Source organism: Micromonospora sp. WMMA1363, from assembly GCF_030345795.1.
Lineage (GTDB): Bacteria > Actinomycetota > Actinomycetes > Mycobacteriales > Micromonosporaceae > Micromonospora.
Map to the genome: position 1 here is coordinate 901832 of NZ_JAUALB010000001.1, position 113034 is coordinate 1014865.

Here is a 113034-nt window from a genome sequence, read left to right on the forward strand (position 1 = left end):
CCGGGCGGTGGGGAGTTCCGATGAAGATCGGTATCCTGTCGTACCACTTCCCGCCGGAACCGGCCTTCATCCCCGGCAGCCTCGCCGAGGAGCTGGCCCGCCGCGGCCACGAGGTGCGGGTGCTGACCGGCTTCCCGGACTACCCGGGCGGGCACGTCTACCCCGGCTGGCGCCAACGCTGGCACCACGAGACCCGCAGCGAGCGGCTGACCGTGCGCCGGGTGCCACGCTATTCCCGCGTGGACGGGTCGGTCCGCGGCCGGATGGCCGGGTACCTTTCGTTCGCCGGCAGCGCGTCCGTGGTCGGCCGGCGCTTCTTCGGCGGTGTCGACGCGCTCTACGTCCACCAGCCGCCGGCGACCGCCTTTGCCGCCGCCGCGCTGCTGCGGCTGCTCGCCCGGGTCCCGACGGTCCTGCACGTGCAGGACGTCTGGGCCGAGGAGGAGCCCCCGGCCGCCGGTGAGCCCGGCCGATGGGCGGCCCGGATCGCCGGTGCGATGGCGCGGTGCTATCGGGCGGCCGACCGGGTCGCGGTCGCCGCGCCGTCGTTGCGCAAGCTCGTGGTGGCGGCCGGGGCCGATCCGGCCCGGGTCGAGGTGGTCCTGAACTGGACCGACGAACGGATCTTCCACCCGGCCCGGCCGAGCGTCGCGGCGCAGCGGCTGGTCCGCCGGGACGACCGCTGCGTGGTCATGCACGCCGGAACCATCGGTGCGCGACAGGGCCTGGAGACCGCGGTCCGGGCGGCGGCGACGCTCGACGGCACGATCGACCTGGTGCTGCTCGGCTCGGGCGAGCAGGAGCGGCGGGTGCGGCGGCTCGCCGGTGAGCTGCGAGCGGACAACGTGCGCTTCGTCGAGCGGCGTTCCCCGCTGGACATGCCCGAGCTGTATGCCGCCGCCGACTACCAGTTGGTCATGCTTCGGGACCTTCCCGAGTTGCGCAGCACCCTGCCCGGCAAGCTCCAGGCGGCGCTGTCCTGTGCGGCGCCGGTCGTCGCCTCGGCCGGGGGTGACACGGCGGAGCTGGTCGAGCGGACCCGTGCCGGGCTGTCCTGCCCGCCGGAGGACTGGACGGCGCTGGCCGACCGGTTCTGGCTGGCCGCCACCATCCCGCCCCCTGCCCGGGCCGACATGGGCCGCCGCGGCCGGGAGGCGTACCTGGGGCAGATGTCCCTGCCGGCGGGCGTGGACCGGATCGAGCAGCTGTTGGGCGACGCGACCGCCGGACGCTGAGCCCACTCGGACAACCGTCGTATGACATGGATTAGCCACATCTGTGATGATTAAAGGGAAATATTCCTATATGCCCTAGTTCGGGGGAATGGGGTGGGGTGTGGGGGAGAGCGTGGTGCCGCGGCGAGGGCACTGTCGACCCCGACGGCGTCGCCGCGCCGGCCCGCGCCGCGCCGTGCTCGCCGCCCTGGTGGCCGGCTCGGTACTGCTGGTCTCGGCTGGCTGGGTCGGTCTCCGCGGTTGGCAGGCGCGCGCCCACCTGGTCAACGCCGCCGGGCTGGCCCGGGACCTGAATGCCCAGCTGGTCGCCGGGGACGCCGGCCGGGCCCAGCGGACTCTCGCCGCGCTTCAGGAGCAGTCCGGTGCCGCCCGCCGCGCCACTGGCGGCCCCGGCTGGTGGCTCGGCGGGCGGACCCCGTATGCCGGGGACGACCTCGTGGCCGTACGACGGATCGCCGTGGCCCTGGACGACCTTGCCCGGGAGGCGTTCCCACCGCTGCTCCGCGCGGACCTGTCGACCATGCTGCCGCGCGAGGGGCGGCTGGATGTCCAGCGGCTGCGGGTCCTCTCCACCGATCTCGAGGCGATCGACGCCGCCGTCCAGCGGGCCCGGTCGGACCTCGCCGACGTGCCCGCCGGTGACCTGGTCGCACCGGTCCGGCAGGCCCTCGCCGACCTGCGGGGGGAGATCGACCGGCTGGCCGGGCTGACCGCGGCGGCCGACCAGGCCGCCCGACTGCTGCCGTCGCTGCTCGGCGTCGACGGGCCGCGACGCTACCTTGTGGTCTCCCAGAATCCCGCCGAACTGCGGGCCACCGGCGGTCTCATCGGCGCGTACGCCCTGCTCGAGGCCGACGATGGGCGGGTCCGGCTCGGCAGCCAGGGCACCAGTGCCGATTTCGGGCAGTTCTCCCCACCGCTGAAGGTTCCGACGGAGGTTCGTGCCCTCTGGGGAGACCTGCCCGGGACCTTCCCCGCCGACGTCAACCTCAGCCCGCACTTCCCGACCGCCGCCGCCCTCTACCGAGAGATGTTCCGTCGTCGGACCGGGACGGTGGTGGACGGGGTGCTCGCCGTGGATCCGGTCGTGCTGTCGCACCTGCTGCGGGTCACCGGCCCGGTCCCGGTCCCGGGTGGCGCGCCGCTGGCTGGCGGCACCGTGGTGCGGACCCTGCTCAGCGACACGTACCACCGGATGGACGTTCGTGAGCAGGACCGGTACTTCGCCGCCGTGGCCGCCGCGGTGTTCGACGCGATGGTCACCAGGGATGTGAACCCGAGAGGCTTATTGTCCGCATTCGGGCATTCCATCACTGAACGCCGGATATTGTTCTGGAGTGCCCACCCGGAGGAGCAACGGACGCTCGGCGACAGCCGGATGGCCGGGGTACTTCCGGAGAAGGACACCGTGCCGACGGTCGGCGTGTTCCTCAACGACGGCAGCGGCGCGAAGCTCGGCTACTACCTCCGGCCCGAGGCGACCCTGACGGTCGGCGGCTGCCAGGACGACGGAACAAGGGAACTACGGTTGCGCGTCACCCTGCACTCGACGGCGCCGAGGGCGGGACTCAGCGAGTCCGTGCTCGGCCTCGGCCTGGCGGGCGACCCGTACACCGTCCGGACGCTGGTGTCGATATACAGCCCGGCCGGCGGCGGTGTGCTGGGCGCCCGACTCGACGGCGCCGACCTCCCGGTCGGAACCGGTGCCGAGCGGAAACGGCAGGTAGCGACGGCCACTGTGGAAGTCGGACCTGGTGCATCCCGCACCGTCGAGGTGAGCGTGCACACCGCGAAGACCGGCAGCGGGTCGGCCGCACTGTGGCTGACGCCGACCGTCACTCCATGGACCACCCAGGTAGTTACCGCACCAAGCTGTGATCAGTAGGAGGGAACCAATCATGCGGCTATCCCGCATCATCGTGGCGCTCACGGTCGGTTTGGCCGTGGCAGCCGTGCCGACCGCGGCGGGGGCTGCGCAGCAGCAGCCCGTCTATCCGCCGGGTGGAGTCGCGCTCTCCGTGGCCGACCCCCAGATCGTTCTCGGCAAGACCGTGACCCTGTTCGGACGAGGTTGGAACGGCGGGGAACGCATCCACGTCGGAGTGTCGTCGAGCCCGCTGGCCACCGCCATGTCCGCCATGCGCGGCAGCACCGGCGACCGGGTCGCGATGACGCCGGTCGCCTACCAGCGAACCCGCGACGAGCCGGACATCGGGGCGTTCGCCGCCCGCGCCGACGGCACGTTCGAGGTGACCTACACGCCGGCCCGCACCGGCACCTTCACCTTCGAGGCTTTCGGCGACCCGGGGCGGACAGCCACCGCCCAGGTGACCGTCCTGGCCGAGAGTCGCAGCGAGCTGCCGGTGACGGGCGCCAGCACCAGCATGCCGATGAAGGTCGGCGGTGGCCTGGTCGGCGTCGGTGCCGTCCTGCTACTCACGACCTTCGCGTGGCGCCAGCGGCACCGGATCAACCCGCGGAGCACGCGCTGACGTGACCGAGCGTCGGGCAGCGCCCGGACGACAGCCTCCCGGCGGGTGCTCCCTCGGGATCCCTCCCGAGGGGGCACCGTGCCCCCTCGGGAGCGGCGACGCGCCGCGTGCACCGGCACGGGTTTCCGCTGGTGGTGCACGCGGCGCCCACCACCAGCGGCTCGAGCGGCGGATTGGTCGACCGGGTAGCTGGGCGGCGGCTGACCGACCGGCCCGTCAGACCACCCCGTGCGCCACCATCGCCTCCGCCACCCGGCGGAACCCGTTGATGTTCGCCCCGGCCACATAGTCGCCGGGCAGTCCGTACTCCCCGGCCGTCGCCCAGCAGCGGGCATGGATGTCCCGCATGGTCTCCCGCAACCGCTGCTCCGACTGGTCGAAGGTCCACGAGTCGCGGCTGGCGTTCTGCTGCATCTCCAGCGCGCTCACCGCCACGCCACCCGCGTTGGCCGCCTTACCGGGTGCGAACCGGACGCCGGCGCGTCCGAGGATCCGCACCGCCTCGGGCGTGGTCGGCATGTTCGCTCCCTCGACCACCGCGACGCAACCACCGGCGACGAGTGCCGCGGCCTCCGCGCCGCCGATCTCGTTCTGCGTCGCGCACGGCAGGGCCACGTCGCAGGGCACCTCCCACACCGAACGACCGGCGACCGTGACCGCGTGCGGCACGTGTTGTACGTAGTCGTCCAGGCGGGTGCGGCGCTCCTCCTTCAGCTCCCGCAACAGCTCCAGATCGATGCCCTTCTCGTCGAGTAGGTAGCCGGTCGAGTCGGAGCAGGCGACCACCGTCCCCCCGAGCTGGTGCACCTTCTCGATCGCGTAGATCGCCACGTTCCCGGAGCCGGAGACCACCACCCGCTTGCCCGCCATGCTGTCCCCGGTCTGGCGCAGCATCTCCTCGGCGAAGAAGACCGCCCCGTAGCCGGTCGCCTCGCGGCGCACCTGCGCGCCCCCGTACGCCAGGCCCTTGCCGGTGAGCACCCCCGACTCGTACCGGTTGGTGATCCGCTTGTACTGCCCGAACAGGTAGCCGATCTCCCGACCACCCACCCCGACGTCCCCGGCCGGCACGTCGGTCTGCTCGCCGATGTGCCGGTACAGCTCGGTCATGAAGCTCTGGCAGAAGCGCATCACCTCCCGGTCGGTGCGGCCCTTCGGGTCGAAATCCGCCCCGCCCTTGCCGCCGCCGATGGGCAGCCCGGTCAGCGCGTTCTTGAAAATCTGCTCGAAGCCCAGGAACTTGACGATGCCCAGGTACACCGACGGGTGGAAGCGCAGCCCGCCCTTGAACGGACCGAGCGCGCTGTTGAACTCCACCCGGAAGCCCCGGTTGACCCGTACCCGGCCGCGGTCGTCCTCCCACGGCACTCGGAAAATCACCTGCCGCTCCGGCTCGCAGATGCGCTCGACGATCCGCGCCTCGACGTACTCCGGGTGCCGTGCCAGCGCCGGCCCGATGCTCTCCAACACCTCCCGAACGGCCTGATGGAACTCCGGTTCACCCGGGTTCCGGGTGACCACCCGGGCGAACACCGCCTCCACGGTCTCCGGCATCCCGACACGTCCCTTCGCTCGCTCTCGGCGGCCTCGTCGCCGCCCGCGTTGGCGTCCTCCGCCGAACCGTCCCCGGATACGGACCGTCCACCCCGTCCGGTTCACCCACCGCGCGTTCAGGGCGCTCGCACGAGGAGGTCGCCGCCGCCCGGGAGGACTGGATGGCCGGCCGGCGGTTCGGCCGGGTCGCCGACGACCCGACGCCGCCGCTGCCCGCGCCAGCGCTGCCCACTACCCGGCTGAAGGCCCGCGACCGCAGCGGCAACGTGCTCGGCTGACTTGACCGGCCACCACCCGGCTGAAGGCCCGCGACCGCAGCGGCAACGTGCTCGGCTGACTTGACCGGCCACTACCCGGCCGAACGTCCGCGACCGCAGCGGTAACGTGCTCGCTGACCGACCGGTTTCGGTCGGGTAGGCGTGGCGCCGGCCGGGACGGGTAGACGCCGCGCATGCCGACCATTGCCACCATCGAGGACAAGAAGCGTTTGGTCCGCCGGCTCGCCGGTGGCGGGCGTGGCTTCGCCGAGCAGTACGGCTTCCGGGTCACCAACAACCCGTCGAACCTGTTCCAGCTCCTCTGCCTCGCCGTGCTGCTGGCCCGAAGAGGTGACTTCCGGCGGGCGGTGGAAAGCGCCCATGCCCTACCCGCGAACGGATGGGACAGCGCGGCGCGGCTGGCCCGTTCGCTGCACACCGACCGGGTCCGGGTGCTCCGGGACAGCGGCCAGCGCGGGGACGTGGACGCGCTCGCCAGCACCCTCGGCGACCTGGCCCAGGCCGTCGTCGATCGGTATCGGGGCGACCTGCGCCGGTTGCGCGCCGCCACCGGGCACGATCCCGCCCGGGAGCGGGCGTTGCTCACCGAACTGCCCGGAGTGGACGCCGCAGTGGCGGACCTCTTCCTGCGGGAGGCGCAGGCGTTGTGGCAGGAGGTGGCGCCGGTGGCGGACCGCCGGGCACTGGCCGCGGCGCGCCGGCTGGGGCTCGGGCGCTCCGCCGACGATCTGGCCGGGTTGGCCGGTAGCGGCGAGTCCGAGCGGCTGGCCTGGCTGGTGGGCGCCCTGGCGCGGGTGGATCTGGAACGGCGGTACACCGAGGTGACCCGCTGATCGGACGTGCGTTAGGCCATAGTTGTTCGAAATCCCTGCCCGTTCGGGGGATGGGGTGCCTATGATGCTCGCGGCAGATGTGCCCGCCCGGTTCGGGCGTAGGTGACTGTCCGGTGGTGCGGCCCGGTTCGGACGCGCGACCTGGGACAGGCCGGTGCGTGGCGCCCCTTGTTCGCGGTTCGTGGCCCGGGGCGCCCGCCCGTCTGCCCGACGGCCCGGCCCGGCGTCGGAGGTTCCACGCCGGGGCCGCGTCAGGGGTTGCGCAGGTGCTGCGACACCCGCTGGTGCCGCTTGTCCCTCGCCTGCATCGAGCGCTGGGTCGCGTCGACCTCCGGGGCGGCCTCGATACCCGCCGAGCGGGCCACCTCGTTGCCGTTGGCGTAGTCGACCGGCGGCAGGGCGCGCAGCACGTCCGGCGGGGCCCCCTCCCGCTCGGCCTCGCGTACGACGTCGTCCTTCTCGGCCGGGTAGTCCAGGCTCGACAGGTACTGCAGTACGTCGGCGTACGTCGCCATGATGGTGAGCTCCTCGGGCATCGATCCGGTCACGACCGGCGGCGGTTACCCGCCCGGGTCGGCCTCACGCCCCTGACCGGCCGGTAACCGGCCCGGTTTCCCCGCCCCGCGCCGGGGGTAGACCCTGGGCCCCGAGTCGAGGAGCACACATGAACTACGACACCTTCGTCGACCAGGTCGCGCAGCGCACCCACACGCCCGCCGAGCAGGCCGTGGAGCTGACCCGGGCGACGTTGGAGACGCTCGCGGAGCGGCTGACCGGCGGGGAGGTGCTGGACCTGGCCGTGCAACTGCCCCGTCCCCTGCAACTGGTGCTGAAGCCGGGCCCGGACAACGAGTCGGCGCAGCGGCTCGGGGCGGCGGAGTTCGTCACCCGGGTGGCCGCGCGGGCGCAGGTGGACGAGCCGACGGCGCGGGACGCCGTCCGGGCGGTGTTCACCACGCTGCGGGAGGCGATCACCGGCGGTGAGTTCGACGATGTGGTGGTGCAGTTGCCCCGCGACTACCGGGACATCGTGGAACCGGCGATGGCGCCGGGCGCGACGTTGCGCCGGTCCTGACCGGACGGATCCGAGACCGGCACGGTCGCCGGGTTCAGGCGACGGCGCCCGCCGCCCGCAGGGCGGCGATCCGCTCGGCGTCGACGCCCGCCTCGGCGAGCACCTCGTCGGTGTGCTCGCCGGGCTGCGGCGGTGGGCGGCGCAGCGCCGTCGGGGTGCCGGAGAAGCGCGGTGCGGGGGCCGGCTGGGTCACCCCGTCGCGCGCGACGAACGTGCCCCGGGCCGCGAGGTGCGGGTGCTCCGGCGCCTCGGTCCAGTCGAGCACCGGGGCGACGCAGGCGTCCGAGTCGGCGAGCAGCGCCGCCCACTCGTCCCGGCCGCGGGTGCGGAACAACCGTGCCCACGCCTCCCGCAACGCCGGCCAGTTCGCCGGGTCGGCACGGTCGAGCGCCTCGTCGCCGGGCAGTGGGAAGCCGGTCCGCCGGACCAGTTCGGCGTAGAAGCGCGGCTCCAGGGCGCCCACCGCCAGGTGTTTCCCGTCGGCGCACTCGTACGTGTCGTAGAACGGGGCACCGCCGTCGAGCAGGTTGACCCCGCGTGGCTCCTGCCACCTGCCGAGCCGGCGCAGCGCGTGGATCTGTGTGCTCAGCACGGAGACGCCGTCCACGATGGCGGCGTCCACCACCTGCCCGGGCGCTCCGCCGCGCACCGCGTACAGGGCGCTGACGAGACCGAGAGCGAGCATCATCCCGCCACCGCCGAAGTCGCCGAGCAGGTTCATCGGCGGTACCGGACGCTCGCCGGCCCGCCCGATTCCGTGCAGCGCCCCGGTCAGCGCGAGGTAGTCGATGTCGTGCCCCGCGTACGGGGCGGCCGGGCCGTCCTGCCCCCAGCCGGTCATCCGTCCGTACACCAGGCGTGGATTGACCGCGTGGCAGTCCACCGGGCCGAGACCCAGCCGCTCGGTCACACCCGGCCGGAAGCCCTCGATCAGCGCGTCCGCCCCGGCGACCAGGGCGAGCATCGCCGCGCGGCCACCCGCCGACTTGAGGTCCACCCCGATCGAGCGGCGACCCCGGTTGAGCAGGTCCGGGTGCGGGCTGCCGAACGCCGCCGGGTCGACGTCAGCCGCCCGGTCCACCCGGACCACGTCCGCGCCCAGGTCCGCCAGCATCATCGCGGTGAACGGCCCCGGCCCGATACCGGCCAGCTCGATCACCCGTACACCGGCGAGGGGGCCGGCCGGGACGTTGTCGGTCACCGGGCCACGATAGGCGCTCGCGGGTTCGCCCCGTAAGGGGAGGAACGGTGGCGACGGAGACCGGAAGATGGTGTCGGTCGACTACGGGGTCGGGAAGTCCGATCGACTGGACTGCGACGTTTTCCCTGCACTCGCATTCCGGGATCGCTCCCACCGTGGTTTCGGCGCGCTCGACTGGCGGGCGTGGTTGACCTGACCTAACCTTGTCCCGACGAGGGGAGTACTTCCCCGAACCATTCCGGTCAGTACGGCGGGCCCGGAGCGCGCCTCGGGTGGTTGCCCGCAAAACGTGGGTGAAGGAGACCTCGAGCATGACACCGTGTTCGAGGAGGCTCCATGACCGAGTTGTACCTTGCCGCCGAGCTGCGGTCGGTAGGCACCCCGACGTTGTGGATCGCCACCATCGGCGGTGTGATCCTGCTGCTGGTGCTCGACTTCCTGGTCACCCGACGCCCGCACGAGGTGTCGATCCGGGAGGCGCTGGGCTGGTCCGCCTTCTATGTCGCGCTACCGTTGGCCTTCGGTGCCTTTGTCTGGTCCCGGTTCGGCTCGTCGCAGGGCATCGACTACCTCACCGGCTACCTGGTGGAGAAGTCGCTGTCGGTCGACAACCTGTTCGTCTTCATGCTGCTGCTGTCCGCGTTCGCGGTGCCGTCCGTGCTCGCCCAGCGGGTCCTGCTCTTCGGTATCGCCGGCGCGCTGGCCCTGCGGGCGGTCTTCATCGCCCTCGGCGCCGCCGCCCTTCAGACGCTCGACTTCGCCTTTCTGCTCTTCGCCGTCATCCTCCTGGTCACCGCGGCAAAGCTGCTGCGTGACGCGGTCTCCGGTCATCAGCCGGAGGTCGACATCAACAAGATGCGGTCGGTGCGCCTGCTGCGGAGGTTCATGCCGGTCACCAACGACTACCACGGCACGCGGATGACCGTACGACTCGACGGGCGGCGGACGCTGACCCCGTTCGCTCTCGTGGTGGTCGCGGTGCTCGCCACCGACGTGGTCTTCGCGGTCGACTCGGTGCCTGCCGTGTACGGCATCACCGAGGACCCCTACCTGGTCTTCGCCACCAACGCCTTCGCCCTGCTCGGCCTGCGGGCGCTCTACTTCGTCCTGCACGCCGCGCTGAGCCGGCTGATCCACCTCAGCTACGGCCTGTCGATCATCCTCGGCTTCATCGGCGTCAAGCTCGCCCTGCACTGGGCGCACGGCATCTGGGACAACGTCCCGGAGATCCCGACGCCGATCTCGCTGGTGGTGATCGTTGCGGTGCTCGCGGTGGTCACCGTCACGAGCCTGCGCGCGACCCGTGCCGGCCAGCCCGGCGAAAGGAAGATCGTCACCGAACGTCACTGACGGTCACCCGGCACGGTCGGCCTCCGGCCGACCGTGCGTGTCCGCCCCGCCCGGGTGGTAGGACTGACGGGTGGGAATCGTGTCACCGGGTTTCCAGGGGCGGCCCCGCTCGGCGGAGCCGGCCCTACCGCCGGGCCAGTACCTGACCGAGGACTTCCCCGTGCTGTCGGCCGGCCCGACTCCGCGGGTGCCGCTGGACACCTGGGAGTTCGTCATCACCACGGAGACCGGCGTCGAGTACCGGTGGACGTGGGACGAGATGACGGCCCTGCCGCAGGAGGCGCCCACGGTGGACATCCACTGCGTCACCCGCTGGTCGAAGCGCGACACCAGGTGGCAGGGCGTCTCCCTGGACACGTTCCTCGACGGCGTCGACACCGGTGCCCACTACGCGCTGGCCCACTCGTACGGCGGGTACACCACCAACCTGCCGCTGGCGGACCTGCGCGGCGGGCGCGCCTGGGTGGCGTACGGGTACGACGGGAAACCGTTGCCCGCCGAACACGGCGGACCGGCCCGGCTGCTGGTGCCACACCTGTACCTCTGGAAGTCCGCGAAGTGGGTGCGCGGCATCCGGTTGGGCACCGCCGACCAGCCTGGATTCTGGGAGACCGCCGGCTACCACGACTACGGCGACCCGTGGCGTGAGCAGCGGTACCAGGGCGACTGATGGCAGCCCCGACGGCTGGTGCGCGGGGCGCCCCGCTGACCTGGCGGGTGGCCCGGTTGACGGAGCGGCGGGTGGAGACACCCAGCGCCCAAACCCTGGTCCTGGCGGTTCCGGGCTGGCCCGGGCACCTCGCCGGGCAGCACGTTGACGTGCGGCTCACCGCCGAGGACGGCTACCAGGCCGTCCGGTCGTACTCGCTGGCGGCCCCCGCCGTCGACGCGCGGATCGAGCTGACCGTGCAGCGGGTGCCCGACGGCGAGGTGTCGCCCTACCTGATCGACACGTACGCCGAGGGCGACCCGGTGGAGGTGCGCGGTCCGATTGGCGGGTGGTTCGTGTGGCGGCCGGAGAAGACCGCGCCGGTGCTGCTGGTGGGTGGTGGTTCCGGAGTGGTTCCGCTGATGGCGATGGTGCGGGCCCGGCGCGCCGCCGGCAGTCGTGCGCCGTTCCGGCTGGTCTACTCGGTCCGGACGCCGGCTGACGTCCTCTACGCCGAGGAGCTACGGCGCCGGGCCCGCGACGACCTCGGCCTCGACGTGGCGTACCTGTACACGCGGGAGGCGCCCGAGGGCTGGCGGGGGGAGCCGCACCGGATCGGGCTCGCCGACGTGAACACCCACGGCTGGCCGCCGGCCCTGGAACCGATCTGCTATGTCTGCGGCCCGACCGGCTTCGTCGAGACCGCCGCCGACCTGCTGGTCGGTCTGGGGCACCAGACCCGCCGGGTGCGGACCGAACGCTTCGGCCCGACCGGCTGACGCGCCGAGGAGGAAACATGACCGAGATGTCCTATCTGGACGGCAACATGTTGGACGGCCCGCTGCGGGAACTGTTCGCCGTCGACCTCAGTGCCGCCGCCGGTCGGTGTGACCACTGCGGCGCGCTCGGCCCGATGGCCGCGCTCCAGGTCTGGTCGCAGGCCCCCGGCCTGGTAGGGCGCTGTCCGACCTGCCACGAGGTGATGCTGCGCCTGGTGCGGGCGCCGGACCGGGCGTGGCTGGACCTGCGGGGCGCTACCTTCCTCCGGGTGCCGATGCCCCCCGACCGGCCGATCCCACGCCCACTCTGAGCCGTCCTGCCGGGCGGGGCAACCCGCCGGGAGCGATGGTCGCTATCGTTGCCCCGCTACGGGCGAAAGGCAGGGACGGCGATGGCGGGTCTGGAACGACGGACGGTGCTGACGGCACTGGCGGGGGCGGCGATCGGCGGGGTGGCCGTCGGCACGGTGGCGCCGCGCGCCGGGCACGCAGCAAGCGACGACGGCTACCGCTCGAACACCGAACTGTACGCGGACCCCGCGCTGGCCGAGGGCACCGACTGGGCCCGCCGATACCGGCGGCACGGCACGCTCGACGACGAGCTGGGCCCCGGCGTCCCGCTGGTGGTGCTACCCGCGGTCGCCGCGATCGCCCGCACGGCGGCGGCATCGAGGTTGGCACCTCGGAACTCTGCCTCGCGGTGGCCGGCTACCACCCGGCCACGTCGACCCCGATCGAAACCACTGCCCCGTTGTACGACTACTGGCTGTTCGAGGGCCTGCGGTCGAGCGGCAACGGGGAGCTGCACGTCACCTCCACCAGCTGCGACGACCCGGTGGCCGAGTCGCTGGGCGGCGGCGCCCGGCACGCGGTCTCCCTGCACGGATGCACCGCCGGCCAGGTCGGGCTCCCCGACACCGGCCAGGCGGTCGTTGTCGGTGGCCTGGATGCCACGCTGAAGGCGTATCTGCGACAGGAGTTCGCGGCCGCGGGCATCACCGCACTGGACGCCGCTGCTTTTCCCGCCCTGGCCGGAGTCAACCCGCAGAACATCGTCAACCGGACGCTGACCGGGTCGGGCGCCCAGCTTGAACTGACCACGCCCTTGCGTAACGCCATGTTCGGCACTAACACCCGGGCCCAGCGCAAGAACACCACGCTGCCGCTGTTCTGGACGTTCGTGGCCGCGACCCGGGCCGCTGTGGCCCGCCGCGTCGCCGTCTGAGGGGCACGCCGGGGCTTACCCGGGTCGGCCACCGAGGGTCGATATCGGGCGTCGGTCAGATCCGGGAGGTGAAGGCGGTAAGGAAGTGGTGGCGTGATCATTCCGGCGTTGTCGAAGCACGTCCACCTCGGCGTCGAACGCGTACGACCACGGCCGGGTGAGGTGGCAGTAGTGCGGGCCGAAGCCCTGCGCCACCACCTGCGCGTGCGTCTCCTTGACGCCGAGCTGCGGGAAGGTCACCAGGTAACGCCCGGCGGGAGCGAGCGCGCCGACGGTGTTGGCGCCGACGCCGAGCACCGAGTTGTCGTTCGTCGCGCGATCTGTGGGAAGCGGACCAGGAACCGGCCGGGTGCGAGCTTGGCGCCCTGCGCCCACGCGGCCGGGAACGCCGTCTTCCAACTGCCCCACTGGCGGCTGGTGTCCCGTCGCGTCAGCACACGCGGAATCACCCGGAGCGGGTGAAGCCCGACCGACCGCGAGCGGCGCTCGCACGGGGCAGCGGCCTGGTTCGACCCAGCCCGGCTGGCCGCCGGTCGGTTGGGTGACCGGCCGGCCGGGCCTCGACCGTTGCCGTCCAGGCGACGGCGAGCCGAGCTGCCGACCACGTTTGCCCCGCCGGCTGTGGGGAACCGGCCCGGAATGACGAAGCCTCGTGTGGTGATCGTGGGGGCCGGGTTCGCCGGTTACCACGCGGCGAAGACGCTCAGCCGGCTGGCGAGGGACCGGGCCGAGATCGTCCTGCTGAACGCGACCGACTACTTCCTCTACCTACCCCTGCTGCCCGAGGTGGCCGCCGGGGTGGTGGAACCGACCCGGATCACGGTGCCGCTGGCCGGCACGCTGGACGGCGTCCGCATCGTGATCGGTGAAGCTGACCACGTCGATCTGCAGAACCGCTGGGTGGGTTTCACCCAGCCGGAGGGGGAGCGTAACCGGATCGCGTACGACCGGCTCGTCCTCGCCGTCGGCAGCGTCAACAAGCTGCTGCCCATCCCCGGGGTGACCGAGTACGCCCACGGTTTCCGCAGCCTGCCCGAGGCGCTCTACCTGCACGACCACGTGGTCCGGCAGATCGAGCTGGCCGAGCAGGCCGCCGATCCGGCCGAGCAGCGGGCCCGGTGCACGTTCGTGGTGGTGGGCGCCGGCTACACCGGCACCGAGGTGGCTGCCCACGGGCAGCTCTTCACCGATCGGCTGGTCGCGCAGCGACCCCGGCTGAAGATCCGACCGCGATGGATGCTGCTCGATGTGGCGCCGCGGGCGCTGCCAGAGCTGGACCGGCGGATGTCGGACACCGCCCACCGGGTCCTCGACCGGCGTGGTGTCGACGTGCGGATGGGTACCTCGGTGGGAATGGCCACCGCCGACGGGGTGAAACTCACCGACGGCGAGTTCGTGCCGACCTGCTCGCTCGTCTGGTGTGTGGGCGTCCGACCGGACCCGTTCGTTGCCCAGCTCGGGCTTCGGACCGAGAAGGGCCGGTTGGTGACCGACGAGTACCTGAACGTTCCAGGCTTCCCCGAGGTGTACGCGTGCGGGGACGCCGCGGCGGTGCCTGACGTGATCCGCCCCGGGGAGGTCTGCACGATGACCGCCCAGCACGCGCAGCGGCAGGGCAAGCTGGTCGCCCACAACATCGCCGCCTCGTACGGGCAGGGCGGTCGCCGGCCGTACAAGCACCACGACCTGGGCTGGGTGGTCGACCTGGGCGGCAGGGACGCGGCGGCCAACCCGTTGAGAGTCTCCCTGTCCGGGCTGCCGGCCAAGGCGGTCACCCGCGGCTACCACCTGCTCGCGATGCCCGGCAACCGGGCCCGCGTGGGGGCCGACTGGCTGCTCGACGCCACCCTGCCCCGCCCGGCGGTGCAGCTCGGCCTGGTCCCCGCCAACGCCGTCCCCCTGGAGAGCAGTTCCCCGGAGGTGCCGGCCCGGGCGTAGGGCGGTGATTCCGGTCAACGCCGGAGCGCGGGCCGGTGGCGCCCCGCCGGCCCGCGGGCTCCGGGTCAGCCGCTCGCCATCCCGGCGCCCACCTCGTCGATCGCGTCGTCGACGGCGTCCGCCAGGTCGATGTCCTGTGCGGTCACCGCGCGGGCCTGCCGGGACCAGACGGTCAGCACCGCGGTGGTGGCGTCCGGCCGGCCGATCTTTGGCCGGCGCCCTGTCTCCTCCCGGAGCCGGTCGAGGCGGTCCAGCACACGGTCGAGGTTGTCCGCCGGCAGCTCGATGGTTCGCGACAGCCTGTTCCCGTCGCCGGACCAGTACGGACGGTCGGCAAGCGCCGCGCGCAGCTCTGCCGCGCCGAGTGGTGGGGTCGCGCCCACCACTGTGCCCCCGGGGCGGGCGGGGAGAGCAGGTCCCGCAACCCGTCCGGGACGTGCAGCGACTCGACCAGGTCACCGTCCCGGTCGGTCAGCGCGGCGAGGGTCGCCTGGACCTGGTAGCGGGCCTGCTCCGGGTCTCGGGCGCTGAGCCGACCCACCTCGTCGAGGAAGCCGGGCAGGTCGGCGTGGTTTCCGACGCCGTCCACCGGCGTGACGTCGTGCAGCTTGGTCGGCACCGCCCGCAGCAGCCGTAGGCGTTCGGCCTCGCCGAGGGCGGACGCCAGTACCAGCACGGTCGCCTCCACCCCCACCTTGGCGGTGGAAAAGTCGACGCCGGCACGGCGTCCCACGTCGTGCACCAGGTCCTGATACCCCATCGTGGCCACGCCCGCGTGCCCGGCATCCGGTATCGGCCGCGGATTGCCCGGGACGCCGGCCGGTGGCGGTGCGGGCCCGCCGCGAGTGGTGCCCGGCTTGTGGCGGCCTGCCGGCGGCGGGCCGTGCCGTTGGCCATGGTCGAGGTGGGTCGGTTGCTTCGTGGCGCTCAGGCTGGCGCCGGTCTCGCTGGCCCGCATGCCGCGTTCCCGGGCCTGGCGGGCCAGCGCACGGCGACGTTGGTTGTCGCCCTCCATCTGCTTGCGCATGGTGACACCTCGCTTCCGCTGGTGTTTCCTGGCTTCCAGCCGGTCGATTTCCCACCGTCACCGGCCGTGAAACGGACGTTGCCGGCCGCGATACGGACGTTGCCGGCCACGAACCGGACTGCGGTTCCCGGGCGGACCCGGCGGCGAGCTTCATCCGGCCGAGGTGAGGGTCCTTCACCCGGCGTGGCCGGACGATCGCAGTGGACCGGATCCTCCGAGGCACCCGGAAGGGAAGGTCGTGATGAAGCGAATCGTCGAGATCGTCCCCGCCCGACCCGGCTGGTACGCACGCTGGCGTCTCGCTCCCGGCGACACCCGCTGCTATCCGGTCAGCCTGTGGGCGTTGCTGGAGGAGGTCGACGGCACCGGCCGCGAGGTGATCGGAGTGGACTGCGTCGGGCAGTGGCCTGGGGCAGACGACAACGAGGCGGGTGGGGAGTTCGTCCGCTACCTCTTTCAGACTCCCGACTCGGGCGTCCCCGAGGACGCCGAGCCGCCGCCGGCCGTACCCGAGCGCGCGACCGGCCCCCGTCGGCAGGCGGTTCCCGCCCCCTGAACAGCACTCCGGCCCCCGGCCCCCGGCCCCCGGCCCCTGGTCCCAGGGCCGGGGGCCACCCCCCGGGGGCGCCAGGGATGCTGTCCGCCACACGGGCCGGGCCCGCTGTCCGAGCCCCCGGTCGATGCTCCCGGTGGTGGTCCCGCCCAGCGGGCCGGACTGCCCGGGTGGCCCCGTCGCCTTGGCCGTGTCGGGCCACGCGGTGACGCTTCCGCGTCGCGCCGACCGGCTCGCCGCTCGCATGCCGAATATTTTTCTCGAACCCCTTCGGCGGTCGCTCGGAGCGCCGAGGATTCGAAGGTGGGGAAAGAGGTACCAGCTTCCTGGGGGGCGACAGTATGAGGTTCTCCGTCGTTGCGACCGGCTACGATCGCCGACAGGTGGATTCCTGCCTCGACGAGCTCGGCATCCGGTTGACCCGGCTCGCGGCGCGGGCCGAGGGCGCCGCCGGTGCCGGACGGGAGTGGGACGAGGTCCGCGAGGAGGCCGCGGGCCTGTGCGGGCTGTTCCAGCGGCTCGACGTCGGCGACGGTGGCGACGGCGCGGTGACCCGGTGGTACGCCGGCCCGGTCGAACGAGAGGCCGCCGAACTGCTCGCCCGGGCGCGCCTGGAGCTGGACGCGGCGCGCGAGGAGGCCCGGCAGGTGCGCGAGCAGGCGTACGCGGAGGCGGTGCAGGCGCGTCGCGAATTCGAGGAGGCGCTGCACGCTCGCCGCCGACGCGAGGCCAGGGTGGACGAGATCCTCGGCGGCAGGCCCGTGGAACCGGTGCCGGCGGACACTCCGACTGCCGCTGCCGCGGCGCCGGTTCGCGACCGCGCCGTAGGCCGGACCGTCGGGTGAGGTGCCTGGCCGGCCGGGCGGTTCCGGTCTCTGCTGTCCCCTTCACCGAACTGCCGCTTCGCCTTCCGGTTGCCGACCCCATCTGCCGGTCGCCGAGGCGACGACCCGTCTCGGTCAGCGCGGTTGACCTCCGGCCGTCGGACGAATCGGGATGTCAGGTGGCGAGTGCGGCGACCACGGTGGCCGCCAGTACCTCGTGCTGGGCGTACGCGTCGGGGAAGGCTGAGACCTGCACGGCCTGGGCCGCCCCGGCGACGCTCATCGCCTGCCATCCGGGGATCTCCCGCAGCGCGTCGTAGAAGGCCTGTGCGGCGTACGACGGGCGCATCAGCTGTGCGACCGTGCCCCAACCGCTGCTCGGTCGCTGTTGGAACAGCCCGACCGAGTCGTGGTCCCAGCCGACGGCCTCGTGCGGGTAGTTCTGCGACTCGGGCACGACACCGTTGGCGTAGTTGAGCAGGGTGCTCTCCTGCATGGCGGTGGCGACGGCGACGACGAGGGCACGGCGGGGCATCTCCAGGCCCTGACCGACACCCACGATGACCTTGGCGTTGTCCATCTGGGCCTGGCTCAGGCCGGCGACCGGGCGTGGCCGGGCTGGCTTGGTGGGCTTCGGCTTCTCCGACGCCTTCGCACTGGCCGACGGGGACGGCTGCACGGTCGGGCTCGGGCTGGCCGGTGTGGGGGAGGCGGCCCGGTCCAGTGACCGCGAGGCGCGGTCGTCGCTGGCGGCGCGCTCGGCCACCGCCTCCGCGACCGGGGTCCGGTCGGTGTCGGCGGTGTCGCGCGTGCTGGTGAACACCGCCACACCGAGGAGGCAGGTCACGCCGGTTGCGAGCGCGATCCGCACCGGGGCCGACGCGAGCATCGCGCGGCCGCGGTGGGGCGCCACAGCGGAGCGATGTCGGCCGGCCGTCCGTTCGGATGAGGTGGTCTCAGCGGAACGGGTAGCTGGTCGCGTCTCTGTCGTCGTCTGGTCGAAGGTGTCGTCGGGGTGCACCCGCCGAGGCTAGAAAGAGGAGCGCGGGTTGCCATCAGCCGATTTGGTGGCATGCACCACAATTCGTGGCGGTGGCCGGGGTGAAGTGTCCGATGATGCCAGTAAAGCCGCTTCTGGAGCCTATCCGTCATGCCGGAATTGCCGGGTGGGAAGGGTGACGGGGGTACAAGTGGCCGATCTTGGTGTGTCCTGGACCGGATGCTGGTGTTCATCCCCTGAACGGCCGAGTGGCCTTCGGATGTATGGATGGGTTGCCGCTGTTCGGAGGTGCCGTGCGGGTGATCGGTGCCGGGTGAGGTGAGTCAGTGCCGTCCGTTCTCCGCCGGCGTCACCGTCAGCCGGTGCCGGCTCGCGTCCCCGCTGGAGAACGGCCAGAGCCGGTCGGCGTACTCGACCAGCACGTCCAGCTGCTGGCGGGTGAGGCCGACGGACGAGATGGAGGCATGCACGTCGGCCAGGTACCGGCCCTCGTCGTCGCGACCGAGCTTCGCCTCTGCCCGCACCTGCACGGTGTGCGCCTCGTCGGTGATCTCCCCGGCCGCCTCCACCGCCGCGTGGTGCAGGCAGGACGCGAAAGCGGCCGCGAGCAGCTGCGACGGGCTCAGTCCCGTGCAGTGCTGGGCCAGCGGGGACGCCAGGGCGGTGGAGAGGCCGCCGTCGTCGGTGCGGACGTGGCCGCCCTCCGCCGTCGCGGTGGCCGTCTCGTCCAGCCAGGAACTGTGGTGCGGCATCGCGGTCCTCCCGTCACTCCCGGCACGGCTACCCGGCGCCCGGCCGGTGAAACCGCTCCCCGATGCGGTGGCGTGCCGGCCAGGCCGGGTGTCACTTCCGGAACGGGCGCGACGCGCGCCGCCTCGTCCGTCGCGGGTCGGCACACGGCGACACCGTCGCCGCCGGCTGCCGGTCAGGGAAAACCATCGCGGAACGGTCGGCGGGTTCGCCGGGTGCGGTAGCTTCCGAGTCGGGGAGACACGCGTGCGTCGAGGCGTACCGGGAGCGGAGGCGCGATGAGCCAGGTGACCGTACGCTTCGTCGGCGGACCGGCCCACGACCTGGTCCGCCCGCTGCCGGCCGACGCCGACGGAACCCCACCGACCCGCTGGGTGCTGCGCCACCCCGACGGCCGGGGCCCCGCCGTCGGCGGACCGGACCACCTCTACGAACGCGACCGGCCGGACGGTGCCGGAACCTGGACGATGCGGTTCGTTCACAGCTACCCGGTCGGCATGTCGGAGTAGCGTGCACAGCGGGCGCACAGCAACCGCACAAGCGGAGCACAGCGGACGCGCCCACGATGGGGGCCATGGTGACCAACGAACAGGCCGGTCCGGCCCGGCTGGAGCTGCGCCGCCCCGATGGCCAGCCCGTTCGCGTCCTGGTGGTCGACGACGAACCCACCCTGACCGATTTGCTGTCGATGGCTTTGCGCTACGAGGGCTGGCAGGTGCGGACCGCGGGCAACGGGATGACCGCGGTCGGCACGGCACGCCAGTTCCGGCCGGACGCGGTGATCCTCGACGTGATGCTGCCCGACCTGGACGGCTTCGCGGTGCTGCGTCGGTTGCGTGAGGTGTCCCCGACCGTGCCGGTGCTCTTCCTCACCGCCCGGGACGCCGTCGAGGAGCGGGTCGCCGGGCTGACCGTCGGCGGTGACGACTACGTGACCAAGCCGTTCAGCCTGGAGGAGGTGATCGCCCGGCTGCGGGCGCTGCTGCGCCGCTCCGGTTTCGCGGTCGCCGCCCGCGAGGAGGCGATGCTCGCCGTGGGTGACCTCACTCTCGACGAGGACAGCCACGAGGTCCGTCGGGACGGCCAGCTGATCACGCTGACCGCCACCGAGTTCGAGCTGCTGCGCTACCTGATGCGCAACCCGCGCCGGGTGCTGAGCAAGGCGCAGATCCTGGACCGGGTCTGGAACTACGACTTCGGCGGCCAGGCGAACGTGGTCGAGCTGTACATCTCGTACCTGCGGAAGAAGATCGACGCCGGTCGCCAGCCGATGATCCATACCCTGCGCGGCGCAGGCTATGTCCTCAAGCCCGCAGACTGACCGACCGGGTCGGCTGCGGCGGTGGCTGGCCGGTTGGTCACTGCGGGCCCGCCTGGTGGTGATCCTGGTCGCGCTGCTCGCCGTGGTCAGCGTCGCCATCGGCGGCATCACCACGGTGGCGCTGCGGCATTTCCTGATCGATCGGGTGGACGCGCAGCTCATCCCGCCTCCCGGGCCACGTGATCCGCGACCCTTTCCCCGGGTGAACTACCCGAAAGAGACGCTGGAGATTCCGCCTGGCCTGCCCGTGGGCTCGGTGCAGGCCATCCTGGCCGACGGCCGGGTCGTCAAGGCGAAGATCCAGACCGGCGGTCAGCAGGGCGGGGAGACAGTCCCGCCCGACGAGGTGACGGCGCTGGGCCGACTGGTGCCCGGCGAACCGCCGCGCACCGTGGACCTGGGCGACCGCGGCGAGTACCGGGCGATCAGCCGGCAATGGCCGAACGGCATGGTCACCGCATTCGCCCTGCCGCTGTCCAGCGTGGCGGAGACCGTGCCGTGGATGGTCTCCCGCACGGCCGGCGTCACCGGTGCCGGGCTCATCGTCGCTGGCGCCGCCGGCGCGCTGATCGTCCGCCGCACCCTGCGCCCGTTGCGGCGGGTCGCCGCCACCGCCGGCCGGGTCAGCGAGCTGCCGCTGGACCGGGGCGAGGTGGCGCTGTCGATCCGGGTGCCGGAGGTCGACACCGACCCGCGCACCGAGGTCGGCCAGGTCGGCGCCGCGCTCAACCGGATGCTCGGGCACGTCGCCGCCGCACTCACCGCGCGGCAGGCCAGCGAGACCCGGGTGCGCCAGTTCGTCGCCGACGCGAGCCACGAGCTGCGCACCCCCCTGGCGGCAATCCGGGGGTACGCCGAGGTGGCCCGGCGGGGCCGGGACCGAATGCCGCCGGACGTGGCGCACGCGTTGCGCCGGGTCGAGTCGGAGAGCATCCGGATGACCAGCCTCGTCGACGACCTGCTGCTGCTGGCCCGGCTCGACTCCGGCCGCCCCCTCGCGACGGAGCCGGTGGACCTCACCGCGCTCGTGGTGGACACGGTCAGCGACGCGCACGTCGCCGGGCCGGAGCACCGCTGGCAGCTCGACCTTCCGGAGCGGGTGGTCCAGGTGCCCGGTGATCAGGCCCGGCTGCACCAGGTGCTGGCCAACCTGCTGGCCAACGCCCGGGTGCACACACCGCCCGGCACCACGGTCACCACCGGTCTCACCGTCGCGCCGGACGCCGCGGTGCTCCGCGTCGCCGACGACGGCCCCGGCATTCCCGCGGACCTGCGACCGGAGGTCTTCGAGCGGTTCGCCCGCGGGGACAGTTCCCGGTCCCGGGCGCACGGGAGCACCGGACTCGGCCTGGCCATCGTCGCCTCCGTGGTGGAGGCCCACCACGGCGCGGTGTGGGTGGAGAGCCGACCCGGCCGCACCGTGTTCACCGTGCGGCTGCCCAATCCCACAGCCGATACATAGCCGGCGCACGGGCGTCGGCCAGCCTCGCCCCGAACGCTTGCCGGCATGGACAGAACAGACCCGTTGTCGACCCCGGCCGTCGACGTCGCGCCTCAGCCGGCGGTGTCCGGTGCGTCCGACGTGGACACCGGTCCACCCGACGGTCGGTCGCCCCGGTGGAGTCGCCTGGCGGTGGCCCTGCTGCTCCTCGCCACCGCCGTGCTGTACGGGTGGGGGCTCGGCGCCTCGGGCTGGGCCAACGCCTACTACGCGGCGGCCGCGCAGGCCGGCTCGGAGAGCTGGACGGCCTTCTTCTACGGCTCCTCGGACGCCGCGAACTCGATCACGGTCGACAAGACGCCGGCCTCGCTGTGGCTGATGGCCCTGTCGGTGCGCCTCTTCGGACTGAACAGTTGGGCGTTGCTGGTGCCGCAGGCGCTCTGTGGGGTCGCCGCCGTCGGGTTGCTGTACGCGGCGGTGCGCCGCTGGCACGGTCCGGCCGCCGGCCTGATCGCCGGCGCGGTTCTCGCGGTCAGCCCGGTCGCCACGCTGATGTTCCGGTTCAACAACCCGGACGCGCTGCTGGTGCTGCTCCTGGTCGCCGCCGCGTACGCCACCGTGCGGGCCGTCGAGGCTGCGTCGACCCGGTGGCTGGTGCTCGCCGGCGTGCTGGTCGGGTTCGGCTTCCTCACCAAGATGCTCCAGGCGTTCCTGGTGGTGCCGGTGTTCGCCGGCGTCTACGTGCTGGCCGCGCCGGCCGGGCTCGGGCGGCGGATCGGCCAGACGCTACTGGCCGGTCTGGCGATGATCGGCGCGGCCGGTTGGTGGGTGGCGATCGTCGAGCTGGTTCCGGCCGGCGCCCGCCCGTACATCGGTGGCTCGCAGACCAACAGCGTCCTGGAGCTGACTCTGGGCTACAACGGCCTGGGGCGGATCACCGGCGAGGAGGTGGGCAGCGTCGGCCGTGGCGGGGGTGGACGGTTCAACGACGGTGCGGATCTGCTGCGGATGTTCGACGGCCGGGTCGGCGGTCAGATCTCCTGGCTGCTGCCGGCCGCGCTGATCCTGCTGGTGGCCGGCCTGCTGCTGGCCGGGCGGGCGCCCCGCACCGACCGCACGCGTGCCAGCCTGCTGCTGTGGGGCGGCTGGCTGCTGGTCACCGGCGGGATCTTCAGCTTCATGTCCGGGATCTTCCACGAGTACTACACGGTGGCGCTGGCCCCGGCGGTCGGCGCGCTGGTGGGCACCGGCGGCACGCTGCTGTGGCGGGCTCGCGCCGCCCGGGTGGCGGTGCCCCGGTGGCGGCCTTTCGCGGCCACCCTGGCCCTGGCCGGGGTGCTCGCCGTCACCGCCTGGTGGTCGTGGACGCTGCTGGGGCGCAGCCCCGACTGGCACCCCTGGCTGCGGAGCGCGGTGCTGGTGGCCGGTCTCGCGGCCGCGGTGCTGGTGGTGCTGGTCGACCGGATGCCGAAATGGACGACGCCGGCGGTCCTCGCGTTGGGCGCGCTGGCCGCGCTGGCCGGACCGGTCGCGTACTCGTTGCAGACCGCCGCCACCCACCGCGCACGCCGGCAGCCTCCCGACGGCCGGCCCGGCGGTGCAGGCCGGGTCCGGGCCGGGCCCGCGTGGCCGCGTGGCCGACGGCCTCGCCGGGGCCGGCCGCTCGCCGGACGCCGGCCAGAACGGACGCCCGCCCGGTTCGGTGCGCAACGGCGGTCCCGGGCAGGCACCGAACGGCGGTCCCGGGCAGGCACCGAACGGCGGTCCCGGGCAGGTGCCCACGGGGCCTGGTGGGGGTCGACTGCCGACCCGGCCCGACGGTGGCCAGCCGACCGGGCAACTCCCGGGCGCGCCGGGCGGTGGTCGTGGTGACGGCGGCGCCGGCGGGCTACTCAACGCCCGCGAGCCCAGCGCTCAACTGCGTGAGCTGCTGGAGCGGGACAGCGGCACCTACACGTGGATCGCCGCCGCGGTCGGCTCGAACAACGCCTCCGGCTACCAGCTCGCCACCGGCGGGCCGGTGATGGCGGTCGGCGGATTCAACGGCAGCGACCCGTCCCCGACGCTCGCGCAGTTCCAGCAACATGTCGCCGACGGGCGGATCCACTGGTTCCTCGGCGGCGGTGGCTTCCGCGGAACCAACGGCGGCAGCTCCGCGTCGTCGGAGATCGCCGCCTGGGTGGCGGAGACGTTCGAGGCGCAGACCGTCGACGGGGTCACCGTCTACGACCTGAGCGGTGGGAGGGAGCAGACATGACCGGCACCACCGCGGCCCGGGCCGCCGCCCCGGCCCGGCCGCCCGCCACCGCCGCCGTCCTGGACGTGGTGATCCCGGTCTACAACGAGGAGAACGACCTCGGGCCGTGCGTCCGGCGGTTGCACGCGCACCTGCGCGAGCACTTCCCCTATCCGTTCCGGATCACCATCGCCGACAACGCCAGCGTCGACGGCACGCTCGACGTGGCGCGGGCGCTCGCCGCCGAACTGGCCGACGTCGGGGTGCTGCACCTGGATGCCAAGGGGCGCGGCCGGGCTCTGCGGGCGGCCTGGTCCGCCTCGCCCGCGCCGGTGCTCGCGTACATGGACGTGGACCTCTCCACCGACCTGGCCGCGCTGCTGCCGCTGGTCGCGCCGCTTATCTCCGGACACTCCGACCTGGCCGTCGGCACCCGGCTCGCCCGCACGTCGCGGGTGGTGCGGGGCGCGAAACGGGAGGTGATCTCGCGGGCCTACAACCTGCTGCTGCGCGGCACCCTCGCCGCCCGGTTCTCCGACGCGCAGTGCGGGTTCAAGGCGATTCGGGCCGACGTGGCCGGGCGGCTGCTGCCGCTGGTCCAGGACACCGGCTGGTTCTTCGACACCGAGCTGCTGGTGCTCGCTCAGCGGGCCGGGCTGCGGATCCACGAGGTGCCGGTGGACTGGGTGGATGATCCGGACAGCCGGGTCGACGTCGTCGCCACCGTCCTGGCCGACCTGCGTGGCATCGGCCGGCTCGGGCGGGCTCTGCTCACCGGTGCGTTGCCCCTGCCGCAGCTGCGCGAGCAACTGGGGCGCGCACCGTTGCAGGCCCCGCCGACACCGGTGCCGGCGGGGCTGCCCCGGCAGTTGGTCCGCTTCGCCGGGGTCGGCGTGGCCAGCACACTGGCCTACCTGCTGCTGTACGTTGTGGGGCGCGGCGCGCTCGGCGCGCAGCCGGCGAACCTGGTCGCGCTGCTGGTCACCGCGGTGGCCAACACCGCGGCGAACCGGCGGCTGACCTTCGGTGTCACCGGCCGTCGGCACGCTGGCCGTCACCACCTTCAGGGCCTGCTGGCGTTCGGCCTCGGCCTGGCGCTGACCAGCGGTTCGCTCGCGGTGCTGCACGCGGTCGCCGCCGGGCCGGCACGGCCGGTGGAGCTGGCGGTACTGGTCGCCGCGAACCTGGCCGCCACCGTGCTGCGCTTCGTGCTGCTCCGCTACGCGATGCACCACCGCCGGGCGGCACCGGCACCCCCCGACCGGCGGTAGCAGTCGAGGGTGCGGGCCAATCCGGCGGCGACCGGGCCGGTCGGGTGGACCTGAGGCGCCACGGCGGCCACGGCTGGGCGTGCGGGAGTGCCTGGTCTGGACCGGATCGGCCCCGGGTGCGCTGTCTCGCCCTCGCCCGGGCGACTTTCGGCGTACTGTGACCGGAAAGTCCGGCTCAACCGGGCAAATCCCCCAGACGGGTGGTCCGTACGCCGGGGGTCGAGACGGGAAGGAGTGGTCGGTGAACCATCTGGCCTACCTGGATGCGGGTTCCGGCAGCCTCATCGTGCAGGCGGTGGTCGGCGGGGTGGCCGGCGTCGCGGTGGCGGCCAAGCTCTACTGGCGGCGCCTGGTGGGCCGGTTCCGCAAGCAGCCGACCGACCAGCACTGACCGGCATGGCGCAACCCGACACCGACCTGCGGGCCGAACCGGCGTCGTTCCGGGACCCGGCGAACCGGGTCTACCACCGCGGCGACGAGGTGCTGCGGGGGCTGAACGAGCGGGCCGCCGCCGAATGGCGGGCGCTCGCCGGCAGCGACTTCTTCACCACCCTGCTGACCGAGGGCAAGGTCTGCGGCACGGTCGAGGCCGCGCCGGTGCCGCATGGCTGGGCGGCGCTGCTGCGCCACGAGCGCATCCCGTTCGTCTCCCACCCGTACGAGTGGTCCCACACGATGCTGCGGGACGCGGCCCTGCTGCACCTGGAGATCCTGCGGGTGGCCCTGCCGGCCGGCTTCACCACCAAGGACGGCTCGGCCTACAACCTGCAGTGGCGCGGCGCCCAGCCGGTCTTCATCGACGTCGGCTCGCTCACGCCGGTCCGCTACGGCGAACCGTGGGCCGGGTACCGCCAGTTCTGCCAGACGCTGCTCTACCCACTGCTGCTCGGCGCCCACCTCGGGCTGGACGTCCAACCCTGGCTACGGGCCAGGGTCGACGGCATCGAGCCGGACCAGATGCGCCGTCTCTTCGCCGGTGGACGCCGGCTGCTGCCGGGCGTGTTCACCCATGTCCACCTGCACGGGGCGATGCAACGCGGCAACGCGCGGGCCAGCACGGCCGACGTCCGCGCCCAGTTGCGCGCCGCCGGCTACTCGTGCGAGCTCGCCCTGGCGACCGTACGCGGGCTGGAGCGGCTGGTGCGTCGGCTGGACCGGCGGCCGACGGTCAGCCACTGGATCGACTACCAGCGCACCTGCGGGTACAGCGCCGACGACCGGGCGACCAAGGAGCGTTTCGTCAGCGCGTCGCTGGCTGCCGGACCCCGCGCTCGCCTCGCGCTCGACCTCGGTGCCAACGACGGCCGGTACGCACGCGTCGCCGCTGCGCACGCCGACTACGTCGTCGCCGTCGAGCAGGACCCGGCGGTGGTCGACGGGCTGTACCGGGCGCTGCGGGCCGAGGGCGAACGGCGGATCCTGCCGCTGGTGATGGACCTGGCCGACCCGTCCCCCGGTGGGGGCTGGCGGGGCGTCGAGCGGGCCGCCTTCGTCGACCGGGCGCGGGCCGACGCCGTGCTCGCCCTGGCGGTGGTCCACCACCTGGCGATCGGGCGCAACGTGCCGCTGCCCGAGGTGGTCGACTGGCTGTGCGGTTTCGGCGCACCCGGCGCCACGCTGGTGCTGGAGTTCGTGCACCCCGAGGACCCGATGGTCGGCCGGCTGCTGGCCAACAAGCCGGACGGCTTGTTCCCCGACTATCGGCGGGCGGAGTTCGAACGGCTGCTGGCCGCCCGCTGCCGTGTCGCGGAGCGCCTCGACCTGCCAACGGGCACCCGGACGCTCTACCGGGCGGTCGTGGGTGGCTGACCCCGCAGCCCCGTCCGCACCCCCTGCCGCACGTGGCGCGGGTACCGGGCCAGGCCGGCCGCGGCGTCGCTGGCTCGCGGGTGTCCGGGTCGGGCGCGGCTGGCGGGCGGAGGGCGCCCGACTGCTGGAGATTGCCGCCCTGGTCGGGCTGGTGGTCACCCAGCCGCTGTTGGACGTCCTGGGTCGCAGCCCGGACTTCTTCCTGTTCCACCGCGCCGGCCGGGGCGAGATCCTGCTGCTGGTCGCGCTGGTCGCGCTCGTACCCACCCTCGCGGTGGGGTTGCTCGGCGCGGTCTCCCTCCTCGCCGGCAGCCGAGTCCGGGCGGTGACGCACACGTTGCTGGTCGGTCTCCTGCTTGCCGCCCTCGCTGTGCAGGTCGGCCGACACGCCACGTGGCTGCGGGGAGTACCGCTGCTGCTGGTGGCGCTCGTGGCCGGGGTTGCCGGCGCGGCGGCCCACCGGCGCTGGCCCGCGCCGGGGCGGGTGCTGCGGGTGGCCGCGGTCGGGCCGCCGGTCTTCGTCGGGCTGTTCCTGTTCGCCTCGCCCACCTCGGTGGTGGTCCTGCCGCGCGGGGCCGGCGGCGCCGCCGGGGCGGCCGGTGGCGGGATCCATCCGCCGGTGGTCATGCTGATCCTCGACGAACTGCCGCTGGTCTCCCTGCTCGGCCCGGACGGGCGGGTCGATGCCGCCCGGTTCCCGCACTTCGCCGAGCTGGCCGCCGGGTCCACCTGGTACCGCAACGCGACCGGGGTGAGTGGCTGGACGCCGTACGCGTTGCCGGCGATGCTGACCGGGCGCTTCCCGGCCACCGGGGGTGCCCCGCACTACTCGCAGCACCCGGACAACCTCTTCACCGCCTTCGGCGGCCTGTACGACATCCGCGCCGAGGAGAGCATCACCCGGCTCTGCCCGCCCAGCCGCTGCGACACCCCGGTCGCCCCGGAGCAGGGGATGGGCGTGCTGGTCCGGAAGAGTGGCCAGCTGCTGGCGCGGCTGGCCGCGCCGGTCGACAGCCGGGTCGCCCCGGAGGACTCCTACCGGGAGCGGACCGCCGCCGAGGCCGGAATCGACGCCGCCGAGCCGGTCCCGGACGACCCGAAGTTCCGTTGGGACAAGCTGAACGCCAACCAACCGGCCCGCTTCACCAGGTTCCTCGCCGGCCTGAAGCCGGCCGCCCGGCCCACACTGCATTTTCTGCACCTGTTGATGCCGCACTCGCCGTGGGCGTACCTGCCCTCCGGGGCGCGTTACGAGGCTCCCGAGGACTTCCCGAACGAGGGGGACGGGTGGATCGAGTTGGCCCGGCAGCGGCACCTGGCCCAGCTCGGCTACACCGACCGGTTGATCGGCGAGACCCTGCGGAGGCTGCGCGCCACCGGCCTGTACGACCAGGCGCTGTTGGTGGTGACCGCCGACCACGGCGTCAGCTTCACCAAGGGCGCGCAGGGGCGGGGGATGGGCGCGATCCAGGCTGCCGCCGACGAGGTGGCGTGGGTGCCGTTGTTCGTGAAGTCCCCCGGGCAGCGCGCCGCCCGGGTCGACGACCGGAACTGGCAGCACGTCGACCTGTTGCCCACCGTCGCCGACGAGGCCGCGATCCGGCTGCCCTGGCCGGTCGACGGCCGGTCCGCCCGGCAGGAGCCGCGCCCCGACGCGGGCAGGGTGTTCTACGACCTGCCCGCCCAGGCGACCCCGATCGTCGGTGGGGTGCCGGCCGCGTTGCCGCTTCCCGCGCCGCACCCGCTGGTCGGTACCGCGGTCGGGAACCGGCCGACCGGGGGTACCGCCACCGTCGGTGACCTCGCCGCGTTCCGGAACGTGGATCCGGACATTGGCGAGTTGCCCGCGGTGGTCTGGGGTGACCTGCCGGACACCGTGCCGAACGGCACGATGCTGGCCGTCGCTGTCAACGGCCGGGTCGGCACCGTGGTGCCGGTGGTGCCCCGCGACGCCGGGGGACGCCGGTTCGCGGCTCTGATCGTCGACGACCGGCTCTACCAGGTCGGGGTGAACCATCTCGACCTGCTCCTCGTCGCGGCCGACGGGACGCTGACCCGCCTCGCGCTCTCCTCCTGACCCGCTTCGCCGGCTGCTGCCGACCCGCTTCGCGTTCTCCTCCTGACCGGCGCCGTCGTTCTTCGCCGTACCGTGCCCGACTGGTGGGTTTCCCAGCCCGCTGGTCGGGAATCGGGTGACGCATACCTCACCCGTCAACCACCGCGGGCGGTGCCCCGTCAACCGCGAATACGGTAGAAGCGAAGGCAATTCAACGAAGATCTGCCGGCGAAGCGAGGAACCACATGACGGAAGTCAAGCTCGATCACCCCGGTGGGCAGCTGTCGATGCCGGTGAACGCCGCGGTCGAAGGCCCCGCGGGCGTCAGGGTCGGCAAGCTGCTCAAGGAAACCGGGATGACGACGTATGATCCTGGTTTCGTGAATACGGCAGCCTGCTCGTCCGCTATCACGTACATCGACGGCGACGCGGGGATTCTGCGCTACCGCGGCTACCCGATCGAGCAGCTGGCCGAGAAGTCCTCCTTCCTGGAGGTCTCGTACCTGCTGATCTACGGTGAGCTGCCGACCCAGCAGCAGCTCACCGAGTTCACCGAGTGGATCCGGCGGCACTCACTGCTACACGAGGAGATGCGCCGATTCTTTGACGGCTTCCCCCGCGACGCGCACCCGATGGCGGTGCTTTCCTCGGCGGTCAGTGCCATCTCGACCTTCTATCAGGACAGTCTCGACCCGTTCGACTCGGAGCACGTGGAGATCTCGACGGTGCGGCTGATGGCGAAGGTGCCGACCATCGCCTCGTACGCGTACAAGAAGTCGATCGGCCAGCCGTTGCTGTACCCGGACAACTCCCTCGGCTACGTGGAGAACTTCCTCCGGATGACCTTCGGCGTGCCGGCCGAGCCCTACGAGGTCGACCCGGTGATGGCAAGGGTGCTGGACGTGCTGTTCATCCTGCACGCCGACCACGAGCAGAACTGCTCCACCTCGACCGTCCGGCTGGTCGGCTCCAGCAACGCCAACCTGTTCGCCTCGGTCTCGGCCGGCGTGAACGCACTCTTCGGCCCGCTGCACGGTGGCGCGAACCAGGCCGTGCTGGAGATGCTCGAGCGCATCCATGCCGACGGTGGTGACGTCCGCGACTTCGTGCGGAAGGTCAAGGAGAAGCAGGCCGGCATCAAGCTGATGGGCTTTGGGCACCGGGTCTACAAGAACTATGACCCGCGCGCCGCCATCGTGAAGAAGGCCGCCCAGGACGTGCTCGGCCGGATGGCCAAGCCGGACCCGCTGCTGGACATCGCGATGGAGCTGGAGGAGATCGCGCTCGCCGACGAGTTCTTCGTCTCCCGTAAGCTCTACCCGAACGTGGACTTCTACACCGGCCTCATCTACAAGGCGATGGGCTTCCCGACCAAGATGTTCACGGTGCTCTTCGCGCTGGGCCGGCTCCCCGGCTGGATCGCCCAGTGGCGTGAGATGATCAACGACCCGGAGACCAAGATCGGTCGTCCGCGGCAGGTCTACAGTGGTGCCCCCGAACGGGACTACCTTCCGTTCGAGCAGCGCTGAGGGTTTCCTGACGCTGGTGCCTCGCGAAGGCCGTCGACCCGGAGCCGGGTTGGCGGCCTTCGCCAGGTCGGTAGCTGGGTGATGGCGCGCTCCGTCATATCCACGCCGTTCCGGAGTAGTGCTCTTGCGGGTCGATGTCCTGCTGTCGCGGCACACCGCGCGGACCGACCTGCGGTGGCCGCGGTGCGGCCGGCGATCGCCGCCCAGCCGTACCGCTCGTGGACCGTGGCGCGGGCACGGCGGGCGAGCCGGCGGGCCCACTCCCGGTCGGACAGCAGCGCGTGCACGGCGTCGGTCAGCCCCGCCGGGTCCTGCGGCTGGAAGGTCATCCCGGTGACGTCCGGCGCGACGATCTCGGCGAGCCCGCCGGGCGCGGACACCGCCGGGGGCGCCCCGGCCGCGGCGCCCTCCAGGGCGACCATGCCGAACAGCTCGTAGATGCTCGGCACGACGAAGCAGTCCGACGCCGCCATCACCGCCGGCAGGTCGGTGCCGCCGAGAAAACCGGGGTGGGGCCACCATGTCGGCGAGGTCGAGTCGCCGCACCTGCGCCACCAGGTCCGCACGGTACGGGCCGTCGCCGACGATCACCACCCGTAGCCCGGCGTGCCGCTCCCGTAGCCGGGGGAGACCGGCGAGCAGGTGCTGCACTCCCTTCTCGTGGACCAGCCGGCCGGCGAGGGTGATGGCGGTGTGGGCGACGAGCCAGTCGTGGGCGTGGACGACGTCGTAGGTGCCGGTTTCGGTGGCGCGTACTCCGTCCATGCATAGCGGATCGCGCCGGCTCCGGTGACGGCAGGACAAGGTGGTGAACTCGACCGAGCGGTCGGGAGGGACGCGCTCGCGCGCCCGAGACAAGCAAAGGGCATGCGGGGCGATCCCGCATCTCGGACGGCAGGATCGTGACAGACAACACCTGGAGTTCACCACAGGTCAGTCCGGCGGCTTCCGGCACTCGACCGAAGAGGCTGGATTCATCGTGAACCCTGTGGGGCAATAGGCGCGTACGTGCCACCGGCGCCGCCATGTGGTGAGCTCATGGTGCCGTGTGTGCACATGATCGTTGCCGAAGGAGCGACATGCAGGTCTGGCCGGGCGAACGTTACCCCCTCGGGGCCACCTACGACGGGATGGGCACCAACTTCGCGATCTTCTCCGAGGTGGCGGAGCAGATCGAGCTCTGCCTCTTCGACGAGTGGGACACCGGCGCTGAACGCCGCGTCGAGCTGCGCGAGGTCGACGCGTACGTGTGGCACGCGTACGTGCCCGGAATCGCGCCGGGGCAGCGGTACGGCTACCGCGTCCACGGCCCGTACGATCCCGCGAACGGGCTCCGGTGCAACCCGCACAAGCTGCTCCTCGACCCGTACGCCAAGGCGATCGACGGAGACGTCGAGTGGAGCCCGGCGGTCTACGACTACCAGCTGGGCGAACCGGACCGACGCAACGACGCCGACTCGGCGCCGTTCATGCCGAAATCGGTGGTGGTGAACCCGTATTTCGACTGGGGAAACGACAAGCCGCCGCGCACCCCGTACCACCACTCCGTGATCTACGAGGCGCACGTGCGCGGGTTGACCATGCGCCACCCGGACATCCCGGAGGAGCTGCGCGGCACGTACTCGGGTATCGCCACCCCGGCGATGATCGACTATCTGAGCGGTCTGGGCGTGACCGCGATCGAGCTGATGCCGGTGCACCACTTCGTGCACGACAACCGCCTCGCCGACCTCGGGCTGCGCAACTACTGGGGCTACAACACCATCGGCTTCTTCGCCCCGCACCACGGCTACTCCGGGCTGGGTGGGCTCGGGCAGCAGGTGCAGGAGTTCCGTGGCATGGTCAAGGCGCTGCACGCCGCGGGCATCGAGGTCATCCTCGACGTGGTCTACAACCACACCGCCGAGGGCAACCACCTCGGCCCGACACTCAGCTTCAAGGGCGTCGACAACGGCAGCTACTACCGGCTGAGCGAGGAGGACCGGCGCTACTACGTCGACTACACCGGCACCGGCAACAGCCTGAACGTGCGCAGCCCGCACTCCCTTCAGCTGATCATGGATTCGCTGCGGTACTGGGTCACCGAGATGCACGTCGACGGCTTCCGGTTCGATCTGGCCGCCACCCTGGCCCGCGAGTTCTACGAGGTCGACCGGCTGTCCACCTTCTTCGAGGTGGTGCAGCAGGACCCGGTGGTCAGCCAGGTGAAGCTGATCGCCGAGCCGTGGGACGTCGGGCCCGGCGGCTACCAGGTGGGCAACTTCCCGCCGGCGTGGACCGAGTGGAACGGCAAGTACCGGGACACGGTCCGCGACTTCTGGCGCGGCGAGCCGGCCACCCTCGCCGAGTTCGCCTCCCGCATCTCCGGCTCGGCCGACCTCTACCAGGACGACGGGCGCCGCCCGTTCCACAGCATCAACTTCGTCACCTGCCACGACGGGTTCACCCTCGCCGACCTGGTGTCGTACAACGACAAGCACAACGAGGCCAACGGCGAGGAGAACCGGGACGGCGAGAACCACAACCGGTCCTGGAACTGCGGCGTCGAGGGCGACACCGACGACGCCGGTGTGCTCGCCCTGCGGGCCCGGCAGAAGCGTAACCTCCTCGCCACCCTCATGCTCTCCCAGGGCGTGCCGATGATCGGCCACGGGGACGAGCTCGGCCGCACCCAGCGGGGCAACAACAACGCGTACTGCCAGGACAGCGAGCTGGCCTGGATCGACTGGGACAACGGCGACACCGACCTGCTGGACTTCACCAGGAGGCTGGTCGAGTTTCGCCGTCGGCACCAGGTGTTCCGCCGCCGGCGGTTCTTCACCGGCCTGCCGGTGCGTTCCCGGCTGGTCGACGAGCCGCTGCCGGACCTGGCCTGGTACACACCCGACGGCCGGGAGATGACCAGCGAGGACTGGGGCAACGACTTCGGGCGGTCGGTGGCGCTGTTCGTCAACGGCGAGGGCATCCGCGAGCGGGGCCAGTACGGTCAGCGCCACGTCGACAGCTCGTTTCTGCTCTGCTACAACGCGCACGACGCGCCGCTGGACTTCACCCTGCCGCCGGCCGAGTTCGGCCAGCGGTGGAAGCTGGTGGTCAGCACCGCGGAACCGGATCCGGAGAAGACGGCGGTGGTGGAGGCCGGTGGCGCGCTGACCGTGCCCGACCGCTCCCTGGTGCTCCTGGAGAGGGCGGTCTGATGGCCGCCGCGGTCACCTCGACCTACCGGGTGCAGATCCGCCCCGGCTTCGACCTCGACGCCACCGCCGGGCTCGCCGGTTACCTGGCGGACCTCGGCGTCACCCATCTCTACAGTGCACCGTTGCTCACCGCGACCCCCGGCTCGGCGCACGGCTACGACGTGGTCGACCACCGCACCGTCAACCCCGAACTGGGTGGGGAACCGGGTCGGCGGCGCCTGCTCGGCGCGCTGCGCACCGCCGGGTTGGGCCTGGTCGTGGACATCGTGCCCAACCACGCCGGGGTGGCCCAGCCGGTGACCAACCCCGCCTGGTGGGACGTGCTGCGTCGGGGGCGGGACTCGGCGTACGCGCGCTGGTTCGACATCGACTGGGAGCGGGGCCGGCTGCTGCTGCCGGTGCTCGCCGACGACCCGGCGGCGCAGGCCGACCTCAAGATCGTCGACGGGGAGCTGCGCTACCACGAGCACCGCTTCCCGATCGCCGACGGCACCGGACAGGGCACCGCCCGGGAGGTACACGACCGGCAGCACTACGAGCTGGTCTCCTGGCGGCGCGGCGACACCGAGCTGACCTATCGCCGGTTCTTCGCCGTCGCCGGCCTGGCCGGACTGCGGGTGGAGGACCCGGCGGTCTTTACCGCCACCCACCAGCTCGTCCTGGCCTGGGCGGCGGCCGGCGAGATCGACGGCATCCGGGTCGATCACCCGGACGGGTTGCGTGACCCCGCCGGGTACCTGACCCGGCTGCGCGCCGCCGTACCGGACGGGTGGCTGGTGGTGGAGAAGATCCTGGAGTACGGCGAGGAGCTGCCGGACTGGCCGGTTGACGGCACCACCGGTTACGAGGCCCTCGCGGCGGTCTCCGGGCTCTTCGTCGACCCGGACGCCGAGGGGGACTTCACCGCCCTGGACACCCGCCTCGTCGGGCGACCCACCTCCTGGCCGGACCTCACCCACGACAGCAAGCTGGCGGCCGCCACCCGGCTGCTCTCGGCCGAGCTGACCCGGCTCGCCGCGCTCGCGCCCGAGCTGGACCGGCACGTCGTCCGCGTGGCCCTCGCGGAACTCGCCGCCGCGTTCGCCGTCTACCGGGGCTACCCGCCCGAAGGCGCCCGGCACCTGGCCGCCGCCCGTGCCGAGGCCGGTCGCCGCCGCCCGGAGCTGACCGGTGCGCTGGACGCCCTCACCCGTCGGCTGCGGGACCCGGACGACGAGCTGGCCAAGCGGTTCCCGCAGCTCACCGGCGCGGTGATGGCCAAGGGTGTGGAGGACACCGCCTTCTACCGGTGGAGCCGGTTCGTCGCGCTCAACGAGGTCGGCGGCAGCCCCGCCCACTTCGGCACCCCGCCGGTCGAGTTCCACCGCTTCGCCGCCGCCCGGCACGTGCGCTGGCCGGCGGCGATGACCACGATCTCCACCCACGACACCAAGCGCAGCGAGGACGTCCGGGCCCGCCTGGCGGTGCTCAGCGAACTGCCGGAACGCTGGGCCGCCCGGGTGGGTGGGTGGCTGGCCCGGGTGCCACTGCCGGATCCCGCGATCGCGCACCTGCTCTGGCAGACCGCCGTCGGCGCGTGGCCCGTCGAGCGTGCGCGCCTGCACGCGTACGCGGAGAAAGCGGCCCGGGAGGCGTCGACCGCGACCAGTTGGGCGGATCCCGACCCGGGTTTCGAGCGGGCGATGCACGCCCTGGTCGACGCGCTGTACGACGACCCTGCCCTCAACGCGGAGCTGGACGCCTTCGCCGCGGAGATCACCCCGGCGGGCTGGTCCAACTCGCTCGGGCAGAAGCTGGTGCAGCTCGCCATGCCCGGGGTGCCGGACACCTACCAGGGCACCGAGCTGTGGGACAACTCCCTGGTGGACCCGGACAACCGACGGCGGGTGGATTTCGCCGTACGCCGGGATCTGCTGGCCCGGCTCGACGCCGGTTGGCTTCCCCCGGTGGACGCGTCGGGGGCGGCGAAGCTGCTCGTGGTGTCGCGTACGCTGCGGCTGCGCCGGGATCGCCCGGGGCTGTTCACCGGCTACCGGTCGGTGCCCGCGCGGGGGCCGGCGGCCGGGCACGTCGTCGCGTTCGACCGGGGTGGGGCCATCGCGGTCGCGACCCGGCTGCCGGTGCGGCTGGCCGTCGCCGGTGGTTGGCGGGCCACGACGTTGCCGATTTCCGTTCACGGTGTTACGGACATGTTCACCGGTCGGGTCTACAGTGGGTCTGAGCTGCTCCTTGATGCTCTGCTGAGCACCTATCCCGTCGCCCTCCTCGCTCCTGCCGATCCCGCGGAGGCCGCCGCATGACCGAGTTCACCGTGTGGGCGCCCGCAGCCGCCCGGGTGCGGCTGCGCCTGTTCGGCGCCGCCGACCATGAGATGTGCGCACACGCCGGCGGGTGGTGGCGGGTCGACGTGCCCGGCGTGGGATCCGGCACCGACTACGCGTTCCTGCTCGACGAGGACGACTATGCGCTGCCCGATCCTCGGTCGCGGTGGCAGCCCGCCGGCGTGCACGGCCCGAGCCGGGTCTACGACCACGCGGCGTTCCCCTGGACCGACTCCGGCTGGACCGGCCGGCAACTGCCCGGCAGCGTCCTGTACGAGCTGCACATCGGGACGTTCACCCCCGAGGGCACCTTCGACGCGGCCATCGGCAAGCTCGACCACCTCGTCGACCTGGGCATCGACCTGATCGAGCTGTTGCCGGTCAACGCCTTCAACGGCGAGCACAACTGGGGCTACGACGGGGTCTGCTGGTATGCGCCGCACGAGCCGTACGGCGGGCCGGACGGGCTCAAGCGACTCGTGGACGCGGCCCACGCCAAGGGGCTGGGGGTGATCCTCGACGTCGTCTACAACCATTTCGGGCCCTCCGGGGCCTACGCGCCGATGTTCGCGCCGTACCTGACCGAGCAGAGCAACACCTGGGGCAACACGGTCAACCTCGACGGCCCGCACTCCGACGGCGTGCGCCGTTACATCATCGACTCGGTGCTGACGTGGCTGCGGGACTACCACGTCGACGGTCTGCGGCTGGACGCCGTACACGCGATGCCCGACTCCCGGGCGGTGCACCTGCTGGAGGAGCTGGCCGTCGAGGTGGAGTCCCTGTCGACACACCTGGGCCGGCCGTTGTCGCTGATCGCCGAGTCCGACCTGAACGACCCGAAGCTCGTCACGCCGCGCGAAGCCGGCGGGTACGGCCTGCACGCGCAGTGGAACGACGACGCCCACCACGCGCTGCACACGCTGCTGACCGGCGAGCGGCAGGGATACTACGGGGACTTCGGGTCGCTGGAATGCCTGACCGATGTGCTGACCGGTGGGTTCTTCCACGCCGGGACCTGGTCGAGCTTCCGGCAACGGCACCACGGGCGGCCGGTCGACCGGCCGCGCCTTCCCGGGCACCGGTTGGTGGCCTACCTGCAGAACCACGACCAGATCGGAAACCGGGCCACCGGGGACCGGGTCTCGGCTTCGCTGTCTCCTTCGTTGCTGCGGGTGGGGGTGACGTTGCTGATGACCGCGCCGTTCACGCCGATGCTGTTCATGGGGGAGGAGTGGGCGGCGTCGACGCCGTGGCAGTTCTTCACCAGTCACCCGGAGCCGGAGCTGGCCGCGGCGGTGGCGAACGGCCGGAAGCGGGAGTTCGCGGCGCACGGGTGGGGTCCGGCCGACGTGCCGGATCCGCAGGATCCGCAGACGTTCCTCCGGTCGCGGCTGGACTGGGCGGAGCTGGGCGAGTCGGAGCACCGGGAGATGTACGAGTTCCACCGGCGGCTGATCGCGTTGCGCAAGTCGCGGGCTGACCTGTCGGATCCGCGGCTGACGGCCGTGGACGTGCGGCACGGCGACCAGTTCCTGCTGATGCGTCGGGGTGGCTGCCTGGTGGCGGCGAACCTCGCGGGCAAGCCGCAGCGGATCACCCTGCCGGGGGCGGTACGCAAGGTGCTGCTGGCCACCGGGGACGGGGTCACGGTGATGCGCGACCGCATCGAGCTGCCGCCGGAGACAGCCGCGATCGTGGCGCTCTGACTCCACCGGTCGAGCCACGTCCAGCCTGCGCTGATCCAGGGGTATCGCCGTCTAGGGTATCCGCGAGCCGGCGGCAAGGTACATCGCTGCGTCGCGGCCGCGGGCCAGCGCCGCCGCTCGGACTCGTGGAGCCACATTCTCCGGTAGGCGCTGCGCGGCGTGCGACAATCCCTAAAATGACCTCGCGACAGCTGGCGCTGACCCTCGATGCGCACGATCCAGCTCGGCTGGCGCAGTTCTGGGCCGGCGTGCTCGGCCGGGAGGTCGTCGAGGACGCCGGCGGTGTGCTCCTGCCGGGCGACGACACCCAGCTCGGCCTCCGGCGTGATCGAGCCGGGCAACAACTATCTCGCCGCGATCCAGTGGTCCATGGCGACCAGCAGGCGGATGTCGACCGGCTGGTCTCCCTCGGGGCCACTCGGCTCGACAGCGGCGCGGTCGAGCTGGCCGACCCCGACGGCAACGAGTTCTGCGTGAGAGCGAACTGACCACAGAGCCGTCGGGCAGCCCACCGAGCCTTGCGACGGCGACGGCCTCCGGCTCGTCCGCGGCGCCCACGCCCAACTCCTCTAGCCGCGTGTCCGCACCCGTCACGGCATCCTTCCGCCTCGTCATGTCCCCGTCGTAGGTGTGACGGGTGCGGGCCCGACGACTCGTCACCGGGGTCGGTCGGCCTGGCTGATCCTGCGACGGACCCGGTGGCGGAGCGCGAACCGCGGTGCTGCGCGGGATGTTCTTGATCTTCTAGCCGAGCCCCAGGGCCGGGGCGGCAGGAGATGGCGGTGAGCGATATGACTGGGAGGAATATTTATGCCTGGCAGTCATATCGCTCGCGAGGGACGTCAAGTCCCGCGCACAGGTAGGTCCCGCCGGTAGCCCGTACGGTGATTGCCGAGGTCGTCCGGCGACGGCCGCGCGCCGTTCGGTGATCTATGATCCCGCCGCTCGTTGCACCGACGCTCCGCCCTGGGCGGCGTTCGGGCCGATGCGATGGTGCTGGTCGACCACCACCTGGCCCACGCGGTGTGGCGGGCGTCCGGGTACGCGGCGCAGCCCGGGTGGGCACGCTGGATCAAGCCGCTGACGCCGGAGTGACGGTACGGCGGGCCGGTCGAGTATCAGCGCGGGTGGGCTGTCGGGATCCTGGCCACGATGGGCACCAGGATCAGCAGGGCCGTGACCTGCGTTGCCGCGACCGCCGCGATGAGGCCGGGCCGGGAGTAGCCGTAGAGGGCTCCGGCCGCGGCGCCGCCGAGCAGCGCGCCGGCGCCCTGCACGGCGGCGAACAGTCCGTACGCGGTGGCTCGGCGCGGCCGCGGCACGAGGTCGGCCACGAAGGCCTTGATCGTCGAGTCCTGCACGCCCACGGCGGCACCCCACAGCAGCACGCCGGTGGCGGTGAGGCCGAGGCCCGTGCCGAACGCCAGGGCGGGCACGATGCTCACCAGCAGCGGCAGGGCCAGCAGGACCCGCGGGCCGAGGCGGTCGTACGCCGTGCCGGTGGCCAGCGCGGCGACCGCCGCGGCGGCCATCGCCGCGGCGTAGAGCAGCGGCACCCCGGCGGCCGGGACGACGTCGGCCTCGACGACGTGGAAGCCGATCAACCCGAAGGTCACCAGGCCCGCGGTGCAGAGGGCGGACGCCGTGGCGAACCACCAGAACATCCTGGGCAGCTTCGCCCCGGTCGCCTGGTGCGTGGGTGGGGACGGGACGGACGTGGTGACGGTCCGGTTGGCTCGTCTCCTGACCAGGGCGAGGGTGAGCAGGGCCAGCGCCCCGGGCACGGCGAGCGCGGCGAAACCGGGCCACAGCACGCCGGTGCCGGCGACGACCCCGGCCACCAGCAACGGACCGGCGAACGCGCCGACCTGGTCCAGTGCCTTGTGCACGCCCAGACCGCGGCCGATGCCGACCTGACCGGCGGCGTCAGCGAGCAGCGCCGACTTCGCCGGGCTGCGCACCGCCTTGCCGAGGCGTTCGGCCAGGATCAGTATCGCGGCGAGCGCCAACCCGGCGCCGCCCAGCAGCGGGGTGATCGCCAGCAGCGGCACGCACACCGCGGTGAGCGTGTACCCGGCGATCGTCAACGTCCAGTAGCGGTGGGTCCGGTCGGCCAGCGGCCCCGACACCAGCCGCAGTAGCAGCGCCGCCGCTTCCCCGGCGCCGGTGACCAGGCCCACCACGAGCGCGGACGCGCCCAGCGACGCCAGCAGCGGGCCGTACATCGACCGGGCGCCCTCGTACACCATGTCCGCGGCGAGGCTGACCACACCGAACCCGACCACCACCCGCCACGGCGACCAGCCGGCCGCACCGGGGGGCGACGGTCTGCTGGCCGGCACCGACTCGGGTGTGGGTGAGGTCACCGACTGGTCAGCCACCGTTGTCGTCCCTTCCCGCCGCAAGTGGTCGTCACCCCGTCGACCCGGGTGCGGCACTCCGACGGGCAGCCATGGTGAGCCTAGCCTTAGCGGAGAGGGATGGTGGTGGCGGAGTCGCCGCCGGCGGAGCGCCGCCGGTCGGCGCGTCTCCTGCGACGACCTCGTCGGCCGGCGTGGCGACTCAGGACGAGCGCTGCGCCTCAGCCTGATGACGGGACATCCGAGGCGATCGGCATGTTCTGCCTGTTCGGTGAAATCGATTCCGGCGGTTGTCGTGAATGAAATTCCCACACACATTGGCGTAGCGCATTATTGCCTGGCGAAGCGTATTCGCGGCGTTGGGATTTTCGCGTCGCGCGCTTGTTCGGGCTGGGCCGGCGGTGATTCGCGCAACCTTGATCTTGGTGTTTTCCGGAAGTAAGTGTCGGCGATCCGCCATTCGTCTATCTTGCGACCAATGCAGATCTATCGATATGTTGCCCGTGGCCTGATTCACCACCAGAGGGGGACCTCTTGAAATCCACCCTGCAACTGTCCGCAATGGCCAGCCTGGCGCTCGCGCTGATCGTGGCCGGCCCGTCGGTCGCCGAGGCGAAGCCGACCACGAGCGACCGGAACGGCAACACGACCACCGTCGCCCGGACCAGTGACGGCCGGGCGATCACCAGCGACGCGATCGCCAAGGAGGTCGCCGCGTTCTGGACGCCGGAGCGGATGGCGAGCGCCGTCGACCTGGACATCGCGAAGCCCGCCGGCGCCACCGACTCGACCAGCCGGGCGCAGAAGCCCGACGGGCCGGCGGGCACGGTCGCGCCCGTGACGCCCAGCGTCGCCGCCGATGACGTCAGCGTCCAGCTCAACGAGTCGGCGACCGTCGGCAAGGTCTACTTCACCACCCCAACCGGCGGTACCGCATCCTGCTCGGCGAGCACCGTCGCCAGCGGCAAACGACGGCTGGTCATGACCGCTGGGCACTGCGTGCACCAGGGCCGCGGTGGGCAGTGGTACAGCAACTGGCAGTTCGTGCCGCGGTACCGCAGCGGAGCGCGGCCGTTCGGCACGTTCGTGGCCTACCAGCTCACGGCCCGCACCGCGTGGGTCAACAGCGGCAGCTTCGACGAGGACATGGGCATCGCCATCATGCACAACGGCGGTAACTGGGGCCTGAAGGTCGTCGAGACGGTCGGCGGCAACGGCATGCGCTGGAACTGGGGCTACAACATTCCCCTCATCACCGCCCTCGGTTACCCGTCCAACCTCGGCGGCGGGCAGATCCAGTACTACTGAGCTGATCTCAGCGACGCGAATGTGTTGATTGGTACGACACGGGCGAACCGGGTCACGCCGGACGGTGCTGGAAGTGGGCGTGGAGCCATCGATAGACAGGTCTTTGCGACAAGATCCACGTCTTCGAGAGGGCTCCACGTGATTGCCTATCGTGCCATGGTCGACGTCCCCAGGGAACTCGTGCAGTACCTCGGCCGGCTGCTTGCCGCGCAACGCCGAGCCAAGGGGACACGGCGCGACACCCGCGCGTTGACCTGCTTCTACCAGGCACTCCTGGTGCTCGTCTGGTTCCGCAAAGGCGAGGACGCGACCCTGCTGGGCGCCGGGTTCGGCATCTCCCGGGCCACTGCGTACCGGTATATGGCCGAGGGTGTCGCAGTGTTGGCCGCGCAGGCCCAGGATCTACACACAGCCCTGCGCCGGGTCGCCGACGACGGCTGGTCGTACGTGATCCTGGACGGAAAGCTGTTCGACTGCGACCGGGTGGCCGAGACCACCCTCAGCGTCAAGGGCGACACGATCGACGCCTGGTATTCCGGCAAGCATCGTGACTTCGGCGGAAACGTTCAAGCGGTCATGCGCCCGGACCCGAGTTCGACAGTTGGTGGGCATGCGGGGCGGATCGGCGGCGGATCCGTGCAGGTGAGAGGGCTGGCACCCATCGGAGACTGTCCAGAGGCGTGGGCAAACGGATTTGCCGTGGGTCTTGTTCTGGCCAGGCTTGTTGTCTGATGATGCGGGCATGTACTTGCGGAAGATCCAACGGCGGAACAAGGACGGGTCGGTGGTGCGATACCTCCAACTCGCCCACAACCGACGGGTCGGCGGCACCACGCAGGCCGAGGTGCTGGTCAACTTCGGCCGCGAGGACCGTCTGGACGTCGACGGGTTGCGCCGCCTGGTCGCCTCCATCAACCGCTACCTCGGCGAGGAGGACGAGGTCGCCGCGTCGCTGGGCGCCGAGGAGGCCGGGCCGCTGACGGTGGAGTTCTCCCGGCCGCTCGGGGCGAGCTGGCTGCTCGACGGGCTGTGGAAACTGTTGGGCATCGACACCGCCCTGGCCTCCCGCATCGACGGGCGCAAGTTCCGCACCGACGTCGAGCGCACGATCTTCGCGCTGGTCGCCAACCGGGCCATCGCCCCCGCCTCCAAGCTCGCCGCCGCCGAGTGGGCCACCCGCGACCAGGTCATCCCCGGCCTGGACGCACTGGCCGAGCAGCACGCCTACCGCGCCATGGACCTGCTCGTCGCCGCCGATGTCCACGCCGCCGTGCAGGAAGCGGTGTTCTTCTCCGCCGCACACCTGCTCAACCTCGAAGTCGACCTGGTCTTCTTCGACACCACCTCCACCTACTTCGAACGCGACACTGCGGACGACCCGGACGGCGAGAGCTCCAGCCTGCGCCAGTACGGGCACTCCAAGGACCACCGCAAGGACCTGCCCCAGATCGTCATCGGACTGGCCGTCACCCGCGAGGGCATCCCCGTGCGCTGCTGGACCTGGCCCGGCGGCACCAACGACCAGACCGTGATCACCGAGGTCAAGGACGGCCTGCGCGACTGGCGGCTCGGCCGGGTGGTCACCGTCTGCGACACCGGATTCTCCTCCGAGGCCAACCAGTCCTACCTGCGCCGGGCCGGCGGCCACTACATCACCGGCATCAAGATGCGCGAAGGCTCCCACCGCGCCGACCAGGCCCTGGCCCGCCAGGGCCGCTACCAGGAAGTACGCGACAACCTGCGCGTCAAAGAGGTCCGCCTCGACGGCGACGAGGGCAGACGCTTCATCATCTGCCACAACCCCACCGAGGCCGAACGCGATGCCGCCCGACGCGAAGACCAACTCACCGCGATCCGCGAGGAGTTGACGCGCATCAAGACCGCCCGGGAAGCCGACGCGACCAAGGCGAAGGCCAAGGCCGCCAAGACCGGCAAGCGCCCCACGGCCCCCTCGGACGCCCCGCACCGCAAGGCCGAGTGCGCGCTGCGCGACCACCCTGCCCTCGGCCGCTGGCTCAAGCAGCACCCCACCACCGGACGGCTGTCCATCGACACCGCCAAGGTCGCCGCCGAGGCCCGCCTGGACGGCAAGTACCTCCTCGCCACCAGCGACCCCGACCTGTCCGCCGAGGACATCGCGCTCGGCTACAAGAACCTCCTCGAAGCCGAACGCGCCTTCCGCACCCTGAAATCCACCCTCGACCTGCGGCCGGTCTACCACCGCCTCGACGAGCGGATACGCGCTCACGTGCTGCTGTGCTGGCTCGCCTTGCTACTGATCCGCGTCGCTGAGCGCCGCACCCAGCAGTCCTGGCCCAAGATCGCCGCCGAACTCGGCCGGATCCACCAGGTCACCCTCTCCGGCCCGGCCGGCAGCCTCCAGCAGACCACCCGGCTCACCGACACCCAGACCAAACTCTTCACCGACTGCGGTGTCCCGCTCCCGCCAAAGATGAGCAGCCTCAAGACCGCCGAATAGCCGCTGAGCTGGGAAAACAGGATCCGGAGCCGTGGGCAAACGGCCCCGAAGCCTCCCCACGCCCATCGCCCCAGGTCAACCCGCAGATCCGCCACCGCCGCATGCCCGCCAACCGTCGAAGCCGGGCCGGACGGCCTGCCGGTGTGGACCTCCGCGGCGATGCCGGGGCATCTGCACGATCTGACCTGCGCCCAACAGCAGGGCATCACGGCTGCCCTGAACTGGGCCGCCTCCGAACTCGACCTGCCTACCCTGGCCGACTCCGGTTACGAAGGCGCAGGTCAAGGCGTCAAAGTCCCGGTCAAGCAGCCCACCGACGGGCAGCGGCTCGCTCCCGACAACCGCGCCTACAACCGGCTGCTACGCGGACTGCGCTGGCAGGGCGAACGCGGCTTCGCGATCCTGGTCGGACGCTGGAAAACCCTCCGGCATACCACCGCCAGCCCACACCGGATCAGCGACATCCTCGCCGCCGCACTCCACCTGACCCATTTCGAGTACAAGTACCTACCGCAAAGTCGCTGAGATTACTTCACTGCCAGAGCGGCACCTGGCACGCCGGCGGCCAGCAGATCCGGATGTGGTGCAACATGACCTACGGCTCCAGCGGCGGACCGTGGCTGCAGGAGTACAACGACCAGAACGGCCTCGGCTACATCAACAGCGTCGTGAGCCACGGTGACAACCCGGGCAACGGCCAGTTCGACGGCCCGTACTTCGACAACGACATCAAGAGCCTCTACGACTTCGCGGAAGGCCTCTCGCCGGCGTAGGAAACGGTGCACGGAGCCCCGGCCGGTGGCCGGGGCTCCGGCTCCGTGCATGGCCTGGCGCGGTCACCCGCGTCGACCGGCCTCCCACATCGCGTGGGTCGTCTCGTACTCGACCTCACCCTTCTCCGTGCCCGGCAGCGGGTCGTCCCAGGACGGGTGGTACGTGCCCGGCGGACCGCATCACCCGCCGGGACCGCGGCAACACCTCCGGGTAGCGGTTGGGGCGAGGTGGTCAGGGCAGCGGCCACTCGTGGACCGGCCGGTTGCTGTGCATGAGCTCCACATAGTGGCGGACCACCTCGCGGAGCGCCGTGGGACGGTCCAGACGGTCGGCGGACTCCAGCCGGTGCAGCGTCTCCACCTGCCAGCTCGCGCCGTTGCGGCCGGTGAGGCAACGTTGCTCGATGATGCCGAGCAGCCGGTCCCGCTCGTCCGGGGCCACGCCCCAGCGGTCCAGCCCGTGCTCGGCCAGCGGCAGCAGCCGGCGCAGCACCAGCTCGCCGACCGGCAGGTACCCGAGCCCGGGCCAGAAGACCTGCGCGTCGATGCCGTACCGGGCGCAGGCGGTGAAGTTCTCCTCGGCGGCGCTGAACGACATCTGCGACCACAGTGGCCGGTCGCTCTCGGCCAGGGCCCGGACCAGCCCGAAGTAGAAGGCGCCGTTGGCGATGGTGTCGACGACCGTCGGCCCGGCCGGCAGGACCCGGTTCTCCACCCGCAGGTGCGGTCGCCCCTTCAACACGTCGTACACCGGACGGTTCCACCGGTAGATGGTGCCGTTGTGCAGCCGCAGCTCGGCTAGCGTTGGGACGCCCCCGGCGGCAAGCGTCTCGGCCGGGTCCTCCGGGTCGCAGACCGGCAGTAGCGCGGGAAAATACCGGACGTTCTCCTCGAACAGGTCGAAGACCGTGGTGACCCAGCGTTCGCCGAACCATACCCGGGGGCGGACCCCCTGCGCCTTGATCTCCTCCGGACGGGTGTCGGTGGCCTGCTCGAACAGCGGGACGCGGGTTTCCCGCCACAGCTCGCGGCCGAAGAACAGCGGTGAGTTCGCGCCGAGTGCCACCTGGACGCCGGCGATCGCCTGCGCCGCGTTCCAGTAGTCGGCGAACTGCGCCGGGCTGACCTGGAGGTGGAACTGGGTGCTGGTGCACGCCGCTTCCGGAGTGATGGTGTCGGCGGCGATCGTCAGTCGTTCCACCCCGTTGATGGCGATCCGCAGATCTTCTCCGCGGGCGGCGAAGATCTGCTCGTTGAGCAGCTCGTAGCGGGGGTTCGCGGACAGTGCCGCCGCGGTCAGCTGGTCCGGGCGCAGTGTCGGCAGAATCCCGATCATCACCAGGTGGGCGCCGACCGTCCGGGCTTGCCTCTCCGCGGCGTTCAGGCTGGCTCGCACCTGCTGCTCGAACTCCGCCGTACCGGTTCCGGCGAGCTGTCGCGGCGCCACGTTGATCTCGACGTTGAACTGGCCCAGCTCGGTCTGGAAGTTCGGATCGGCGACCGCGGCGAGGACATCGGCGTTGCGCATGGCCGGCATCGACTCGTCGTCGACCAGATTCAATTCGATCTCCAGCCCGGTCATCGGCCGGTCGACGTCGAAGTGGGACTCCCGCAGCATCTCGGCGAAGACGTCGAGGCAGCGGCGCACCTTCCCCCGGTACCGGGCCCGATCCTCCCGGCTGAAGGTCCGCGCGCCGACATCCTCGCCCATGGTCACCACCCTGTCACCGCTGGTCCCCCCTAACCTCGCACGCCGTCCCGGGTGGGGGAAGTCCCATCGGCCCTCTTCTACCCGGTTGGTGCCGGCTGGTCACCGGTCGGACGCTCCACCGGCGCCGGGCGGCCCCGCGCCGGCCAGATGCCGCGGGTGATTCCGGTCGCGCCCCCGTCCCGGCCCGTGTCGGGGAGTGGCTAGCATGGCCGCGCGAAGGGGGTGGATCGTGACGATGCGGGAAACGGTGACTCGGCTGTTCGTCGTGGCGGCGATCGCCGAGGCGATCTCCTGGGTGGCCCTGCTGGCCGGTATGGCGGTGAAGTACGGGCCGCCCGACAACGAACTGGGTGTGCAGATCTTCGGCCCGATCCACGGCGGGCTCTTCCTGGCGTACGGCGTTGTGGTGTTGATGGTTGCCCGACTGCGCCGGTGGGGTCTGGTCAGCACCGGGGCGGCCCTGCTCTGCGCCGTGCCTCCCTTCGCCACTCTCGCTTTCGAGCGGTGGGCCCGCCGCCGTGGCCTGCTGACCGACACATCCGCCCCGACCCGGGACGCCGCCCCGGTCGGCTGACCGGGCTACGCGCCGAAGTCGGGCAGGCGACCCGTCTGGCAGCGACCGCAACGCCGGATGTCAGGACCCGACGTCAACCAGGGGTCTGTCCCGTCACGTCAACGCGGAGCAGGCCGCCAGTCCGGCGAGCAGTAGCGCGCCGAGTGCGGCCTGGAGAAGCAGCGGCGGCCCGAGGTGCGACCAGAGCGTCGCGGTGCGCGGAGTGAGCAGCTGCCCGGTGGTGAGGTTGACGACTCGCTCGATCTTCGGTGGCAGGTCGGGGTCCCGCTGCCGCCGAAGGGTGAGCTGCACGTGGTCGGCCGGGTGCAGGGCGCTCTGCGGCAGGTGCCCGTGTAGTTCGACCTCGCAGAGCTGCCCCGAGGTGTCCCGCAGGCGGACCGGGGTGACCAGATACTCGGGGCCCTTCTTCAGGTCCTTGAAGCGGCGACGGGTGCCGCCGGAACCAGCCGCGAGAACAGCCCGGACCAACGCCACCAGCAGGCCCGCCACACTGGCCGCTGCCAGGACCACCACCAGCACCGGCTGGCCCACCCGCACCTCGCGGGGGTAGCCCTCCAGCAGCCGCACGATCCGGCCGGTGACGATCCGGCCCCGCGGGTGGACGATCCGCCGGATGTGCAGGTCGCTGTCCATCGCCACCATCCAGAGCCTGGTTCCGTTTACCGATCGTATCGGTCCTTTGGGTTGAACGACGTGAATGAACGCTGGTCACGTGGGCTGCTCCGGTCAGGTGACAAGCCGTACGGCATGGGTAAGCGCAGGGCCGAGCTGGAAAGGGGTCGAGCATGCAGCTGTCCTTCCTGCGCCCGCTCTACGACCGACCGGGCCCGTGGTGCTCGGTCTACCTGGACGCCTCCGCCGACACGGAGGACGCCCATCCGGCACTGGACCTGCGCTGGCGCGCGCTGCGGGAGCAACTTCAGCGGTACGGCGCCGACGCAACGTCGATCAACGCGATCGAACGGGTCGTGCGGGGACACGATCCGATGCCGGGCGACTACGGCATCGCGGTGTTCGCCAGCCACGGTCGGGTGGCGCTGTCGGAGTACCTGTCCGCCCCGCCGGTGCGGGACCTCGCCGCGTACGCGCCGCTGCCGCACGTGATGCCGTTGCTCGCCCAGCGCGGCGAGCAGGTGGCCTGGGTACGCGTGATCGCGGACCGGACCGGTGCCGACGCGATGGCGGTCAGCGCGGGCGGGGTGCCCCGCCGCGCCCACGTCACCGGGCGCGAGGACTTCCAGCTGCACCGGGTGAAACCCGGTGGCTGGTCCCAGTCCCGGTACCAGCGGGCGGCGATGGAGGCTTGGCACTACAACGCCGGTGACGTCGCCGCGGCCACCGTCGAGCTGGCCGAGAAGGTGGGCGCCGACGTGGTGGTGGTCGCCGGCGATGTCCGGGCCACCGGCGTGATCGCCGCGCAGATGCCGGAACGGTGGCAGGACGTCATGGTCCGCACCGACGCGGGCAAGCGCGCTGGTGGAGCCGACCAGACCCGGCTGGACGACCTGACCGTGCAGACCATCGCCGAGGTGGCCGACCAGCGGATCAGCGTCACCCTGGACCGGTTCGGCATGCAGGAGGACGTGGGGGCTGGGTTGGACGCGGTGGTCTCCGCGCTGCAACGGAACCAGGTCGACACGATGATCCTCGTGGACGACCCGTCGGCCACCGGTGAGCTGTGGATCGGACCCGAGCCCACGGAGATCGCCACCGACCCGCGGCAGCTGACCGCGTTGTCGGTGACCGACCCGGCGAAGGTCCGCGCCGACGCGGCGCTCGTGCGGGCGTTGGTCGGGACCGATGCCGAGCTGACCGTGCTCGGCGCGGAGGAGGCACCGGAACTGACCGACGGCGTGGGCGCCGTGCTGCGGTACGTCGACGCCGCCACGCCCGGGCGTGACGGTGGGTGAGCCGGCGGTGGCCGGCCCCGGAGTCTGGCGGACGTGGGGCTGCGGTCCCGCTCGCCCCGCCGGAGCCGACCGCCGACGGCGACCCGTACCCGCCCGGAAGTGGGCTACGGGTGGGCTCGGGTCGATAGCCGCTGGACGGGGCCGGACGGCCCGATCGGGGCCGGCCTGCCGACAACGGACCGGGACCGCGACGGATCGGGAGATCTTCTGAATGCTCCCGGCCAGTGAGGGATGCCCCGTTTAGACCGCATCGGGACGGGAAGCCGGGCCGCGTGGTGAGCGAACGAGGCAAGGTAGGGCCGGTGCACAAGGTGCGCGAGGGGCTCACGGCCGACGGCGCCGGCTTGGCCGGCGACCGGGTCGTGGCGGTCGGCAGCGCGGCCCGGATCCTGGTCGCGGCCACGGCGCGGGCGCTTCGCGGCGCGGACTGCGCCGACCTGGGACACCCGGGACCGCTGTCGCGCTTCACCGGCGCCCCCGAGCCGGTGCGGCGAGCCGCCGCGGCCCGAACCGCAGGCCGGGTCGCGCTGACCGCGGGCCAGACCGCGGAGGTGGACGCCGGTCGCGTCGCCCGCTGGTTCGTCGACCAGTACCCGCGCCGCCGCTACCCCGGGGTGCTGTTCGGCTCCCCGCACGGCGCCGCAGCTCACCTCGCGGTGGCGCTCGGCGTGCCCTGGCTGCCGGCCGGTTTCGAGATGAGCGCCCACTGGGCGCAGGGCGCGGTGGACCGCCCGCGGGCCGCGCTGGACCACGGCGCCGCGCTCGCCGCGCGGCTGCTCGCCGGCAACCCGGACCTGCACCTGCGCCAGGTGCACTGCCCGGCCAGCCGGGGTGCCCTCGCGGGAGCGACCGTCTCGTTCGCCGCGCGATGGCGGCGGCTGCCCACCGCGTACCGCCGGTTCCTGACCGACCGGTTGGAACCCGGCGCTCCGCTGCTCCTCATCCTCGACGGTCGCACCTGGCCGGTGCTCGACTCCGCGCCCGGCCACAGCTTCCAGGTCGGTTGCCCCGGCAGCGGGCTGGACCCGGTGGATCTCCACCCGGACAGCCCCGTGCTGCGCCAGGTGCTTCGGTCCACGGGAGCCGACGGCACGCGGTGGTCGCCGCCGGAGGTCTCCGAACCGCCCCGGCCCGCCGAACACGGGGTCGAGTCCGGTTTCGACCTGACCGTCCAGGAGTGGGCCACCAGCCACCGGCATCCGGTGCACCGCGTGCTGGTGCCGGAACCAGCGGTGCTGAGCGCGGCGACCGCCGATCTGTACCGAGGTTGGCTGCGCGCGGCTGGCAAGACCGGCAACCGGCTGGTCGTCGAGTGCGGACGGCTGATCGACCCGTGGCAGGTGGTCCGGGCGGGCATGGTGCCGTACTGGTGCGAGAACGCCACCCGGCGCAGCGTCGCGGGAGTGGAGTGGTGGCTGGCTGGCAGCGAGCCGTTCAGCTCGGTGGACGTACTGCCCGAGCCGCCGGGGCTGCGGTCCCCGGCGGTCGCCGGGCTGCCGCAGTGGCTGGCCGTGGCCGGCTTCGGCCGCCGCCGGCGTGCCCTGGACCGGACGGCGGCGCGCGGTTATCCGGTCAGTTCGGTGCCCACCCGGCGGGCCACCGAGGTGCTGCGGGCGCAGCCGTACGATTTGCCGACACCGCCGCCGATGACCGTCGCCGTGGCCCTGGAAGGGCTCCGCGACAGCGGCGCTGAGCAGGGGCTACTGGTCTGTTGAGGGCCGGCACACCGAAATATCCTCGCGAACCTCGGGTCCCGTGATTGAGTACCTACGAAGCGGGAACACCGCTGGCTGCGACGGCCTGATCACGCCGTGCGGTCGCGGTGCCGTCGCCTGCTGACGTTCCAAGTCACTCAACCACTTCCGGCCCGGTGCGTGGTGCCACCACGCGCACGACCGGTTTCCCAAATCCGGGCGGGGGACCTTCCTGAGGGAGGCGTGGATGTTCGGACAGACCACCACAAGCACACCGCCATCCACCGAACGAGGCCTGGAGGACCTCGACGCGGCGGCCCTGGCATACGCGGCACGGATCGAGGGGATGCCGCCCGAGCGGCGGCAGGAGGCCCGCGACGACCTGGTGCGGTTCGCGCTGCCGTTCGCCGGGCGGTTGGCCCGCCGGTACCGGGGGCGGGGCGAGCCACTGGAGGACCTGGAACAGGTCGCCCGGCTGGGGCTGGTCAACGCGGTCGACCGGTACGACCCGGAGCGCGGGTCCTTCACCGCGTACGCGGCGATCACCATCGTCGGCGAGATCAAGCGGCACTTCCGGGACCGCACCTGGGGCGTGCACGTGCCCCGGCGGCTGCGTGACCTCATCCTCGAGGTGGGCCAGGCGACGGCCGCGTTGACCAGCGAGTTGTCCCGGGCGCCGACGGTTTCGGAGCTGGCCGGACGGCTCGAGACGCCGGAGGAGGAGATCCTCGCCGCGCTGGAGTCGGCGGCCGGGTACAGCCCGGCGTCGCTCAACGCCCCGGTGGGCGGGGAGAGTTCCGCGGAGTTCGGCGACCTGGTGGGGGAGTCCGACAACGCCCTGGAATCCGTGGACGACCGGGTGACCGTCAGCGGCCTGCTCCACCGGCTGCCCTGGCGGGAGCGCCGGATCCTCGCCATGCGGTTCTACGGCAACCAGACCCAGGCGGAGATCGCGGCCCGGTTCGGCATCTCGCAGATGCACGTCTCCCGGTTGCTGTCCCGGGCGCTGACCTGGCTCCGGCAGGCGATGCTCGCCGACGCGCCGCCGCCGTGGCAGAACGGTGCCGCTGACGCGGACTCGGCGAAGACGAAGATCTCCGTGAAACAGAACGGCGACCAGGTGGTCGTCGAGGTCGGCGGCGAGGTCGACCGGGACGGTGCCGACCAGCTGCGCAGGGCGATGCTGGAGGCGGTGACCGGTCAGCCCGCCGAGGTGGTGGTCGACCTGGTCGGCGCGGGCGGCTTCGACGCCGGCGGGATCGCCGCGCTGGTGGCCGCCCGGGAGGCGGCCGCCCGCACCGGCGTACCGCTGCGGCTGACCCGGGTCCAGCCCGCGGTCCGCCGCTCGCTGACGGCGGCCGGTCTCACCCCGACCCGGGACTAGGCCCCCGCCCGGTGGTCGTCCGGCACTCCACCCGTGATCGACGGGTGGTGGCGCCGCGGTCCCACGGTCAGTTCTCGGTGGTGTCGCCGTGGCTCCGCGGGTGGCGCCAGCGGTCGTCGTCCTCCCGCTCCCGTTGTGCGCCCAGAATCGTGTCCTCGGGCTCGTCGGTCTCCTCGAAACTGGGCCGGCGGACCTGCTCCGGCTCCGGCACCTCGATCGGCCGCGCGCCGGACTGCGGCGCCGGGTGGTAGGCGACGGCTTCCCGCGCACCGGTCGCCCCCTCGGCGCTGGGCGACTCGGGCAGGTGCCGCTCCCGACGCAGTTCCTCGCGGAATTCCTGTGGCGGTTTGGTGGTGCGCTGCGGCAGCTCGCTGCCGAGCTCGGCGACGAGTGGGCCGTACTTGGCGTCGAAGGCGGGCCGCTCGGAGCGGATCCGGGGCATGCGGTCGAAGTTGCGCAGTGGCGGCGGGCAGCTGGTCGCCCACTCCAGCGAGTTGCCGAAGCCCCAGGGGTCGTCAACGTTGACCATGGCGCCGTACCGCCACGACTTCCAGACGTTGTAGATGAAGAACAGGGTCGAGGCGCCGAGGACGAACGAGCCCAGTGTGGAGATCGTGTTCAACGTGGTGAAGCCGTCGGACGGCAGGTAGTCGGAGTACCGGCGCGGCATCCCCTCGTTGCCCAGCCAGTGCTGGACGAGGAACGTCGCGTGGAACCCGATGAACATGGTCCAGAAGTGCACCTTTCCGAGCCGTTCGTCGAGCAGGCGACCGGTCATCTTGGGAAACCAGAAGTACGCCCCGGCGAACGCGGCGAAGACGATGGTGCCGAAGAGTACGTAGTGGAAGTGGGCCACCACGAAGTAGCTGTCGGAGGTGTGGAAGTCGACCGGAGGGCTGGCCAGCAGCACGCCGCTGAGGCCGCCCAGCAGGAAGGTGACCAGGAAGCCCACCGCGAACAGCATCGGCGCCTCGAAGGTGAGCTGCCCCTTCCACATCGTGCCGATCCAGTTGAAGAACTTCACGCCGGTGGGGACGGCGATCAAATAGCTGAGGATGCTGAAGAAGGGCAGCAGTACCTGCCCGGTGACGAACATGTGATGTGCCCACACGGCCATCGACAGCACGGCGATGGCGATGGTGGCGAGTACCAGCCCGAGGTATCCGAAGATCGGCTTGCGGGCGAAGACCGGGATGATGTCGCTGATGATGCCGAAGAACGGTAGCGCGATGATGTAGACCTCGGGGTGCCCGAAGAACCAGAACAGGTGCTGCCAGAGCAGCGGCCCGGCGGTGGCCGGGTCGTAGACGTGCGCGCCGAGCAGTCGGTCCGCGGCCAGCACCAGCAGGGCGGCGGCCAACAGCGGGAAGACGAAGATGACGAGCACCGCGGTCAGCAGGATGGTCCAGGTGAAGATCGGCATCCGGAACATCGTCATCCCGGGGGCGCGTTGGGTGATGATCGTGGTGATCATGTTGACCGCACCGAGGATCGTGCCCAGGCCGGAGATCACCAGTCCGATGATCCACATATCCGTACCGACCCCTGGCGAGTGGGCGGCGCTGTTCAGGGGTGCGTAGGCGAACCAGCCGAAGTCCGCCGCGCCGGCGGGCGTGGCGAAGCCGAAGACGACCATCGTGCCGCCGAACAGGTACAGCCAGTAGGCGAGGGCGTTGAGCCGCGGGAACGAGACGTCCGGCGCGCCGATCTGCAGCGGGACGATGTAGTTGGCGAAGGCGAACACCAGGGGCGTGGCGAACAGCAGCAGCATGATCGTGCCGTGCATCGTGAACATCTGGTTGTACTGCTCGGCCGACAGGAACTGCAGACCGGGGCGGGCCAGCTCGGCCCGGATCAGCAGCGCCAGAACGCCTCCGATCACGAAGAAGACGAACGACGTGGCGAGGTAGAGCAGGCCGATCAGTTTGGCGTCGGTCGTGCCGAGCAGCTTGATCAGGCTGTTGCCGGGCAGCGCCGGCCGCAGCGGGCCGGGGTAGCCACCGAAGCGTGCCGGCGCCAGGATCGCCGGACCTCGGTCGCGTGGTTCCGTGGTGACCCGCTTGGGCATGGAAACATCACCCCGCCGTGACGACAGATGGGACGGGCGTGGCTACCCGCCCCTCGGACCATGAAACCAGGCGAGAGCAGCAATTCAGGCTAGAGCGGCAATTTCGGTCAATTGCCGGGCATGGTCGCCCAGACGGTCGGTCACCGGCGGGGGCGGCGCGCGGTCGCCGCCCCCAGCGCCACCATCCCGGCACCGAAGCCCAGGTGCAGCCAGTCGTCCGCAGCGTTCACCGGCAGGACGTTCGCCGCGCTGCCGTGGTCCACCGCCAGGCCGTAGAGCCACAGTACGAGGTAGATCGCCCCGCCCCCGACCAGGTACGTCCGGGCCGCGGTGACGGTGCGGGACAGCGTCAGACCGGCGACGCCGAACACCAGGTGCACCAGGTTGTGCAGAACCGAGACCTGGAGGACACCGAACAGCCGGGCCCCCGACTGGTGACCCGCGATCCTGAGATCGGCGAAGTCGCTGGTGACTCCGGGCACGAAACCGAGCAGTCCGATGATCAGGAACACGACGGCGACGGCGAAAGCGGCTCGGCGCACCGGCGCCCGACCCTCCGCCGGGTTGCGCCGGGCGCGCGCGTGGGCGGGCGGAAGCGTCACCGGTGGGCCCTACCCACGCCGCCGGGCCCGAAACCCGTCCGGCCGCCCCGGTCCGCCGGCCGGTCGGGCGGGGTCAGGCCGCCTGCAGGCGGGGTGTGGTGGCGGGCAGTCGGACCCGCTCGTACAGGGCCAGGTACCGTCGTGCCATCGTCGCCGGAATGAACCGGTCGGCGGCCTCCCGTCGGCACTCGGTCTCGTCCAGCAGGCTCGCGGCGAGGAGCAGGTCGGCCAGCTCGTCCTCGTCGGCGGTGAGCAGGCCGGTGCGGCCGTGGTCGACCAACTCGGGCAGGCAGCCCCGGGCGGTGGACACCACCGGCGTGCCGAGCGCCAGCGACTCGACCACCGCCGTACCGCCCGGCTCCGCCCAGCGCAGCGGGAAGAGCGCGGCGCGGGCCCCGGCCACCAGGTCGTCGCGCTCGCGCCCGGCCACCGTGCCGACCCACCGCACCAGGTCGCCGTCGACGTGCGGGGCCACCCGGTCGAGGAAGAACCGCACGTCCGGATTCCGCCGGGCCTCCGCGCCGGCCGCGGCCAGATCGACCGGCCGGTGGTACGGCCCCACCGGCCCCGCCAGCACCAGCGGGACACCCACCCGCCGCGCCACCCGGGCGCCGAGGTCCTGACCCTTGCCAGGAGTGATCCGACCCAGGACGACCGCGTAGTCACCCTTGACCGCGGGCGGGCGGCGGTGCGCGTCCACGGCGAGCGGGGTGGACAGGTGAACGTGCCCGACCGAGTGCTCGCGCAGGGCGCGTGGAGCCCGCGTCAGCTGCGCGGCGGACACCCCGTTGACCCGGACCCGGTCCCCGCCGTCGAAGGTGCCGTACAGCTCCGGATGCTTGGCCAGGTCCCAGTGCAGGGTGTGCAACGCCGGCGGGGCGTCTGGGCCCAGCGCGGTGAGCGTGGCGAGCCCGACCGCCTCCCACGTGGTCGTGCACGAGATCGATGTCGTCGCGGGCACGCAGGAGGCGCGCCACGCCGGCCAGGTGCGCCTGGGAGATCCCGCACACCTGGTTGTACGGCCGCTGCAACGCGGCGAACTGCCCGTCGGGAAAGACCGAGAACGTCTCGTCGACCGGGAGGGTGCTGGTGCCGACCGAGGCGAGCACCACCGTGACGCCGAGCCGGCGCAACTCCGGCACCAGAGTGGCGATCATGTTCTCGATGCCGCCGTAGCCCGGCGGGGGCACGGACAGCCACGGGCCGGCGTTCATCAAGACGGTGAGGCTCATCGAGGCCGACCCGCTCCCACAACGGGGCTGTGGACGCCCGGCACCGCAGCACCGGCCGGCCGGCGGAGCCGGTTCCTCACGCTGCCGCCATCCGGCGTCGCGGCACCCGGTGCCGCAGCTCGGCCAGGGGCGGACGTTCCTCGATGGAGACGTCGGTGACCACGATCTCGCGTTCCAGGTTCGGTAGGGCCTCCGAACCGCCCCGCCGGAACTGGGTGAGCAGGGCGGCGGGGAACGCGCCTGGGGCCGCCCACCCGCTGCGCTGCAGACGGGACCAGGCGGTGAGCATGATCTGCGCCGACATCCGGCCCAGCGCCGCGGTGTCCTGGTGCCGGTGCTTGCGCTCACCGAGGTCAACCTGGGCGAGCGCGTCCAGGCCGACCAGGTCGAGCAGGTCGATGAGCATGGCCGTCTCGACGCCGTACCCGGAGACGAACGGCACCCGCTCCAGCACCGCGCGACGACCGGCGTACTCGCCGGCCAGCGGTTGCACGAAACCGGCCAGCTCCGGCCAGAACAGGTTCAGCAGCGGGCGCGCCATCAGCTCGGTGACCCGGCCGCCGCCGTCGGCCTCCACACTGGCCGTACCGACCAGGGGGCGATGGTAGAAGCCCTTGACGAAGTCGACCGACGGGTCGGTGAGCAGCGGGCCGAGCAGCCCGGTGACGAAGTGCGGGCGAAACTCCCGCAGGTCGGCGTCGAGGAACGCGACCACGTCCCCCTCGGCCGCGGCGAGCCCCGCCCACAGCGCGTCGCCCTTGCCGGTGAGCCGTGGCAGGCCCCGGGTCATCGCGTCCTGGCTGACGACCTCGGCGCCGGCGGCCCGGGCCACCTGCGCGGTGCGGTCCGTGGACCGGGAGTCCACCACGATCAACTCATCCACCAGCGGCACCCGGTCGAGAAGGTGTTCCCGGATCGTGGACACGATCGCGCCGACGGTGGCCTCCTCGTTGCGCGCCGGCAGCACCACGCTGACCCGGCTGTTCCCCTTGGCGTCCAGCAGGCGCCGCGCCGGCCAGTCGCCGGCCGACGTCGTCCGGTAGGTGGCCCACGCCTCCACCACAGGTGAAACCGTCGTTTCCGTGTTCCGCACAGACACCCCCTGCTCGTGGCGGAAAACCACCCTGGTCTTCCCACTACCCGCCCCCGGCTAACCGGTCACCCGCCCCCGGCCAACCGGATCATCCCTAACAGGATGATCACCTCGGTGACGACGGCGCGTTCCTGGATGATGAACGTTTGATTGCGGCCACCCGGGGGAGATTCGATTGCGGTCACCCGGGGGAAGAGCTGGCGCGGGATCCGCGGGACGTCGTGGAAAGGCGTGGTGACATGCGCACGTGCCGGGTGGGCGTGATCGGAGCGGGCGGGGTGGCCCACCGCCACGCCCGCGTGCTGCGCGACTTCGACGACGCCGAGTTGCTCGGGGTGACCGACGTGCTGCCGACGGCCGCCGCCGCTCTGGCCGAAACGTACCGGGTGCCGGCTTTCGCCGGTGTCGAGGAGCTGCTGGCCGCCGGACCGGACGCGGTGTACGTGTGCGTGCCGCCGTTCGCCCACGGGCCGGCTGAGGAGGCCGTGATCGCGGCCGGGTTACCGATGTTCGTGGAGAAGCCGGTGGCGGTCGACCTGGCCACCGCCGAGCGGATCGGCGGCCTGGTCGCCGAGCGGGGACTGCTCACCGGCGTCGGCCACCAGTGGCGGTACCTGCCGGTGGTCGAGCGGGCCCGTGGACTGCTCGCCGGCCGTCCGGTGCGGATGGTCGCCGGGTCCTGGCTGGACAAGGTGCCCCCGGTGGCGTGGTGGTCCCGGCGGGACAACTCCGGTGGCCCGGTGGTCGAGCAGGCCGCGCACGTGCTGGACCTGATCCGCCTGCTCGTCGGGGAGGTCACCGAGGTGACCGCGTACGGAAACGGCACGCCGCCGCCGGTCGACGGCGCCGACGTCGACGCGGTGACCACGGCCGTACTGCGGATCGCCGGTGGTGCCGTCGGCACGCTCAACGCCGCCTGCGTCCTCGGCTGGCAGCACCGCGTCGGGCTGGAGGTTCTCGCCGACGGGCTGGCCCTGTCGCTGACCGAGGCGGGCCTGGTGGTCCGCGACGCCGACGGCGAGCGATCGTTCCCCGCCGACCCGGACGCCGCTCGGGTGGCCGTGGACCGGGCGTTCGTCGACGCCGTCCGCGGTGTCGGAGACGACGTCCGCGCGCCGTACGCGGAGGCGCTCGACACCCACCGGCTAGCGGTCGCGGTGGCGGACTCCGCGTCCACCCGTCGGACCGTGCGCCTGCCCGCTCCCGCCACCGCGCGGACCGTCACCACCGGCGTCACCACCGGCGTGACCGTCGATGCGTGACCGGGTCGTGGCCGTCACCGCCCCCGGCCGGGTGGAACTGGTCGAGCAGGACGCCGCGCCCCTGACCGAGGGCACCTTCCGGGTCGAGACGCTCTACAGCGGCGTCTCCGCCGGCACCGAGTTGAGCTTCGTCAAGGGCACCAACCCGTACCTCAACGGCACCTGGAATCCGGGCCTCGGCCTGTTCCAGCCCGGGGAGGCGAGCACTCCGTACCCGGTGACCCGGTTCGGCTACATGCAGGTCGGGCGGGTGGTGGAGAGCAGCACCCCGGCCGTCGCCGTCGGCGCGGTCGGGGCCATGACGTACGGCCATCGCACCGGCCACGTCGCCGACCCGCTGACGGAGCGGTTCGTCCCGCTGCCCGAAGACCTCGACCCGCTGCTCGGTGTGTACGTGGCGCAGCTCGGGCCGATCTGCGCCAACGGCCTGCTGCACGCCGCGGCCGACCTGCACGGCGCCGGCGTCCGGTCGCTCGCCGACGGGGTGCGCGGCCGGCGCGTCGCCGTGGTCGGCGCCGGGGTGGTGGCGTTGCTCACCGCGCTGTTCGCCACCCGGCACGGCGCCGCGTCGGTGGTGGTGCTCGATCCGACTCCGCAGCGTCGGGCGGCCGCCGAGGCACTGGGCCTGGCGGTCCTCGATCCGGCGGTGGACGATCCGGCGGTGGTGCTCAAGAGCCGGTGGGCGCACGCCGCCGGTGACCGGGGCGCCGACGTGGTGTTCCAGTGCCGTGGCCAGGCCTGGGCGTTGCAGCTCGCGCTGCGCCTGCTGCGCCCGCAGGGCGTCGTGATCGACCTCGCCTTCTACCAGGCCGGCGCGGACGCCGTCCGGCTCGGTGAGGAATTTCACCACAACGGCCTCTCGGTGTGTTGCGCGCAGATCGGCCGGGTGCCCCGGGGGCTCGCCTCGACCTGGGACCGGGAGCGGCTGAGCGCGGAGACGATCGACCTGCTCCGAGCGTACGGTCGGGCGGTCCGTGCCCACCTGGTCTCGGCGGTGGTGCCGTTCGAGGAAGCCCCGACGCTGCTCACCGCCCTGGCCGAGCGCCGCCGCCAGGAGCTGCAGGTCGTGCTCACCTGCTGACCGGGTTGGCTACCGTTCCCGGCATGACCACCCCCGGCACCACAGCACCGGTCGGCCTCGCCGCCCTCCTGCCGTACCTGCGCGCCCACCGCGGCATCCTCGCCGTGGTGGGCGCGCTGTCCCTGGCCGGCGCCGCGGCGTCGCTGGCGCAGCCGCTGCTCACCCGCGAGGTGCTGGACGCGGTGACCGCCGCCCGGCCGATCAGCCTCCTGGTCGGCCTCCTGGTGGGGCTGGTGCTGGCCGCCGCGGTGCTCGGCGGGTTCCGGGACTACCTGCTGCAACGCACCGCCGAGGGGCTGGTGCTGGCGACCCGGCGGCGGCTGGCCGGGCACCTGCTGCGGCTGCCGGTCGCGGAGTACGACCGCCGGCGCACCGGCGACCTGCTGTCCCGGGTCGGTTCGGACACCACGCTGCTGCGCGCCGTGGTCACCTCGGGCCTGTTCGAAGTGGTCACCGGGGCGGTGATGGTGCTCGGCGCGACCGGTGCGATGCTGCTGCTCGACCCGGTGCTGTTCGGGGTGACCCTGCTCGGCGTGGCCGCGGGCGTGACCTTCGCGGTCACGGTGGCGCGGCGGGTCCGTGGCCTCGCCCGGGCGGCCCAGGAGCGCGTCGGCGAGATGACCTCCGCGGTGGAACGGGCGATCTCGGCCGCCCGGACGATCCGCGCCGCCCGGCCGAGCAGCGGGAGGCCGACGCGGTGGAAGCGAGCGCCGGTGCGGCGTACGCGGCGGGCCTGCGCGTCGCCCGGGTGCAGGCGGTGGTCGCGCCGGTGAGCACGGTGACCATTCAGGGCGCGTTCCTGCTCGTGCTGGGCATCGGTGGGGCCCGGGTGGCCGCGGGCGCGATCAGCGTCGGTGACCTGGTGGCGTTCATCATGTTCCTGTTCTTCCTGGTGCTGCCGCTCGGGCAGGCGGTGAACGCGTACACCCAGGTGCAGGCCGGCCTGGGGGCGCTGCACCGGATCGAGGAGGTGCTCGCGGTGCCGGCCGAGGACGCCAGCGACCGGCCCACGGTCACCGTGGCCGAGTGGCCCGCCCCGTCGGCACCGGCCGTACCCATGATCGAGTTCGACCGGGTCGGCTTCGGCTACCCGGGCGGTCCGGCGGTGCTGCACGAGGTGAGTTTCGCCGTCCCCGCCGGCACCCGGACCGCCCTGGTCGGCCCGTCCGGCGCCGGCAAGTCGACCCTGCTCGCCCTGGTGGAGCGCTTCTACGAGGTGACCGACGGGGCGCTGCGGCTCGGTGGGGTGGACGTGCGGGATCTGCCCCGGGACGTGCTGCGCGCCGGCCTCGGGTACGTGGAACAGGAGGCCCCGGTGCTGGCCGGCACCCTGCGGGAGAACCTGTTGATCACGGCGCCGGGGGCGGCGGAGGCGCGGCTGCGGGCGGTGCTCGACGAGGTGAACCTCGGTCACCTGGTCGAGCGCGCCCCCGAGGGGCTGGACGTACAGGTGGGTGAGGGTGGGGTGCTGCTCTCCGGCGGGGAGCGGCAGCGGCTGGCGATCGCGCGGGCACTGCTGGCCGGCCCGCCGGTGCTGCTGCTCGACGAGCCGACGAGCAACCTCGACGCACGCAACGAGGCGGCCCTGCGCCGGGCGATTGACGCCGTGGCGGTACGGCGCACCCTGTTGATCGTGGCGCACCGGCTCTCCACCGTCGTCGACGCCGACCAGATCGTGGTGCTCGACGGCGGACGGGTCGTCGCCACCGGCAGCCACGACGACCTGACCGTCACCAGCCCGCTCTACCGGGAGCTGGCCGCACACCAGCTACTGGTCGGCTGAGCGTGACCGGCCGGTGGCGACACCCGGGCGGGCGGGACACGGAAGATCGGTCCGGTCGCGTACCGTTGCCGCTCATGGGTGTGTCGCAACGGTTGAAGAGCAGGTTCCGCCGGTTTCTCCAGCGCCCGGGGACGACGGTCGACCTGGGGCCGCTGGAGAAGATCCTGCCCGCGGCCGAGGCGCGCGAGGAGAAGCTGCGGACGCTCGACGACGTCGAGCTGACCGAGGCGGCCGGTAAGGCCGCGGGCTACGAGGAGATCTGCGCGATCGGCCGCGAGGCCGCCCGCCGGGGCCTCGACCAGCGACCGTACGACGTGCAACTGCTCGGCGCGATGGCGCTGTTGTCCGGCAAGGTCGCGGAGATGGCCACCGGTGAGGGCAAGACCCTGACCGCCGCGATCGCCGCGTACGGGCACGTCCGGCTGGGTAACGGCCCGGTGCACGTGCTCACCGTCAACGACTACCTGGCCCGCCGTGACGCCCAGTGGATGGAGCCCGTCTACACCCTGCTCGGCCTCACCGTCGGCTGGGTCAACGAGGCGTCCACGCCGCAGGAGCGGCGCGACGCGTACGCCTGCGACGTCACCTACGTGTCGGTCAGCGAGGCCGGCTTCGACTACCTGCGCGACCAGTTGGTCACCGATTTCGCCGACCGGGTGCAGCCGGCGCTGTGCACCGCGATCGTCGACGAGGCCGACTCGATCCTGATCGACGAGGCCCGGGTGCCGATGGTCCTCGCCGGTGCGGTCGCCGGCGAGCAGGACCCGGTGCACACCGCCGCCGCGCTCGTGCGCGGCCTGCGCAGGGGCACGCACTACACCGTCGCCGAGGACGGCCGCAACGTCTCCTTCACGGCCTCCGGCCTGGCCACCGTCGAGGCCAGGCTCAGCGTCGACCTGTACGACGAGGAGAACGTCGCCCAGCTCTCGGCGGTGAACGTGGCCCTGCATGCCCACGCCCTGCTGCACCGCGACGTGGACTACATCGTCCGCGAGGACACGGTCGAGTTGATCGACGAGATGCGCGGCCGGGTCGCGCAGCGCCGCCGCTGGCCCGACGGCCTCCAGGCGGCCGTCGAGGCGAAGGAGGGCCTGGACGCCACCGCCGAGGGAGAGGTGCTGGGCACGATCGCCGTGCAGGCGTACATCGGTCTCTACCCGACGGTCTGCGGGATGACGGCCACCGCCGTGCTCGTCGGCGACCAGCTGCGCGAGTTCTTCGGCCTCGAGGTGGCGGTCATCCCGCCGAACACCCCCTGTGTCCGGGAGGACGAGCCGGATCGGATCTACGCAACCCGCGCCGAGAAGGAGGAGGCGCTGATCGACGAGATCAGGCGCAACCACGAGCGCGGACGACCGGTGCTGGTCGGCACGCTCGACGTCAAGGAGTCCGAGGGGCTGGCCGCCGGTCTGAACGCGGCCGGCGTGCCGTGCGTCGTCCTCAACGCCAAGAACGACGACGACGAGGCGGCGATCATCGCCGAGGCCGGCGCCCACGGTGCGGTGACCGTCTCCACCCAGATGGCCGGCCGGGGTGTCGACATCCGCCTCGGCGGCAGCGACCAGGCCGACCGGGACCGGGTCGCGGGACTCGACGGCCTGTACGTGATCGGCAGCGGTCGGCACGACAGCCGTCGCGTCGACGACCAGCTGCGTGGGCGGGCCGGCCGGCAGGGCGATCCGGGTGGGTCGGTCTTCTTCGTCAGCCTGGAGGACGAGCTCGTCGTACGCCACGCCGGCGAGACCGTGCCCGCGTCGCCCCGGATGAACGCTGACGGCCTGGTCACCGACCCGCAGGTGGACTACGCCGTCGAGCACGCCCAGCGGGTCGCCGAGGGGGTCAACCACGAGATCCACCGCAACACCTGGCGCTACAGCGTGGTGATCGAGCAGCAGCGCAAGGCCCTCGCCGAACGTCGGGAGCGGCTGCTGACCACCGATGTCGCCGCGCTGATGCTGTTGGACAAGGTGCCCGACAAGGCCGGGGAGATGGACGAGGACCTGCTCGCCCGGGTCGCCCGGTCGATCGCCCTGTTCCACCTCGACCGGCTCTGGGCCGATCATCTCGCCGAGCTGTCCGAGGTGCGCGAGGGCGTGCACCTGCGGGCGCTGGGCCGGCTGGACCCGCTGGACGAGTTTCACCGTGCCGCCGTGCCCGCGTTCACCGACCTCGTCCCGGAGATCGAGCGGCGGACGATCGCGACCTTCACCGAGACCGAGATCGACGAGACCTGGGAGCCCGACGAGGCGAAGCTGGTCCGGCCGAGCGCCACCTGGACGTACCTCGTGCACGACAACCCGTTCGGCTCCGAGTTGGATCGGCTCATCGCCTCGGTGGGCCGGCGGATCAGCGCCGCGTCTCGTTAGGTCGCGCCGGCGCTGACCGGGCCGGTACCGGGTCCGGTACGGTCTGGTATCGGATAGGGCCCCATTTTGTGCCGTTTCGACCCCTGTCTGCGGGGTAGTACCCCGGGTCTGCAGAGTCGGGAGAGATCAGGAACATGGAACAGGGGACAGCTCCGATGGGGCGCGCCGCGTCGCGCGCGGAAGCGGTGGGGGCGGAAGACCGGTGAATCTGGAGATGCGGGAGTCGGTCGGGGAGACGCTCGGCGTGTTGGAGACCGCCGCCCTGCTGCGGGAGGTGACCGCCGGACTGATCGGCGTCAACGACTTCGACGAGGCGCTCGGCGTCGTCGTCCGGATCGCGAACGACGCGGTGGCTGGGGCCAGCTGGTGCGGATTCACCGCCCTACGGGCCGGGGAGCCGGCCGGCCTGGCGGCCTCCGACCAACGACTCGCCGGTCTGGACGACCTGCGGCACGGCCCGGATTCCCCGGCCATGCAGGCGATCCGGCGGCGGGAGATGGTGGTGTCCGAACACCTGGGCCGTGAGTCCCGTTGGCCGGACTGGACGCCACGGGCCCGAGAACTCGGGGTGTGGGCAGTGCTGTCCGCTCCGGTCGACGTGGACGAGCAGGTGATCGGAGCGCTCAACCTCTACGCCGGCGCCGCCGACGTGCTCGCGCCCCGGCACCAGCTCACCGCCATGCTCCTCGCCGAGCACGTCGGGCTGCTCCTCGCCGCCGTGCGGGACCGGGCACGCGCCGCCGTCGAGGCCGGCCAGCTCGACGCCGCGCTGCTTGGCGACGGGGTCATCGGCCAGGCGGTGGGGGTCATCATGACCCAGCGCGGCTGCCGCGCCGAGGAGGCCATGGACGTGCTGCGTAGCGCGGCGACGTCGCTGTCCATCCCGCTGCGAGAGGTCGCCGAGCGACTGGTCAGCACGGTCTCCCGCCCCCGGGAGAACTGACCTCGTGCGTCGTTTCGCCCCAGGTGCCCCCGGGTAGCACACTCTGGACTGGTGAGCTGAGGCGACCTGGGGAGAAGGCGATGCAGAGCCGGCTGCGGGTGCGGGGGAATCCGATCCAACCGATGCTGGTGACGTTTCCGTTCGGGCTCTTCGTGAGCGCGGCGGTGTTCGATCTGATCGACGTGCTCGGAGGTCCGGCGCTCCTCGGCGAGGTGGGGTACTGGACCGCCGTGGCCGCCCTGGTCGCGGCCGCGCTCGCCACCGTCGCCGGGACGATCGACCTGTGGGACGTCCCCGGCGGGGGACCCAGCGAACCGCGGTGGCGTTCAACCTGGTCAACACGGCGATGGCCGGCCTGTTTGTGGTCGCCTGTCTGGTTCGGGCGGATCTACCGCGGCGGGGAGCCACCGTGGCGCTGCTGGTCACCGAGGTGCTCGCCCTCGTCGTGGGTAGCTACGGTGTCGCGCTGGGCGCCCGCCTGGTGCGCAGTTTCGACGCCCGCCAGGTCGACGCTGCCACCCTCGATGCCCTGGACGGCGGCGTCAGCGCCACCATGGAGATCGGCCGCCCCCGCTCGTAGCTGGCGCTGCGGTTTCCGTTTGCTGCGGGGAGGTCGCCGGCCCCGGCACGTCCTCGTCACGGCGAAGCGGGCGGCTGAGGCCGTCAGTGGGCCGCCGTGTGGTGGGCCGCCAGGACGTCCTCGCCGAAGTCGCTGGCCGGGCGGCGGAGCACGGTGTGGGCGTGGTTGCCGTCCTCGGTCGTGTTGTCGTACTCGATCAGCAGGTCGTCGCCCTGCACCCGGTAGTAGTGGCGCTGACCGGGGCGGGTGGGGCCGGCCCAGGCGAAGTGCAGCGGAGAGTCGGCGAGGCGGCGCGCCTCCCGGATCGCCAGCTCGGCCGGGAGGCGGTCGAGGTAGAGGGCGACGAGCTGGTCCAGCAGGGACCGGCCGGTGGGGCCGAGCCGCTCGGCGGGCACGCCGAGCGGCTCCAGCGGGGCGTCGACCCGCGGTCGGGTCGCGCTGACGATGTCGGCGGGTGCCTCGGCGGCGACGATCGCGGCCGCCCTGCCGGTCGGCCCGATCGCGTCCAGCAGGGACCGGGCGAGATCCTCCTCGGGGCCGAGGGGGCGCGAGACCGGGCGGCCGGCCCACCGGACGGCGGCCGGGTTCGCGCCGAAGAAGACCGGAGCGGGGGACACCTGGTCGGCGACCACGGTCATGCTGACCGACAGGTGGTGCCCCTCGACCCGCCATGCCCACGCGTCGTCGCGGGCCGGATCGCCGAACACGGCCACCCAGTAGTCGTCGCTGTGCCGGTCGCGTCGCCACCCCTCGGCCCGATCGAGCACCTCCTCGAGCGCGATGATCGTCATCGCCTGGGCGTACGCCGATGGGCTCAGCGCGGTGGCCAGCAGCCGGTGGACGGCTTTGCGGGCGGTGCGGTCGAGGTCGGCGAGGCAGACGCCGGGGCGGGGCCGGGGACGGTACTCCAGCCAGTGCCGCGCCGCCAGGTCGTCGAAGCGGTGCGCCGCGCGCGTCCGGACGGGCTCGGCCAGGGCGGCGAGCAGCGCCGTGCCTGCGGTGCGCATGCGCTCGGGTAGGGGATCCTCCACCGCACCTGTATACCGGTCTGGTGCGGCCCGCCGCCGGCCGACGCCGCGACCGGTCGGACGGTGAGGTAGCCGGCCCGGCGCCGGTTGAGCCGGGCTGGCACATCGGAGGTTGAAGACGCCGTACCGGCCGGTCATGGTTGTCACACCTCCGGTACGGGTGGCGTCCACTTGGGAGCGTGTCCAGACCTCTGGCCTAGACGTGAATCACGCTCGTCCGATTACGCTGCGTACTGACGGACGGCGGATCCGAACCGGGTAGGCACCCCCCGTATCGGGTCAACTCGACGACTCTGCTGTAATCATCAGGCTTCGTACGCAGAGCGAGCGTTTGGCTCCGATGCGTTCGTCAATTGTCACATTCATGCAACGCAGCCGCCCCTTGACCCCCGCTCGGGCGCCGGGAAGCATCGATGAAGCGGCGTCCCGGGCCGTGGGGAGATACCTGGATCAGCCAAGGAGGACCATGTCGGTCAGCCCCGCTTCGTCGCGCGCCGGATGGCATACGTCCCAACCCGCTGTTCCCGGTCGCCCCCCGGGCGGCCAGCGCCGGCCCGCCAACACCGCCGCCCCGGTGCTCACCGTGACCCTGTCGATCCCGCTGGCCAACGAGGAGGCGCTCACACCGCCCGCGCGACGGCTCCTCGAGGCGGCTCGTGAGCTGCTGGAACGCGGCGAGGGCACGATCATCTCCGGCGGTGCGGCCGTGGTCGAGCGCCGGGCGGAGGCCATCCCGGCCAACCGCTCGTCCCGACCGCTCGCCCCGACCATCCCCACACTGCACATCCTCGCCTCGTCTCGGTCCGTGCTGCGCGACGGCGAGCCGCTGCCGCTGACCCGCCTGGAGTTCGACCTCCTGCTGCACCTGGTCGCCCATCCCCGGCGGGTGTTCACCCGGCTCCAGCTGCTCAACGCGGTCTGGGGCTACGAGCACGCCGGGGTACGCACGGTGGACGTGCACGTCCGCCGGTTGCGCGGCAAGGTCGGCGTGGACGTACCCCTGGTCACCACGGTCTACGGCGTCGGCTACCGGCTAGCCGACGACGCCCGGGTCACGATCGACCGCAGCGGCTGAGCGACCGCCGGGAGCCCGTCCAGCGGTCCCCGAGCCACCCCGCGTCGCGCGGCCGGGCACAATGGGTGCGCGTGCGGGTCCGTCCGATCTCTCCCGAGCGCCTCGTCGCGGAACTGGCCGACCGGCTCGCCGGCACCGCCGCCGGTGGGCGGCTGCGGGTGGCCGTGGACGGTCCACCCGCGGCCGCGCCGGACGCCCTGGCCGCCGCGCTGGTCGATCCGCTGCGCGCCCGCGGCCGAGCGGCGCTGCACATCCGCGTGGCGGATTTTCTGCGCCCGGCCTCGGTCCGGCTCGAACACGGGCGCACCAACCCGGACGCGTACTACGAGGACTGGGTCGACGTGGCCGGACTTCGTCGGGAGGTGCTCGATCCGGCGGGCCCCGACGGTTCCGGGCGGGTGCTGCCGTCGCTCTGGGACGCCGCCGTCGACCGCGCCAGCCGGACTGCGTACGTCACGCTCCCCGAGCGCGGGGTGCTGCTGGTCGACGGGGCCCTGCTGCTGGGCGGCGGCCTGCCGTTCGACGTCACCGTTCACCTGGCGCTCTCCCCGGCCGCGCTGCGCCGGCGCACCGATCCCGGGCTGCGGTGGACCCTGCCGGCCTTCGCCCGCTACGCGCACGAGGTCGATCCGGCGGCGTTCGCCGACGTGGTGGTGCGAGCCGACGACCCCCGCCACCCGGCCCTGGTCGAGTCGGACTGAAACCGGCGCGGATCCCCGGTTTGGTCAATCGGAGACCGGGGTAATCGCCCGGCTCACAAGCGTACGGGTGACACCCGTACGGCGACGACCGCGACCCCCCCGGGGCCGGTGGCTCCGGTGGACCGTGAGCCCTCAGAAAGGCAGGCAGCGATGCTCGTCCAAGACACGGTCGGCACGGGCCGATCCCAGGCGGAGGTCGACCAGATCCGGCAGTCCCTGCGGGCCCGCTACGACGAGCTCACCACGGAGTACGAGCAGGCCGTGTTGCAGTGCCAGGTGTTGCGCCTGGTGGAGGTGGGCGACACCGCCGGGGACGACCAGGCCGACAGCGGCACCAAGACCGCCGAGCGGGACACCGCGCAGTCCCTGCTGCGCACCATTGTCGACCGCCGGGCCCAGTACGAGCACGCCCTGGCCCGGCTGGACGAGGGAACGTACGGATTCTGCGAGGGCTGCTCGGCGCCCATCCCCGTGGAGCGGTTGGAGATCTTCCCATCGGCGACCACCTGCGTGACGTGCAAGCAGACCAGGGAGCGTCGGGCGGCCTGACGCCGGGCCGGTGCCGGCTGGTCCGGGGCGCGGTGAGCCGCACCATGGGCGAGACCTCACCGAGGGGCATCCGTCAAACAGGCAGCGGCGGTGGGAGTTGGCGCACAGGATGCCGGCGGTGTCTCACCCCAACCGGGTGACGCCAGCTCACCCGGCCGGCGAGCACGATCGGGAGTGCGTGCCGCAGCCCTCCGCAAGGGCGCGGATCGGACAGTGCGGGGAGGTGGCCGGAGATGACGGTTCGGGTGAGACCGGATCGCCGCCGCGATGGCGTCCTGCACGTCGTCGGGAATCCCGGTGGCGGGCAGTGTGCGCCGCGGACCGGCCGGATCAGCCCAATACGACAGTGGCGCGGTCCGGCGGGGCCGCCGCGGCGGGCCGACGACCGACGGTGGGAAACCGACGTACGGGGGTGGAGAGATGGCTGAGCAGCTGCAATCTGCGATCGACTCGTCGATGGAGACGACGAACCTGATCCTCAAGGACATCGAGAACGCGTACGGCTGGCCGAAGGAGCAGCGCAACCAGTCCTACAGCGCGCTACGTACGGTTCTTCACCTGCTGCGCGACCGGATGCCGGTGCAGGAGAGCGTGGAGTTCGCCGCGCAGTTGCCGGTGGTGCTGCGGGGTATCTACTTCGACGGTTGGCAGCCGATGGACGTGCCGGTCAAGCTGAATCGGGACGACTTCCTCCTCGAGGTCCGGCAGCGCTTTCCGTACGACGTCGACGGCGGCACGGAACGGGTCGTCCAGGTGGTGCTGGACGCCCTGCGCCGGCACGTCACCACGCCGGGGCAGTGGGATGACGTGGTCGACACCATGCCCAAGGATCTGGCCCGGATGCTGGCCTGACCCATGGCCCACCCGACGGCCCGCCCCACGCCCGGGGCGGGCCGTCCGCGTACGCCTCAGCCCCGGCACGGCCCGCCGGCGCTGAGGCGCGAACCGGCCGTGCCGGACACTCCGGACGTCTACCGTGTGGTTAGAGAGGATCGGGCGGGATCACCGCCCGCTACCCGGCACGACGGACCCCGGCTCAGCGGCGGGGCGGCACATCCGAGGGAGCACCATGGCACTCAACGACGACGACATGACGACCAGTGGCGGCGGTGGTCTCGAAGGGCCGGCCGACGGCGGTGCGACCCCGGGGAAGCAGGACGGCGGGGCCGACGGTGGCGCCGACCGCGGTGCCGACCGGGGCGCCGACGGTGGCGCGGAGGGCCCGGCCGACGGCGGTGCGACGCCGGGGAAGCAGGACGGCGGCGCCGACGGTGGCGCGGAGGGCCCGGCCGACGGCGGCGCGACGCCGGGGAAGCAGGACGGCGGCGCCGACGGCAGCGCCTCCTGAGCGGCACGCCGTGAGCCACACCGACCCGCCGGCTGGCCAGGGGCGCCCGGCGGATCCGTCCGCCGTCGCCACCATCGCCCTCGCCCGCTGCGTGTCCGTCGAGCCGGCCAAGTTCGCCACCGCCCACTGGGGGCGCACCCCGCTGCTGTCCCGCGCCGACGAGCTGCCCAACCCCTGTGGCTTCACCGACCTACTCAGTCCCGCCGACGCCGACGACCTGCTCAGCCGCCGCGGCCTGCGTACCCCCTTCCTACGGGTCGCCAAGGACGGTGAGCTGGTGCCGGCGGCGCGCTACACCGGCGGTGGTGGCGCCGGCGCCGAGATCGGCGACCAGGTCCTCGACGAGAAGGTCCTCGACCTGTACGCCGGCGGCGCCACCCTGGTGCTCCAGGGGCTGCACCGCACCTGGCCCACCGTGCACGACTTCGCTCGGGACCTCGGCCTGGCCGTGGGGCAGCCGTTGCAGGTCAACGCCTATCTGACCCCCGCCGGCAGTCAGGGCTTCGGCACCCACTACGACACCCACGACGTGTTCGTGCTCCAGGTGGACGGCCGCAAGCACTGGCGGGTCCATCCGCCCGTGCTGCCGGAGCCGCTGGAGCGGCAGCCGTGGGGCGGCCGAGCCGACGAGGTCGCCGCCTCCGCGGAGGGCGTCGCCGCGCTCGACGTGGCGCTCACCCCCGGCGACGCGCTCTACCTGCCGCGCGGCTGGCTGCACAGCGCGCAGGCACAGGAGTCCAGCTCGCTGCACCTGACCGTCGGCGTCCGCGCGCTGACCCGGTACACGCTGGTCGAGGAGTTGCTCGCGCTCGCCGCCGAGGACCAGCGGCTGCGGGCCACCCTTCCGTTCGGGATCGACGTGTCTGACTCGGACGCGATCGAACCAGAGCTGACCGAGACCGTGGAGGCGCTGCGGGACTGGCTGCTGCGGGCCGACCCGGCGGCAGTGGCCGTCCGGCTCCGCCAGCGTGCCTGGCCGGCCGCCCGACCCGCGCCGATCCGCCCCCTCGCCCAAGCCACCGCGCTCACCGGGCTGGGGCCCGACGACCGCGTCACCCCGCGTCCCGGCCTGCGGTGGCGGCTCGATCCCGCGGGCGAGAAGGTGGCGTTTCGGATCTTCGACCGGACGCTGACCCTGCCCGGCACGTGCGAACCGGCGTTGCGGGCCCTGCTCGCCGGAGAGGTCACCCGCGTCGGTGACCTACCCGGACTGGACGACGACGCCGACCGGGTCACCCTGGCCCGCCGGCTGCTCCGCGAGGCGGTGGTCGTCCCCGCCTGAGCGGTCCGCTCGACGCCGCCGGGCGCACCGTGTCGATCACGCCGTTGCCGGCGGTCCGCCGTTGACCTCCTGATCGACCGGTCAGGGGGCCAGGGTGAGCAACAGGACCGTCGTCGCCAGGCCGGCGACCAGGACGATCGCGGCCGGGCGGGGGCCGAGCAGGGCATGCCGGCGGTCGGCCACCACCTTCGCGGGCACCAGACCGACCAGCGGCCCGAGCAGGATCACCACCAGCGCCAGCACCGGCAGCCCGACCGCCAGGTCACCCCCGTACCGGTCGCCCGCCGCCCGGGCCACCGTCCCCAGCGCGTACGCGACCAGTGCGCCGGCCACCCCGCAGAGGGCCAACAGCGGATTCACCGAGCCCGGCAGCTCGCCGGGCTGCCCGGCGCGGGCGAGCAGATCCCGCACCGCGGCCAGCAGCACCGGCGGGTCCCCGACGGCTCCCGCGACCGGTCCGGGTGGTGGGCCGACCCGGCGGCCGACCTGGCCGAGCCGGTTCCGCAGCTCCTGCCACAACGCGGTGGCCTCGGCATCGACCCGGTCCTGAAGCTCACGGGCGGCCGCCAGGTTTCGTTCGGCCCGGTGCACCTGGTCCTCGGCGTCGGCCACCGCCTTCCGCGCGGCGGCGCACTGCTGGTCGTGCCAGGTGTGTGCCTCCGTCCGCTGGGCCTGGACCCGCTCGGTCAGCTCGGCCAGCCGGCGCACCTGCGCCGTGTACGACTCCTCGGTCACCGATTCGTTCACCGCTCCGGCCCGTACGGGATGACCGTCTGCCCGGTGCGGTGCACCGCCCGGTCGAAGAAGAGTCCCCGCCATGGGCGGGGATACCAGTCCGGCCCACCGGTGCCCGGGTACAGCGACGAGCCCAGCTCGCCGCCGTGCGCGTCGAGCGCCACCCAGGCGCCGATCTGATCGGTGCGCGCTGCCGGCCCGCCCAGGTCGGCGCGCATCCGCGCCACGCCCCGCCACCAGGCCAGCACGTGTGTCCGCCGTTCGGGGCCGTCGTGCAGGATCCGGCGCAGCCGCTCCAGCCCGGTCCAGCCGTCGACCCGGGTGGCCAGCGAGCCGGCGGCCGCGTCGACCGCGTACAGCAGCAGGTAGTGTGGGCTGCCGGCGCCCGGAGTGCCCAGCCCCGCGGCGGTCTCGGCCATCAACTCGGTCACGCTCTCCTCGTCGTACCAGGCGGCGTCGTCGGCGGCCAAGCCCTCGTAGAGGGCCCGCGCGGCGGGGTCGGCGTCCGGGTCCAGACAGGCGATGGAGAACCGGGCGGTCCCGGGACGGTGCTGCCGGGCCAGGGACCGGGCGGCGGCGTCGAGCACCGCGCACGCCTCGTCGACCCGGGTGCCGAGCACGGCGAGGTTGCGCCCCGGTGCGCGGGGCAGCCGCAGCGCCGCGGAGCGGGCCTGCACATCGATGATCTCGCCGAGGAGGGCCACCGGCGCCCGCGGTGTGCCGGTCTTCGGGGCGGACAGCGCCCGGAAGTCCGGCGCGTCGGCCAGCCGGGGGACAGCGTCGCCGTCGAACAGCCGGGCCGGCGCGGCCTCGGGCGGACGCATCCGCCACAGCCGGTGTTGCAGGTCGCTCCACGTCTCCCAGTCGCTCGCCGCCGGGATCCGAGCGATCTCGTTCCCCTCGACCAGCCCCGACTCGGCGTTGACGACCGCGTGGTGGCGGGGCAGAGACTGCGCGGCGTCGTTGCGTTCGGCGAGAATCCGGAGCGCCTTCGGCAGGGCGATACGCAGGGTGAACTGGGCGACCAGGGCGGGCCGCCCCCACAGCGCCTCGATGCCCCGCACGTCCTGCGAGGCGAGCACCAGGTGGATGCCCTGGGACCGGCCGCGGCGGGCCAGGTCCTCCAGCAGGTCGGCGGCTTCCCGGGCGACCGCGTCCCGGCCGGCCAACAGCATCTGGAACTCGTCGACCACCGCGACGATCCGTGGCCAGTGCCCGGTCGGGTCCACCGCCCGCAGCTCGGCGAGCTTGGTGACCTCGTGCTTCTTCGCCGCGTCGGCGCGCCGGCGCAGCTCCTCGGCGAGGAAACGCAGCAGCGCCAAACCGAACTCCCGGTCGGTGTTGACGTTGATGCCGACCAGCCGCATGTGCGGCAGCCAACTCGGGTCGCGCCGGCCCTGCGCGAACCGGGCGAAGGACACCCCCTCCTTGAAGTCCAGCAGGTAGAACTCCAGCTCGGCCGGGGAGTACCGGGCGGCGAGCGCGCCGATCCACGCGAAGATCAGGTTGGTCTTGCCGGTGCCGGACGGGCCACCGATGAGGGCGTGCGGCGGGTAGTCACCGAGGGCGAGCCGCACCGGTCGGCCATCCGGGCCCGCACCGATCGGCGCGGTCAGGCCGGTCGCCGAATCCTCCCGCCACATCTGCTCCGGCGCAGGGAGCAGGTCGGTGAACGGGGTGGGCGCCGGTCCGGCGTTGACCCGGGTGGCCACCGCGCGGCAGGTCTCCGTGACCAGGGTGGCTGGGGGCGCCGGGTCGAGGTGGACCGGCGGCGCGCCGGCGACGCGGGCGCCGCCCGGCCCGACCCGGATCCGGGTGACGGTGGGGTCGTCCGGCAGCGTCAGACCCCGGACCACGAGATGGACCCCGCAGGCCGCACCGGTGCGGACGATCCGGTCGAGCTGGCCGCGTTCGCGCCGGGACGGCTCCTCCCCGCCGAGCAGCACCGCCACCCGCCACGGCTCGGGCCGGCGGCCGGTGGCGGCGGCCAGCTCGCGCAGCGAGGCGTGCTCACCGGCGAGCACCGCGGCGTTGATCCGGCGGATGTGCTCCACCAGGTCGTCGAGCAGCCGGCCCAACCCGCCCGGGCCGACCGACGTCAGCAACCCTGCCGTGCCCAGCGGCGCGAAGCCCGCCACCCCGCCGCCCAGGTGTTCCGGGTCGTACCCGGTCAGCCGGACCGTACCCGGGGCGGTGTGGCCGATCGCGCGCAGCAGCAGCGCCGACACGACAGCTTCGCTCGCCACCCGATCCTCACCGACGAGCGCGACGTGACCGGCGTCGAGCAGCGGCACCAGCGCCGGAACGGGATCCGCGCCGGGCACCCCGAGCGTGCCCACCCGCAGCGCCCCCTGCGGCGTCGCCCGGCCGGCGGGGGTGGGTCGCCACCGCTCCCACTCGGCCGACGCGGCACCGGGCGCCTCCCGGTGCGCCGCGTCAGCTGCCCGGCGGGTCAGTTCCGCGATCCGGGTGGCGTGCCGACCGTCGATGTCGGCGAGCCGACGGTCCCGCTGGGCGCCGACCCGCGCGGGCACCGCTGCCGCGGCCCGCCGGACGCGGGTCAGTCGGTCCCGTTCGGCGGCCACCTCCGCCTGCGCCCCGGCCACCCGGGTCCGGGCAGCCCCGAGGGCCTCGCCGAGTGTCCGCCGGACCCGGGCGGCGAGCTGCGCGCGCCGGTCAGCCATCGACGTTCCGTCGGTACGGCGTCCGCCACGCCGGGGTCCCGGCTGGGCCGGGCCGGTCGGTTGTCGGCGCCGTGCGGCGTACCTCGGTCGCCCGCTGCTGGCCGGCGGCTACCCGAGCGCGGGCGGCGTCGGCCTGCTCCCGGGCGGCGGCGCGGCGCTTCCACTCGGCGTCGGCCGCCCGGTCGCGTTCCACGGCGGCCCGCCGTCGGTCCTCGACTCCGGCCTGCCGGCCCCGTACGTCCGTGGCCCGGCGCTCTCGCTCCTCGTCGGTCGGCAGCTCCCGCCCGAGGCGGTCGAGCAGGACACCGGCGAGGACGCCGGCGCTGACCGCCGGATCGGCCGCGTGTGGGCGCTCGTCGTCGGCGCGACGGGGCGGTGGCATCCGGCAGACCCGGGTGAGCAGGGTCTCCAGCACCGGGGCGGGCAAGCCTGGCAGCAAATCCCGGACCCGGCCGTCCAGCGCCCGGTGCAGCCGGGGCAAATCCTCCGCGCGTGGCGGGTGGCCGAGCAGCTCCCCGGCCAGCTCCCGCAGCAGGGGTGGCGCAACCGCCGCCAGGCCCAGGCCGACGTCGGCGTGCGTGCGGCCCAGCTCGGCCCGCAGCCGCTCCCGGTCGCCGGAGCGGACCTCGCGGACGACGCGGCGCAGCAGCTCACCGGGGTCGGTGGCGGCCCCGTCGGGGCGGTCCGCCACAGTGGCGGTGCCGCCGGTCAGCTCTGCCACCCGGACCGCCCACCAGCGCGGCGCGGGCGTGTCAGCCGCCGGCTCGGGCGCGACCACCACCCTCGGCGCCGCGTCGGGCGGGTCGTGCGCGGGCCGTCGCTGCTCGGGCGCCGTTCCCGGCGTGGGCCCGCCGTCGGGTGCGAGTCCGATCGCTGCCAGGTACGCAGACAGTTGCTCCTGTGCCACGCGCAGCGCGTACCCGGCGGTCTCGGCGTGCTCGATCGCGCTGGACAGCTCCGGGACCCCCATCGGGTCGGCGGACTCCTGGCGTACCCAGCGCAGCCGCTCGGCGGCCAGCCCGAACCGCTCCAGGGCGAGGGTCAGCTGGCCGAGCGGCAGGTCATCGGTGGCGGCGCGCACCTGGGCGGCGAAATCCTCGACGATGGACACGGCGGCGGTCAGAGGGTCGCGACGTACAGCTGCGCCTGCTCGACCGCCACCAGGGTCGCGGCGAGGCACTCCTCCAACTCCTGGCCGGCCTGGGTCAGCGACGCCTGGGCGGCGTCCACTGTCTCGTGCCCGCTGCCCTCCAACGCGCCGGCCAGGGTCTGCTGCGCCTCGGCCAACTTCTCACCGGCCGCCTGCACGGCGCTCTGGCCGTCGCCGATCTGTTGGAGCGCGACATCGATGGCTGCCTTGAGCTCGGCGACGCTCGCCACGGCGGAACCTCCTGGGGGCGGGGAGGCCTCCATTAGAGCCTATCGGCCGCGGGGAGAGAACATCCGCCCTGTCAGTGTTCTTCTCTACTGACCGGTTGCCACCCGGACGCGTCGGAAGTCCGATCAATGGGACTCCCGGGGGTGGGTGTCCCGGTCGGTCAACCAGCGTGGCCCGTACACCTCGGCACCCCGCCGCGTCACGCGTTCGCGCAGCGCCCGGTCGGCGGTGACAACCAACCGGCGGCGCTGCGGGGCGGCGGCGACCAGGTCGACGATCGCGTCGTCGCCGGAGCGCTCCGCCGCCACCACCCGGATCCCCGGCGCTGGGTCGATCCCCCGAGCCGCGCCCTCGACCACCAACACCACGTCCACCGGCGGCGGCAGTTCCGGCGGCACACCGGAGGTGGCAAGCGGGAGCAGCGAGTCCCGCAGCCGGCCGGCGGCCCCGGCCCGGTCCCGCCACCATCCGTCCGGCCGGGACCCGACCACGTTGGCGGCATCCACGATCAGCAGCGGCCTGGCGTCCATACCGACAGCCTGCCATCCGGCGGAGCCGCACCGGGGCGTGGCACCGGGCGTGGCGCCGGTGGCGTTTGCCCACGCGACCGCCGGGTAGCCCCTGGCGACCGTGCCGCGCCCGAGCAGCGGAGGACAGAGATGATGGGACCCGGCGACTTCGGCTCCGACCCATGGGACGAGTTCCTGGCCCGGTACTTCGGCCGGAGCGAGGGCGGGCGCAGGCCAGCGCACCGGGTCGACATCACCCGGCTGATGACCGCCGACGCCCGGGAGATGCTCGCCGACGCGGCCCGGCGAGCGGCCCAGAAGCACAGCAACGACCTGGACACCGACCACCTGCTCTGGGCGGCCCTGCAACGCGAACCGCTGCGCGACCTGATCCGCCGGGCCGGTGCCGACCCGGACACGTTGGTCAACGCGCTCGGCGGTCGGGGGGACGGCGCGCCACGCGGCGAGGTCCCACCGAACCTCTCACTCACCCCCGCGGCCAAGCGGGCGCTGCTCGACGCCCACCAGCTCTCCCGCGCCATGGGTGCCAACTACATCGGCCCAGAGCACATCCTGATGGCGTTGCCGCTGAACCCGGAGTCGCCGGCCGGGCGGATGCTCGCCGCCGGTCGGATCCAACCCGAGTCGCTACAGGCGGCCAACGCCGAGCGGGGACCGATGGCCGGGCCGAGGCCGGACCGGGGCACCCCGACCCTCGACCAGTACGGCCAGGACCTCACCGACCTCGCCCACAACGACCAGATCGACCCGGTGATCGGGCGCGCCGAGGAGATCGAACAGGCGGTGGAGATCCTGTCCCGGCGGACCAAGAACAACCCGGTGCTCATCGGCGAGGCCGGGGTCGGCAAGACCGCCATCGTGGAGGGTCTCGCGGAGCGCATCTGCGACGGCGACGTGCCGCAGACGCTGGTCGGCAAGCGGGTGATCCAGCTCGACCTCGCCGGACTGGTCGCCGGTACCCGCTACCGAGGAGATTTCGAGGAGCGGCTGAAGAAGGTCATCGACGAGATCCGGACGCACCGCGAGGAGCTGATCATCTTCCTCGACGAGATCCACACCCTGGTCGGCGCGGGCGGCGCCGGCAGCGAGGGCAGCATGGACGCGTCCAACATGCTCAAACCTGCACTGGCCCGCGGCGAGTTGCGGGTGATCGGTGCGACCACACTGGACGAGTACCGGCGCAGCATCGAAAAGGACGCCGCACTGGCCCGCCGCTTCCAGCCGGTCTTCGTGCCCGAGCCGAGCGTCGAGGACACCGTGGCCATCCTGCGTGGCCTGCGCGACCGCTACGAGGCCCACCACCAGGTCCGCTTCACCGACGAGGCGCTCGTCGCCGCCGCCGAGCTGTCCGACCGGTACCTCACCGACCGCTTCCTACCGGACAAGGCGATCGACCTCATCGACCAGGCGGGCGCCCGAATCCGCCTGCGTACCCGCACCCCGGCCGCCGACGTGCGGGAGTTGGAGCAGCAACTCGACGAGGTGCGCCGGGACAAGGAGCAGGCCGTCACCGACGAGCGGTACGAGAAGGCGTCCGCCCTGCGGGACCGGGTCGCCGAACTCGAGGAGCAGATCCGCCGCGCCCGTGGCGACGAGGGGGCCGCCACGCAGGTGCCGGCGGTCGGACCGCCGGAGATCGCCGAGGTGGTGTCCCGGGCCACCGGCATCCCGGTTCAGCAGCTCACCGAGGAGGAGCGGGACCGGCTCTTGCGGCTGGAGGGCTACCTGCACGAGAAGGTCGTCGGCCAGGACGACGCGGTCAGTGCCGTCGCCGAGGCGGTGCGCCGCTCCCGTACCGGCCTGGCCGACCCCGACCGGCCGATGGGCAGCTTCCTGTTCCTCGGCCCCACCGGCGTCGGCAAGACCGAACTGGCCCGGGTGCTCGCCGAGGCGCTCTTCGGCGAGTCCGACCGGATGGTCCGCGTCGACATGAGCGAGTTCCAGGAACGGCACACCGTCAGCCGGCTCGTCGGTGCGCCGCCCGGGTACGTCGGATACGAGGAGGCCGGGCAGCTCACCGAGGCGGTGCGCCGTCGCCCGTACGCGGTGGTGCTGCTCGACGAGATCGAGAAGGCGCACCCGGACGTGTTCAACATCCTGCTCCAGGTGCTCGACGACGGGCGGCTCACCGACAGCCAGGGCCGCACGGTGAACTTCAAGAACACCGTCCTGATCATGACAAGCAACCTCGGGTCGGAACTGATCACCGGCACCCAGCGCGCGGTCGGCTTCGGCGCCGGTGAGCCAGGCGGCGGGGAGAACGACGATCTACGCGAGCGGCTCATGCGCCGGCTCCAGGAGAACTTCCGGCCGGAGTTCCTCAACCGGATCGACGAGGTCATCGTCTTCCGCCGCCTCGAGGCCGAGCAGCTGCGCCAGATCACCGGGCTGCTGCTGGAGGAGACCCGCCGGCGGATGCACGCGCAGGACATCGAGGTGGACGTCACCACCGCCGGCACCGACTGGCTGGCCGAGCACGGTTACCAGCCGGAGTTCGGGGCCCGCCCGCTGCGCCGGGTGATCCAGCGGGAGGTGGACAACCGGCTTTCCCGGATGCTGCTGGAAGACGAGGTCTCGTCCGGCCAGAAGGTCGTCGTGGACGCCCGGGACGGACAGCTCACCTTCGATGTCGCCGAGGGTGGGCGCGGCCATCGCGCCGCCACGACGTCGCACCCTCGATGAGTCGGGAGGCCCGACGTGACCGAACCCGAGGAGAGCCGGGAGAACACCGAATCGACCGAACCGATCCTGGCGCCACCGACGGCGAACCCCGCCCGGGTGCAGGTGCCGCCGGAGGGTCTGGGCCAGCAGACCGACGAGTCGGACCAGCCACCGTCCGACCGCCGGCGAGAGGAGAGCTGATGGTACGCGAGCAGCGGCTCGACCCCGAGGTGGAGGTGCTCTGGGACGACTTCCACGAGCAGGTCAACGTGCCGTCCGAAAAGCTGCGGCAGTGGCTGCTCACCCGGGGCTCCGGGGAGGAGACGTTCGGCCCCGACCCTGACCTCGGCCTGCCCGAGCCGGGCCGGCGCATTCTGCGGGTCCTGACCAAACGCAAGGTGGACCTGACCCCGGACGACATCCGGACGATGCGCGACACGATCGAGCTGATCCAGGACCTAATGGACGCGAAACCACCCCGGGGAAACGCCGACGACGAGTGGCGGCACTCCCTGCTGGACCTCGGCCACGACGTGCTCGTGGAACGCTGAACCAGCCGACGACGTCACCAGCGCCGGCCCGTCGACCGGGACGGTGTCGTCACGTGCCCGCCGCGGCGGCAACGTCCCGGTCACCCGTGCGGGTCAGCCCTGGCCCGACTCCAGGCTGCCGACTGTCAGGCCGGCGGCGTCCGCCGCGACCTCCCGGTCGGCCCGGGTCTGTTCCTCCCGGGCGAGCAGGTTGGCGTACTCGGTGACGTCGGCCGGGTCGGGCACCTCGGGCAGGCGCCGCAGGAACGACTCCACGTCCCGGGCGGCGGCGGTGTGCGCGGCTGCCGCCTGCCGCAGGATCTCGCGGTCGTCGGCGGCGGGGTACAGGTCAGTCATGCCCGCCTGATACCCGGCGTCACGCCGTTCGCACCCCACCGACCGGTCCGGCGGCCGCCGGACCGCGGGCTCCGAACCCGGGGTTGCGCAGCAGCCAGGCCAGGTACGCCGGGTGCGCCGCCAGCGAGTCGGTGTAGGCGGCCAGCGCCGTCTCCAACACCAGATCGGCGACCCGGGCGGCCGGGGCGTCGGGGTGCCAGCCGAGCATCAGCCGCCACCGCAGCGGGATCCCGGCCAGCCGCCGGGTCACCAGGCCGGCGACCGGACGGAAGGTGGCCTGGCACAGCGCGACCCCCTCGCCCGCGTCCACCAGGTCCAGGCAACCGCGCACGTCCGCCTCGTACACCTTGCGGGGGGTGAAGCCGGCCCGGGCGCAGGCGGCGGCGAAGCAGTCGCCGAAGCAACCGTCGCCGGGCGCGGCCACCCACTGCTCGTGCCGCAGGTCCGCCAGGCGGACCTCCTCCCGGGTGGCCAGTGGGTGGGCCTCCGGCAGCAGCACGTGCACCGGGTCGATCGACACCTCCCGCCAGCACAACCCGTAGTCGCCGGATGGGCTGGAGTCGCCGCAGACGCCGTTGAGGGCGAAGTCCAGCCGGCCGCCGGCGACGAGCTGGGCAAGCTCGTCCACCGACCACGAGGCGTAGGTGGTGATCTGCGGGTGTGGCTGCTCGGCGGCGAGCCGGTGCACCAGGCGGCCGAGGATCGGGCTGTTGACCCCGCCGAACCGGTACCGGCGTGGGGCGTCGCCGGCACCGGCCAGTCGGGCGGCCTCGTCCTGCAGGCCCTTCATCGCCGGCAGCAGCACCCGGGCGCGGGCGAGCACCAGCTCGCCCAGCGCGGTGGGCCGGGCACCGCGCCGGTCGCGCTCGAACAGTGGGCCACCGAGGGTGCGTTCGATGCGTTGGAGCTGGGCGGTGAGCGCCGGCTGGGCCAGACCGAGCGTCGAGGCCGCCTTGGTCACGCTGCCCGTCTCGGCGATCGCGCAGACCACCCGGAGGTGGCGGAGCTCCAGGTTCATAGACAGACGGTAGGGCGGTGCGGCGGCTTGGGGAAGGGCTCGGGGGGATCAACGAGCCCCGATGTGTGAAGTGCCACTCCCTGCCGCCGCGACGGATCCGCCGGATCGGTCAGGTGCGCCGATCGCCCGGTCACCGCGTCGCGGCCCCTGCCGACCACCGCGACCGCCGGCTCGAGCCGGTTGCCCGGTGGGTGGCCGGGCGGGACGGGCCGGCCACCGCACGGGCGGTGTGGCGGGGCGCGGCGACCTGCCGGGGCGTGCGGCTGGTATTAAGAAGCGATGACGAGCGACGCCCCCGCGCACCCCGTGCCCACCGACGAGGTCGTCGACCTCTGCCGGGATCTGCTACGCATCGACACCACCAACACCGGCGACAACGACACCAGCGCCGGTGAGCGCCGCGCGGCCGAGTACGTGGCGGAGAAGCTCGCCGACGTCGGCGTGGAGTCCACGATCCACGAGTCGGCGCCCGGCCGGGCGAACGTGGTCGCCCGCATTCCCGGCGCCGACCCGGGCCGTCCCGCCCTGCTCGTGCACGGCCACCTGGACGTGGTGCCGGCCGACGCCGACGAGTGGTCGGTGCATCCGTTCTCCGGGGAACTGCGCGACGGCTACCTGTGGGGCCGGGGCGCGATCGACATGAAGGACTTCGACGCGATGGTGCTCGCGGTCGTCCGGCGGTGGCAGCGCACCAACGTCCAGCCGTCCCGGGACATCGTGCTCGCGTACACCGCCGACGAGGAGGCCGGCAGCGACTACGGCGCGCATTTCCTGGTGCACCGGCACCCGGAACTCTTCGACGGCTGCACCGAGGCGATCGGTGAGGTGGGCGGCTTCTCGTACACGGTCGACGACAGCCGGCGGCTCTACCTGATCGAGACCGCCCAGAAGGGCATCGACTGGCTGCGCCTGCACGCCAAGGGGCGCCCCGGCCACGGCTCGATGATGCACGACGACAACGCCGTCACCGCGCTCGCCGAGGCGGTCGCCCGGGTCGGCCGGCACCGCTTCCCGGTCGTGGTCACCGACACGGTGCGGGCGTTTCTGGAGGAGGTGTCGGAGGTGCTCGGCATCGAGCTGGACCCGGACGACCCGGAAACCGCGATCGCCAAGCTCGGCCCGATCGCCAGCATCATCGGCGCGACCGTCCGTAACACCGCCAACCCGACCCGGCTCGCGGCCGGGTACAAGGACAACGTCATCCCCGGGCGGGCCACCGCCACCATCGACTGTCGGAGTCTGCCCGGCCAGTCGCAGCTGTTGGAGCAGCAGTTGCGCGAGCTGGTCGGCCCGGAGATCGACATCGAGTATCTCCAGCGCCAGCCGGCGCTGGAGACCACCTTCGATGGTGACCTGGTGGCCGCGATGTCCGCGGCGCTGCGCGCCGAGGACCCGGGCGCCCGGCCGGTGCCGTACATGCTCTCCGGCGGCACCGACGCGAAGGCGTTCTCGCAGCTCGGCATCCGCTGTTTCGGCTTCGCGCCGCTGCGGCTGCCGGCCGACCTGAACTTCGCCGCGCTGTTCCACGGCATCGACGAGCGGGTTCCGGTGGACGGACTACAGTTCGGCGTGCGGGTGCTCGACCGGTTCCTCCGCACCTGCTGACCCGCGTCCGGTCTCCGGCGCGTTATTTCTCGAACATCGAAGGGACGCCGCATATGACCGACCAGCACGGTGAGCTGGACGCCGCACTCGAACGCGTCATCGAAGCGGCCCGCCACCACCTGGCCGCCGTCCGGGCCGCGCAGGGCCGCATCGACGACGACGACGTCTGGCAGGCGTACGTGGCGTTGAACAACGCGTCGTACGCCTATGACGAGCAGCTGATGGACGCCTTCGGTGAAGTCACCCCGTGGGACGTCGATTCGATCGACCCGGACGAGGCGGACCAGCGCTTCGGCGGCCTCGACGGAGCCGAACAGAACGATCCGCATCCGCGGGTCATCTCGGTGCGTCAGCGGCGCGACTACCGGGTGCCCAGTGTGGCGGCGCTGATCCGGGCCGCCGAGGCGGCCCGGCGCGACGGCACTCCCGCCGAGGACGAGGCCGCCCCCGTCGAGGGTGTGGGCGAGGCCGTACTGGAGCTGCTGCAGAGCGGGGATGGCTCGCTCGCCGCGCTGGACGTGCCGGAGTTGGAGCCGCTCGACGGTGTGGTGATGGTCAGCGAGGTCGGCGCCCCCGTCGACCTGGAGTCCTTCGACGACGACGACCCGGTCGGCCCGTTCCACCCGGCTCCCGACGACCGGCTCGTCGGCCGGCTCGACGAGCACCCGTTCCTGGAACTCGACGACGAGGAGCACGACCACGCCCACTGACCGGGGACTGGCCAGTGGGCGGGCCCCGGGGCCCCGACCGAGCGAGCGAGCGGTGCGGGCCCCGGGTGCGGCGGCCCGCCGGGTGCGGTGGGTGGACTCTGGTGGTCCGTCAGTACGACAGGCCCGGCTGCGGCTGGTTGATTCGCCGCCGACGCAGCATCACCTGCCGCGTGCCGTCCCGGAACAGCCGCACCCGGGCCAACTCCCATCCGGAGAACTCCGCCTGGATCGCCAGCTGCGCCGTGGCGGTCAACCGGTCGACATTCGGTGGCAACCGCAGCGGCGCGTATTCGTAGTCCATGGGCCCTATGCTGCCCAGCCCGCAGGACCGGCGCCACCCCCGGCGGGTTTGGCCGCGCCCCGTGTCCGGCGTACCCGACGTCCGCCCGCACGGGCGGCTATCCGGTGCGGGAACGTTCGCCGCCAGCAGCGTGGTCCCTGCCCCGGGCCGCACCCGGTCAGCCGTCGCGTTCCGGGTAGCCGACCTCCACGGCCGAGACGTCGTCGAGCGCGGTGACGATCTCGTCGGGCAGCGTCATCCGCTCGACCTGGAGCGCACCGAGCAACTGCCCGACGGTCCGCGCGCCCAGGATCGGCGCGACCACGCCCGGCCGGTCGCGGATCCAGGTCAGCGCGACCTCCAGCGGAGAGACGCCGAGCCCATCCGCGGCTGTGGCGACCGCCTCCACGATGCTGGAGCAGCGCGGCTCCAGGTAGGTGGCGACGAACCGCTCGAAGTGCGGCGACGCGGCCCGGGAGTCGGCCGGCCGGCCGTGCCGGTACTTGCCGGTGAGCACCCCGCGCCCCAGCGGCGACCAGGGCAGGACCCCCAGCCCGAGGGCCTCGCAGGCGGGGAGCACCTCCCGCTCGATGCCGCGCTCCAGCAGCGAGTATTCCACCTGGGCGGCCACCACCGGGGCTCGGCCTGGCCAGCCGGCCTGCCACGCCGCGGCGCGCGCGGTCTGCCACCCGGAGAAGTTGGACAGGCCCACGTAGCGGACGCGCCCGCTGGCCACCGTGTGGTCCAGCGCGGCGAGGGTCTCCTCCAACGGCGTGTCCGGATCATATCCGTGTACCTGGAACAGATCGACGTGATCGGTGCCGAGCCGGCGCAGCGAGGCGTCCAGCGTCCGCAGCAGGTGCCCGCGGGAGCCGTCGCGGCGTCGACTGCCGCCGGGGCGCAGACCCGCCTTGGTGGCGATGAGCAGATCTTCCCTCGGGACCAGCGTGCCCAGCAGCGAGCCGATCACCGATTCGGCGTCGCCGTCACCGTAGACGTCAGCCGTGTCGATCAGGTTGCCGCCCGCGTCGAGATAGCTCTTCAGCTGGGCGGCCGCATCGTCGGCGTCGGTGTCCCGGCCCCAGGTCATGGTGCCGAGGGCGAGCCGCGAAACCGCCAGCCCGCTTCGGCCGAGCGGTCGCTGTTGCATGCGTGAACCTTATTTCCAACGGGGCCGCACCGATATCCTCGCTCCCGGCAAGTCTGCCGGTTCAGGCGTAAATCCGCTCGTCCTGGCCACCGCACCCCTGCCCCCATCGGTTTTCGTGAGCCGGTGATCGGGTGCGGCGACGGCATTGCGTAACCTGATGCGACCTGTGGTGCGGATGGGGGAGGACCTAGTGCGACTCGGACTCAGCCTCGGATATCAGACGGCGTGGAGCACGCCGGCCGACCACCTGGCTCTGGCCCAGGAGGCGGACCGGCTCGGTTACTCGGTGGTGTGGGCGGCGGAGGCCTACGGCTCCGACTCGCCGAGCATGCTTGCCTGGATGGCCGGCCAGACCCAGCGGATCGACCTGGGCAGCGCGGTGATGCAGATCCCCGCCCGGACGCCGGCGATGACCGCGATGACCGCGGCGACGATCGACGCGCTGTCCGGCGGCCGGTTCCGGCTCGGCCTGGGTGTGTCCGGGCCGCAGGTCTCCGAGGGCTGGCACGGCGTACGGTTCGGTAAGCCCCTGGCCCGGACCCGCGAGTTCGTCGACATCGTGAAGATGGCGGTGGCCCGCAAGGAGGTCAGCTACGACGGCGAGTTCTACACGCTGCCGCTGCCCGACGGGCCCGGCAAGGCGCTGCGTCTGGGCTTCCACCCGCCGCGCGAGCAGGTCCCGATCTACCTCGCCGCCGTCGGCCCGAAGAACCTGGAGCTCGCCGGGGAGATCGCCGACGGCTGGCTGGCCGTCTTCTACGCCCCCGAGTTCGCCGAGGAGCAACTGGCCAGCGTCCGGGCCGGTCGGGCCAAGGCCGGCAAGGAGCTGGCGGGGTTCGACGTGGTGCCGTCGGTGCCGGTCGTCATCGGCGACGACATCTCCTCCTGCGCCGAGCTGGTCCGCTGGTACGCGGCCCTCTACGTCGGCGGCATGGGCAGCCGGCAGCAGAACTTCTACAACCAGCTCGCCACCCGGATGGGGTATGGCGACGCCGCCCGCGAGGTGCAGGACCTCTACCTGGCCAAGCGGCAGCGCGACGCGGCGGCCGCGGTGCCGACGGAGTTCATCGACCGCACCTCCCTGCTCGGCCCGAAGGAGCGCATCGCCGAGCGGATGCGGGAGTACGCCGCCGCCGGAGTCACCACGTTGTCGGTCACCCTGTTCGTCGCCGACCGGGAGAGCGGCGCGCAGACGCTGCGCACCGTCGCCGAAGCCCTGGACCTCTCGGGAGTTGGGGAGTGACCTGGGTCGAGGCCATCGTCCTGGGTATCGTCCAGGGGCTCACCGAGTTCCTGCCGATCAGTTCCTCCGGGCACCTGCGGGTCACCTCAGCGATCTTCTTCGAGCGAGACGCCGGAGCGTCGTTCACCGCCGTGACCCAACTGGGCACCGAGGCGGCCGTGCTGATCTACTTCGCCAAGGACATCTGGCGGATCACCCGCACCTGGGTCGTGGGGATCTGGGACCGTTCGGTGCGGTCCAGCCTTGACTACCGGATGGCCTGGTACGTGATCGTCGGCTCGATCCCGATCGGGCTGTTCGGCTTTCTGTTCAAGGACCAGATCCGCACCGCCGGCCGGAACCTGTGGTTGGTCGCCACCACGCTGATCGTGTTCGCGTTCGTGCTGGCGTTCGCCGAGTACTGGGGGCGGCAGACGCGTACGCTGGCGAGTTTCCGGATGCGCGACGGCGTCGTGATGGGCTTCGCCCAGGCGATGGCGTTGATCCCGGGCGTCTCCCGTTCCGGTGGCACGCTCACCGCCGGTCTGCTGCTCAACCTGACCCGGGAGACGGCCGCCCGGTACTCGTTCCTGCTGGCCATCCCCGCGGTGGTGATGTCCGGGATCTTCAGCCTCGGTGACGTGTTCGCGCCGGCGGCCCCGGGCACCTCGGTCCCGACCGCCGCCCAGATGGTCGTCGCCACGATCCTCGCGTTCGGCGTTGGGTACGCGGCCATCGCCTGGCTGCTGCGCTACGTCGCGCACCACACCCTGTACGTCTTCGTGCTGTATCGGGTGGCCGTGGGCACGCTGGTGCTCGCCCTGCTGATGACCGGCACGATCAGTGCCACCTGACCGGGTACGAGGAAGGCGGGTACGAGGAAGGACTGCCGTCGCTGTGGTCAGTCGGCGAGTTTCGTGACGACCGAGGTACCGAGGACGTTCCGGTCCCGGTCCAGCGCCCTCACCTGGAAGTACGGTCCTCGACGACCGGTTGCGACCGTCGTCTCGAACCCGGTCCGCGGGGCGTGTCCGACCACCACCGACAGGGAACCCGGGTCGGGTCCGGCCAGCACCTGCCAAGCCGCGGTCTGGGTCGAGCCGTTCCACGAGGCGTACACGACCCCCGCCCGCGGCTTGCCCGGACGGCCACGCTCGGGGGGTAGTGCGGCGTGCCGAACCATTCGTGGCGGAACGCTCGATACGAGTTGTTGTTGCCCGCGGCCCGTCAAGTCACCGTCGAGTCCCTCAGCGTGACCGTCGGGCACGCCGACGCGGCCGGACCAACCGGGACCGGGACACGGCCTCTAGGGTGGTCACCGTGGCGACCCTTCTGCTTCTGCGGCACGGCCGGACGACCGCGAACGCCGACGGTGGGCTGGCCGGCCGGCAGCCGGTCGAGTTGGACGTGACCGGGCGGGCGCAGGCCGCCGCGGTCGGGGCGCGGCTCAAGCCGGTTCCGCTCACCGCCGTGGTGACCAGCCCGCTCATCCGCTGCCGGCAGACGCTCGAGCTGGCGTTGCCCGATGCCACGCCGGTCGTGGAGGAGGGGCTGATCGAGTGTGGGTACGGCAGCTGGGAGGGGCAGCCGTTGAAGAAGCTGGCGAAGGAGCCGCTGTGGCCGGTCGTCCAGCAGCATCCCAGTGCGGCGGTCTTTCCCGAGGGGGAGGCGATGGCCGCGATGGCGGCGCGGGCGGTCGCCGTGGTGCGTACCTGGGACGCCCGGGTGACCGCCGAGCACGGTGCCGAGGCGGTGTGGTTGGCCTGTACCCACGGCGACGTGATCAAGGCGATCGTGGCGGACGCGTTGGGCGTGCACCTCGATCTCTTCCAGCGCATCGTCGCGGACCCGGCGTCGGTCACGGCGATCCGCTACACCCCGCTGCGGCCGTTCCTGGTACGGCTCAACGACACCGGCGGCGACCTGGCGGCTTTGGCGCCGCCGCCGCCGCGCAAGCGCCGCCGCCGGTCGCCCCGCGCGACCGACTCCGACGCGGCGGTCGGTGGCGGCGGGGGACCGGCGGCCGGGTGAGGCGGAGCCGGGTCAGCCGGTAATCGGGCGTGCCGCCCGGGTGACGATTCGGGTCGGTGGGGTGCGCGCCCGGTGGACGCGCCGGATAGGGTCGAGGGTATGACCCACCAGGTGCACGCCTTCGAGCCGCCGGAGCGGTTCGTCGCCGGAACCGTCGGGCCGCCGGGGGATCGCACGTTCTTCCTGCAGGCGCGCGGTGGCGGTCGGCTGGTCAGCGTCGCGCTGGAGAAGGTGCAGGTCTCGCTGCTGGCGGAGAAGCTGGAGGAACTGCTCTCCGAGGCCCAGCGCCGGTTCGGGGTGAAGCTGCCGGAGCTGGGTAACGCCGTCGGCGACAACGACCCGCTGGACACGCCGGTCGACGAGGAGTTCCGGGTCGGCACGCTGGGGCTGGCCTTCGATGTCGACACCGAGACGGTGGTGATCGAGGCGATCGCCGTCGGCGAGGCGGAGGTGGAGGCCGAGCTGGGCGAGCCGGATGACGAGGAGTCCGACGACGATGAGCCGGACGAGGACCTGGACCGGCTCCGGGTGCGGCTGACCCCGGAGGCGACCCGCCAGTTCATCGAACGGGCCCGGAGGGTGGTCAACGCCGGCCGCCCGCCCTGCCCCCTCTGCGGCCAGCCGCTCGACCCCGCGGGCCACCTTTGCCCTCGGCACAACGGTTACCACCGGTGACCTTGTCCGACCTGCAACCTCGCCAGGACGGTGACGCCGCGCTCCGGCTGCTCCGAGACGGCGTCCTCGACCTGGAGGGTCGGCTGGTGGACGCCTCGAACACCACTCTGCGCGGGGTGCTGACCCTGGACGGAATGACCGCCAGCTGCGTCTACAAACCGGTGCGGGGCGAGCGGCCGCTGTGGGACTTCCCGGACGGCACGCTCGCCGGACGGGAGGTTGCCGCGTACCTGGTCTCCCGGGCCACCGGGTGGGGCCTGGTGCCGCCGACGGTGCTGCGGGACGGTCCGTTCGGTCCCGGCTCCTGCCAGCTCTGGATCGACGAGCCGGCCGACGGTGAACCGCTGGTCGGGTTCGTGCCGGCTGCCGCGCTGCCGCCGCGCTGGTTCCCGATCGCCGCCGCGCGGGACGACGACGGCACCCCGTACGCCTTGGCGCACGCCGACGACCCGCGGCTGGCCCGCCTCGCCGTCCTCGACGTGGTAATCAACAACGCCGACCGCAAGGGCGGACATGTGCTGGTCGGCCCGAACGACCGGGTGTACGGGGTCGACCACGGCGTGAGCTTCCACGTGGAGGAGAAGCTGCGTACCATCCTGTGGGGGTGGTCCGGCCGTGAACTGCCGCCGGACGCGGTGGAGATGCTCGACGCGCTCACCGGTCAGGTCGCCGGCGACCTCGGCGAGGAACTGGCCGAGCATCTGACCCTCGGCGAGGTGACGGAGCTGGCCGGCCGGATCGAGCGGTTGCGTGCCGCCGGTCGGTTCCCGCAACCGTCGCCGGAGTGGCCCGCGGTGCCCTGGCCGCCCATGTGAACTACTGTCACGTTGATCACCGATGGTGTGGCCCGGAGCCGCCCGGCGGCTGGTTAGGCTGGCGGCCATGGAGTCTTGGGCGGGGCACGAGGTGCCGCGGCTGCCGGGCAACGGCGGGCCGCTGAGGTTGTTCGACTCGGCGCGGCGGAGCACGGCGCCCAGCACGCCGGCCGGTACGGGCACGATGTACGTCTGCGGCATCACCCCCTACGACGCCACGCACCTCGGCCACGCCGCGACAATGATCACCTTCGACCTGGTGCAGCGGGTGTGGCGCGACGCCGGTCTCGACGTGACGTACGTGCAGAATGTCACCGACATCGACGACCCGCTGTTGGAGCGGGCCGCCCGCGACAGCGAGGACTGGAAGGTCCTGGCGATGCGGGAGACCGCCCTGTTCCGGGAGGACATGGAGGCGTTGCGGATGATCCCGCCGGCGCACTACGTGGGCGCGGTGGAGTCGATCCCGGACATCGCCGAGAAGGTTCTGGTGCTGCTCAAGGAGGGCGCCGCATACCGGTTGGACGACGGCACCGGCGATGTCTACTTCGACATCTCTGCCGCGCCCCGCTTCGGGTACGAGTCGAACCTGACCCGGGAGCAGATGCTGGAGATATTCCCGGAGCGCGGTGGCGACCCCGAGCGGGTCGGTAAGCGCGACCCGCTCGACCCGCTGCTGTGGCGGGGCGCCCGGGGGGACGAGCCGTCCTGGCCTGGCGGGGATCTGGGCCCGGGCCGGCCCGGCTGGCACATCGAGTGCGCGGTCATCGCGCTCACCCTGCTCGGCGACCGGATCGACGTGCAGGGCGGCGGCAACGACCTGCTCTTCCCGCACCACGAGTGCTCGGCCGCGCACGCCGAGCGGCTCACCGGTACCGCACCGTTCGCTGAGCACTACGTGCACGCCGGCATGATCGGCCTGGACGGCGAGAAGATGTCGAAGTCCCGGGGCAACCTGGTCTTCGTGTCCCGGTTGCGGGCGGACAAGGTCGATCCGATGGCGGTGCGGCTGGCCCTGTTGAGCGGGCACTACCGTACCGACCGCTCCTGGACCGACGACCTGCTCGGCACCGCGCAGGAGCGGCTGGGCCGCTGGCGACGGGCCGCCGCCGCGCCGTCCGGGCCGTCGGGCGAGGACTTCCTGGCCGGGGTACGCGAGCGCCTCGCCGACGACCTCGACACCCCGGGCGTGCTCGCCCTGGCGGACGTCTGGGCAGATGCGGCGCTCGCCGGAGCCGGCGCCGACTCCGCGGCACCGGCACGGTTCGCGGCCACGGTGGACGCCCTGCTCGGCGTCGGTCTCTGACGCCGGGAGGCATGGTGTTCGCCGCCGCGCCGTCGACGTGAGCGCGTAGCCGAATCATCCGGCGGCCAGCGACCGGTGCTCGAACGGCGCCGGGCGGTCGGGGCGGCGTGTCCAGAGGCCGGGCGGTTGTGGCGTACTGGGCGGCGGGCGGGTCGTCGGGGCGCCACGCGGGGCCGGGACGTCAGCCGAGGACGAGACCAGGATCGGGGTCGGGGTCGGCGGCCGGGGCGGGGATCTGGTACTCCTCGGTCAGTGTGGTGACCGGGCCGGGCCAGGTGGCCTGGGCGACCTCGATCGGCTTGCGGCGCCCGTCGTACGCGACGTGCAGCAGGTGCAGCACGGGGGTGTCGGGGCGGATCTGGAGGATCTCCGCCTCCTCCCGGCTGGGCTGGCGGGCGCTGATCGTGTCGGTGGCGGATACGTAACGCCGGCCGGTCGCCTCTTCGGCTTCCTGGTAGAGCGGGCGGCCGAACGCCTCCGCCCGTTCCAGGGAGGTGCCGGCGGTGTCGGCCGGCAGGAACCAGGAGGCGCCCACCTCGACCGGGGAGTCCTCGGTGTGCACCAGGTGCCGGCGGCGGAGCAGGTCGGTGCCGTCGGGCACGCCGAACACGTCGGCCACCTCGGGCGGGGCGGAGGCGGGCCCGACCGAAACGAGCTGCTGCCGGTACCGGGCGGCGAGGTCGGTGTGGTAGCCGCGGAACCCGCCGTACCGGCCCCGGGAGAGGCGGTTGAGTCGACGTCGGGTGCCGCGGACGTAGGTACCCGAGCCGGGTTTGGTGATCAGAATGCCCTCGACTCGCAGCTGGTCGACGGCGCGTTGCACGGTCTGCTTCGCGACGCCGAACGTCTCGGCGATGGCCGGGATGGACGGCAGTCGCTCGCCCGGTCCCCAGTCGCCGCGGCGGACCTGTGCCTTGAGCTGCGCGGCGATCTGCCGATGCGGGAACTCGGCCGCGCCTGGGTTGATCTGCATACCCATCTCCTCGATCACAGCTAGGTTCCTAGGATGCCATACGCGATGTGATGTTCGCCACCGCGGAACCCGGCCAGCGGGAACGCAACAGAGAAACCGGACTTGGTCAGAACAGGTCAGGTCAGGGGAGCGGTCACCAGGAGCCAGCGGTGGGGCCGGCGGAGCCACCGCGGCGCCGCAGGTACTTCTCGAACTCCTGGGCGATCTCGTCCCCGGTCAGCGGGGTGATACCGGCGTCGCCGACCCGTTCCTCCAGCTCACGGACGTACTCACCGAGCTCCGCGTCCTGCTCGGCGGCACTGCGCACCCGCTGCTCCCACTCGGCGGCCTCCTCCGCGAGATCGGCCATCGGGACCGGCAGGTCAAGCACCTCCTCGACCCGGTGCAGCAGGGCGAGGGTTGCCTTCGGGCAGGGCGGGTTGTTGGCGTAGTGCGGCACGTGTACCCAGAACGACACCGCGTCCACCTCGGCGCGGGCGCACGCGTCGTGCAGCACCCCGACGATGCCGGTCGGGCCGTCGTAGCGGGTGGGAGTGAGCTGGTAGCGCTCGGCCGCGTCCTTGTCGGAGGCGCTGCCGCTGATCGGTAGCGGCCGGGTGTACGGCACGTCCGCCAGCAGTGCGCCGAGCAGGACGACCCGCTCGACCTCCAAGCTGTGGCAGATCTCCAGCACCTGCTCGCAGAAGGTACGCCAGCGCATGCTCGGCTCGATGCCGCGGATCAGCACCACGTCCCGGTCGGTGCCGGCCGGGCTGGCCACCATGAACCGGGTCGTCGGCCACTCCACCCGGCGGGTCTCCCCGTCGGACATGGTGATGGTGGGCCGGCTGACCTGGAAGTCGTAGAAGTCCTCCGGGTCCAGCTCGGTGATCGGCCGGGCCTGCCACACCTGTTCCAGCTGCTCCACCGCGGCGGTCGACGCGTCGGCGGCGTCGTTCCAGCCCTCGAAGGCGGCGATGGCCACGGGAGACCGCAGCACCGGCAGTCCGTCGAACTCGGTCACGCCGTCACCTCGCTCCGGTCGGGGGCGGCGCCGGGCTGGTCCCCGACCGGTCGCCCGCCGTGCACGGCAGTGTCGCTGTAGTCCCTCACATCTGTCAGCCTACGTGCCGGAACGGAACGCGGGCCGGCGGCCGCGCCGGCGATGCCGGCCGGTCAGCCGGTCATACCATGGTGAACCGGACAGCGTGATCCTGCTGACAGAATGTGGGACCGCCGAGATGGCATCGACCAACCGCGACCGGCCGCACTAACCTGAAGCTGTGCGGATCTCTTTACTCGACGTGTTGGCGGACCGGGTCCTCATCGCCGACGGGGCGATGGGAACGATGCTTCAGGCCGCCGACCTCACACTGGAGGACTTCGAGGGTCTCGAAGGCTGTAACGAGATTCTCAACGTCACCCGCCCGGACGTGGTTCGTGGCGTCCACGAGGCGTACCTGACCGCCGGCGCGGACTGCGTCGAGACGAACACCTTCGGCGCCAACCTGCCGAACCTCGGCGAGTACGACATCGCGCACCGGATCCGCGAGCTGTCCGAGGCCGGCGCGCGACTGGCTCGGGAGGCCGCCGACGCGTACGCCACCCCGGAGCGTCCCCGGTTCGTGCTCGGCTCCGTCGGCCCCGGCACGAAGCTGCCGACCCTGGGCCACGCGTCCTACGGCGAGCTGCGCGACGCGTACCGGGAGAACGCGGCCGGCCTGGTCGCCGGCGGTGCGGACGCGCTGATCGTGGAGACCTGCCAGGACCTGCTCCAGGTGAAGGCGGCGGTGGTCGGGGCGCGTCGCGCAATGGCCGAACTCGGCGTCACCGTCCCACTGATCTGCCACGTGACGGTGGAGACCACCGGCACCATGCTGCTCGGTAGCGAGATCGGCGCGGCGCTGACCGCGATCGAGCCCCTCGGCGTCGATCTCATCGGCCTGAACTGCGCCACGGGCCCGGCCGAGATGAGCGAGCACCTGCGCTACCTGTCCCAGCACGCCCAGGTGCCCCTGTCGGTGATGCCCAACGCCGGTCTGCCGCAGCTGACGGCCGACGGGGCGGTCTACCCGCTCACTCCGGTCGAACTGGCCGACGCCCTGGAGCGCTTCGTCGTCGAGTACGGCGTCGCGCTGGTCGGCGGGTGCTGCGGCAGTACCCCCGAGCACATTCGGGTGGTCGCGGAGCGGCTGCACGGGGCCCGCCCCGGGCCGCGGGAGCCACGGCGGGAACCGGGCGTCTCGTCGATCTACCACCACGTGCCGTTCGCGCAGGACGCGAGCGTGCTGATGGTGGGGGAGCGGACCAACGCCAACGGATCCAAGGCGTTCCGTGAGGCGATGCTCGCCGGCGACTGGCAGGCCTGCGTGGAGATCGCCCGTGGCCAGGCCCGGGACGGTTCCCACCTGCTGGACCTCTGCGTCGACTACGTCGGCCGCGACGGCACGCAGGACATGCGCGAGCTGGCCGGGCGGTTCGCGACTGCCTCCACCCTGCCGATCATGCTGGACTCGACCGAGCCTGCGGTTATCGAGGCCGGGCTGGAGATGCTCGGCGGACGGTGCGTGGTCAACTCGGTGAACTTCGAGGACGGCGACGGCCCCGACTCCCGCTACGCGCGGGTGATGCCGGTGGTCAGGGAGCACGGCGCCGCCGTGGTCGCGCTGCTTATCGACGAGGAGGGGCAGGCTCGCACCAGGGACTGGAAGGTACGCGTCGCCGTCCGGCTGATCGACGACCTGACCGGCCGCTGGGGCGTGCCGCGGTCGGACATCCTGATCGACGCCCTGACCTTCCCGATCGCCACCGGCCAGGAGGAGACCCGCCGCGACGGCATCGAGACCATCGAGGCGATCCGGGAGATCACCGCCCGGTATCCGGGGGTGAACTTCACGTTGGGCGTCTCCAACGTGTCGTTCGGGCTCAACCCGGCGGCCCGACAGGTGCTCAACTCGGTGTTCCTGCACGAGTGTGTGCAGGCCGGTCTCACCTCGGCGATCGTGCACGCGAGCAAGATCCTGCCGATGTCGCAGATTCCCGAGGAGCAGCGGGAGGTCGCGCTTGACCTGGTCTACGACCGCCGCCGCGAGGGGTACGACCCGGTGCAGCGCTTCATCGAGCTGTTCGAAGGGGTCGACGCCGCCTCGGCGCGCGCCGGCCGGGCCGAGGAACTGGCGGCGCTGCCGCTGGACGAGCGGCTCAAACGGCGCATCATCGACGGGGAGCGCAACGGCCTGGAGGCCGACCTGGACGCGGCGATGGCCGCCGGCACGACGCCGCTTGTCATCATCAACGACATCCTGCTGAACGGGATGAAGGTCGTCGGCGAGCTGTTCGGCTCCGGCCAGATGCAGCTGCCGTTCGTGCTCCAGTCCGCCGAGGTGATGAAGACCGCGGTGGCGTACCTGGAACCGCACATGGAGAAGGCCGGCGACGACGGCAAGGGTCGCATCGTGCTCGCCACGGTGAAGGGCGACGTTCACGACATCGGCAAGAACCTGGTGGACATCATCCTGTCCAACAACGGCTACGACGTGGTGAACATCGGCATCAAGCAGCCGATCAGCGCCATCCTGGACGCCGCCGAGCAACACCGTGCCGACGCGATCGGCATGTCCGGGCTGCTGGTCAAGAGCACGGTCATCATGAAGGAGAACCTGGCCGAGATGGCCTCGCGCGGGGTCGCCGAGCGTTGGCCGGTCCTGCTGGGTGGCGCGGCGTTGACCCGGGCTTACGTGGAGGACGACCTGCGGTCGACGTTCCCCGGGCAGGTGCACTACGCACGGGACGCCTTCGAGGGACTGTCCCTGATGGATCGGGTGATGTCCACCAAGCGTGGCGGCGCCCCGGTGGTCGACGCGGAGCGGGAGGCGGCTCTGGCCGCCCGCCGGGCGCGCCGGGAGCGGCAGCGGGCGATTGTCAGCGAGTCCCTGCCGGAACTGGATGACGCCTCGGTCCGGTCCGACGTGGCGACCGACGTGGACGTGCCCACGCCGCCGTTCTTCGGCAGTCGGGTGGTCAAGGGCGTTCCCCTTGCGGACTACGCGGCGTTGCTCGACGAGCGGGCCACCTTCCTCGGCCAGTGGGGGCTGCGCGGCACCCGGGGGGCAAGGGTCCGTCCTACGAGGAACTGGTGGAGACCGATGGCCGGCCACGGCTGCGTTACTGGCTGGATCGGCTGATCGCCGACCAGGTGCTGGAGGCAGCCGTCGTGTATGGCTACTTTCCCGCCTACTCCGAGGGCAACGACCTGGTGGTGCTGGACGAGAACGGCCACGCCGAGCGCACCCGGTTCTCCTTTCCGCGGCAGCGCCAGGAACGTCGGCTCTGCCTGGCCGACTTCTTCCGACCGCGCGGCGCGGAGCTGGACGTGGTGGCGTTGCAGCTGGTCACCGTCGGTCAGCCGATCAGTGAGTACACGGCCAAGCTGTTCGCCCGCAACGAGTACCGCGACTACCTGGAGGTGCACGGCCTGTCGGTGCAGCTCACCGAGGCCCTCGCCGAGTACTGGCACCGGCGTGTCCGGGCGGAGCTGACGCTGCCCGGCGGTCGGACGGTGGCTGACGACGACCCGGCCGACCTCGCGGGGCTGCTGAGTACCGACTACCGTGGCTGCCGGTACGCGTTCGGCTACCCGGCCTGCCCCGACCTGGAGGATCGTGCGAAGGTCGTGGACCTGTTGGGGGCGGAGCGCATCGGGGTGCAGCTGTCGGAGGAGTTCCAGCTGGTTCCGGAGCAGGCCACCGACGCGATCGTCGTTCACCACCCAGAAGCGAGCTACTTCAACGCCAAATAGCCGGGGCGAATGCGCTGACCCGCACCTCAGGTCACACCGGAGGCCGCTAGCCATGATCATGCCGTGTCCGGGCCGGCGGGGCGGCGCCAGGCTGTCATCGGCTGGTGATGACGGCCCGGATAGACGCCCGCCGGCGCATGTACTGCAGCACCGCGAGAGCACTGGCTGGTTGCTCCGGGGCCGCTAGCTGATGGCTTGGACGGCACGGAAGAGCTTGATCACTCCGGTGATGTGGTCGTCGCTGTGCCCCTGGTTGATCGCCTGCCGGTAGGTGTCGGCAGCGGTGCGGGTAAGGGGAACGGCGGCGTGGCGCACGGCGGCGTCGGCGGTGGCGTATTCCAGGTCCTTGGCGACCAGCTCGATCGGGAAGGCTGCCGGGAAGGTGTCGCCGAGCATGGCGGTGGCGGCGGTGGCGGCGGCCGGGCTTGCCACCGGGGTGGCGGCCAGTACTTCGACAGCCTGGGCTGGATCCAGGTCGGTGCCGTGTAGCGCCCCGATCAGCTCGGCAACGGCGGCGACCTGGACAGCGAAGAGCGAGTTGGCCAGGAGTTTCATCTGCGTGCCGGTTCCGGCTGGCCCCATGTGGTGTACGCCGCAGCCAACCTGCCGCAGCACTGGTTCGACCCGGCGCAGGACGGCAGGGGCGCCGCCGGCGAGGAAAATCAGGGCACCGGCGTCGGCTTGCGGGCGTGAGCCCAGCACCGGCGCGTCGAGGAAGTCCACGCCGCGTTGCGCGCACCAGGCGGCGAGTTCGCTTGAGAAGGCCGGTGTCACGGTGGAACAGTCGACGGCAAGCGCGCCGGGGACCATCGACGTCAGCGCACCGACATCGGGGTCCAGCCAGACGGTGCGGCCGGCATGGTCGTCGCGCAGCATGCTGATGACGAGATCGCACTGCGCCGCGGCTGCCGCCGGTGTCTCTGCTGCGGTGGCGCCTTCCTTGACCAGCAGCCCCGTCGCCTCGGCCGTGCGGTTCCACACGGTGATCTCATGCTCACCCGTGGCGAGTAGACGGCGGGTCATGCGTGAGCCCATGGCACCGAGTCCGAGTATGGCGATCTTCATCGTGCTCCTTTGTGCGTCTTGTGGTGGTGGCGGTAGGAACGGTCAGGAGCCCATGGCGGCGAACGCCTCGGTGAAGGCTCGTGGGTCGCTGTTCCACAGTTGGCTCATCTGCGCGGACGTCGGGTCCGGGTAGATGTCGGGCTGCCCGGCCGCGACGCCGTCGAGGATGGCGTCGGCGACCACGTGGGCGGTCGCCTTGGGTGTGTCGATGCCGACCACCATGTCGGTGTCGATGCCGCCGGGGTAGACGCCGTGCACGCTGACGCCTGCCAGGGTCAGCGCCGGCCGCAGCGCGAGGGTCAGTGAGTGCGCCGCGGCCTTGGACGCCGAGTAGCCCGCCATCGCCGGGGCCGGCGCATACGACAGCAGAGTGAGCACGTTGACCAGGGCGCCCTTGTTCGTGGCCAGTGTCGGGGTGAACGCCCGGATCATGTCGTACAGGCCGGTGAAGTTGACCGCGAACTCCCGGGCGACGCCATCCGGGTCGGCGTCGAGGGCGGGCGCGAACGCTGCCGCTCCGGCGTTGTTGACCAAAAGATCGAGATCGGACGCGGTAGCGGCGAGTTCGTCGATCGACGTCCGGTCGGTGACGTCGAGGGCGACGGCTGTGATCCGGTTGTCGGCCCGCACCATCCGTGGGTCGCGGGCGGCGGCGTAGACGCGGTCCGCACCGCGTGCCAGCAGAGCGTCGACGAGGGCGCGACCCAGACCGCGGTTGGCCCCGGTAACGAGGGCGGTACTTGCGTTGATCTCCATGCCGACAAGCCTGCCGCTCAGCGATGACGCTATGAATGCCTGAACAACTCGACTTCTTGTCTGCGAGTCGCACCCCGGCCGTGCCGCGCCCCTGTTTCACCGCCTACCCTCTGCGGGTGGATGTTCTCGGCGACGTGCTGGCGCTGGCGCGGGTTGACGCCAGCCTCATGGCCACCTTCGACGCACGAGCTCCCTGGGCCATCGAGCTGCCGGCCCGGCAGGGGGCCTCGTTCCACGCCGTGGTGGCCGGCACCTGCTGGTTGACCGTCGACGGCATGCCGCCGCGCCGACTGGCACCCGGCGACCTCGTGCTCTTGCCCGCCGGAGCGCGCCACGAACTAGCCACCGATCCGGACCTGCCGACGCGACGATTCGACGCTGAGCTCAAGCGCAGCCTCATCCAGCCCGACGGTGAGCTGATGCTCGCCGGGCCGGGAGCACGCACCCGGATCCTCTGCGCGGGCTACAGCTACGAGGCTCACGCCGCCCACCCAGTGCTGAGCCTGCTCCCGCCGGTGCTGCAGGTCGCCACGGCCCAGCCGAAAAGTGGACCATGGCTGCGCACGGTCCTCGATCTGCTGGCCCACGAAACCCGCGGCGGCGCCGCGACCGGCTCCGACACCGCCGCCGTACGCCTACTCGACCTGCTGCTGATCCACGTGATCCGGGCTTGGCTCGACACCGGCGGTGACGCCGTGGGTGTCTCGTGGCTGCGAGGTCTGCGCGACCCGGTCACCGCACGCGCACTGGCCGCGTTGCACCAGCGACCCGGCCACGACTGGACCCTGGACGCCTTGGCCGCGACGGTCAACGTCTCCCGGGCCACCCTCGCCAGGCGGTTCACCCACCACGTGGGCGAACCCCCACTGACGTACCTCAACCGTTGGCGCCTCAACGTCGCCGCGCACAAGCTGCGTAACACCACCCTGCAGGTAGCCGCCATCGCCCACGAGATCGGCTACACATCCGAATTCGCCTTCAACCGCGCCTTTGCTCGCGCCCACGGCCATCCGCCCGGCCGCTACCGCCGACACACCCAACGGGCCGACTGTTAACTCGACACGGCGGAGGCGTGTCGCACATCGGCCGACGGAGGGCAACCGGGACAGCGCCCCCCGCGCCGCGTGGATCCGGGGTAGTTGCGCGGGCGCCATCCCGCACCCTCCTCCACCGTTCGGGGAAAGCCGAGCGGATCACCGCCTGGGTGGCACCTGCGTCCGTGGGGCTGTCGAAGCTTCGCTTGACGTGGCGAACCGGTCGCGGTCCGCTCCCACTGGCCGGGACGGTGGGCGGGTGGGGCGTGTTGTGGGCGTGCCCGACCACCGGGTCGGTTGCTGCCCCGGAGGAGCTGCCAGTGCTCATGGTCGGTGGTCTGCCAGACGAATGCAACCTTTCAGCGCTCTGGTGAGTAGATGGGACACCGATAAAGAAGGGGGACGTGGTGGTCCGAGCCGACTGGGAGCGCCAGTTCGTCGAGTACTTCAGCGTGCGGGCACAGCCGCTGCGCCGACTTGCCTATTCACTGTGCGGCGACTGGCACACCGCTGAGGATCTCGTCCAGCTCACGTTCGTCCGGCTGTACCGTCACTGGCCTCGCATCCAGAACGATTCGGTCGAGGCCTATACCCGGCGGATTCTGGTCAACGCGTTCCTGACGCATCGGCGTGACCGGCGGCGTGAATCACTTGTGGCGGACCCGCCTGAGCGGGCGGCGGGCGACGTTGACCTGACTGCGGGGCTGGCAGTACGTCGCGCCCTGGCCGACCTGGCGCCACGGCAACGGGCCGCTGTGGCGCTGCGGTACTTGGAGGATCTGCCGGTGGCGGAGGTAGCCACCCTGCTCGGGGTTAGCGAGGGCACAGTGAAGAGCCAGACGGCCCGAGCCATCCAATCCATGCGCGAGGCGCTCAATGGCGCCAGGCTGACCAAGGAGTAAGCGATGCAGGAAGCCGAGGTGCACCACGCCCTGGAGGCGTACGTGAGTGACGATGAGCCCCCGATGGGTCTGACCTCCGACGAGATCCTGGCGGCCGGCCGGCGGTCGCGGCGAAACCGGCGGCTGGCAGGCATGGCGGCGGCCGGCCTCGCGGCGATTCTGTTTGGGGTGGGTGTGGTTGCGGTGTCCGGTGGTGGTGGTAGTTCCACAACTCCGGCCTTCACAGCGGCCGGACCGTGCCCGTTCCCGCCCGGATCTCGCCCACCGGGAGTGATCGCTGCCGACCAGCCGCTCTCGCCTGAGCTGCGGGAGTGGGCCAGCGTGAGTGTGACCTGTCACCTCACAGAGGCACTGCCACGGCTGCTGCCGACGGCCCAGTATGGCCAGGTGCGGGGCGCGCCGGCCGGGCCACTCGTGGGACACAGCCTCGGCGGCGAACCGCCCTGGGGCAACCGGGTTGACGCGTTGGCCCTGGTCCGTGACGCCGACGGGACCGGTGATCTGCTTGTCAACGTGGGGGTGGTGGATCGGTTAGCGGCGGCTGACGCCGCAGATGGCTGCTGGCGTGGAACGGACCCCCGCTGTACCGTCCAGAGCGGGCCGAACGGCGAAACCGTGCTGGTGAGCACTGATGCCGACCGCGCCGCTGTAGCTCCGCCGGGACTCCGTACCTCGCTGGCACACCCCGATGCCGTCCACCTGACCGTGACGGTCTACCGAGGTCAGACGGAGATCGTGGTGCAGGCGTCGAACACCGACCGCCAAGTGGTGAACGGCCGCCCTCCCGTCGCGACCCGGCCAGAACCCGTGCTCACCGTCGAGCAAGCCCGCGAATTGGCACTCTCGCCCGAGCTGTACCTCTATCCGTAGCCCCGCTACCCGACGGAAGGGGAGACACCTGGGGGCGCGGTCACCCTCATGGTTGTCGCTCCGCGGCGATACCAGCTGGGAAGCATCTCGCGCGGTCACCGCCGTGCCGGTCTCCAGCGCGGCAGACGGCAGGAGCCCGCCCCAGGTTGGTCATCAGCTCGGCTCGGTGGACCATCACCATCGGGCCGTCGGCACTCCACTTCGGCGGTGCTCGCGGCCGGGCCATTCGGGCGGCATTCCGGGCCCGGCCGCGTTCACGCGTCTACTTGCCGGCGGAAGTCGCCGACGGCGTCGGCGATCTGCTCCGCACCGCGGCTGTTCTGGTGGATGTGGTCGGTGGTGAGTTCGAGGCGGCGGCGCCGTGCGATGTCGTCCCAGGGGCGGCCCAGCACCATGTGCTGGGCAATCGCGCTGTAGACGAACCCGGGGTCGTCGCGGTATTCAGCCTGCCGGCGGGCGGTGAGGTGCTCGACCTGTCGCTCGTGCGGCGGCAGGTAGTTCACGCCGAAGTCGGCGGCGGTCTGTCGGACGACGTCGCTGTAGTCGGCCGTCGCCTGTGCCTGGAGCGAGCCCGGCTGCCCGACGAGCGGCAGGGACAGCAGGCCGATGCGAGCGCCGGTTTCGGTGGTGAGCCGGCGGACAACAGCCTTGAGGCATTCGTGATACCAGGCGATCGTCGGTCGTTCCGGGAGGCGTTTGCGGCGAACGCCGTCCGCCCGCTGTGTCGCGTCGGCGCAACAGGTCGACGTAACCGACGCCGATCTGGCCGCGCGTGATGCTGTCTCCAGCACACCACCCGAACCGCCACCGCGTCCGTCCTTCCCGAAGTTGTAGCGATCGCTTTGACAACCCCAGCCGGATGGTGCACGGCTCACGCAGTGGCGACGATCTTCGTGCGGTGCTCCCACGACCAGTCGGCCAGCGCGGTCGTCCGGTTTGACCGACTACGCCCAGCCCGTGATCGACGCATCGCGAGTTGCTATTCGGCGACGTTCGCTCGGTGCTCCGGGTGGCGCGTCCCAGACTACCCGACAAGGGCTGGTACCTTGCGCCGCCGGCTTCTGATGATCTTCGTTGCCCGCTCCCGTGTCCTGTTTTCGACGTACTCCCGGAGCGCCGCCCTGGCGTGCTCGAGTATCGACAGGTACCTCTCATGACCAGCGTCGATCAGGTGGACGTCGGCAGCATTGAATCCGTCCCAGCTGACGAAGGCCGTGAAGTCGACATCGAGCGCGGGTGTTTCCGGTGCAAGGGTCAGCAGTGGAGCGCCCTCGCCGTCGCACAGCACCAGTTCGCTGCCGAACCTCGCGCTCCACTCGACAACTTCGAGCGTCGGGTTACCAGCGGGGTGAGGGTGTTTCAGTTCGATGATGCTTGTGTGTCTGCTCGCCTCGAAAATCATGTAGCGTTGCCCACCCAGCTTGTCGATGCCTTTTGTCCATTTTGCCCACTTGTCGGCGTAGCTCGGCCCGACTCGCTCGAACATGCCCCGCGTCACTCGTTTGGGGGATGCCCGGAGTTGTGTCCTCTGCTAATGATCACTGGGCCCGGAGACGCCGAGTCCTGGGATCGGGGTCTCCCGGAGGGGAATATGTCCACTTCGGGCTGACCGAATCTTCCGAAACGTGGGCCCCGCAACCTGTGGTCTGAACCGGGCGGGACGACACCCGCGTAGCAATCGGCGACAGGCGTGACGGACGTACCCTCGGGGTACTTTCACGCGCACACCGTCGGGTGCCGGGGAGGTCCTATGACGACGCGGGTGAGACGACGTGGGCCGGGCGGCTCGCTGGTAGGCCTGGCGATAGCCCTGATGGTGGCGGTGGGCTGTATGGCCGGGGGAGCACCCGACCCAGCGAACGCGCCCGCGCCCGAACAGTCCCGGCGCTCCGCCACGGCCGGCGTGGAGGGGACCCGTGCCGACGGTACGGACACCGTCGAGGAGTTCCAGCAGGACCTCGCCGACGCGCGGAGCGTCGCCGAGCGGTACTGGGCGGCGCAGTTTCGCGCCTCGGGTCAGCGGTTCCAGCCGGTCCGGCGGATCATTCCCTACCAGCGCAGCGGTGAGGTGGCCTGCGGTGGGCAGGAGATCCCCCGCAACAACGCCGTCTACTGCGCGGCTGGCGACTACATCGCGTACGACGTCAACTGGTCGTTCGGCGCGTTCCGGCAGATCGGCGACGCGTTCGTGTTCTACCTGCTCGGCCACGAGTACGCCCACGGAATCCAGACCCGCCTCGGCATCCATTACACCTTCACCATCCAGCAGGAACTCCAGGCCGACTGCATGGCCGGTGCGTTCCTTGGTGACTCCGTCCGGTCGAAGGCGCTTCGCCTCGACGACGGCGACCTGGCGGAGTTCCGCGAGGGCCTACTCGCCGTCGGCGACGATCCGAACCAGCCCTGGTTCGCCGAGGATTCCCACGGCACCGCTCAGCAGCGCACCGCGGCGTTCTTCCGCGGCTACGAGCAGTCGCTGGACGCCTGCGACCTGACGTAGGGCGGCCAGCACGTGTGCTCAGCCGTTCGGGGCGTAGGTCACTCGCGGCTGGGCTCGCCGCTGCGAGGCGGGCGGTGGCTGGAAGGATCTGCGGGTCCGCCGACCGTGAGGAGGCCCCCGCTGAGTAGCCACCATCCCGCTGCCGTGCTCTTCGACATGGACGGCACGCTGGTCGACAGTGAGAAACTCTGGGACGTCGCACTGCACGAGCTGGCGGCCGAGTACGGCGGTGTCCTGTCGGCGGCGGCCCGCCGGACGATGGTCGGCGCCAGCATGGCCGTGTCGATGCTGGCCCTGCACGACGACCTGGGCCAGCCGGAGCGTGACCCGGCGGCCAGCGCGGCGTGGATCAACGCCCGAATCCTGGAGTTGTTCCGCGCCGGGCTGCGCTGGCGGCCCGGCGCGCTGGCACTGCTGGGCGCCGTCCGTGCGGCGGGCATCCCCACCGCACTGGTCACCTCCAGCGGTCGCGCGCTGGTCGAGGTCGCGCTGGACACCCTCGGGCGGGACAGCTTCGACGTCGTGGTGTGCGGGGACGAGGTGGACGCCGCCAAGCCGCACCCGGAGCCGTACCTCACCGCCGCCCGGCTGCTCGGGGTGCCGATCGGTCGCTGCGTGGCAATCGAGGACTCCCCGACCGGGGTGGCCAGCGCACTCGCCGCCGGGGCGGCGGTCCTCGCCGTGCCGGCGGAGGTGCCGTTGGAGCCGCGCGACGGCGTGCACCAACTGGAGAGTCTGACCGCTGCGGACCTGGAGCTGCTCGCGGCGCTGCTCGGCGAGCCGCCGGCCTGACGTCGCCGGCCCGGCGCACGGGGTGTGCCGCGACGCCGCACGGACACCGGCAGGGTCCGCCCCGCCACCCGTGCGGCGGCGGAGCGGACCCTGCGGCACCCCTCAGTCGTGGGCGATGGCGCCCAGGACGTCGATCCGGGCGGCGCGGACCGCCGGCAGGACGGCGGCCAGCACGCCGACGACGGCGCCGAGGCCGAGCATCACGCCCATGTCGGCCCAGGGCAGCACCAGGTTGGTGATCCCCTCGTCCCGCAGCGCCTCGACCACGGCAGCACCCAGTCCGGTGCCGACGGCCATGCCGAGCAGCGCCCCGAACACCGAGATCACCACCGCCTCGACGGTGATCATCCGCATGGTCTGCGCCCGCCGCAGCCCGATCGCCCGCAGCAGCCCCAGCTCCCGGGTGCGCTCCAGCACCGACAGCGCGAGCGTGTTGACGATGCCGAGCACCGCGATCACGATGGCCAGGGCCAGCAGAATCTGGATCATGGTGAGCAGGCCGTCGAGCTGGCCGGTCTGCTGGTCGATGAAGGCGTCCCGATCGGCCACGGACACCTCCGGGCTGTCCGCCAGCAACGCTTCCACCCGGGGCAGCACGTCGGCGGACCGGGTCCCGGGGGCGAGCTGGATGAAGCCCATGATCGGCTGCGGGACGGCGAAGTCCTCGGTGGCCTCGACCGGCAGCGTCACCGGGTCGAGGAACTCGGAATCCTCGTAGATGCCGCTGACCGTGTACGTCCGCGGTTCACCCCGAGCCAGCTGCACCGGCACCGTGGATCCGACGGTGAGGTTGCGGGACTCCGCCACGTCCGAGCTGACCAGCAGCTGGTCCGGCCCGAGCCGGCTGATGTCCCCGGCGGTGGCTTTCGCGCCGAAGACCTGCCCGAGCGTCGTCACGTCGCTGTTGGCGCCGACCCAGGTGCGTTCGTCACCGACCTGCGCCAGGTCGCCGTAGGCGCCGCCGACGACCGCCACCCCGGGGATCTCCTCGATCTTCTCCAGCACTGCCGGGTCGTAGCTCGGCGGTCGGGGGCCACTCTGCACCCCGGCGATCACCAACTCCGCCTGGATGCTGTCCTGGGCCAGCTTGCCGATGCTGCCCTTGGCTGAGTCGAGGATCACCGTGACCCCGGTGACCAGGGCGATACCGACCATCAGGGCGGCGGCCGTGATCGCGGTTCGGCGCGGGTTGCGCCCCGAGTTCAGCCGACCCAGCTTGCCCGGCACCGACCAGGCGAAGATCGCTCCGAGCAGGCTCACCACCGGCCGGCTGATCAGCGGGGTCAGCAGCGCCACACCGATGAAGGCGACCAGCACTCCGCCAAGGATGGTGACGAGCGTCCTGCCGCCCGCGTGCCCGCCCAGCCCGAGGAACAGCAGCGTGGCGCCGACCGCGGTAACCGCCGTGCCGGCGACGGTGACCTTGGTCAGCGGCCGGTCCGGCGTCGCCACGTCCTGCATGGCGGCGATCGGCGGGATCCGCGCGGCTCGCAGCGCCGGCAGCAGCGCCGCCACCACGGTGATGACCAGGCCGACCGCGAACGCACCGATCACGGCCGCCGGCGGCACGGCGATCCCGGCGAGGGCGAGACCGCCGGCGAGGTTGCCGAACAGGTACGCCAGCAGCGCGCCGACGCCGACGCCGGCGGCCAGCCCGAGCACCGAGGCGACCAGGCCGACCGCCACCGCCTCCAGCACCACCGACCCGATGATCTGCCGACGGCCGGCGCCGATGGCCCGCATCAGTGCCAGCTCACGGGTGCGCTGCGCGACGATGATCGAAAACGTGTTGAGGATCAGGAACGTCCCCACCAGCAGCGCCACCGCGGCGAACCCGAGCAGGACCCGGTTGAAGAAGGACAAGCCCTCCTTCAGGCCCGCCGACGCGTCGGCGGAGAGCTGCTCACCGGTCTTCACCTCGAATCCGGCGCCGAGGGCGCCGGCGATGTCGTCCCGCAACTGCTCGTCCGACACGCCGCCGGCGGCGGTGACGGTGACGTTGGTGAAAACGTCCGGCTCGCCGAGGATCAGCTGCTGCGCCACGGGTGTGGTGAACATGACCTCGTTCACGCCGCCGATGGAGTCGCGGCCTCCGCTGTAGCCAAAGATTCCGACCAGGGTGAACTCCTGCTTCGGCTTCAGCGTCAGCACGCCGACCTGCTCGCCGACGGACACCCGGGCGGCCTTGGCCAGGGCCGCGTTGACGACGATCTCGCCGTCCGCGCGCGGTTCCCGGCCCTCGCGCAGCTGCACGAGGTCGCTCTCGCCCACCCAGTTCCCACCGAGCTGCGGCGGCCCGAACGAGGCGACGACCTTGCCGTTGCTGCCGATCATCCGTGCGCCGTCGGCGGCCACGATCCCGGTGGCCTCGGACACTCCGGGGACGGCCCGGACCCGCTCCACCGTCGCGGCCGGCACCGGCGCCGCCACCGGCTCGCCCTCGAACTCGCCCAGCTCCAGTCTTGGCTTCGCGGCGACGTTGACGTCCACCTCCTCGTACGCGTCGGCGAAGACCGCGTCGAAGGACCGGCCGAGGGTGTCGGTGAGCACGAACGCGCCCGAGACGAACATGACGCCGAGCACCACCGCCAACCCGGACAGGATCAGCCGGAGCTTGCGCGCCAGCAGGCTCTTGAGGGTCGCCCGGAACATCAGCCGCTCACCTCGGCCGGGGTGTCCAGCTTCTTCATGGTGTCCAGCACCGTCTCCGCGGTCGGCTCGACCAGCTCGGACACGATCTGGCCGTCGGCGAGGAACACCACCCGGTCGGCGTACGCGGCGGCGGTCGGATCGTGGGTGACCATGACGATGGTCTGCCCGTGCTCCCGGACCGACGACCGAAGGAAGTTCAGCACCTCGGCGCCGGAGCGCGAGTCGAGGTTGCCGGTCGGCTCGTCGGCGAAGATCACATCCGGTCGGCTGACCAGGGCGCGGGCGCACGCCACCCGCTGCTGCTGCCCGCCGGACAACTGCGCCGGGCGGTGTCCCAGCCGATCCTGCAGGCCGACCGTGGCGATCACCGTGTCGTACCAGGCCGGGTCCGGCTTGCGGCCGGCGATCGACAGCGGTAGCAGGACGTTCTCCTTGGCGGTCAGCGTCGGCAGCAGATTGAACTGCTGGAAGATGAACCCGACCTTGTCGCGGCGCAGCTTCGTCAGCCCCGCGTCGCCCAGGCCGGTGACCGTGGTGTCGCCGATCGACACCGCCCCCCGGGTCACCGAGTCCAGTCCCGCCAGGCAGTGCATCAGCGTCGACTTGCCCGACCCGGACGGGCCCATGATCGCGGTGAACCGCCCCCGCTCGAACTCGCAGGTGACCCTACGCAGGGCGATCACCTGCGCCTCACCGCTGCCGTATACCTTCCACACGTCGCTCGCGCGGGCCGCGGCCTGCGCCTGACGGCCTACCGTCGCGGTCACGTCATCTCCCTCTCGTCGTCCGAAAGCACGCACCGCCCCCGTCGGTCCGGCGCGTAGTCCCATCTTCGGCGCTGTCCGGGGCGCCTCCGTCCGACTCCGGGTGGAGCCGGGACGGATTTCGTGCTGCGGGTCCCCCCGACCGGCACTCAGGGTTGCCCCTGATCCACCGATCGGTCGAACCGGTTTCCGGCTGACGGGACCGATCCTGAACGGTGACGCCGCGTGAGGGTCAACCCAGGCGCGCCGTCGATGGTCACGGTAGGTGGCGAACGCAACGGCCCCACCAGGTCGGCGCGTCGCAGCGGGTACGCCGCGGCGACACCCCCGGACGTCCGCTACGTCCGGGGGCGGACCAGGCCCGACTCGTACGCGAGCACGACCGCCTGCACCCGGTCGCGCAGACCGAGTTTGGCCAGCACGTGACCGACGTGCGTCTTGACGGTGGTCTCGCTCACCGACAACGCCCGGGCTATCTCGGCATTGGACAGGCCACGGGCGACCTGCACCAGCACCTCCCGCTCCCGATCGGTCAACGGGTCGAGTAGCCGTGGTGGCGTCGCCGCCGGGTCCGGCAGCAGGTTGGCGAAGCGGTCGAGCAGCCGGTTGAGGATCCGTGGCGCCACCACCGCGTCCCCGGCGGCGACCGACCGGATGGCCGCCACCAGGTCCGCCGACGGCACGTCCTTGGCCAGGAACCCGCGCGCCCCGGCTCGCAGCGCGCCCACCACATACTCGTCGAGGTCGAACGTGGTGAGGATCAGCACCCGCACCGGCAGTCGCGACTCGACGATGGCGCGGGTCGCCGCCACCCCGTCCAGGCGTGGCATCCGCACGTCCATCAGCACCACGTCGGGCAGCAGCCGGCGGGACAGCTCCACCGCCTCCGCGCCATCACCGGCCTCGGCGACCACGTCGAAGTCCTCCTCGGCGCCGAGCACCATCCGAAACCCGGTGCGCAGCAGCGGCTGGTCATCGACGATCAGGATGCGTACCGGCTGCCGCGCCGCCACCACGCTGGCCTGCCGCAGCGATTCCGGGTCACCGGGTCGCGCGCCGTGGGCGGTCACTCGTCCGCGCCGGGCGGCGCCGGAAGCGATCGGGAGTCGGGCAGCGGATCGGCTGCGGCCGGCTGGGCCGGGAACGGTGGCGGTGTGCCACCGAAACTGGGACACAGCGCCTGGTGACTGCACCAGTCGCAGAGTCGGCTCGGCCGCGGGCGGAAATCCTGCGCGGCGGTGGCGGCCTCGATCGCCCGCCACAGCGCCACCACCGTGCGTTCGAAGCGCACCAGCTCGTCGGCGTCCGGCGCGTAGTCACAGATCTCGGCGTCCTTCAGATACAGCAGGCGCAGCACCCGGGGCACCACCCCACGGGTGCGCCACAGCACCAGCGCGTAGAACTTCAGCTGGAACAACGCCCGTGCCTCGAACGCCTCCCGCGGTGCGCCGCCGGTCTTGTAGTCGACCACCCGCAGCGCGCCGTCCGGCGCCACGTCCAGCCGGTCCAGGTAGCCGCGGATCAGCAGCTCCTCGTCCACCACCGCGGAAACCAGGCTCTCCCGCTCGGCCGGCTCCAGCCGGCGCGGATCCTCCACCGTGAAATAGCCCTCCAACAGGCCCGCGGCGGAGCGGAGAAACGCCGACCGGGCCCCATCGTCACCGTCGGTGAACAGCTCGGCCAACTCCGACTGCTCGGTGACCAACCGCTCCCACTGCGGGGCGACGAGGTCACCCGCCGCGGTCGGAGTGCGCCCCGCGGCCGGAAGGTCGAACAGCCGTTCCAGGACCGCGTGAACCAGGGTGCCGCGTGCCTGCTCCACGGTGGGCCGCTCCGGCAGCCGGTCGATGCTGCGGAACCGGTAGAGCAGCGGGCAGGTCTTGAAGTCCGCCGCACGCGACGGGGACAGCGAGGCCCGCACCGTGGCCGGCACCTCCGCCGCGAGCCGGGGCTGCTGGGTCGTCACCGGATCCGCCGTCATGTCCGGAAAGGGTAGGGCACCGGTACGACAGCGGCACCGTCGCCGCTCCGGTGCATGATCCGCGCCGCGTAGCATCGTGGGCGATGGAACAGACGAGGCGAGCCCCGCGCCGGCCCGACCGGCGCCCCGGCCTGACCGTCGGCCGGGTGTTCGGGGTGCCGCTGTACCTCAACGGGTCGATGGTGCTGCTCGCGTTGGTCATCACTGTGCTGTACGCCGAGTTCGCTCGCCAGCAGTTGGCCCTGTCTCAGCTCGGCGGCTACCTCGTCGGCTTCGGCTTCGTCGTCTCGCTGCTCGGCTCGGTGCTGCTGCACGAGCTGGGCCACGCCCTCACCGCCCGCCGGTACGGCATCGGCGTGCGCGGAATCACCCTGGAACTGCTCGGCGGCTACACCGAGATGGAACGCGACGCCCCGTCGCCCCGGGTGGACCTGCTGGTGTCACTCGCCGGGCCGGCGGTCTCCGCCGTCCTCGGCGCGGTGGCCGTCGCCGCCACCCTGGCCCTGCCCGACGGCACCCTGGTCAACCAGCTTGCCTTCCAACTCGCGGTGAGTAATGTCATCGTGGCGGTGTTCAACATCCTGCCCGGGCTGCCGCTCGACGGCGGCCGGGCGCTGCGGGCCGCCGTCTGGTCGGTCACCCACGACCGGCACCGGGGCACCGAAGTCGCCGGCTGGGTCGGGCGGGCCGTCGCCGTCGGCACCGCCGGGCTGGTCACGCTGCTCACCCTGACCCGCCAGGTGGCGCCGCTGGCCCTACCGCTGATGCTGCTGGTGGCGTTCACCCTCTGGCGCGGGGCCGGGCAATCCGTCCGGGTGGCCCGGGTCAGCCGGCGGTTCCCGCTGATCGACCTGTCCAGGCTGGCCCGGCCGGTTTGCACCGTGCCGACCGGCACTCCCCTCGCCGAGGCGCAGCGCCGAGGCGCCGCCGGCGGCGAGCCGGGCGCCGCGCTGCTCGTCACCGACTCCGCCGGCCGGCCGTTCGCCCTGGTCGACCCGGCCGCAGCGGAGGCCGTTCCGGTGGAACGCCGCCCCTGGCTGGCGGTCGACGCGGTGTCCCGATCGCTGGACAACCTGCCGGCCGTGCCGGTCGGCCTCGACGGAGACCAGGTAATGGAGACCGTCCAGCGGCACCCGGCCGCGCAGTACGTGGTGACCGCACGGGAAGATGTCGTCGGCATCCTGCACATCGCGGATCTGGCCCAGCTCCTCGAACCTCACCGGAAGATGAACACGTGACCGCAACTCCCTCCGCCGCACGCGCAGACCAGCACACCCCGGAGCCGCCCCCGGTGCACCGTGGGCCGTTCCGGCCCGGCGACCGGGTGCAGCTGACCGACCCGAAGGGGCGGATGCACACGGTCACCCTGGAGCCGGGCAAGGAGTTCCACACCCACCGCGGCATCCTCAAGCACGACGCCCTGGTCGGTCAGCCGGACGGCAGCGTCGTCACCACCGCCGGCGGCGGCACCGCCTTCCTCGCGTTGCGACCGCTGCTCGCCGACTACGTGCTGTCCATGCCTCGCGGTGCCCAGGTGATCTACCCGAAGGACGCCGCCCAGATCGTCGCAATGGGGGACATCTTCCCCGGAGCCAAGGTCCTGGAGGCCGGCGCCGGCTCGGGCGCGCTCAGCTGCTCGCTGCTGCGCGCCGTCGGGCCCACCGGCGAGCTGCACTCGTGGGAGCTGCGCGACGACTTCGCCCAGATCGCCCGGCGCAACGTCGAGGCGTTCTTCACCGCCCCTCACCCGGCCTGGCGGCTGCACGTCGGGGATGTCGCGACCACCACCGAGACCGGGTTCGACCGGATCATCCTCGACATGCTCACCCCGTGGGAGACCCTCGACATGGTCGAGCGAGCGTTGCTGCCCGGCGGCGTGTTCATCGGGTACGTCGCCACCACGCCGCAGCTGTCCGAGTTGGTGGAGGCGCTGCGCGAGCGCGGCGGCTGGACCGAGCCGCGGGCCTGGGAGTCGCTGGTGCGCGACTGGCATTCCGAGGGGCTGGCCGTCCGGCCCGACCACCGCATGATCGCCCACACCGCGTTCCTGGTGTCCGCGCGTAAGCTCGCCCCCGGGGTCACCGCACCGCCGCGGCGTCGCAAGCCCAGCAAGAGCGCCGAGGCGTACGTCCAGCGCCGCGCCGCGCTGCGTGCGGCGGAAGCCGCCCGGCGGGCAGCCGCCGGGGCGGAGCCCGAGCCGGTCAGGGATGCGGAGCTGCCGTGACGGCGGAGCGGGGCGGCTGGGAATGACGGGACACACGCCGGTCGAGGTGGGCCGGTGGCGCGACTGCGGGGAGGCGGTATGAGCCGGCCGGGCTTCGGCGGCGGCGACCTGCCGGCGGTGTTCCCGGACTGGTCGCCGTACCAGGACCTCGAGTCGGCGGCGCGGGCCTACCTACGCGACCCGGACGTGGCCCTCGAAGCGCTCGGCGGCGTGCTCCGCGGTGCGTCCGTGCTCGGATTCACCCTGGAGCGCTTCGTCAACGAGGTCAACGGCGTCTGGCAGGAGGTCGTCGTCTGCGACGGCAGTCGACTGATCCTCTGGCACGGCGAGGACGTCCCGCCCGGCGAGGGCCCGGCCGGCTCGATGACCTCGTCGCTGCGGGTCGTGCCGGTCTCCACGGTCACCGAGTTGGGCTGCCGGCGTCGGCTCACGCGCACCGACGACGGCGCCGTCCGCGTCGACAGCATCGACGTCTACCTGCTGCTCTCCTCGCTGGACGAGGCTCCGTCCAGCGAGGAGGCGGCGGGTGCGCCGCGGCATGACGCGTTGCGCTTCGGCAAGACCCTCGACGACGGCGGCGCCGGTCAGATCGCCCGGCTGGAGGAGTTCGCCCGGCTGGTCGCGTCGGTCACCGGCCGACCGGTGCTGTGAGGCGGGCCGTCGCGCGGACGGCGGCGGGGCGGACCGCTGGCCCACCGGCCGCGGGACGCCGCCGGCGTCAGGCCTCGGCCTCCGGGCCGGCCACCTCGGCGCCGTCGCTGCCGCGCACCACGTGGATGCACTCGCCCGGGCACTCCTTCGCCGAGTCGATCACCTCGAGCTGGAGGTGATCCGGCACATCCACCCGGCCGCCCGGGGTTTGCACGAGCTCACCGTCGGGGCCCTTGACGTACGCGAGACCGTCGATGTCGAACTCGAAGACCTCCGGCGCGTACTGGACGCACAGCCCGTCGCCCGTGCACAGGTCCTGATCCACCCAGACCTGTAGCTGGTCCGTCGCGACGTCGGCCACCGGTGTACCCCCCATGTTCTCCTGTCCCACGCCTTGACGGTACCCGAACGCCCCGGACCGGCTCGGGTGCCCGCCTTCGCGATCAAGGTTCGGTGACGAGGGCGTTGCGTGGGACCGAATCGGGCTCATAGCGGCTAGTGTTAGGGCAGAACGTTCAAGCCCCCCGGGGAGGTGGGACGTGGCACGCAGCGACGACGCGGACTCGC

101 protein-coding genes and 8 pseudogenes (1 of these 109 running past the window's edge) are annotated in these 113034 nt (G+C 72.2%); 72 read left to right on the top strand and 37 right to left on the bottom strand.

The features are described from left to right. The first annotated feature begins 20 nt into the window (after positions 1-20). The 3 genes from QTQ03_RS04125 to QTQ03_RS04135 all read left to right on the top strand — a co-directional run bounded on the left by QTQ03_RS04125 (position 21) and on the right by QTQ03_RS04135 (position 3727). Complete coding sequence (locus QTQ03_RS04125) at positions 21-1235, top strand: glycosyltransferase family 4 protein (RefSeq protein WP_289276796.1); 1215 nt, start codon at positions 21-23, stop codon at positions 1233-1235. Between the two features lie 115 nt (positions 1236-1350). Next, positions 1351-3120, top strand: a complete 1770-nt coding sequence (locus QTQ03_RS04130) for a DUF4012 domain-containing protein (RefSeq protein ID WP_289276797.1) — start codon at positions 1351-1353, stop codon at positions 3118-3120. Positions 3121-3133: 13 nt separating this feature from the next. Beyond that, positions 3134-3727 carry a hypothetical protein gene (locus tag QTQ03_RS04135; RefSeq protein WP_289276798.1) on the top strand — a complete coding sequence of 198 codons (594 nt, stop codon included), beginning with the start codon at positions 3134-3136 and terminating at the stop codon, positions 3725-3727. A gap of 216 nt (positions 3728-3943) precedes the next feature. On the opposite strand, the gene gdhA is transcribed toward QTQ03_RS04135, so the two are convergent. After that, positions 3944-5281 carry an NADP-specific glutamate dehydrogenase gene (gene gdhA / locus QTQ03_RS04140; RefSeq protein ID WP_289276799.1) on the bottom strand — a complete coding sequence of 446 codons (1338 nt, stop codon included), beginning with the start codon at positions 5279-5281 and terminating at the stop codon, positions 3944-3946. A gap of 451 nt (positions 5282-5732) precedes the next feature. On the opposite strand from gdhA, the gene QTQ03_RS04145 reads away from it, so the two are divergent. Further along, positions 5733-6392, top strand: coding sequence for a hypothetical protein (locus QTQ03_RS04145; RefSeq protein ID WP_289276800.1), 660 nt, complete (start codon positions 5733-5735; stop codon positions 6390-6392). Between the two features lie 251 nt (positions 6393-6643). Here the strand turns inward: QTQ03_RS04145 and QTQ03_RS04150 are convergent, their stop codons facing one another. Next, the gene (locus QTQ03_RS04150) at positions 6644-6907 is read right to left on the bottom strand and encodes a DUF2795 domain-containing protein (RefSeq protein WP_289276801.1); all 264 of its coding nucleotides are present in this window, start codon (positions 6905-6907) and stop codon (positions 6644-6646) included. Between the two features lie 149 nt (positions 6908-7056). Between QTQ03_RS04150 and QTQ03_RS04155 the strand changes: the two genes are divergently transcribed. Further along, on the top strand, positions 7057-7467 hold the full coding sequence (locus QTQ03_RS04155; protein WP_289276802.1) for a DUF2267 domain-containing protein: 411 nt from the start codon (positions 7057-7059) through the stop codon (positions 7465-7467). A gap of 34 nt (positions 7468-7501) precedes the next feature. Here QTQ03_RS04155 and QTQ03_RS04160 read toward each other — a convergent pair whose 3' ends face one another. After that, positions 7502-8668, bottom strand: a complete 1167-nt coding sequence (locus QTQ03_RS04160; protein ID WP_289276803.1) for a CaiB/BaiF CoA transferase family protein — start codon at positions 8666-8668, stop codon at positions 7502-7504. A 336-nt stretch (positions 8669-9004) separates the two neighbouring features. Here QTQ03_RS04160 and QTQ03_RS04165 point away from each other — a divergent pair, with 336 nt between their 5' ends. The 5 genes from QTQ03_RS04165 (at position 9005) to QTQ03_RS04185 (ending at position 12671) form a co-directional block, all read left to right on the top strand. Beyond that, complete coding sequence (locus QTQ03_RS04165; RefSeq protein ID WP_289276804.1) at positions 9005-10018, top strand: TerC/Alx family metal homeostasis membrane protein; 1014 nt, start codon at positions 9005-9007, stop codon at positions 10016-10018. A gap of 79 nt (positions 10019-10097) precedes the next feature. Further along, a complete protein-coding gene (locus QTQ03_RS04170) occupies positions 10098-10688 on the top strand; it encodes a sulfite oxidase-like oxidoreductase (protein WP_289280665.1) in 591 nt (196 codons plus the stop codon). Continuing rightward, positions 10688-11446, top strand: a complete 759-nt coding sequence (locus tag QTQ03_RS04175) for a ferredoxin reductase (RefSeq protein ID WP_289276805.1) — start codon at positions 10688-10690, stop codon at positions 11444-11446. Before QTQ03_RS04170 ends, QTQ03_RS04175 begins: the two co-directional genes overlap by 1 nt. Positions 11447-11463: 17 nt before the next feature. Next, on the top strand, positions 11464-11757 hold the full coding sequence (locus QTQ03_RS04180) for a DUF6510 family protein (protein WP_289276806.1): 294 nt from the start codon (positions 11464-11466) through the stop codon (positions 11755-11757). 35 nt (positions 11758-11792) lie between these two features. Then, on the top strand, positions 11793-12671 hold the full coding sequence (locus tag QTQ03_RS04185; RefSeq protein WP_289276807.1) for a poly-gamma-glutamate hydrolase family protein: 879 nt from the start codon (positions 11793-11795) through the stop codon (positions 12669-12671). A 15-nt stretch (positions 12672-12686) separates the two neighbouring features. Here the strand turns inward: QTQ03_RS04185 and QTQ03_RS04190 are convergent, their stop codons facing one another. Next, positions 12687-12968 carry a hypothetical protein gene (locus QTQ03_RS04190; RefSeq protein WP_289276808.1) on the bottom strand — a complete coding sequence of 94 codons (282 nt, stop codon included), beginning with the start codon at positions 12966-12968 and terminating at the stop codon, positions 12687-12689. Positions 12969-13310: 342 nt separating this feature from the next. Here QTQ03_RS04190 and QTQ03_RS04195 point away from each other — a divergent pair, with 342 nt between their 5' ends. Then, the gene (locus QTQ03_RS04195) at positions 13311-14609 is read left to right on the top strand and encodes an NAD(P)/FAD-dependent oxidoreductase (RefSeq protein ID WP_289276809.1); all 1299 of its coding nucleotides are present in this window, start codon (positions 13311-13313) and stop codon (positions 14607-14609) included. A 65-nt stretch (positions 14610-14674) separates the two neighbouring features. On the opposite strand, the pseudogene QTQ03_RS04200 reads toward QTQ03_RS04195, so the two are convergent. Continuing rightward, a pseudogene (locus QTQ03_RS04200) lies at positions 14675-15636 on the bottom strand (4a-hydroxytetrahydrobiopterin dehydratase). A gap of 241 nt (positions 15637-15877) precedes the next feature. Here QTQ03_RS04200 and QTQ03_RS04205 point away from each other — a divergent pair. Then, positions 15878-16192, top strand: coding sequence for a hypothetical protein (locus tag QTQ03_RS04205; RefSeq protein WP_289276810.1), 315 nt, complete (start codon positions 15878-15880; stop codon positions 16190-16192). Between the two features lie 338 nt (positions 16193-16530). Continuing rightward, entirely contained in the window at positions 16531-17034 is a 504-nt protein-coding gene (locus QTQ03_RS04210; RefSeq protein WP_289276811.1) for an ATPase, read from the top strand. A gap of 154 nt (positions 17035-17188) precedes the next feature. Here QTQ03_RS04210 and QTQ03_RS04215 read toward each other — a convergent pair whose 3' ends face one another. Beyond that, positions 17189-18034, bottom strand: coding sequence for a hypothetical protein (locus QTQ03_RS04215; protein ID WP_289276812.1), 846 nt, complete (start codon positions 18032-18034; stop codon positions 17189-17191). A 302-nt stretch (positions 18035-18336) separates the two neighbouring features. Then, positions 18337-18765: an OsmC family protein gene (locus QTQ03_RS04220; protein ID WP_289276813.1), complete on the bottom strand. Its 429-nt coding sequence runs from the start codon at positions 18763-18765 to the stop codon at positions 18337-18339. A gap of 276 nt (positions 18766-19041) precedes the next feature. Here QTQ03_RS04220 and QTQ03_RS04225 point away from each other — a divergent pair, with 276 nt between their 5' ends. The 9 genes and pseudogenes from QTQ03_RS04225 to QTQ03_RS04265 all read left to right on the top strand — a co-directional run bounded on the left by QTQ03_RS04225 (position 19042) and on the right by QTQ03_RS04265 (position 30426). Further along, entirely contained in the window at positions 19042-19272 is a 231-nt protein-coding gene (locus tag QTQ03_RS04225) for a DUF8847 domain-containing protein (RefSeq protein ID WP_289276814.1), read from the top strand. Positions 19273-19337: 65 nt separating this feature from the next. Next, the gene (locus tag QTQ03_RS04230; protein WP_289276815.1) at positions 19338-20084 is read left to right on the top strand and encodes a response regulator transcription factor; all 747 of its coding nucleotides are present in this window, start codon (positions 19338-19340) and stop codon (positions 20082-20084) included. After that, complete coding sequence (locus tag QTQ03_RS04235; protein ID WP_289276816.1) at positions 20062-21546, top strand: sensor histidine kinase; 1485 nt, start codon at positions 20062-20064, stop codon at positions 21544-21546. Before QTQ03_RS04230 ends, QTQ03_RS04235 begins: the two co-directional genes overlap by 23 nt. Positions 21547-21591: 45 nt before the next feature. Continuing rightward, positions 21592-23782 (top strand): annotated as a pseudogene (locus QTQ03_RS04240) (ArnT family glycosyltransferase). After that, the gene (locus QTQ03_RS04245) at positions 23779-25032 is read left to right on the top strand and encodes a bifunctional glycosyltransferase family 2/GtrA family protein (protein ID WP_289276817.1); all 1254 of its coding nucleotides are present in this window, start codon (positions 23779-23781) and stop codon (positions 25030-25032) included. Before QTQ03_RS04240 ends, QTQ03_RS04245 begins: the two are co-directional and overlap by 4 nt. Before the next feature lie 241 nt (positions 25033-25273). Continuing rightward, a complete protein-coding gene (locus QTQ03_RS04250) occupies positions 25274-25423 on the top strand; it encodes a hypothetical protein (protein ID WP_289276818.1) in 150 nt (49 codons plus the stop codon). A gap of 5 nt (positions 25424-25428) precedes the next feature. Beyond that, the gene (locus tag QTQ03_RS04255; protein WP_289276819.1) at positions 25429-26841 is read left to right on the top strand and encodes a class I SAM-dependent methyltransferase; all 1413 of its coding nucleotides are present in this window, start codon (positions 25429-25431) and stop codon (positions 26839-26841) included. Further along, positions 26834-28918, top strand: a complete 2085-nt coding sequence (locus tag QTQ03_RS04260; protein WP_289276820.1) for a sulfatase-like hydrolase/transferase — start codon at positions 26834-26836, stop codon at positions 28916-28918. The genes QTQ03_RS04255 and QTQ03_RS04260 overlap by 8 nt, the downstream gene beginning before the upstream one ends. Positions 28919-29142: 224 nt before the next feature. Continuing rightward, complete coding sequence (locus QTQ03_RS04265) at positions 29143-30426, top strand: citrate synthase (RefSeq protein WP_289276821.1); 1284 nt, start codon at positions 29143-29145, stop codon at positions 30424-30426. A gap of 125 nt (positions 30427-30551) precedes the next feature. On the opposite strand, the pseudogene QTQ03_RS04270 reads toward QTQ03_RS04265, so the two are convergent. Then, positions 30552-31113, bottom strand: a pseudogene (locus tag QTQ03_RS04270) (glycosyltransferase); the annotation flags it as partial. Between the two features lie 392 nt (positions 31114-31505). Here QTQ03_RS04270 and glgX point away from each other — a divergent pair. The 5 genes from glgX to QTQ03_RS04295 all read left to right on the top strand — a co-directional run bounded on the left by glgX (position 31506) and on the right by QTQ03_RS04295 (position 38748). Continuing rightward, entirely contained in the window at positions 31506-33623 is a 2118-nt protein-coding gene (glgX, locus tag QTQ03_RS04275) for a glycogen debranching protein GlgX (protein WP_289276822.1), read from the top strand. Further along, positions 33623-35923, top strand: coding sequence for a malto-oligosyltrehalose synthase (treY, locus tag QTQ03_RS04280; RefSeq protein WP_289276823.1), 2301 nt, complete (start codon positions 33623-33625; stop codon positions 35921-35923). The genes glgX and treY overlap by 1 nt, the downstream gene beginning before the upstream one ends. Next, entirely contained in the window at positions 35920-37653 is a 1734-nt protein-coding gene (gene treZ, locus QTQ03_RS04285) for a malto-oligosyltrehalose trehalohydrolase (RefSeq protein ID WP_289276824.1), read from the top strand. The genes treY and treZ overlap by 4 nt, the downstream gene beginning before the upstream one ends. Before the next feature lie 176 nt (positions 37654-37829). Continuing rightward, complete coding sequence (locus tag QTQ03_RS04290; RefSeq protein WP_289276825.1) at positions 37830-38141, top strand: VOC family protein; 312 nt, start codon at positions 37830-37832, stop codon at positions 38139-38141. 460 nt (positions 38142-38601) lie between these two features. Beyond that, positions 38602-38748 carry a hypothetical protein gene (locus tag QTQ03_RS04295; RefSeq protein WP_289276826.1) on the top strand — a complete coding sequence of 49 codons (147 nt, stop codon included), beginning with the start codon at positions 38602-38604 and terminating at the stop codon, positions 38746-38748. Between the two features lie 23 nt (positions 38749-38771). Here the strand turns inward: QTQ03_RS04295 and QTQ03_RS04300 are convergent, their stop codons facing one another. Beyond that, positions 38772-39938, bottom strand: a complete 1167-nt coding sequence (locus QTQ03_RS04300) for an MFS transporter (protein WP_502889839.1) — start codon at positions 39936-39938, stop codon at positions 38772-38774. A 636-nt stretch (positions 39939-40574) separates the two neighbouring features. Between QTQ03_RS04300 and QTQ03_RS04305 the strand changes: the two are divergent. The 5 genes and pseudogenes from QTQ03_RS04305 to QTQ03_RS04325 all read left to right on the top strand — a co-directional run. Beyond that, positions 40575-41318 (top strand): annotated as a pseudogene (locus QTQ03_RS04305) (trypsin-like serine peptidase); the annotation flags it as partial. A gap of 141 nt (positions 41319-41459) precedes the next feature. Continuing rightward, on the top strand, positions 41460-42053 hold the full coding sequence (locus QTQ03_RS04310) for a transposase family protein (protein WP_289276829.1): 594 nt from the start codon (positions 41460-41462) through the stop codon (positions 42051-42053). A 10-nt stretch (positions 42054-42063) separates the two neighbouring features. Then, a complete protein-coding gene (locus QTQ03_RS04315) occupies positions 42064-43800 on the top strand; it encodes an IS1634 family transposase (protein ID WP_289276459.1) in 1737 nt (578 codons plus the stop codon). Positions 43801-43935: 135 nt separating this feature from the next. Then, positions 43936-44325: a transposase family protein gene (locus QTQ03_RS04320; RefSeq protein ID WP_289280666.1), complete on the top strand. Its 390-nt coding sequence runs from the start codon at positions 43936-43938 to the stop codon at positions 44323-44325. Between the two features lie 5 nt (positions 44326-44330). After that, positions 44331-44573 (top strand): annotated as a pseudogene (locus QTQ03_RS04325) (trypsin-like serine peptidase); the annotation flags it as partial. Between the two features lie 232 nt (positions 44574-44805). Here the strand turns inward: QTQ03_RS04325 and QTQ03_RS04330 are convergent. Further along, positions 44806-46284, bottom strand: coding sequence for a glutamate-cysteine ligase family protein (locus QTQ03_RS04330; protein WP_289276830.1), 1479 nt, complete (start codon positions 46282-46284; stop codon positions 44806-44808). Positions 46285-46519: 235 nt separating this feature from the next. On the opposite strand from QTQ03_RS04330, the gene QTQ03_RS04335 reads away from it, so the two are divergent. Next, a complete protein-coding gene (locus QTQ03_RS04335; RefSeq protein WP_289280667.1) occupies positions 46520-46858 on the top strand; it encodes a DUF3817 domain-containing protein in 339 nt (112 codons plus the stop codon). 93 nt (positions 46859-46951) lie between these two features. Here the strand turns inward: QTQ03_RS04335 and QTQ03_RS04340 are convergent, their stop codons facing one another. Then, a complete protein-coding gene (locus tag QTQ03_RS04340; protein WP_289276831.1) occupies positions 46952-47500 on the bottom strand; it encodes a hypothetical protein in 549 nt (182 codons plus the stop codon). A gap of 143 nt (positions 47501-47643) precedes the next feature. On the opposite strand from QTQ03_RS04340, the gene QTQ03_RS04345 reads away from it, so the two are divergent. From QTQ03_RS04345 to QTQ03_RS04355, 3 genes are all read left to right on the top strand, one after another. Then, positions 47644-48768, top strand: a complete 1125-nt coding sequence (locus tag QTQ03_RS04345; protein WP_289276832.1) for a baeRF2 domain-containing protein — start codon at positions 47644-47646, stop codon at positions 48766-48768. A gap of 311 nt (positions 48769-49079) precedes the next feature. Further along, on the top strand, positions 49080-50483 hold the full coding sequence (locus tag QTQ03_RS04350; RefSeq protein ID WP_289280668.1) for a hypothetical protein: 1404 nt from the start codon (positions 49080-49082) through the stop codon (positions 50481-50483). A gap of 226 nt (positions 50484-50709) precedes the next feature. Beyond that, positions 50710-51846, top strand: a complete 1137-nt coding sequence (locus tag QTQ03_RS04355) for a SigB/SigF/SigG family RNA polymerase sigma factor (protein WP_289276833.1) — start codon at positions 50710-50712, stop codon at positions 51844-51846. Between the two features lie 67 nt (positions 51847-51913). Here QTQ03_RS04355 and ctaD read toward each other — a convergent pair whose 3' ends face one another. From ctaD to QTQ03_RS04370, 3 genes are all read right to left on the bottom strand, one after another. Next, on the bottom strand, positions 51914-53914 hold the full coding sequence (gene ctaD, locus QTQ03_RS04360) for an aa3-type cytochrome oxidase subunit I (protein ID WP_289276834.1): 2001 nt from the start codon (positions 53912-53914) through the stop codon (positions 51914-51916). A gap of 140 nt (positions 53915-54054) precedes the next feature. Next, the gene (locus tag QTQ03_RS04365) at positions 54055-54516 is read right to left on the bottom strand and encodes a DUF4383 domain-containing protein (protein WP_289276835.1); all 462 of its coding nucleotides are present in this window, start codon (positions 54514-54516) and stop codon (positions 54055-54057) included. A gap of 73 nt (positions 54517-54589) precedes the next feature. Then, positions 54590-55477 (bottom strand): glycosyltransferase, encoded by an 888-nt coding sequence (locus QTQ03_RS04370; RefSeq protein ID WP_289276836.1) that lies wholly within the window; start codon positions 55475-55477, stop codon positions 54590-54592. On the opposite strand from QTQ03_RS04370, the gene QTQ03_RS04375 reads away from it, so the two are divergent. Beyond that, positions 55462-55692 (top strand): hypothetical protein, encoded by a 231-nt coding sequence (locus tag QTQ03_RS04375; protein ID WP_289276837.1) that lies wholly within the window; start codon positions 55462-55464, stop codon positions 55690-55692. The two genes, QTQ03_RS04370 and QTQ03_RS04375, sit on opposite strands and share 16 nt — an antisense overlap. Positions 55693-55824: 132 nt before the next feature. Here QTQ03_RS04375 and QTQ03_RS04380 read toward each other — a convergent pair whose 3' ends face one another. Continuing rightward, on the bottom strand, positions 55825-56808 hold the full coding sequence (locus tag QTQ03_RS04380) for a glucosyl-3-phosphoglycerate synthase (RefSeq protein ID WP_289280669.1): 984 nt from the start codon (positions 56806-56808) through the stop codon (positions 55825-55827). Between the two features lie 272 nt (positions 56809-57080). Here QTQ03_RS04380 and QTQ03_RS04385 point away from each other — a divergent pair, with 272 nt between their 5' ends. The 8 genes and pseudogenes from QTQ03_RS04385 (at position 57081) to QTQ03_RS04415 (ending at position 64856) form a co-directional block, all read left to right on the top strand. Further along, positions 57081-58103: a Gfo/Idh/MocA family protein gene (locus QTQ03_RS04385; RefSeq protein ID WP_289276838.1), complete on the top strand. Its 1023-nt coding sequence runs from the start codon at positions 57081-57083 to the stop codon at positions 58101-58103. Continuing rightward, the gene (locus tag QTQ03_RS04390) at positions 58096-59184 is read left to right on the top strand and encodes a zinc-binding dehydrogenase (protein ID WP_289276839.1); all 1089 of its coding nucleotides are present in this window, start codon (positions 58096-58098) and stop codon (positions 59182-59184) included. Before QTQ03_RS04385 ends, QTQ03_RS04390 begins: the two co-directional genes overlap by 8 nt. Positions 59185-59207: 23 nt before the next feature. Next, complete coding sequence (locus QTQ03_RS04395; RefSeq protein WP_289276840.1) at positions 59208-59957, top strand: ABC transporter transmembrane domain-containing protein; 750 nt, start codon at positions 59208-59210, stop codon at positions 59955-59957. Then, the gene (locus tag QTQ03_RS04400) at positions 59882-60967 is read left to right on the top strand and encodes an ABC transporter ATP-binding protein (protein WP_289276841.1); all 1086 of its coding nucleotides are present in this window, start codon (positions 59882-59884) and stop codon (positions 60965-60967) included. The genes QTQ03_RS04395 and QTQ03_RS04400 overlap by 76 nt, the downstream gene beginning before the upstream one ends. A 74-nt stretch (positions 60968-61041) precedes the next feature. After that, the gene (gene secA2, locus QTQ03_RS04405) at positions 61042-63333 is read left to right on the top strand and encodes an accessory Sec system translocase SecA2 (RefSeq protein WP_289276842.1); all 2292 of its coding nucleotides are present in this window, start codon (positions 61042-61044) and stop codon (positions 63331-63333) included. Between the two features lie 202 nt (positions 63334-63535). Further along, positions 63536-64276 (top strand): GAF and ANTAR domain-containing protein, encoded by a 741-nt coding sequence (locus tag QTQ03_RS04410; RefSeq protein WP_289276843.1) that lies wholly within the window; start codon positions 63536-63538, stop codon positions 64274-64276. A 122-nt stretch (positions 64277-64398) separates the two neighbouring features. Continuing rightward, positions 64399-64512, top strand: a pseudogene (locus QTQ03_RS30215) (DUF2231 domain-containing protein); the annotation flags it as partial. 47 nt (positions 64513-64559) lie between these two features. After that, positions 64560-64856 carry a hypothetical protein gene (locus QTQ03_RS04415; protein WP_289276844.1) on the top strand — a complete coding sequence of 99 codons (297 nt, stop codon included), beginning with the start codon at positions 64560-64562 and terminating at the stop codon, positions 64854-64856. Between the two features lie 83 nt (positions 64857-64939). Here QTQ03_RS04415 and QTQ03_RS04420 read toward each other — a convergent pair whose 3' ends face one another. Next, a complete protein-coding gene (locus tag QTQ03_RS04420; RefSeq protein ID WP_289276845.1) occupies positions 64940-65887 on the bottom strand; it encodes a DUF3500 domain-containing protein in 948 nt (315 codons plus the stop codon). Positions 65888-66350: 463 nt separating this feature from the next. Between QTQ03_RS04420 and QTQ03_RS04425 the strand changes: the two genes are divergently transcribed. From QTQ03_RS04425 to QTQ03_RS04450, 6 genes are all read left to right on the top strand, one after another. Then, positions 66351-66959 (top strand): winged helix-turn-helix domain-containing protein, encoded by a 609-nt coding sequence (locus tag QTQ03_RS04425; RefSeq protein ID WP_289276846.1) that lies wholly within the window; start codon positions 66351-66353, stop codon positions 66957-66959. 71 nt (positions 66960-67030) lie between these two features. Further along, entirely contained in the window at positions 67031-67660 is a 630-nt protein-coding gene (locus QTQ03_RS04430; protein ID WP_289276847.1) for a nucleoside/nucleotide kinase family protein, read from the top strand. Positions 67661-67810: 150 nt separating this feature from the next. Continuing rightward, positions 67811-68209: a TraR/DksA family transcriptional regulator gene (locus tag QTQ03_RS04435; protein WP_289276848.1), complete on the top strand. Its 399-nt coding sequence runs from the start codon at positions 67811-67813 to the stop codon at positions 68207-68209. A 420-nt stretch (positions 68210-68629) separates the two neighbouring features. Beyond that, on the top strand, positions 68630-69061 hold the full coding sequence (locus tag QTQ03_RS04440) for a DUF2267 domain-containing protein (RefSeq protein WP_289276849.1): 432 nt from the start codon (positions 68630-68632) through the stop codon (positions 69059-69061). Between the two features lie 217 nt (positions 69062-69278). Then, entirely contained in the window at positions 69279-69557 is a 279-nt protein-coding gene (locus tag QTQ03_RS04445; RefSeq protein ID WP_289276850.1) for a hypothetical protein, read from the top strand. Positions 69558-69567: 10 nt separating this feature from the next. Beyond that, positions 69568-70839 (top strand): cupin domain-containing protein, encoded by a 1272-nt coding sequence (locus QTQ03_RS04450; RefSeq protein WP_289276851.1) that lies wholly within the window; start codon positions 69568-69570, stop codon positions 70837-70839. Positions 70840-70920: 81 nt separating this feature from the next. Here the strand turns inward: QTQ03_RS04450 and QTQ03_RS04455 are convergent, their stop codons facing one another. The 5 genes from QTQ03_RS04455 to QTQ03_RS04475 form a co-directional block, all read right to left on the bottom strand. Then, on the bottom strand, positions 70921-71586 hold the full coding sequence (locus QTQ03_RS04455) for a hypothetical protein (protein ID WP_289276852.1): 666 nt from the start codon (positions 71584-71586) through the stop codon (positions 70921-70923). Continuing rightward, on the bottom strand, positions 71583-74258 hold the full coding sequence (locus QTQ03_RS04460; RefSeq protein ID WP_289276853.1) for an FtsK/SpoIIIE domain-containing protein: 2676 nt from the start codon (positions 74256-74258) through the stop codon (positions 71583-71585). The genes QTQ03_RS04455 and QTQ03_RS04460 overlap by 4 nt, the downstream gene beginning before the upstream one ends. Further along, positions 74251-75369: a thioesterase domain-containing protein gene (locus QTQ03_RS04465; RefSeq protein ID WP_289276854.1), complete on the bottom strand. Its 1119-nt coding sequence runs from the start codon at positions 75367-75369 to the stop codon at positions 74251-74253. The genes QTQ03_RS04460 and QTQ03_RS04465 overlap by 8 nt, the downstream gene beginning before the upstream one ends. Before the next feature lie 8 nt (positions 75370-75377). After that, the gene (locus QTQ03_RS04470; RefSeq protein ID WP_289276855.1) at positions 75378-75638 is read right to left on the bottom strand and encodes a hypothetical protein; all 261 of its coding nucleotides are present in this window, start codon (positions 75636-75638) and stop codon (positions 75378-75380) included. 123 nt (positions 75639-75761) lie between these two features. Continuing rightward, complete coding sequence (locus tag QTQ03_RS04475; RefSeq protein WP_289276856.1) at positions 75762-76166, bottom strand: NYN domain-containing protein; 405 nt, start codon at positions 76164-76166, stop codon at positions 75762-75764. 129 nt (positions 76167-76295) lie between these two features. Between QTQ03_RS04475 and QTQ03_RS04480 the strand changes: the two genes are divergently transcribed. Genes QTQ03_RS04480 through QTQ03_RS04490 form a run of 3 tightly spaced genes read left to right on the top strand, consistent with a single transcriptional unit; the run spans position 76296 to position 79378 of the window. Further along, positions 76296-78848 (top strand): ATP-dependent Clp protease ATP-binding subunit, encoded by a 2553-nt coding sequence (locus QTQ03_RS04480; protein ID WP_289276857.1) that lies wholly within the window; start codon positions 76296-76298, stop codon positions 78846-78848. A 15-nt stretch (positions 78849-78863) separates the two neighbouring features. Beyond that, entirely contained in the window at positions 78864-79028 is a 165-nt protein-coding gene (locus QTQ03_RS04485) for a hypothetical protein (RefSeq protein ID WP_289276858.1), read from the top strand. Next, positions 79028-79378 (top strand): DUF3140 domain-containing protein, encoded by a 351-nt coding sequence (locus tag QTQ03_RS04490; RefSeq protein ID WP_289276859.1) that lies wholly within the window; start codon positions 79028-79030, stop codon positions 79376-79378. Before QTQ03_RS04485 ends, QTQ03_RS04490 begins: the two co-directional genes overlap by 1 nt. 93 nt (positions 79379-79471) lie before the next feature. Here the strand turns inward: QTQ03_RS04490 and QTQ03_RS04495 are convergent, their stop codons facing one another. Continuing rightward, a complete protein-coding gene (locus QTQ03_RS04495; protein ID WP_289276860.1) occupies positions 79472-79714 on the bottom strand; it encodes a hypothetical protein in 243 nt (80 codons plus the stop codon). Between the two features lie 19 nt (positions 79715-79733). Further along, positions 79734-80732, bottom strand: coding sequence for a LysR family transcriptional regulator (locus QTQ03_RS04500; protein ID WP_289276861.1), 999 nt, complete (start codon positions 80730-80732; stop codon positions 79734-79736). 279 nt (positions 80733-81011) lie between these two features. On the opposite strand from QTQ03_RS04500, the gene QTQ03_RS04505 reads away from it, so the two are divergent. Both QTQ03_RS04505 and QTQ03_RS04510 read left to right on the top strand, forming a co-directional pair. Further along, a complete protein-coding gene (locus QTQ03_RS04505; RefSeq protein ID WP_289276862.1) occupies positions 81012-82337 on the top strand; it encodes a M20/M25/M40 family metallo-hydrolase in 1326 nt (441 codons plus the stop codon). A gap of 53 nt (positions 82338-82390) precedes the next feature. Next, positions 82391-83047 carry a hypothetical protein gene (locus tag QTQ03_RS04510; RefSeq protein ID WP_289276863.1) on the top strand — a complete coding sequence of 219 codons (657 nt, stop codon included), beginning with the start codon at positions 82391-82393 and terminating at the stop codon, positions 83045-83047. Positions 83048-83156: 109 nt separating this feature from the next. Here the strand turns inward: QTQ03_RS04510 and QTQ03_RS04515 are convergent, their stop codons facing one another. Both QTQ03_RS04515 and QTQ03_RS04520 read right to left on the bottom strand, forming a co-directional pair. After that, complete coding sequence (locus tag QTQ03_RS04515) at positions 83157-83348, bottom strand: DUF5703 family protein (RefSeq protein ID WP_289276864.1); 192 nt, start codon at positions 83346-83348, stop codon at positions 83157-83159. A 157-nt stretch (positions 83349-83505) separates the two neighbouring features. After that, the gene (locus QTQ03_RS04520) at positions 83506-84477 is read right to left on the bottom strand and encodes an aldo/keto reductase (protein ID WP_289276865.1); all 972 of its coding nucleotides are present in this window, start codon (positions 84475-84477) and stop codon (positions 83506-83508) included. 190 nt (positions 84478-84667) lie between these two features. Between QTQ03_RS04520 and QTQ03_RS04525 the strand changes: the two genes are divergently transcribed. Beyond that, positions 84668-85720: an LLM class F420-dependent oxidoreductase gene (locus QTQ03_RS04525; protein WP_289276866.1), complete on the top strand. Its 1053-nt coding sequence runs from the start codon at positions 84668-84670 to the stop codon at positions 85718-85720. Continuing rightward, entirely contained in the window at positions 85717-86553 is an 837-nt protein-coding gene (locus QTQ03_RS04530) for an undecaprenyl-diphosphate phosphatase (RefSeq protein ID WP_289276867.1), read from the top strand. The genes QTQ03_RS04525 and QTQ03_RS04530 overlap by 4 nt, the downstream gene beginning before the upstream one ends. Before the next feature lie 47 nt (positions 86554-86600). Here the strand turns inward: QTQ03_RS04530 and QTQ03_RS04535 are convergent, their stop codons facing one another. After that, the gene (locus QTQ03_RS04535; protein ID WP_289276868.1) at positions 86601-86882 is read right to left on the bottom strand and encodes a hypothetical protein; all 282 of its coding nucleotides are present in this window, start codon (positions 86880-86882) and stop codon (positions 86601-86603) included. 128 nt (positions 86883-87010) lie between these two features. Between QTQ03_RS04535 and QTQ03_RS04540 the strand changes: the two genes are divergently transcribed. From QTQ03_RS04540 to mshC, 4 genes are all read left to right on the top strand, one after another. After that, positions 87011-87730: an MSMEG_4193 family putative phosphomutase gene (locus QTQ03_RS04540; RefSeq protein ID WP_289276869.1), complete on the top strand. Its 720-nt coding sequence runs from the start codon at positions 87011-87013 to the stop codon at positions 87728-87730. A 99-nt stretch (positions 87731-87829) separates the two neighbouring features. Continuing rightward, entirely contained in the window at positions 87830-88405 is a 576-nt protein-coding gene (locus QTQ03_RS04545) for a DUF3090 domain-containing protein (protein WP_289276870.1), read from the top strand. After that, the gene (locus tag QTQ03_RS04550; protein ID WP_289276871.1) at positions 88402-89220 is read left to right on the top strand and encodes an SCO1664 family protein; all 819 of its coding nucleotides are present in this window, start codon (positions 88402-88404) and stop codon (positions 89218-89220) included. The genes QTQ03_RS04545 and QTQ03_RS04550 overlap by 4 nt, the downstream gene beginning before the upstream one ends. A gap of 67 nt (positions 89221-89287) precedes the next feature. Next, entirely contained in the window at positions 89288-90526 is a 1239-nt protein-coding gene (gene mshC, locus QTQ03_RS04555; protein ID WP_289276872.1) for a cysteine--1-D-myo-inosityl 2-amino-2-deoxy-alpha-D-glucopyranoside ligase, read from the top strand. A 181-nt stretch (positions 90527-90707) separates the two neighbouring features. On the opposite strand, the gene QTQ03_RS04560 is transcribed toward mshC, so the two are convergent. Together QTQ03_RS04560 and QTQ03_RS04565 are read right to left on the bottom strand one after the other, a co-directional pair. Then, positions 90708-91499 carry a GntR family transcriptional regulator gene (locus tag QTQ03_RS04560; RefSeq protein WP_289276873.1) on the bottom strand — a complete coding sequence of 264 codons (792 nt, stop codon included), beginning with the start codon at positions 91497-91499 and terminating at the stop codon, positions 90708-90710. Positions 91500-91632: 133 nt separating this feature from the next. Then, positions 91633-92502 (bottom strand): PAC2 family protein, encoded by an 870-nt coding sequence (locus QTQ03_RS04565; RefSeq protein WP_289276874.1) that lies wholly within the window; start codon positions 92500-92502, stop codon positions 91633-91635. Between the two features lie 259 nt (positions 92503-92761). Between QTQ03_RS04565 and metH the strand changes: the two are divergent. Beyond that, positions 92762-96276: pseudogene (gene metH / locus QTQ03_RS04570) on the top strand (methionine synthase). 204 nt (positions 96277-96480) lie between these two features. Here metH and QTQ03_RS04575 read toward each other — a convergent pair. Both QTQ03_RS04575 and QTQ03_RS04580 read right to left on the bottom strand, forming a co-directional pair. Continuing rightward, positions 96481-97341, bottom strand: a pseudogene (locus QTQ03_RS04575) (NAD(P)-dependent oxidoreductase); the annotation flags it as partial. Between the two features lie 42 nt (positions 97342-97383). Further along, entirely contained in the window at positions 97384-98097 is a 714-nt protein-coding gene (locus QTQ03_RS04580; RefSeq protein ID WP_289276875.1) for an SDR family NAD(P)-dependent oxidoreductase, read from the bottom strand. 110 nt (positions 98098-98207) lie between these two features. On the opposite strand from QTQ03_RS04580, the gene QTQ03_RS04585 reads away from it, so the two are divergent. The 3 genes from QTQ03_RS04585 (at position 98208) to QTQ03_RS04595 (ending at position 100903) form a co-directional block, all read left to right on the top strand. Continuing rightward, positions 98208-99152 (top strand): AraC family transcriptional regulator, encoded by a 945-nt coding sequence (locus QTQ03_RS04585; protein ID WP_289280670.1) that lies wholly within the window; start codon positions 98208-98210, stop codon positions 99150-99152. 383 nt (positions 99153-99535) lie between these two features. Further along, the gene (locus QTQ03_RS04590; protein WP_289276876.1) at positions 99536-100033 is read left to right on the top strand and encodes a SigE family RNA polymerase sigma factor; all 498 of its coding nucleotides are present in this window, start codon (positions 99536-99538) and stop codon (positions 100031-100033) included. A 3-nt stretch (positions 100034-100036) separates the two neighbouring features. Next, positions 100037-100903, top strand: a complete 867-nt coding sequence (locus QTQ03_RS04595) for a hypothetical protein (RefSeq protein WP_289276877.1) — start codon at positions 100037-100039, stop codon at positions 100901-100903. Between the two features lie 254 nt (positions 100904-101157). On the opposite strand, the gene QTQ03_RS04600 is transcribed toward QTQ03_RS04595, so the two are convergent. Together QTQ03_RS04600 and QTQ03_RS04605 are read right to left on the bottom strand one after the other, a co-directional pair. Continuing rightward, positions 101158-101694: an SGNH/GDSL hydrolase family protein gene (locus QTQ03_RS04600; protein ID WP_289276878.1), complete on the bottom strand. Its 537-nt coding sequence runs from the start codon at positions 101692-101694 to the stop codon at positions 101158-101160. A gap of 233 nt (positions 101695-101927) precedes the next feature. After that, positions 101928-102389 carry a hypothetical protein gene (locus QTQ03_RS04605; RefSeq protein ID WP_289276879.1) on the bottom strand — a complete coding sequence of 154 codons (462 nt, stop codon included), beginning with the start codon at positions 102387-102389 and terminating at the stop codon, positions 101928-101930. Positions 102390-102653: 264 nt separating this feature from the next. On the opposite strand from QTQ03_RS04605, the gene QTQ03_RS04610 reads away from it, so the two are divergent. Beyond that, entirely contained in the window at positions 102654-103403 is a 750-nt protein-coding gene (locus QTQ03_RS04610) for a neutral zinc metallopeptidase (RefSeq protein WP_289276880.1), read from the top strand. 144 nt (positions 103404-103547) lie between these two features. Beyond that, positions 103548-104195 carry an HAD family hydrolase gene (locus QTQ03_RS04615; protein ID WP_289276881.1) on the top strand — a complete coding sequence of 216 codons (648 nt, stop codon included), beginning with the start codon at positions 103548-103550 and terminating at the stop codon, positions 104193-104195. Positions 104196-104297: 102 nt separating this feature from the next. Here the strand turns inward: QTQ03_RS04615 and QTQ03_RS04620 are convergent, their stop codons facing one another. From QTQ03_RS04620 to QTQ03_RS04635, 4 genes are all read right to left on the bottom strand, one after another. Next, complete coding sequence (locus QTQ03_RS04620) at positions 104298-106847, bottom strand: ABC transporter permease (protein ID WP_289276882.1); 2550 nt, start codon at positions 106845-106847, stop codon at positions 104298-104300. After that, positions 106847-107614 (bottom strand): ABC transporter ATP-binding protein, encoded by a 768-nt coding sequence (locus QTQ03_RS04625; protein ID WP_289276883.1) that lies wholly within the window; start codon positions 107612-107614, stop codon positions 106847-106849. The genes QTQ03_RS04620 and QTQ03_RS04625 overlap by 1 nt, the downstream gene beginning before the upstream one ends. Positions 107615-107949: 335 nt before the next feature. Further along, the gene (locus QTQ03_RS04630; RefSeq protein WP_502889688.1) at positions 107950-108681 is read right to left on the bottom strand and encodes a response regulator; all 732 of its coding nucleotides are present in this window, start codon (positions 108679-108681) and stop codon (positions 107950-107952) included. After that, complete coding sequence (locus tag QTQ03_RS04635; RefSeq protein WP_289276884.1) at positions 108678-109592, bottom strand: RecB family exonuclease; 915 nt, start codon at positions 109590-109592, stop codon at positions 108678-108680. The genes QTQ03_RS04630 and QTQ03_RS04635 overlap by 4 nt, the downstream gene beginning before the upstream one ends. 83 nt (positions 109593-109675) lie before the next feature. Between QTQ03_RS04635 and QTQ03_RS04640 the strand changes: the two genes are divergently transcribed. The 3 genes from QTQ03_RS04640 (at position 109676) to QTQ03_RS04650 (ending at position 112467) form a co-directional block, all read left to right on the top strand. After that, complete coding sequence (locus QTQ03_RS04640; protein ID WP_289276885.1) at positions 109676-110830, top strand: site-2 protease family protein; 1155 nt, start codon at positions 109676-109678, stop codon at positions 110828-110830. Then, positions 110827-111816, top strand: a complete 990-nt coding sequence (locus QTQ03_RS04645) for a tRNA (adenine-N1)-methyltransferase (RefSeq protein WP_289276886.1) — start codon at positions 110827-110829, stop codon at positions 111814-111816. The genes QTQ03_RS04640 and QTQ03_RS04645 overlap by 4 nt, the downstream gene beginning before the upstream one ends. Positions 111817-111894: 78 nt before the next feature. Further along, positions 111895-112467, top strand: a complete 573-nt coding sequence (locus QTQ03_RS04650) for a hypothetical protein (RefSeq protein WP_289276887.1) — start codon at positions 111895-111897, stop codon at positions 112465-112467. A 67-nt stretch (positions 112468-112534) separates the two neighbouring features. Here the strand turns inward: QTQ03_RS04650 and QTQ03_RS04655 are convergent, their stop codons facing one another. After that, positions 112535-112828 (bottom strand): ferredoxin, encoded by a 294-nt coding sequence (locus QTQ03_RS04655; protein ID WP_289280672.1) that lies wholly within the window; start codon positions 112826-112828, stop codon positions 112535-112537. Positions 112829-113006: 178 nt separating this feature from the next. Between QTQ03_RS04655 and arc the strand changes: the two genes are divergently transcribed. Continuing rightward, a protein-coding gene (arc, locus tag QTQ03_RS04660; RefSeq protein WP_289276888.1) for a proteasome ATPase crosses the window boundary here: on the top strand, positions 113007-113034 show its beginning. 1754 nt of this gene lie beyond the right edge of the window; 28 of the gene's 1782 nt are visible here — the first part of the coding sequence; it begins with the start codon at positions 113007-113009; the stop codon falls past the right edge of the window.

What these genes read in the sequence shown, in the direction of transcription:
- QTQ03_RS04195 (WP_289276809.1), top strand. Translation starts at nt 13,311, where the DNA reads ATGACGAAGCCTCGTGTGGTGATCGTGGGGGCCGGGTTCGCCGGTTAC.
- treZ (WP_289276824.1), top strand. Translation starts at nt 35,920, where the DNA reads ATGACCGAGTTCACCGTGTGGGCGCCCGCAGCCGCCCGGGTGCGGCTG.
- QTQ03_RS04290 (WP_289276825.1), top strand. Translation starts at nt 37,830, where the DNA reads ATGACCTCGCGACAGCTGGCGCTGACCCTCGATGCGCACGATCCAGCT.
- QTQ03_RS04535 (WP_289276868.1), bottom strand. Translation starts at nt 86,882, where the DNA reads ATGGTTCGGCACGCCGCACTACCCCCCGAGCGTGGCCGTCCGGGCAAG.
- QTQ03_RS04180 (WP_289276806.1), top strand. Translation starts at nt 11,464, where the DNA reads ATGACCGAGATGTCCTATCTGGACGGCAACATGTTGGACGGCCCGCTG.
- QTQ03_RS04265 (WP_289276821.1), top strand. Translation starts at nt 29,143, where the DNA reads ATGACGGAAGTCAAGCTCGATCACCCCGGTGGGCAGCTGTCGATGCCG.
- QTQ03_RS04150 (WP_289276801.1), bottom strand. Translation starts at nt 6,907, where the DNA reads ATGGCGACGTACGCCGACGTACTGCAGTACCTGTCGAGCCTGGACTAC.
- QTQ03_RS04155 (WP_289276802.1), top strand. Translation starts at nt 7,057, where the DNA reads ATGAACTACGACACCTTCGTCGACCAGGTCGCGCAGCGCACCCACACG.
- QTQ03_RS04330 (WP_289276830.1), bottom strand. Translation starts at nt 46,284, where the DNA reads ATGGGCGAGGATGTCGGCGCGCGGACCTTCAGCCGGGAGGATCGGGCC.
- QTQ03_RS04145 (WP_289276800.1), top strand. Translation starts at nt 5,733, where the DNA reads ATGCCGACCATTGCCACCATCGAGGACAAGAAGCGTTTGGTCCGCCGG.
- QTQ03_RS04595 (WP_289276877.1), top strand. Translation starts at nt 100,037, where the DNA reads ATGCAGGAAGCCGAGGTGCACCACGCCCTGGAGGCGTACGTGAGTGAC.
- QTQ03_RS04345 (WP_289276832.1), top strand. Translation starts at nt 47,644, where the DNA reads ATGCAGCTGTCCTTCCTGCGCCCGCTCTACGACCGACCGGGCCCGTGG.
- QTQ03_RS04505 (WP_289276862.1), top strand. Translation starts at nt 81,012, where the DNA reads ATGACGAGCGACGCCCCCGCGCACCCCGTGCCCACCGACGAGGTCGTC.
- QTQ03_RS04185 (WP_289276807.1), top strand. Translation starts at nt 11,793, where the DNA reads ATGGTCGCTATCGTTGCCCCGCTACGGGCGAAAGGCAGGGACGGCGAT.
- QTQ03_RS04235 (WP_289276816.1), top strand. Translation starts at nt 20,062, where the DNA reads ATGTCCTCAAGCCCGCAGACTGACCGACCGGGTCGGCTGCGGCGGTGG.
- QTQ03_RS04650 (WP_289276887.1), top strand. Translation starts at nt 111,895, where the DNA reads ATGAGCCGGCCGGGCTTCGGCGGCGGCGACCTGCCGGCGGTGTTCCCG.
- QTQ03_RS04135 (WP_289276798.1), top strand. Translation starts at nt 3,134, where the DNA reads ATGCGGCTATCCCGCATCATCGTGGCGCTCACGGTCGGTTTGGCCGTG.
- QTQ03_RS04610 (WP_289276880.1), top strand. Translation starts at nt 102,654, where the DNA reads ATGACGACGCGGGTGAGACGACGTGGGCCGGGCGGCTCGCTGGTAGGC.
- treY (WP_289276823.1), top strand. Translation starts at nt 33,623, where the DNA reads ATGGCCGCCGCGGTCACCTCGACCTACCGGGTGCAGATCCGCCCCGGC.
- QTQ03_RS04620 (WP_289276882.1), bottom strand. Translation starts at nt 106,847, where the DNA reads ATGTTCCGGGCGACCCTCAAGAGCCTGCTGGCGCGCAAGCTCCGGCTG.
- QTQ03_RS04395 (WP_289276840.1), top strand. Translation starts at nt 59,208, where the DNA reads ATGACCACCCCCGGCACCACAGCACCGGTCGGCCTCGCCGCCCTCCTG.
- QTQ03_RS04125 (WP_289276796.1), top strand. Translation starts at nt 21, where the DNA reads ATGAAGATCGGTATCCTGTCGTACCACTTCCCGCCGGAACCGGCCTTC.
- QTQ03_RS04490 (WP_289276859.1), top strand. Translation starts at nt 79,028, where the DNA reads ATGGTACGCGAGCAGCGGCTCGACCCCGAGGTGGAGGTGCTCTGGGAC.
- QTQ03_RS04355 (WP_289276833.1), top strand. Translation starts at nt 50,710, where the DNA reads ATGTTCGGACAGACCACCACAAGCACACCGCCATCCACCGAACGAGGC.
- QTQ03_RS04225 (WP_289276814.1), top strand. Translation starts at nt 19,042, where the DNA reads ATGAGCCAGGTGACCGTACGCTTCGTCGGCGGACCGGCCCACGACCTG.
- QTQ03_RS04515 (WP_289276864.1), bottom strand. Translation starts at nt 83,348, where the DNA reads ATGGACTACGAATACGCGCCGCTGCGGTTGCCACCGAATGTCGACCGG.
- ctaD (WP_289276834.1), bottom strand. Translation starts at nt 53,914, where the DNA reads ATGCCCAAGCGGGTCACCACGGAACCACGCGACCGAGGTCCGGCGATC.
- QTQ03_RS04445 (WP_289276850.1), top strand. Translation starts at nt 69,279, where the DNA reads ATGGCACTCAACGACGACGACATGACGACCAGTGGCGGCGGTGGTCTC.
- QTQ03_RS04425 (WP_289276846.1), top strand. Translation starts at nt 66,351, where the DNA reads ATGTCGGTCAGCCCCGCTTCGTCGCGCGCCGGATGGCATACGTCCCAA.
- QTQ03_RS04335 (WP_289280667.1), top strand. Translation starts at nt 46,520, where the DNA reads ATGCGGGAAACGGTGACTCGGCTGTTCGTCGTGGCGGCGATCGCCGAG.
- QTQ03_RS04340 (WP_289276831.1), bottom strand. Translation starts at nt 47,500, where the DNA reads ATGGTGGCGATGGACAGCGACCTGCACATCCGGCGGATCGTCCACCCG.
- QTQ03_RS04315 (WP_289276459.1), top strand. Translation starts at nt 42,064, where the DNA reads ATGTACTTGCGGAAGATCCAACGGCGGAACAAGGACGGGTCGGTGGTG.
- QTQ03_RS04635 (WP_289276884.1), bottom strand. Translation starts at nt 109,592, where the DNA reads ATGACGGCGGATCCGGTGACGACCCAGCAGCCCCGGCTCGCGGCGGAG.
- QTQ03_RS04435 (WP_289276848.1), top strand. Translation starts at nt 67,811, where the DNA reads ATGCTCGTCCAAGACACGGTCGGCACGGGCCGATCCCAGGCGGAGGTC.
- QTQ03_RS04520 (WP_289276865.1), bottom strand. Translation starts at nt 84,477, where the DNA reads ATGCAACAGCGACCGCTCGGCCGAAGCGGGCTGGCGGTTTCGCGGCTC.
- QTQ03_RS04175 (WP_289276805.1), top strand. Translation starts at nt 10,688, where the DNA reads ATGGCAGCCCCGACGGCTGGTGCGCGGGGCGCCCCGCTGACCTGGCGG.
- QTQ03_RS04580 (WP_289276875.1), bottom strand. Translation starts at nt 98,097, where the DNA reads ATGGAGATCAACGCAAGTACCGCCCTCGTTACCGGGGCCAACCGCGGT.
- QTQ03_RS04460 (WP_289276853.1), bottom strand. Translation starts at nt 74,258, where the DNA reads ATGGCTGACCGGCGCGCGCAGCTCGCCGCCCGGGTCCGGCGGACACTC.
- QTQ03_RS04510 (WP_289276863.1), top strand. Translation starts at nt 82,391, where the DNA reads ATGACCGACCAGCACGGTGAGCTGGACGCCGCACTCGAACGCGTCATC.
- QTQ03_RS04475 (WP_289276856.1), bottom strand. Translation starts at nt 76,166, where the DNA reads ATGGACGCCAGGCCGCTGCTGATCGTGGATGCCGCCAACGTGGTCGGG.
- QTQ03_RS04495 (WP_289276860.1), bottom strand. Translation starts at nt 79,714, where the DNA reads ATGACTGACCTGTACCCCGCCGCCGACGACCGCGAGATCCTGCGGCAG.
- QTQ03_RS04230 (WP_289276815.1), top strand. Translation starts at nt 19,338, where the DNA reads ATGGTGACCAACGAACAGGCCGGTCCGGCCCGGCTGGAGCTGCGCCGC.
- QTQ03_RS04500 (WP_289276861.1), bottom strand. Translation starts at nt 80,732, where the DNA reads ATGAACCTGGAGCTCCGCCACCTCCGGGTGGTCTGCGCGATCGCCGAG.
- QTQ03_RS04375 (WP_289276837.1), top strand. Translation starts at nt 55,462, where the DNA reads ATGTCGTCGCGGGCACGCAGGAGGCGCGCCACGCCGGCCAGGTGCGCC.
- QTQ03_RS04165 (WP_289276804.1), top strand. Translation starts at nt 9,005, where the DNA reads ATGACCGAGTTGTACCTTGCCGCCGAGCTGCGGTCGGTAGGCACCCCG.
- glgX (WP_289276822.1), top strand. Translation starts at nt 31,506, where the DNA reads ATGCAGGTCTGGCCGGGCGAACGTTACCCCCTCGGGGCCACCTACGAC.
- QTQ03_RS04210 (WP_289276811.1), top strand. Translation starts at nt 16,531, where the DNA reads ATGAGGTTCTCCGTCGTTGCGACCGGCTACGATCGCCGACAGGTGGAT.
- QTQ03_RS04245 (WP_289276817.1), top strand. Translation starts at nt 23,779, where the DNA reads ATGACCGGCACCACCGCGGCCCGGGCCGCCGCCCCGGCCCGGCCGCCC.
- QTQ03_RS04560 (WP_289276873.1), bottom strand. Translation starts at nt 91,499, where the DNA reads ATGCAGATCAACCCAGGCGCGGCCGAGTTCCCGCATCGGCAGATCGCC.
- QTQ03_RS04440 (WP_289276849.1), top strand. Translation starts at nt 68,630, where the DNA reads ATGGCTGAGCAGCTGCAATCTGCGATCGACTCGTCGATGGAGACGACG.
- QTQ03_RS04220 (WP_289276813.1), bottom strand. Translation starts at nt 18,765, where the DNA reads ATGCCGCACCACAGTTCCTGGCTGGACGAGACGGCCACCGCGACGGCG.
- QTQ03_RS04545 (WP_289276870.1), top strand. Translation starts at nt 87,830, where the DNA reads ATGACCCACCAGGTGCACGCCTTCGAGCCGCCGGAGCGGTTCGTCGCC.
- QTQ03_RS04255 (WP_289276819.1), top strand. Translation starts at nt 25,429, where the DNA reads ATGGCGCAACCCGACACCGACCTGCGGGCCGAACCGGCGTCGTTCCGG.
- secA2 (WP_289276842.1), top strand. Translation starts at nt 61,042, where the DNA reads ATGGGTGTGTCGCAACGGTTGAAGAGCAGGTTCCGCCGGTTTCTCCAG.
- QTQ03_RS04480 (WP_289276857.1), top strand. Translation starts at nt 76,296, where the DNA reads ATGATGGGACCCGGCGACTTCGGCTCCGACCCATGGGACGAGTTCCTG.
- QTQ03_RS04640 (WP_289276885.1), top strand. Translation starts at nt 109,676, where the DNA reads ATGGAACAGACGAGGCGAGCCCCGCGCCGGCCCGACCGGCGCCCCGGC.
- QTQ03_RS04390 (WP_289276839.1), top strand. Translation starts at nt 58,096, where the DNA reads ATGCGTGACCGGGTCGTGGCCGTCACCGCCCCCGGCCGGGTGGAACTG.
- mshC (WP_289276872.1), top strand. Translation starts at nt 89,288, where the DNA reads ATGGAGTCTTGGGCGGGGCACGAGGTGCCGCGGCTGCCGGGCAACGGC.
- gdhA (WP_289276799.1), bottom strand. Translation starts at nt 5,281, where the DNA reads ATGCCGGAGACCGTGGAGGCGGTGTTCGCCCGGGTGGTCACCCGGAAC.
- QTQ03_RS04605 (WP_289276879.1), bottom strand. Translation starts at nt 102,389, where the DNA reads ATGTTCGAGCGAGTCGGGCCGAGCTACGCCGACAAGTGGGCAAAATGG.
- QTQ03_RS04385 (WP_289276838.1), top strand. Translation starts at nt 57,081, where the DNA reads ATGCGCACGTGCCGGGTGGGCGTGATCGGAGCGGGCGGGGTGGCCCAC.
- QTQ03_RS04205 (WP_289276810.1), top strand. Translation starts at nt 15,878, where the DNA reads ATGAAGCGAATCGTCGAGATCGTCCCCGCCCGACCCGGCTGGTACGCA.